Genomic DNA, 115,343 nt, shown 5'->3' on the forward strand with positions numbered 1-115,343 from the left:
GAAGGTCTCTTTTTGAAGAACGTTTCCAAAATCGTGCCGGGCTGGTTGAAAGCGAACCAGGCTTTACTGGCATTAGAATACTACGACCTCTTCACCAAGATCCTTATATCGTAATGACACTTTGGGATTCACATACTGACTTTACGAATTGGCAACAATCCAAAGCTTATGAGGAAGCTCATAAGAATAGAGGCACATCAAAAGCACTTCCAGAAACACTTTTTACTGGAAAATCATTTGTAAAAGAATACATGGTTGCAAAATGACTAGAAATCCATCAACAATAAAAAGTGCATCTGTCATATTAAATCCTTCTGCCGGCCAAGGCAGATTACTGAATCAGTGGGATGCCGTGCTAGAGCAGCTAAAAGTTGGCTTTGAAGACGTTCAAGTGTATAAGACGACCGCTCCTGGGGAAGGAGCTTCCTTTGTTAAAGAGCTGGAAGGTAAGACCGATTTGATTATTGCCGCTGGCGGTGATGGTACGGTACATGAAATTGCAGAAGCGGTATTGTCGATTGAAGAAAATCAACCAGCTTTCGGAATCTTACCAGGTGGAACGTGCAATGACTTTTCAAGAGCGTTAGGCATGAATCAAAATCCAATCAAAGCCGCATTACAACTCAGTGAAAAGAATTTTAGCCATATTGACGTTGGAGAGTTTAACGGACATTTCTTTACAAACTTCTGGGGTGTTGGATTGATCACACATGTTTCAGAGTCAATTGACCCCGATACGAAAGAGAAGTTTGGTCGCCTTTCCTATTACTTATCAGCGGCAAAATCCTTTCAAACTTGGGAGCCATTTGAGATATCTATTTCATCCGAAGAGTTTCAATTTGATGGACAGGCTGCCATGTTTCTTGCTGTAAACGGTCCTTTTACCGGCGGGATACGGCCATTTTTTCCTGATACAGATATACAAGACGGAAAGCTCGATTGCTTGCTGATCGAAGAACCTTCCACATCGTTTATATGGGACGTTCTTCTGAATCGATTATCCGATACTTCAAAAGAAGGACAAGGGTACCATTATTTTCAAAGTTCAGAGATCAGCATAAAAACAGCTCCCCAACAGCTTATTGACTGTGATGGAGAGCGTCAGCATCGTACACCTGCCGTTATTAAATGTTTGCAAAATCAACTACTCACACTTACTGGGGATGCTTCCTTCTAAAAAAAGGAAGCTTCCTTTTTTGATAAGCTCTGATCGATTCACGTCCAGCTATACAAAGCAGTAGCCAAACCGTTCCAGCACTAAATCCAGCTGCTATGTCAGATGGATAATGAACGCCTAAATAAACACGGCTAAAACCAATAAGAAGAATTGTAGATATAAATGCAATCGTGAGAATGATCTTAAGCGGTTTTCCTCTTCTGCTTCTGACGACCAAGTAACCAAGAAAACCATAATAGATAAGACTGCCCATGGCATGTCCACTTGGATAACTGAAACCTTGTTCTACGATTAAACTATCTTCAGGTCGTATTCTTCCAAACCAATGTTTCAACCCAAGGTTTAAAAGACCTCCGCCTGCAACTGCAATCAAATAGAAAATAGCACCCCAATAGTTCTTGCGTTTTGCGATCAGCCAGATCAGACTTCCTACTAACAACAGTGTTAGAATATCTTTTGACCCAAAAAAGGTTATCACTTTCATTACTTCCGTTAGCGTGTCACTTCTGATATCCGTTACATATTGAATGATCACTTGATCGAACTCAAATACCTCATTCTCCATCAAATCTTCTGAGAGCTCAAAAAAGATATTTAACGATAAGAACGAGAGACCTAATCCACTTATCACATAAATAAGTGGGAGGATTGGAAAAGGTAGTTTATTGGCTAGTTCTCGTAACATAAAATTCTCCTCAACATCATTTCTTTTTCATTTTATTTTCGAGCTTACTTGTTGATAAAAAGTTTCTAAATCACTTCTCTATAAATTAGTTCACACAGATGAGCTCTTATTAAATCTAAGTTTTCACTCTTTTTTCTTTGTATAAACCACTTTAAAACATTGTCGTTTTTTTGTAGTCGTTTGTAAACGGTCATTGAGGTGTATTTATTGACGTTTTAGCAAACTTTATTGTTTTCCAAGATTTTTGAACGGACACTGCTTTAGTTTGGATAGCAGTACTCCATGCGACACGGCAAATAACGGTATGTGTAATAAAAAAGCCGCTCAAAGATGAGCAGCTTTAGAACGTTTTCTATTTAACAAGCTTAACTAACATGTGAGCAAGCTTATGACGCTCTTCTTGCTCTCCAACTTTCCATAGTTCTTTTAAGAGATTCTCTTCTGAGTTACGAGGCTCCTCATGGTTAGCTAAGTAATCTGCTACTTTCTCTGCAGTTTTTGCAAGTGTTTCTTCGCTCATGCCCAATTTTTCACCGATTTGCACTTTCCCATGCAAGTAGCTCTTAAACTCTTCAAAGTTTGATAAGATCTCGTCTTTTTTGCTCTCGCTCATACGGCTTGCTGTTTCTTCTACCTTACTTGTGTCAACGTTACGCTCTTCATCAACCATGTGTCTGCTATCCATTTTTGTTACCTCCTTAGATTTTGTATCACTTTTGTTCAACATTTGTTTCACGTATAGTAGTCTTTTACCGATTTTCCCAATCCTTAAACCTCATTCTGCAGTTCCTGTTTTTTTTAGTACGTCTTTCCTATAAATTTGTTTATGGTAAAGGGAAAAGGGGAAGGATATCTCTGTAGAACAAGATTCAGGAGGTTATACAAATGGAAAAAGACTTACAAGCACTAATCGATGGACTAAATGAGGATCTTGCAAACGAGTACTCAGCAATCATTATGTACAACCATAATGCAGCTACGGTTTCTGGTTTGTACCGTCAGATTCTAAAACCTTTCTTCCAAAGTGAAATTGCTGATGAGCAAGGTCATGCTCTTTATTTAGCAGAAAAGATTAAAACACTTGGTGGTACACCGACTACTCAACCAAAACCAGTTAAACAAGTAGAGAGTGTTCGTGAAATGTTGGAAGAAGCTCGAAACGCTGAGGAAGATACGATCAGACGTTATGAAGAACGTAAAGAGCAAGCATCTAACTTAAAATTGACTGAGCTTGTCGTTCAGTTAGAAGATATGATTGCTGATGAGACGAAGCACAAAGAGGAAATGGACCGTTTATTAAGCGACAGTCGATTCTAAATCACACATATTACAAGCACCCGTAAATTACTGCGGGTGCTTGTTTTGTATAATCCGCTTCTTTTTTTCATCTGTTAACAAACGCCATCGGAAACAATTCTTTGCCACATGACCTAAATCATCAAGAAAATGATAATTGGCATAAGCCCCAACAATTGCTCCCAATCCTGGGATCATCTGAAGCATCTTTATGAGATCGATATGATCCCGATAATCCTGCTGCAGTTCTTGCCAATTCATTTGGTTGATCGATTCAGGAGACTCCGGAAATTCTTGAATGGTCTCTTTCCATGAGATTACCCTTTGATATGCCTCTTCTCGCTTGTGCGGATCAGAAAAAGCTAGACGAAATACATGCAGAATAAAGATTCTCTCTTTGTAGTCTTTAACATCCAACCCATAAATACTAGCTGCTTCGAACAAAAATTTCATTTTTATTCCTAACAATAATGGAAGATCTGCAATACCTAGCAAAATGCCTCCAGCACCTGTTCCTGCTCCCTCAATTGCTGCTGTTTTTTTATAGAAGGATAGCCGATCTTCAAATTTAAAATCCCGCTCTCGTAGATCTGCAGTAAACTTAATCGTTTTTTTAGTCGTATATTCAGAACCGATCAGAGTCGCTTTAATCATATGTTTCATACTTGATGTCATAACATCATGCACTTTTTGCGGAATTTTTTCATTGATTTTTATTTGAAGAGATTTTGTTGTCTTATTCCATAGTGAGGGCCTTTTACACATTTCCGTTTCCCATTTTTTAAGCTCTTCTACTACTTGTTCTTCATAAGTGTTCATCATCTACCTCCCTTCTTCTATACGATTTTTGTTAGTCTTTCGTTTCAATATTTTCGCCCTCACGTTATGAGATCTACACAATCATATTTGCAGTCGGAATTCCTAGTGGGAACGTAAACACATTTTTTGGATCGTATTTTGTTTTCACTTCAATTAAGCGAGGAAGGTTCACGAAGTAACATTGTTCTAACCAGTCCTTAATACAATTATCATGAAAATTCACATAAGCTCCATCCGCATAAGGAAGTAGAGAATTTCTTAGACTTTCTACCCAGCGTGTATTTATGTTTGCCTCACTCTCATTCTGCCATTTCGTAATGTATAACAAACTGAACAATGCTTCTCTATGAACATAAGCAGTTTCAGTTGGACTTATACAAGAAGCATTTCCAGCTAGAGCTTGCAGCTGCACTTTGTTCTCAATACTAGGTGAGTTTGATAGGAATTCTTTGAGTTTTTTTATCGCACTAATCGGTAGCTGCCTTTTCGCAAACGCACCTGTATTCTTAAATGGATGCGCATCAGGATCACCATGGTTAACAGCATACTCCATCATCCCTGGCATCATTCCTCCAAATATCTTAACCGCTTCAATATAAGGTACTTTCTTAACTTCAACTACTTTTGGTGGAAAGGCGATCAAAAGAGGCTCCAGCAACTTTTCCAGCTCATCCGTACTGCCAAGAAATTCTCCTAATGCACGTAACTCACCAATGTCTTTCGTTAAGAGATCAATAATGGCTGTCAATCTTACGTCTGTATAAGGAGCCCATTTTTGCCACGCATCCACCACTTTTTCAAACCCTTTAAAGTCCCATGTAATTTTAAAGATGGCAACATCATCTACGGGAACAATTTGAAAACGAAATGATGTGACTACACCAAAGTTCCCTCCACCACCGCCTCTTGATGCCCAGAATAAGTCCGCGTTCTCATGCTTATTTGCTATGATGATATTTCCATTTGCATCAACCATCTCCAGCTCCAGAAGCTGGTCGATCAGCATTCCATAAGGCCGGGTTAACATCCCCCATCCACCACCAAGTGTCAGACCAGAAAGTCCTACTGATGGACATGTACCTCCTGGAATCGTGAAACCTTCTTTATACAATTTTTCATATAATGGAAAAAGCAATGCCCCAGCACCAAGTATGGCCGTTTTTGATTTCCGGTCCACTCTTACTTCATTCAACTCGCTTATGTCTATCACTAAACCTCCATCTAATGATGAATAAGCTTCATAACTATGCCTTCCTGTTCGAATCCGAAACTTAACCTTCTTCTTTCTTGCCCAACGTATTGCGTTTGAAACGTCTTTAGCAGTTTCACAAAAATTGATAATCAAAGGAAATAAGTTAAAACGAGTATTGAACTCTTCTCTTGCTAGATCATAATCAGGACTTCCTGGTGTTACAATCCTCCCTGTTAGTCCATAAGTATTCATGAGGCCCAGCTCCCTTCCATAAAAACTTATAGGCATTAGCTATGAAAGATGCCGAAAATCTGTATATAAAAAACTTCCCAGCTAAGAAAGAGCTAGGAAGTCAACGTAATGTGTTTTTTTGTCATACTAGGCAGTCGTAATATACTGTATAGAATTGCTCCCACAGGCATTAGGATCGCGATCATCCAGTCTCCTGAGAGTAATCCATAAAAGAGGCCATAAAATCCCCCTTGTATGATCAGCAAGTATCTCAGCCAATTTTGAAAGGCTTTTACTCTTGTATCTTGTTTGATCGGATAGATCATGAATACAACATTCCATCTATACTGGGTGTAAAGTGTAAATAATTGTAGCGCAAACATTTGAAAGAACAAGAACACGACAATCAACTGCCACCACCCTGCAGGAATTAAATAAATAAACAGAAAGCCGATTAAGATCAGTCTTACATATAAGCCTAGGTAATCGCCTGAACGGACAAATGTCTTCATGTATAGAGCAGAAAGTGCATTCTTCTTTTTAAAAGAAAAACTGGCTAAGCTGTTTAACCATGGTCGCTTATGAACGGTCTGCTTTAAAGCCGGGACATCTGTAAAGTAATTGACGAATCGGTAACCTTTCATCTTTAAAGACTGTTCTTCGGCTAATAACATTTCCCACTGATAGCCATGCTGTTTCTTAAAGACCCCGAAAACAAAATTCTTTAAGACATACATAATCGCAAAAATAGCGATTAAGAATATGTACGCTTCATTAAAGAGCAAATAGGCATATACAAAGTTTACAATGAACCTCATGATCTTATAGTTCGTTTGATGACTCTTATAGGGTAATCGTCTTTCTTCCCATGATACATAAATATTAAATACTTTGGCTGCGATCAGAAAGAATCCAAACGTGACATACATCTTCCATCCATCATGGATAAAGAATTGAACAATCGGCCATAACAGCGTAAAGATAAATAAAGTTAAAAAAGCTCCAGTAGCTGTTGCAGAGGAGATTGCTTTTGAGAAATATTGTTTCATTCCTGATTCTACAGGAAGTAAAAATACGAGATCTCCTTCTTTTAACAATGTACGGATTGGACTTTTAGTCAACCAGAATGAAAAAACGATCGTTAAAATAAAAACGGCCGGAAAATTTTCAGGAAGTGCTTGCAGAAGCTTAGCATAATATACACTTCCGATCACGATGAGCAAAATTAAGGAAACAATAAGTCCGCTGTTTGCCATTAAACTAAAATATTTAAGCGTTTGGGTAACGTGTGCATTGCGTCGTTTTGTCCATAATTTTTTTACATCGATCATGTGACTTTACCTCTTGCTACATAGAGATAGATCTCATCTAACGTCGCATTCTCCAGCCCGCTTCTTACGCGTAGTTCCTCTAAAGTTCCGCTTAGGACCAGCCTTCCTTCATGCATGATCAAAAAGCGATCGCAATATCTTTCTGCCGTAGACAAAATGTGAGTAGACATCAGTACGCCAGCGCCGTTGTTTCTAAATTTAACCATATATTCTAGAAATGATTGAATACCTAATGGATCAAGACCCACGAACGGTTCATCCACGATATATAGCTTAGGTTCGACCAATAGTGCACAAAGGATCATTACTTTTTGCTTCATCCCTTTTGAGAACTGACTTGGAAACCACTTGATCTTATTATCCATTCGAAACTCTTCTAGTAATGGGCGTACACGAGTTAAAAAGGTTTGTTCTTCTAGTCCATATGCCATTGCTGTTAGCTCTAGATGTTCCCATAACGTTAATTCTTCATAGAGAATCGGCATCTCAGGTATGTAAGTAAATTGACTTCGATAATTTTCTGGTTCTTCCCTGAACGTCTGTCCATCGATTTTAGAAGTGCCTGACATGGGTTCCATGAGACCTAACACATGCTTGATGGTTGTACTTTTACCGGCTCCATTCAATCCGATCAAGCCTACTATCTCATTTTCTTTCACCGTGAAATCTAAGTGATGAATAACAGGCTGATTGGGAAGATACCCTCCTGTTAGATCTGTAACTTCAAGGATTAGTTTCATATAGTACCTCCTTCTGCAATCCAGCATTTTCATTATTGTTTGCCATTTTTCTCGTTTTACACCTTATGAGGCAGGCATCGGTGTCGGAGTTGGCTCTGCATATCCTTCTTTGTATTTCTCATCGATCATGTTTCTAATTTCCACCGGTGTTTTTCCATCAGCAGAAGCACTCATGCTGATCGCTGCGATCTCTAAACATGTACCGCACTTTGTACCATGATCATCCCATACGATTTTTCCATCTTCTTTGTTTTCTGAAACAAAGCAATCATAATTGTCTTTATGACCTGCCGATTCACCACAGCCACAAAAACAAGGCATTGATTCTAGCAGTTCTTTATATTTCGGAACTTCCGCATAAATGGCAGCGATCTCATCAGGTTGCTTTTCTAGAAATCCTGGCAATACATCCATTGAAGCAGTAAGTTCTTGAATATCACCGTTCGGCAGATGATTCTCATGTCCTTCATGAGAAGCTTCCTGTTTAGCGCTTGACTGCTCTTGGTGATTTTTATGCTCATCTTCTGATTTATTCCCGCACCCTGAGATGAGGAAACTAACACCGAGTGTCATTGTAAAAATAAGTTGTCTTTTTTTCACGGAGAGTCCTCCTTTTTGTCATTCTTTCCTTATAATAGCTCAATTCACGTTTCCTTTACCAATTTTATATGTATAACTTATAAGACTTCCTGGACAAGATATAAGAGAAGAAGGTATCCCCCCTTCTTCAAGGAGAAAGATGCAAGGTATTAGATTTTTTCAGATATGCTTTTCTTTAAGGAGATGGTTCTCTTGGACTATTTAGTGCTTGAGCAATTACAAATTCTTAACATTGAGGTGCATGGCTAAAAAATCGTATTGTTTTGTTTTCGTGTTCTCCTTTCTTCTCTAACCTCTATAAGAAGAAGGGTTCTATTTTTGAATAGGACCCTTCTTTTTTTTTTACCTGCTTTTGGAAGTGTTGATTTCCGTTACAGGCTGCTCGCTTTCCATGGGCAGACGCTGAGCCACATTCGTACGTTTCACTCTTAAGTGTCTCAGCTGCCTAGTTGCAGTGGCTAGCCCCTCAAGGTCAAAAGTTGAACGGTCTGTGATGAGCAAAGTGCGCCTTCGTAGCCCATTCACCTTTTGCATGTCGGGGCTGAACGAGCCCACTTCCACTTTTTGAAATGCCCGCCTTCTTGCTCCTTACTCCTGCGTCTACAAGTTAATGCTAGCGGAGTAAGCTTCCTCGTCGCATGCCTTGCGAGATGCATTTCAGGTGGTAGGCACGCACCTTCCACTCCAATCAACCTGTCTATGAAGAAAATAAAAAACATTCACAAGCAACTATCGTATAGAAAAGAACCTTTTAATAAGATAAAAAGAATACCTTATTTTTTAGGTTGATCTTGTGTGATATGATAAGTAAAAAAAATGAGGTGAGCCACTTGTCCCACGATTCAAACTGCATTTTTTGTAAAATTGTTGCGGGAGAAATTCCATCCTACAAAGTGTACGAAGATGAAAACGTCCTAGCCTTCTTAGACATCAGTCAGGTAACAAAAGGACATACGCTGATCATTCCTAAAGAGCACTCCACAGATATTTTTGAACTGCCTGCAGAAACAGCAGCGAAGCTTTATTCTGTCGTGCCTAAAATTGCCTCTGGAATTAAACAAACGTTTAACCCGATCGGTCTGAACATCTTAAACAACAACGGTGAAGCAGCTGGACAATCTGTTTTTCATTACCATATGCACTTCATTCCACGCTACGGACAAGGTGACGGATTTGGAGCAGTCTGGAAAACACAGGATACCCCTGCAGACGAAATGACTGAAATCGCTCAAAATATTAAAGAAAACGTTAAAAACTAACGTTACATATTAAAACTGCCTTTTTTAAACTGGGGCAGTTTTTTCATATTCTTTTTTGCACAATCTTTGTTGCTCTTGAAAGTAGTTGATCTCCGTTACAGGATGCTCGCTTTCCGGGGGGCGTGCGGTGAGCCACCTTGTCGCATCGCTCTTAGGTGTCTCACCTGTCCCGCTCATCCCCCAAGAGTCTCGCACCTTGCACTCCAATCAACTTTTTCCAAGAAGTAGTTCTAAAAATTTTTGAATGCAATCATTTTTTAAACATAGCAGTTTTACATTTTTGATGAGGAGGAGAACGATGACACGCATCTATTTTCAAGCCGGACCCACAACATTGCCAAAAGAGGTTATGCAGCAAGCAAAGGAAGAGTGGGATGACTTCTTAGGTACTGGATTAAATATTATGGAGCATAGCCACAGGGGTTCAGAATATGAAGGCATCCATAATCAAGCGAAAACACGCATGAAACGTTTGCTCAATATACCAGATACACATGAAGTATTGTTCTTACAAGGCGGAGCAAGTCTACAGTTTGCCATGATTCCAATGAATTTTATTCAAGGTGGTAAGACTGCAAAATACGTACTCACTGGGGCATGGTCTGAAAAAGCTTATAAAGAAGCTCAGAAAATCGGAACGTGTGAGGCAGTCATTACAGGTAAGGACTCGGACTATCGCACCCTTCCAGAGATGAACTATGTTTCTAGCGAAAATGACGCCTATCTTCATATTACTTCCAATAACACGATCTATGGCACACAATGGTCAGACCTACATGCCTTCACTCATCCAAATCTTATAGCGGATATGTCGAGCGATATTATGAGCAGACCCCTATCTGTTGGAGATTATGGATTAATCTATGCCGGTGCTCAAAAAAACCTTGGACCTTCGGGTGTAACCGCCGTTATCGTACGTAAAGATCTGCTACAGGAAAATAAATCTGTTCCATCCATCTTGTCGTATTCGGTTCATGCAAAAAATAATTCTCTTTACAACACGCCTCCTGTTTACTCCATCTACTTGCTAAACCTTGTACTAGGGTGGGTAGAAAAGTGTGGTGGTGTCATTGAAATGGAAAAGAGAAATCATAATAAAGCTGGAGTCATCTACGATACGATTGATAGAAGCAATGGGTTCTACAACGGGTATGCTACAACTGAATCACGTTCGAACATGAATGTTACTTTCACTCTTTTAAATGACGAACTGGAAAAGCTGTTTATTAAAGAGAGTGAAGAAAACGGAATATATGGGCTAAAAGGACACCGGTCGGTCGGGGGTTTCAGAGCTTCTATCTATAATGCTGTACCTCAAGAATCGTGTGATAGCCTAGCACAGTTCATGAGACATTTTCAGGAAAAATACGGAAAGTAGTTCACAAACCTTTTCAGTTGTACGTGCATCTGTTAACATAAAGGTACTTTCGCATTAGGCCAAGAGGGCACTATTGGAAAGAAATTAGGCTAAGAGTAGCTGAGGAGAGATGAGAAAATGAATACGAATACTAAATCATTAGCTTTAACATCTGTACTTATTGCATTAGGGTATGTGTTTCACACTGTTGTACCCCCATTATTTTTTGGAATGAAACCAGACTTATTACTCGTGATGATGTTTTTAGCCATAATGCTATCACCTACTAAACAAAACGTGATCATTGCAAGTATGGCAGCTGGAGTCATTTCAGCACTAACAACTGGTATGGCCGGCGGACAGATCGCCAATATCGTTGAAAAACCTATAACTGCTTTTATCTTTTTGGCGTTGTTCTTACTTGCTAAAAAAGTAAAAGTAAATGCGATAAGCGCTGTTCTTTTAACAGTAGTCGGAACGATTATCAGCGGTACATTATTCCTCATGGTCGCCATGCTCGTAGCGGGATTACCTGGTACATTACTTAGCTTCATTGGAATGATCGTTGTTCCAACAAGCGTCGTTAGCGGCTTGATCATGTTCTTTATCTACCCGATCGCAGATCGACTATCTAAACGTTCAAACATAACTGCTAATTAAATAATGATAATTTCCAAATAAAAAGCCAGCTCCTATGGAGTTGGCTTTATGTATTTATCCTCTTCTTCTTTTTCTTCTTCCCACGTCTGAAAAGCTGCTATCTCAGTTGATAACGTTGAAAAAATAAAAGCTAGGACAGTTGCATCATCCAATAGTCCTGCTCCGATTAAAAAATCAGGCACTGCATCAATTGGACTAACAAAATACAGAAGTCCTGCGACCACTAATAGTAAAGATTTTTTCGAGACATCACGATAGTCGCCTCTTTTATATGACTTTACCATTCGAACTAACGCTTTTACTTGAGAGCCTAGGTTACTTAAACCTTGTTTATCTGGTTGTGAACTTTTTTTCTCAGCTTCTGTAACGAGCTCACCCGTTTGAGTAGAACTTTCGAGCACAGCATTCGCTTTTTCCTTCATTTTATTAAAGTAGTTGCCGATTGTGTTTTGTTTCAACCCATATCCCTCCATTCTTTTTATTATGTATACCCTCTTTTAAACATCTTCGTCAATTGTGAAACTTTTTTTCCTTTTCATTTATTTTATATTATCATTCTCCAAAGTCAGTCAAATATCTTCTGTTTTAGACAAGTATGACATTTTTTGAAACAACGTACTTCGTCACTATTTCCTTCTAACATTCCTATTGTATCAACGGTTTCAAATTTCGACCGTTCTATAATAGCTTAATCTTGCATGTCCAAACATGACGAAATCTATCGGGAAATATTTTTATATTCGTCATTATTTTTCATAGGAATATAAGAGAAATTCACGAATTCATTAGATAATAAAAGAATGAGGAGGAATTATAAGATGTCTAAACAAAAATCCATGGTAGTAGGTTTCGCATTAGGAACGGTGGTTACTGCAGCAGCTACTCTGCTTTCTACACCAAAAGCAGGTAAAGAAGTAAGACAAGATCTTAAAGTGAATATGGATAAAATGAAATCGACGTTCTCCAGCATCAAACGTGATGGCATTCAGCTTAGAGCAAAGATCAGATTTGCTAACAAAGAAAAAGAAGAGGCTCTACAAGAAACAGCTGCCTCTACAATTGAAGAAGCTCCTGAAGAAATGGAGCAAGAAATTAAATAATCCCAAAAAAATTCTCCCTTTTTGGAGAATTTTTTTTATCTATACTCCAAACGAGTAAGAACACTTACATCAACACCATATCAGCTAAAAGTTATATAACTATTTTACTAAAAAATAAGGAAAAATTGAAAAATTTTACTTTCTTATTATAGGAAATACTGGCATAATGAGGAATAGGATGTGTTTTATAAGATGGAGGGGCATTTTAAAAATGAACAAAGATCAATTATATAGTTTTCAAGAAGCCATGATCTATAGTCACAAACTTTCACAGATTAGTAAAGCATTATGGAAAAGTGTAGAAAAAGACTGGCAAAATTGGATTAAGGATTATGGTTTAAACATTAATGAACACCATATTCTATGGATTGCTCATCATCTTGAGGGTGCATCAATCTCTGATATTGCAAAGTTTGGCGTTATGCACGTATCCACTGCTTTTAACTTTTCAAAAAAGCTTGAAGAACAAGGCTATCTAACATTTTCTAAAAAAGAAGATGATAAGCGAAATACATATATTTGTCTAACACCTAAAGGTGAAGAGCTTTTACTTCAAACATTGAACACGTACGATCCTTCAAAGTTTGGTGTTTTCAGTGCTTCTATGCCGATTAAAGAGTTATTTGGAAGGTTCCCAGAGTTTCCTGAATTGATGTCGATCATCCGCAATCTATATGGCGATGACTTTATGTCGATTTTCAACAAACTCGAAGAAAAGATCGAAGCATCATTAGATGATCAGCCTGCATCACCTGTGATAGCAGCTGAAGAAATTGCCTCTTCTCATTCGTAACGTACAGATAACTCATAAAGCTTCTCCATCAAAGAAATATACTTTTCTTGTTGAAGCAAAGCAGTAATCGTTTCTCTTGGGGAAAGCTTTGGCGTTAACATGCCTGCAAAATGCAACAATAGCGGTGTGTAATGTACAAAGCCTTCTTCACTCTGCATTTCATATTTTCGTTGAAGCTCATCGCAAAGAAGGAAGACCTTATTCACTTCCTGCTCGGTGAGCTTCTTTTCCATGACCAGTCTAAAAAATGGATACGCTGTAAGATCGACACTCTCAATCGTTAGCTGATTATAAAATTCTAGTCGTTCAAGTCGTTCTTCCACCGTCTCCATACAAAACCCTGCTTTCTAGTCATTGTCTGTCTATAATAATTATAATCCAACTTTCTCCATTTGGGTATGAATAATTGAGGAAGAATAAATAAAGCGCTCCTTCCCTAACGTGCTCGGGTAGAAGCGCTTTTTTCTAGTTATTCGTATAGACTCCGAATTTAATAGAGTTCTTCTTTAGATCGAATTCTTCCGCTTTCACCGCATAGCCCTTCTTTGTTGGCATTTCGGTCACTCTCATCAAAATGCTCTCATCTTTCGGATAGACATCTACCCATTCAGGAAACTGGACGGTCTTTTTAATCAATGTAAACACCTCGTCACCGGGTAGTGGGAAACGTCCTACTTGCATATCCTTTTCCTTCAATAACAGATCACCGTTTTCAAGAACCTCAGGCTCAAAGGTAACCTGATAAGGAAGCTCTTGATCAAACGCGATAAATGATCCGTTAAGCACGGCTTCATCATTGCGCAAATTAACGTATACGTTCACATCTGGCGCTTTTTTGCGGAGCTCTTTATTTAACAGATCTTCCACCTGTTCCTTTTCTGTATGTATGCTTAAGAGCTTTTGATTGTCTCGAATATCTGTATCTAGTGAACTACGATCTAAACGGCCACCAACAGGGTCACTAAAAAGCATAACGGCTATGGCGATCGGTACAATTAAAAATAGAAGCAATAGTGTAAAAAATGCCGTTTTCCATTTATTCATAAATTTCTCTCCCTCTCTCATCTCTTAGAAGTTATTTTCCTATTCATATTCCACATATTTTGGTAAAGTTAAACAAGTAGTTCATGTTGGAGGTTTTCATATGGCAGGCTATATCTTCGTTTTTTTGGCACCAATCTTTTTATTCGTTTTTAACTCACTCACTCACAAGTTATGTGACAAAAAGAACTTGTCCTCAAAACAGCAAGACTCGGTTTATCGTACGATCAACGTTTCTATTACCATTCTGCTCATTTCATCCTATGTTTCAAACGTTCTATAGAAAATATAAAAAGGGGGAACCTAGATTGCATTCCCCCTTGAGTAACCGTACCATACACATGCTGCACCTTTTGATCAAGAGTAGTAAAACACACATTAACGAAACTGCTTATAAACGTCAAGCCTGATCAGTCCCCCTTCGTAAGAAAAGGTCCTGCTTAGCCGTCATTTATTTTAGCAGAAACATGCAGCACCTACGATAATCAAAAGAATAAACAACACAACAATCAATGCGAAGCCTTTTCCATGCCCGTATCCACCGTAACCCATGAAAGCCACCTCCTTTGATATTCTGTACACTATCCTATGCATGACCCGTAATTCACGCATAGGCATTCGCCCTTTAAATTAATTTAAATTTCTATTCACCATCAATAGCAGTAACAAGCTCCAATAATGATGAGAAGGATAAAAAGAACTAAGATTAGTGCTAATCCTCCCCCATGACCGTAACCATAACCCATCATCATACCTCCCTTTTCTTTCTCCATATCATATAGTGATACGCCCTATTGTGATTAGACGAATGACCCGGTTTTTTAAATTTTTTTATTAAAATCGTGTAGAATACCCGAAAATACTGGATTTATAATGTGTAAATTTTCTCATATTTCATTTATTGAATAGGAATACCCATAACGTTTATGCTATAGTAAGAGTTGTTAAATTATTACTTCACAGTAGGAGTGTTTGAAAATGAAAAAATGGATGTTATCAATTGGACTCACAGCGGGACTAATTTCATTATCCGCTTGTAATAATGCTGGTGGTGCTGATTCAGAAGCCATCGTAGAATCTAAAGCAGGAGATATCACGAAAGAGCAATTCTACAATAAGATGAAGGAACAGTACGGGGATCAAGTTCTTAATCAAATGATCGACGAAATGGTGCTTGAAGATAAATATAAAGTAACAGACAAAGAGATTGAAAAAGAAACAGATAAGATCAAAGAAGAGCTTGGTGGCGAGGATGCTTTCAAACAAGCACTTGAACAAAACGGCTTATCTGACGAAAAACAGCTAAAAGAACGCATCAAGTCTATGCTTTTAAATGAAAAAGCAGCAACAGAAGGTGTTAAAGTTTCTGAGGATGAAATGAAAAAAACATTCGAAGAAAAATACAAAACAGAAGTTAAAGCGAGCCACATTCTTGTAGAAGATGAGAAGACGGCTAAAGAAGTTCAAAAGAAATTGAACGAAGGCGGAGACTTTGCTAAATTAGCAGAAGAATACTCTAAAGACCCTGGTTCAAAATCAAAAGGTGGAGACCTTGGCTTCTTCGGTAAAGGCGCAATGGTTCCTGAATTCGATAAAGTTGCTTTTACCCTTGAAAAAGGAAAAACAAGTGAACTGGTTAAATCTGATTATGGTTACCACATCATTAAAGTAACGGACAAGCGTGAAAACAAGTTCGAAGACAAGAAAGAACAGATCGAACAAGAGCTTAAGCAACAAAAAGCGAAGCCTATCACTGAGATCTTAGAAAGCCTGAAGAAAAAAGCGGATGTTAAAGTAAAAGATAAAGAATTAAAAGAAAAGATGGAAAAGAAAGCTGAACAACCTCAAATGCCACAAATGCCTCAACAATAATGGTATGATATATGAAAACCAGACCTTTGATGGGGTCTGGTTTTTGTTTTGTACTTATATAGAAAGGCTATGGGACATCAAAATTGGATGCAATAGCCACAGAGAAGTTACAGATCACATAAAAATTGTGGTGAATCACATAAAAATCATGGTGAATCACATAAAAAAAACACGTCATCACATAAAAATGGCGTATCATCATATAAAATGATAATATCACTCGAACATACCTACCCTAGAAAGACAGAACAATCAAAAGACCTGCTCTTAGCAGGTCTTATCCTTAATTCTACAGACGATTTGAGTCATCATGATAATGATCTTCATCCCCTGCTGCTGCGACTAAATCCTCTGCATCATCATCTTCAGCGGAAGGCTGAGCCTTTGCTCTCTCAATACGCTCCATGTATACTCTGCCTTCTTCTTCAATTACTCTTTGCTCGATTTCACGATCTTCTTGGAACAATGTAACGATCCGATAACCACTATAGATAATGCCGCAAAGCACAAAATACATCCACCATGGAGTCATAGTAAAGAAGTTGCCCACTCCAGCTGAATATTCTTTTAACACAAAGGCAGCTATGAGTATGGCACCGAAAAATAAAGCAGCGTATCCTTTCATCATTTAACTCCCCCTTATTAGACAAGCTTTTAATCCAGTCTATGAGGGAAAATTAAAAGTTATGTCATGAAAGTACAGGTTCAGCTTTAGATTCTTTTTCCTTTTTGTTGGACTCCATTTTTTTATCAAACGCACGGAACATCAAGTAATAGAGTCCTGCACTCATTACTGCTAATACAAACAGAAGGTAGAACGTATTTTCAAAACCAATCCACATCGTTAATGGAATAGAGATCGGTGCGATCGTACGTCCGATTGTAAAGCGCAGACCCGCTGCAGCAAAGTACTGCCCTCTCATGTTTTCGGGCGCTAGCTTAGAAATAAAGCTTTCTTGGATCCCAACTACCATCAGTTCAGCCGTTGTAAAGATGACCATCGCACCAAAAAGGATCCACATCATCGTCGTACTTCCAAACACTAGCATCGACACACCATATAGAAGTGCAGAAAGAATAAATACCCTGCCTTCTTTGAATCGATTCATCCATTTAGCCATCCAAACTGTACATAACGCTACCATCAATCCGTTAAGCGAGATCAGATAACCAAAAACCTTTTCACCCGTTAACGAAATATCCCAATTGCCAATTGCAAAAAGCGATTGTTCTGGTACTTTTTCCGTTGTATAAACAGCTAGGAGTAGATCCATTTGCATGAAGGTCTGAGCTACAAGAATACCTGCTAAGATAAATAACAAGAATAATTTATCACTCGCGATCACTCGATAGTCTTTCAACTGTTCGCCGATCGCCTGGAACCAATTCTTATCAGTCCCTACTTGTTCTAATACTTCTTTCTTTACCGGAACCGTTTCACGAATGTATTTTGCTAACACGACGGCTAACACAACGCTTACGAGCAAACATGCTAGCAATAATTCAAAACGGTAAGAGAAAAAGAAGATACTCCCTAAGACAGGGCCAAAGACCACCGATATATTGATCGATGTGTAAAACACTGCAAACACTTCACTTCTATGCTTTTCTTCTACAACGTCTGCGATCATCGCATGACTAGCTGGCCAATATAGTGAACCAAACAATCCTAACGCTGAAAACGCAATAAACGTTAAGATCGGTGAATCCATCCACGGTGAGTTAGCAAGACAGAAAAATATAAACGTTGCTGCCTGGCCCCAAGCCGAGATTACCATCATCTTCTTTCGTCCATATTTATCCGCACAATAGCCACCTACAAGGTTTGTGATGACGCCGACAACTTGTGACAGGACTAATAAAATACCAGCTGTTGTTTTTCCCATTTCATCTGAAAAGTAAATCGCCATAAACGGGAAGAACATCCAAAACAATAGATTTACAAAAAACTCTCCAATTAAACGAACCTTTAAATTAGCATCCCAATCTTTCCATCTCATGCTGTCCACTTCTTCCTTTTTGTTATTTCCGACACTGTTGATTTATCTGATCCAACTTTTGAGCAGTCACCTTCATAAGCAAGCCGTGAATACAGCAATTTTTCCAATGAGAGCATAGAAAAAAGCCTATGAGTATACACAGTCACATGTGCATACCATAAGCTTTTCGTTAAAAAGGCTCGGGATGACACATGGAGAGATTGCTCAAAAGCAGGTAGAATCGCATAGCAAAATAAGCCTTCCCAAATGGGACTAGACGTTATTTAGCTTGCTTTCTTACCTTACCTTGAACAATGCTAACCATGAGTCATTGCCTCCTAAAATTTCGTTTCTTAACTTCCAATTCCAAATTTACCATAACTCCCATTTTTACACAATGGGTTAATTTTATTAATATTGGTGCTTCGTTGTCCTTGTCAGTTGTTGATTTCCGTTTCAGGTTGTTCGCTTTCCGCGGGGCAGGCGGTGAGCCACATTCGTACGTTTCACTTTTAAGTGTCTCACCTGCCCGCCTGTCCCGCAGGAGTCTCACACCTTCCACTACAATCAACTTATCAAAGAAGACAATAAAAACGATTAATAGCAAAAAACACTACAACACTGCCTTTATAATAGGGCCTTAATTTTTCGCAAATTCCCCTTGGAACAACGGTTTGTATAACGATCGATTTTCTAGAGCGAACTGCTTATCTGTAAATTCTCCAGGCTGTACCTTTTCGAGTGCGCGGTCCATCATATTCATTCTAGCATCAAAATTATCGATCATATGAAGGATCTCTGCTTCACGAATCAACGGCGCTTTAGGGCTTCCCCACTCAGGTTTACTGTGGTGACTTAAAACTAGATGCTGAAGGACGGTTACTTCTTCTCCTTCGATCTCTAACTCATCTGCCGCCTTTCCGATCTCGTTCACCATGATTGTAATGTGACCGAGCAGCTTTCCTTCGAGTGTGTAAGACGCAGCAACTGGTCCTGACAACTCGATGACTTTTCCAAGGTCATGCAGGATGATTCCAGAATAAAGAAGATCCGTATCTAGAGACGGATAGAGTTTGCTGAATGCTTTTGCCATATCCAACATGGATACAACATGAAAAGCAAGACCTGATACAAACTCATGGTGGTTCTTAACCGCAGCAGGGTATTCTAGAAATTCAGCTTGATGTTTCTTTAATAAGTGTCTTGTGATTCGTTGGATATTTGGATTCTTCATCTCAAATATGTATTTGGTGATCGTCTCTACCATCGCGTCTTGAGATAATGGAGCTGTTTCAAGAAAATCACTAACCTTAACACCATCTAGTTCCGTTGCAGGGCGAATGGCTTTAAGCTTTAACTGCATTTTTCCTCTGTAGTTCCCCATCTCACCAGCTAGTTTTACGATAGCTTGAGCTGCGTAGAGCTCTTCATCTTCTGGTGAACTATCCCATAGTTTTGCCTCCACATCACCTGTTTGATCTTGAAGGATCAGCGTCAAGAATGGTTTACCATTACTTGCCGTCCCTTTTACAGATGATTTGATAAGAAAGAAACCATCTACGACCTCTCCTACCTTATAAAACGCAAGTCCTTTTTTCATCTTTCACCCCGCCTTTCTTTGCTTTAGTATAGCATATCCGTCTATTTAACTACTTGTCGTAACACTCTAGCTGTAAAAATTACAACTAGTGAATGATTCTCTTCTACCTTTTTCTTTTAAGGTTAGTAATCGGAATTTTAATCTGAAAAGCTACACCTTCTGCTCTATTTTCCGCGACAACTCTTCCTCCATGCAATTCCGCAATTCGTTTTACGATAGCAAGGCCCAGCCCAAACTGACCTTTATTTCCTTTACGGAACGGCTGGAAAATCTCTTCTCCAGTCACACCAGTAAGACGTTCTCCATCATTAAACACTTCAATAACAAATTCAGATCCGTTATTAAAAGCAGAGAGTCGAATCGTCTTATGTGCATAACGCAATGCGTTTTGAACTAAATTATCAAGGAGGATACCCCATTGTTCTTTATCGCCGTTCAGATTGTAATGATTACCTGTAATCTCAAAATCTATATCTTCACGCTGATATCTGAAGCGTTCAACAATATCTTCTGCTATGTCACCAAAGTTAAAGTTCTCTTTTGTTAGTACATCAAGTTTCAAAGCATCAAGCTTTGTATAGTACAGCATGTTTTGAACACGCTTTTCCATTCTTTCCGTTTCTTTTAAGATCACGTCCATCATATCTTCCGTTGTATCTTTCGGCATGATGCCATCTTTTACAGATTGAGCGTAGCTCTTAATCGTCATAATAGGTGTCTTTAATTCGTGAGAAGCGTGCTGAATAAACGTTTTTTGTGCATGGTCATGTCTTAACAAGTTTTGACGCATCTCTTCAAACTGCTTGGAAAGAATATAGAATTCATCATCACCCTTCCAATGAAACGGCTCTTGCCAGTTGCGTTTAGCGATCTGTTCGAACCGCTTTCCTAAGATGGTGAGTGGCGATCGTAAATACCGCGCTAACCAAATCGCAGGAATGATTGAGAATATGCCTGTGAACAATAAGATCAGTACGAGTCTTAGCCATAATCTGTTGACCATTTGATCGCGATACGTATCCCACATATAAGAGATTAAGTATACCTTTTCGCCTTTTACGTTCGTCTTTGTTGTGATTGCATAGAACAAGGTCGCATCTTCGTACGTTAACTCGTAACGACCTTTATTCTTCTTTTGGTTGTATGCTTTTTCAGCCATCTCATAAAGAACTTCTTCAGGTACAGGGTCACCTTGTGAGTTGGCATACTTGTCAACAATCACAACATGTCCAACATCACGAGCTGCATTCCTTCTCTCAATAAAATCAGTTGGAGACTCCCCTTCTCTAGGAAGCTGATTATTGGGATCCCAGACATTCTGCTGTTCGTTCTCAATGATTCGATACGTTTCTTCAGTCAGCGTGTCTTTAATGGAAAGCGGATAGATGATCGCGGTTAAGAGACCAATCGTAAATATCAGCAGACCGAATGAAAGCCATATCCGCTGAGTTAGATTTAAGCGTATCATGACGGTATGATCCTATAACCAGCTCCGTAAACGGTCTCTAAGTTCAATCGAGGCATCTTCTTACGAACGCGTCTGATGACATCATCCACAGCACGTTCAGATCCGAAATAATCGTCTCCCCACACATATTCTAGAATCTCTTCTCGCTTACGAGACTTCCCTTTATTCTCAATCAAATAAAGAAGAACATCGATCTCTTTTCCTGTAAGATTGATCATCTCACCATCACGTGTGATCTTTCTTGAGATTGGATCGATCATATATCCTGTAATTTCAATCGTTTGTGGCAAGCGGTTACCGGTTTCATAGATTCTTGTTAACAGTTTTCTTACGCGAATAACGAGCTCTCTTGGCATGAAAGGCTTTGCTAAATAATCATCACTGCCCAGCTCAAGTCCAACGATTCGATCCAAGTCTTGGTCTCTCGCAGAAACAAAAATAACAGGGATGTCTGAAGCTTTCTTGATCTCTTTAATAATTTCATAGCCATCCATACCTGGCAGCATAATATCTAATATCCAAAGGTGCGGTTTGTTTTCTTCCGCACTTTTCAAAGCATCTTCTCCATTGTGAAAAACCGAAACGCTCCAGCCTTCTTTTTCCATATAGGCTTTCAGCACTTGAGCAAGATCTTGTTCATCCTCTACTAAGTAAATGGAATACTCATTTGACATGAGCCATTCCCCTCCTTTGGTTACATTTCAGCGATAACAGATTGATGTGGCCAATGTATGACAGGGACTGCCGAAACCGTAGATGCAATATGTTTATGACAGGTAAAGAATAACACCTGCCGATCAAACGCCGTTTCTTGTATCAGTTGTAATGTTCGCTTTGTCCTTAACCCATCAAAGTTAACCGCAATATCATCCATTAAAATCGGGAAGTCTCTTGGTCCGGCATGATAAGCTACTGCTAATCGGATAGCCAAATACACCTGTTCAGCAGTACCTCGACTTAACTCATGCGGATAAAAACCTAAGCCATCCCCATTTAAAACCATCAATTCATTATTATCTGTGAATGTGATAGATTGATATTCACTTTCTGTTATTTTACTAAAATAAACACTCGAAGTCTCTAAAACCGCTGGCAGCTTTGTTTTTTGATAATCTTCCTTCACTTTTGAAAGTGCATGCTGTGCCAGACGTAAGCTTGCCCACTTCTTCACTAGCGTGTTCCATTCTTCTTTAAGTATCTCATATCGATGCAGGTTCTCTGAGTAACTGCCATCTTCAAGCAGTTTCGTTAATTCCCAATCCAATTTCCCTTTAGCTTCTACCTTCTCGTCGTACCGTTTTTGCTTTTCTTGCACCTGTTCTTCCAAGATTGAAAGTTGATGAAGGGTTGTTTCATAATTCACCGTTACTTTTTCTGCCATCATTACGATTTCATCATTTGAAAATCCTAACGATATAAATTGATTATAAAGCGTTTCACGTTCTTCTTTTAGCTTGCCGAACCGTTCCTTGTTCTTACCTTTTACATAAAAGTCCGCTTCGTTGCTAACTTTAGCTGCATCCCATAGACTGCGGATTTGAATATCTATAAATGAAATCTTTTTCTGAAGCTCATTCTTCCGCTCGCTGAGTTCTTTTTTGTTTTGCTGTATGTGATCTGCTCTCGACTGATTTTTAAGTTGCTTCTCTAATTCTGCATAACAAGAGTTGATCCAGCTTTTCGTATCTTCCTGGAGTTCTTCACCTAATGCAAGCGATAGTGAGGAAGCCTTCTTCTCATAACTGCTTTGCTTAAATTCTATATCCTGCACTTTATTCTCTGCATCATTTCGCTGTCTTAATAACTCTTTAAGCTGAAGCACTCGTTTCATATAACCTGAAACAAAAAGACGATCCAACTTCCCTCTGTATCCTTGATCAGACGCCCATCGTTTCGCATGGTCCCAGACAGATGCTTCTTCCACCTCTAAATAATCCAGACGTTTAGCAAGCTGTACATAAATGTTGTTTTCATTAGAAAGTTGTAATGAGAGATCAAGCCATTGTTTCCTATGAACCTCATCTACTAACAATCGCTGATGTACGTGTTTTGGCATCTCGTCACCAGACTGATTCCTCTTTAAATACAGAAAACTTAGTACTAGAGCTGTAATCAGTAGCAGCACTCCTCCAAGCACGACAGGAGGATGGTTTGAAACCCAGCCCGACCATACGAGTAAGAGGGAAGAAAGAATGGGTAATAGTGTTGCGTAAACAGGAATCTTTCGAGTTTCTTTATGATTGGAATGCTGATACTTTGCATATTCTTCTTCAGAAAGAAGGTTCTTCTTTTGTTTTGCTTCTTCCGTTTCTAATCGCTCCAACTTCACTCTAGATTCCTCGAGCTCGTCTTCTAACCTACTTTTTTTATCTTGAATCTGCTCATTCTGCCTGATTAAATCTTCAAGAAAATGAAGCGATGATAAAGACAGTGAAAGTTCCTTGAGTTCTTTTCCAGACCAAGCTTCACCGATTTCATCATAAAGCTCTCTTTCTTCTTTTCTTAACGACTGAATGTGGCGTTGTAGCTCTTGAAGCTGGTTGAAAAGATGTTCATATTCAGGAAGTAAGTTAAACAAACGTTTAATCTCTGTTTCATACTGTATGATATTTTCATTACTTATGATGGATCCGAGCTCACCTTCAGCATCTTGAATACGGCTATCAACGTAAGTAAAGTCATTTTTCAAGCGTGACAATTCTTTTCGTAACTCCTCATATTGTTGAAGACCGTTCTCTGGAAAAGAATATGATTCAGAATCAAAAGAGCGAATCTCGACATCAAGCTGCTTGTACCTTTGTAATACGGGCTTTAATTCGAGCAGCCTCTTGTTTGAGAGAAGTTCGGTTTGAAGCTCTGTAAGTATTTGTTTAATTACTTCTAGATCCTTTTCATGGCCATCTTTCTCGTTCGTTAACGCTTGATAACTCTCATTTTTTTCTTTTAAGAGTTGCAGGGATTTTGCTGCAGATGATAGCTGTTCTAATCTTTCATTAATGATTGGTTTTTTACCTGCCTTTTTAAATAAGAGGGCTTGTTTCTTTTCAAAGGTTTGTTCGATGTCTAATAGATCACGGTCACCTGAGATCGCGGTGCTTAATAAAAAGTTGCCAAGTTCTTCCGATGATAACTTGTCTAATTTTTGTAATCCATCTAGTCCAAAGCAAAAAGCACCCGTATACAAAGATTGTTCCATTCCGTCCAACAATTGTAGCAAAAATGTCTCTTCTTTCTGTTGACCGCTGTCATCATAAAGCCTTAGATCACCGGTTACAGTTGAACGTGCAACTCTTTCAATCGTCCATGTTCCGTGTACCTGATGATGAATGGTAATCTTACCACCCATTCTGTTTCCGTCTTTCGGTTCATAGCGGCGTTGATTTTGACTTTTTGTAGGAAAACCGTAGAACATACATTTAATAAAGTCCATCAAAGTAGTTTTTCCGGCTTCGTTTTCTCCGTAAAGAATCTGCAGCCCTTTATTTTCGAAGGAAATTTTACAATCCTTTAATCCACCGAAATGATAGATATGTAGGGTAACGAGTTTCATCTTTTCACCTACCTGTTTTTATGAAGTTCAGATAATAACAATTGTTCTGCTTGTTGTTTAATATCTTCCCAATCTTGTTCGTTCAACTCTATGTATTTTCTAGCTGTTCTGTGTGTAGATAACTCTGAGATCGCTATTTGCAATTCTGTGTCATCCTCTAAAATACTCTGTAGATCTTGAAAAAAGGCTGACTGTTTCATGGACTGTTCCTCTTGAAGAGATGGACTTGTTACATTCTTGATCGCAACAACATGTACAAAAGAAGAGTCATAATCTTCTTCACGCAAGATTTCTTCTAGATCTTCTATGAATGTTCCATCCAAAAGCTCATGATAAAGCTGTGTTTGACCCGTCAACTTTAAGACGAGGAGTACACCTTTATTTTGTTGCAGATAAGTGCTGATCTTTTTTTCGCACAAAAAGATCACTTCTTGCAGACTATCAACCTCTGTTAAATCAACTCGGCATTCCTGCCAATCGATTTCAGACGTGGAGTAAAACTGACTTTTTACTTCATTATGGTTTAATGTAACGATGTAACCACCTTTTTCACCTAGTTCTCCACTATGTCTGCCTTGTATATTCCCTGAATAACGAACGGGTGGTTCGAGATTTAGATCGATTCGTTTATGAATGTGGCCGAGTGCCCAATAATCGTAGCCTTTTTTTAGAAGCTCTGTTAGTAAAAATGGTGCATATCTGCTGTGTCCGCTATAACCATCAGCCTGTCCATGCAAAATACCGATATGATAAAGATCATCTCTTTTTTCTGGATAGTGTAATGTTCGATCATCTGTGACCGCTGCGGTCTCATAACTAAATCCGTGCAGAGCTGCTACTACTCTTCCCTGTTTTTCAAAATGAAGAGTCTGAATGTGGCTGCCATAAAAAAAGTGCACATTGCTTGGCCATTCAAGATCTACCCATTGTCCATCTAACGGATCATGATTGCCATGAACAACATATACATTTATGTTGTGACTGTTCAATTTCATGAAACAATTTTTCAAAAACGACTGAGCTTTTAAACTTCGGTTCCCACTGTCATAAAGGTCACCTGCAATTACTACAAAATCTACTTCTTCTGAGATTGCCAGATCGATAAGCCGTTTAAAGGATACGAACGTGCTATCAAAAAGTCGCTGAAAAAGCCTCTCAGGCAACGAGGAAAGTCCTTTGAACGGACTATCTAGATGAAGATCTGCACAATGTAAAAACTTTATCATTTCACTCATCCTCTTTTTCTACCATTCTTCCCTTCATTTTAACATATATACGAAAGCACGTTCGCTTGTGAACGCGTAAAAAAGAGAGCACGAGGCTCTCTTTTTTAGATTAGATGTCGGTTGTGTTTTTCTTCTCTTGCTTCGATAAAAGAAGAGCTTGCTTGAACAACTTCAGGGACGGTGCGTTTCCGTACATTAATACACCACCGCGATACACACGAGCACCAATTATAGCAAACAAGAAGATAGCTCCGACTAGGACGCTGATTCCTAGTGCTACTTCCCAAACTGGTAATGAAAGCATCCCTACACGAAGCAGCATGAGCATCGGTGTGAACAGCGGGAAGTAGGATGCAGCAGCAACGAAACCAGACTCTGGGTTTTCTCTGCCGAACATAGCGATCATGAATGCCGCTACGATGACAATCACTACAGGTGTCATTAAATTATTAACTTCTTCAACTCTGCTGATCAATGAACCCAGCATCGCAAATAGAGTTGAGTAGAGGAAGAATCCTAAAATGAAAAACACAAGAGCATAGATGATTAATGAGGTTGGAATCTCATTCAACTTTAATTCATTTATGATACTCTCACTTCCGCTAAGCTGTCCGTTCAATTTAACAGCAAGAAATCCTCCCGCAACAAACAAAGCAAGCTGAGTTAATGCGACGAGTACGATACCAAAGATCTTCCCAAACATTTGTGTCACAGGCGATACAGAAGAAATCAGGATTTCCATAACACGTGAAGATTTTTCTGTTGCTACCTCTACGGCGATCATACTTCCATACATCATGACGGCCATGTACATGAAAAATAGGACCACGTACACTAAGATATATACTTGTGCTGCTTCTTCCTCACTTTTCGCTGAATCTGACAATGACTCCTTTGCAAAAGTAACCGGAGAATAAATAGCAGCGAGCTGTTCTTGGTTCAATCCAATGGACTCGGCAGCTGATTTGTTCTTAATCTGTTGCAGGGCCAACTCTACATCCGCAATCAGGCTCTGCTGTGTTACATCTTCTGCTTTATAAGTTCCTGTAATGATGCCTGAAGCATCTTTATCCAGAATTAAAAGTCCTTCAATTTTACCATCAAGTACTGCTTTTTCTGCTTCACTTTCCGATTTCGTAAACGCTTCTGCTTTCAAATCATCATTTGTTTGCTTAAGTTGTGTTTGAAGAGCTGGAAGTGTCTCTCCTGTTCGGTCAATAACCCCAATTTTAGAAGCCTCATCTTCACCGAACATTTTTGTGATCTCGTTCATATTCGTTATGACAAATAACAAACCGATTGTAATCAATGTAGTGATCAGGAATGGTTTCGATTTAATTTTAGATCGGTATGTATGCATCATTACCGTCATAAATTTACTCATGAACTACACCTACTTTCTCGATGAAGATATCATTTAAGGAAGGTTCCTCAAGTTCAAACTTTCTTACAAATCCTTTTGATTGAATAGCTTGGAATAAATCCTTTGCTACTTCTTCTCGTTCAATTTGAAGAATGATTCCGTCTCCTGTTGTACGATGCTTAATAACTCCAGCCGTATCTTTCAGATAAATTAGATCAAAGTCTGCTTTAACAGATACGTTCTTTTTCCCAAAAGATCGTTTGATTTCTTTTAGATTTCCTTGAACAACTGACTTTCCTCTATGCATGATACAAAGATGCTGACATAGTTCTTCTACATGCTCCATTCGGTGAGAGGAGAAAACAATCGTCGTTCCTTCTTTTTTAAGCTCATTAACAGCACTCTTTAGAAGCTCAACGTTCACAGGGTCTAGTCCGCTAAACGGTTCATCTAAGATCAAAAGTTCCGGACGATGAAGAACAGCCGCGATGAACTGAATTTTTTGCTGATTTCCTTTAGACAACGCTTCTACCTTCTTATTCAAATACTCTTCTGCTCCGAAGCGCTTCAACCACTTATCCGTCTGTTCTTGAATTTGTGATCGCGTCATACCACGCAACTGCCCGAGATAGATCAACTGCTCTCTAACTGTCAGCTTTGGATACAATCCTCTTTCTTCGGGTAGATACCCTATAAGATCGCTCGTCTCATACGAGATTTCTTTATCGTTCCATGTAATTCTTCCTTGTGATGGTGTTAATAATCCTAAGATCATTCGAAATGTCGTTGTTTTTCCCGCACCATTCGCACCTAACAAACCAAAGATCTCACCTCTAGGAATCTGTAAGTTAATTCCGTCAACGGCTGTAAAACTACCAAACTGTTTCCTTACTTCGTTAATGGTCAACATGACTATATCCCTCCCGCTGTAAAATATACCATATATTCCTAGTACGCGGGGTAATAGCTTAAGTTTCATATAAATTCTTAAGTTTAAGGCAGGAAAAATTCGTCGAATGTTGAAATCCAATTTAGATACGAAAGGAGTTCGATCATCATGAATACATACGCACTAACTGCATACGAAAGTAATGGTGAAAAAATATTGGATGAAACAATTTCTGCACAGAGCGACTCTGAAGCAAAAGAGCAAGGAGAAGCCCGTTTGGCTGAACTGAACATGCAAGAAAAAACGCATCGTCTGACTTCACCAAAGGGACAGTTGCTTCTTTTCCATCGCTAATGAAACTCATGGAAACGAGGGAGAAAACAGTGAGTGAAGTGATTCTACGAGAAGCTCGATACGATGACAGTTATGAACTTTCTTATTTAATGGGAGAGCTCGGTTATCCAACCAAGCCAGAAGAGATGACAGAGCGATTAGAAACGCTGCTTCCTAATCCGGCTTATGCTTGTTTTGTGGCTTGTGTAAACGACCAAGTGATTGGGATGATCGGCCTTGCAAAAGGTATATATTTTGAAAAAAACGGCTGCTATGCACGTATTACTGCTCTAGTGGTAAGTGAAGAATTCAGAGGAAACGGTATAGGCAAGGAACTTGTTCGTTATGGGGAAGAATGGGCAAAAGAACAAGGTTGTACGGCGATCCTGCTTAATAGTGGAAAACAAAGAACGGATACGCATGAGTTCTATCGTAGTCTAGATTATGATGATACAGGGTTGCGGTTCATTAAAGTGATGCTTTAATTATCAGCCGCTTAAAATTTTTCATTTAGAAGCAAGAAGATCGAGGAAGTGATGTTTTTGAGGAGCGGAGTGTAGTCCTCCTACATGAGCACCGAGAAAACAAAATCGACGAAGAGATTCGCCGCTTATCAATGAATAAAGATAAAACCGGATGCTGGATCTAGCACCCGGTTTTTCCTATTTATCCGTTCAATTCTTTGACCCCGTTATATCTTGTTGTCTATTTTAAGTTAACCCACACACTCTTAACTTCTGTGTAGTTGTTTAATGCATAAGATCCCATTTCACGTCCGATACCTGATTGCTTGTATCCGCCGAATGGTGAAGCAGCATCAAACGCATTATAGCAGTTCACCCATACCGTACCAGCACGAAGCTTGTTCGATACATAATGAGCTGTTTTTAAATTCTCTGTCCATAGTCCTGCAGCAAGACCATACTCAGAGTCGTTTGCACGTGAAATCACATCATCCAAGTCTTCAAACGGCATTGCAGCCACAACTGGTCCGAAGATCTCTTCTTTTGCGATCGTCATCTTATCATCTACATCAGCGAAGATTGTCGGCTCAACAAAGTATCCTTTGTCAAATGGAGTTGTTCCTCCTGTTAACAATTCTGCACCCTCATCTTGTCCTTTTTGAATATATCCAAGAACGCGGTTATGCTGTTCTTTAGATACGAGCGGCCCCATCGTTGTATCTGGATCTAATCCAGGACCTTGCTTAATTTTCTTCGCATGAGACACAAGGTCTGCCACTACATTATCAAATGATTTCTTTTGAATATATAAACGTGATCCCGCACAGCAAACTTGTCCTTGGTTGAACATGATTCCGCTTAAGGCACCAGGAACTGCACGGCTCATGTCAGCATCAGGCAAGATAATATTTGGTGATTTACCACCAAGCTCAAGCGTTACACGCTTCAAAGAGTTAGACGCATTACGCATGATCAACTTTCCAACTTCAGTAGAACCTGTAAATGCGATCTTGTCCACGTTTGGATGATCAACTAGCGCTGCACCTGTTTCACCAGCACCCGTTACAACGTTTAACACACCTTCTGGGAACCCAGCTTCATGTGCTAATTTTGCCAAGTAGAGTGCTGAAAGAGGTGTTTGCTCAGCCGGCTTCAGTACGACCGTACATCCCGTCGCAAGTGCTGCACCAAGCTTCCAAGCAGCCATCAATAATGGGAAGTTCCAAGGAATGATCTGTCCAACTACACCAAGCGCTTCATGACGCGTATAGTTAAAGAAGCTTCCTGCTACAGGAATCGTCTGCCCTACGATTTTCGTTGACCAACCAGCATAATAGCGGAAATGTTCGATCGCGAGCGGAACATCCGCATTCATCGTTTCACGGATCGGCTTCCCGTTATCCAATGTATCAAGCTGTGCTAATTCTTCTTTATTCTCTTCCATTAATTCTGCTAATTTGTAGATCAAGTAGCTTCGCTTTGAAGCAGGCATCTTTGACCAGTAACCTGTTTCAAAAGCTGCTCTTGCTGCTTTTACGGCTTTATCGATATCTTCAGTTCCACCTTCAGATACAACTGCTAAAACTTCTCCAGTTGAAGGGTTTAACGTTTCAAATGTTTTTCCGCTAGCTGAGCTGACCCATTCCCCATTAATAAAATGCTTTTTCGTTCCGTTAAGAAACTCGGCCACCTTTGGTCTTAATTGAAGGTCTAAAGTTTTTTCCATTTGAATCCTCCCTTTACATTGTGGTTCTTACATAAATATTATTCGTCACGATTCATGTAAACCCTTTCATTTTCTACATTTGTAATAAAACTGAAACGTTTTTTACGAAATTCGACGGGAGGTGTCGAAAGTACTCTATTTGTATGTAATCAATGGACAGACCATCAGGGTTTAGGAATCGCTCATAAATCCCTAGAATCGCTCACAAATCTCTAGAATCGCTCACAAATTTCAAGAACTGCTCACAAATCTCAAGAATCGCTCACAAATGCCCACATATGCCCTTCTCCACTTTTACCTACAAAAAAAGACTCCTCTCAGACAAAATGTCTAAAAAGAGCCCTCTTTTACTAATAGACTATCTTTTCATCGTCTGGAAGCGCATCTGCTTGCGGAACACTTCTTTTATCATGTACGGAACGCCTAGCTGGTCGTTTGTACGCGTGATCCACTTTGCTTTTCTCTTCACTTCATCAGGTGCGTTTGCCATCGCTACCCCTAGACCTGCAAATTCAATCATATCTAGATCGTTATACGAATCCCCGATCGCTACCATCTCATTTGGAGCGATCTCTAGTTTCTCACCAAGGTACCTTAAGGCATTTCCTTTTGTTACTTTTTTTGCTGTGATCTCCAACTGACATTTTGCCGATGAAGAATACTCAAAGTCTGGCATATGTTCTTTTAAATACTTCATTGCAGAATCGCATTCTTTCTCATCAAAGAACTGTACATCCATCTTTGGCGGTGCCACTTCTTGTGAGAGAACATAGTCTCCCAGATTCTCTGTAAAAGATACTGGGTAGAACAGCGGATCACCCGTGCTTAATGTTAATTTCGCAACGAGCTGACTTTTTTGCTTGAGTTGATTTCCTACGGAGAAGCGCTCATGGACTACGCGCATGTGGCATTCGTAATTTCCAAGAACTTCTACTAATCTATAAGTATCCTCGACCGATAACCTTTTCTCTTGAAGAGGTTCATCAAGAGATGAAGCAATGAATCCACCATTATGACTGATCAAATAACTGTCGATCTTTAACGCTTTTGCTATCTTTTGTGTAGATGGAAAACTCCTGCCCGAAGCGAGTGTGACATAGACCCCTTTTTGCTGCACATAATCAATGGCTTCTTTCGTTTCTTTATCGATACGGAAATTGCTTCGCAGTAGGGTTCCGTCGATGTCAATCGCTAGTAAACGGTATACCATGATGCGCTCCCCCCATTTCGCGAAAATATAGTATAAGAACTCGTGTTAAGTTTATGACCTTGAAACATGCTTTAGAACGCGGACAAACCTAAGAAATATTAGGCAAAAGAAAAAACCCCTGCTACAAAAGTAACAGGGGGTTAGATCAGCATATTATTATTGCTGTTGTCCTTCTTCTTCAACCATTGGTCCGTAAAGCTCTTCCAGTGGCTTTGTGATCACTTTATTTAGATCATTGATGATCATGCTCATACGTTGCTCTGCTGCCATAAGCTTTGAGATCGTTTCGTTCTGCTGTACATCAGCAAAAAGCTTTTGAGCTTCTTCAATCTCTTCAGGAGTCACTTCTTGGCCGTTCATTTGTTTTTGTTGAAGATTTACTTGAATATCACGGAATTTACCGAAAAGTTCTTTCGTTTCCGGATTGTTATTTACTTCATCATAGCTTTGTTTTAAAGCTGTAAAGTCCTCACTATTGCGCAATGCTTTTTCTAAGTCGTAAGCAACATCGTATACGTTTGACATTGGTAAAATACCTCCTATTGATTAACTACGGTACCCACTATAACAGACTCTACAAAAATAGTACAAGGATACCTTGAAATACACCGATAATTCCGCCTAACAATGCTCCTAGCCATGTTATCATCTTAAGTTCACTTTTTGCGATTGATATGATGATTTCCTCTAGACGCTCTAGAGAAAAGGCCTCAACCTGTTCTTCCACGATTTTAGCAAGATGCATCTTTTCAAGCAGCATTTCTAATCGATCGACAAATAGATCTAGACCTGCAGATACTGCTTTTGGTGTTAGGTCATCAATAATCCAGCTCTCAACCGAACTCGCTAATGAAGATACAGGTGTGTTTAAATACTCTTCGATAGGAAGTCTAGCTGTAATTTCTTTTGCTAAACCTGTAGTAATCTCAGGCAGTTTCAGCAGCCCTAGTGCCTCTTCTGTTCTTTTTTCCATAAAGTTTCGGTATTCTTGCTGAAGAAGACTCAGCATGGTATCACGTGTATTTTCATGTTTCATGAACTTGATCAGTTCCGGTTGTACTTTGTCTGCAAGACTAACATTACCAAAAAACATAGATACCATATTAACGAGCATCCCTTTATCCATTAGGAAAGCATCAATGCCACTCGCAAGTGATTTCCGGCCTTCTTCACTTTCTAAATAAGTAACCCCTTTGTTCAAGAGCCAATCTACGACTTCTGGTAATTTTTCTTCCCCTCTGGCAACAAATTTTTCTGGCAGAACATCTTTCATTTCCTTACCATTTGATTCTTGAAGCATTCTATTCATTCGAGAACTCAGCCATGCCTCGGTTGTTGCTTGGATTCTGTTCTGAACATCATCCACACCAAAATCTTGTTTAAGCAGATCACTGATCGTCATATCACTCTTTAAGAAGCGTTTCAGTTCTACTTGAACAAGTTCAGTCATCTCTTTGCGAAATACGTTGTCGTTAATTTTCGCTTGTACACCTTCTGCGGTTAATAGATGCTTGGTTACGGTCTCACCCAGCTGCACGGCGAGTTGTTTTCTACGCTTCGGTATGAGTCCAGGTGTAAATGGAACTCGATATTTACCAATGTATAATGTAGTAAACGGTCTAAATAACATTCGGATTGCAATGGAGTTTGTTAGACCACCAATAAACGCACCGACGATCGCCATAATAGAAATTGAAATCCATATATCCATATTTTTGTCTCCATTACTCTAGATTCTATTTTCCTAGTAAATGTGAATTATGATTGCGCTAGCTATTTTAGCTCCCCTTTTGGAAGGATATCCACATAATAAAAACGATCTTCATTACTGAACATATCTTTTACCATTCTCGTCTCACCTAACGTATACGTAACAGGAAAGGCAAAGTTCGGTCCATCAAAAACAAACGTGTGAAATTCTCCGTTCTCACCACATATATCATGTTTCTTCGGATAGTCTTCTATAAACTGCTCGTCTATGACACGGCCAGTAAAAGAGGCATCTATTTTTAATGTATCTGAGCAGCACACAACAGTCTTAAATCCTTCACTCAAAAACTCCTCAATAATTTGCTCAGAACTCTCACCCCATATTGGAAAAAATGGTGTGATTCCTGTACCTTCTAACATGTTTTCGCGATATTTTTTTACATCTTCTAAAAAAATATCCCCAAACATGATGTGCTGTATACCATCAGCCTTAATGTTGTCAACAGCTTGTTCTATTCTTTGTTGGTACATATCATTCGAACAATCTTTAGGGATCCAAACTGCTCGGAGAGGTAAACCAAGTGATTTAGCCTGCATTTCTAAAAGTTCATTTCGAACGCCATGCATGGTTGTCCGATCGTAGTCTTCTGTTAATGTTGTTAGTAAGGAATCGATCTCCCAATCTGCCGACTTCTGCAGTCGATACAGAGCTAATATAGAATCTTTTCCACCACTGAATGAAACGACAATTTTTTTCTTCATCTAGAACCCTCCCTATATAACGATTTAGGAGGCAATACGAACTCATAGCCTTCTAGTTTTAATTCAGAAATCAATTCATCTAAAATTTCTACGGTTTGCTTTAATTCATGAAGAAGAATAACAGAGCCATCCTCAGCATGATTCAAGATGTTATGAACAATGTGTAAGGGATCTTTTTTGTGTTCCTAATCCAGACCCGCCACTTCCCATAAAAAAGGCATCACATTGAGCTTCTTTAGAACATCCAAAGTATCTTCATTAAATTGTCCAAAAGGCGGACGAAAATATATCATTTCTTGGCCTGTGAGAGATTCCAGCTGTTTCAAATTCGTAGAAATATCATGAAGCTGGTCACGATAAGAAAGTCTCGTTAAAACGCGATGACGCAATGAATGCCCACCAATCATATGCCTTTCTTCAATCACCCGTTTCCAAGGTCGTTTTACATGCAACAACTTTGATTGCCAAAAGAACAATGCTCTTACTTGATGTTTCTTTAGGATATCTAACAGTTCAACCAAAACAGAGGATGGTCCATCATCAAATGTAAGAATCAATGATTTTGTTCCTTTAGGTGAATCCTGCTTGTCCCAATTTTTTTTATTCGTCCAAATCTCTTTATTTTCCCAGTCGTACACGACCGTTGCAGAAGTTACTCAAGGACACGTTTTCATAGTGTCTCCTCCTTCTTGGGAATCTGTTAGTTTAGTTAACCACTTAACATTGCTATAATAATAGCAAGCTTTTTCTTGAAAGGATATGAAAAAGGATGCTCGATAAGCTAAAGAAGCACTATAAGAATTCTATGACAACAGACCTCTCCCAGCAGTCTGGCTATTACTGGTTCCTTTCAGAGGACAGCGAACCGTTCGGTATCTCAAAACCTGCTGTTTCAGAGTCAGAACTAACATTACTTCGCTCCATGTTTAACACATATGAAAACGATATTTCTTCAAATATTTTTTCAGCACAGCAGTTAAAATGGAGAGCACTTCTTTTTGACGAGAAAGCTACAACAGAAGAAGGCTTCTATCGATTTGTACACTTTTTTAGCAAGCAGCCGATCACGGATCATGCATCATTTTCAGAAGCAGTAAATGGCCTTTTTCCTGAGGATGCAGTTCTCCTTCTTAACAAAGATCTTAAGAGTGGCGTTATTATTGAAACATCCAAACAGGAGTTTAGTGAGACACCTTATGAAGCGTTAAAAGACATGCTCTCTACAGACTTTTATTTAGATATTTCAATTTATATAGGCTGCTATAACAATCAACTTCATCGCGCAAAAGAAACGTATACAAGAGAACAGCAACAATTTTTAGACGTGCGGAATCGTTTGATGCCGAAATCCATATATACAGTAGCTGATATCGTTCCGTATATCCTTCTTCAGTCCGCCAGTCCGATGGCCGATCAAACATTAACATCACTAGTAGAAGAATGGCGAGAAGAAGACGAGGAAACGCTAAAAAGCATCAAAGTATTTGTTGAATGCAACCTTAACGTTTCGTTAGCAGCGAAACAATTATATATTCACCGAAACAGCCTTCAATATCGTGTGGAAAAGTTTTATGACAAAACAGGCATTGATGTTAAGCAATTGAAGAATGCACTAACCGTTTACTTGGCCATTCTTCTTATCGAACAAAAAGATCTTCGCTAGCTTCAAAAATCCTCTTTGTGCACATTGCATAAAGAGGATTTTTTATTTTAGGCATGTCGTCCATTTACGATTACCGATATGAAAGCGTAAACTTAAAACATTAAGAAAACGTTTACATCGGAAGGGGAATTATAAAAATGGCAGGTATTAAGTTAAATAACATCGTAAAAAGATATGATAATAAAGTAACAGCTGTACATGATTTCAACCTTGATATTTCGGATAAAGAATTCATCGTATTCGTAGGACCATCTGGTTGCGGTAAATCAACAACGCTTCGTATGATCGCTGGTCTAGAAGAAATTTCTGAAGGTGATCTTATCATCGATGAGCGCGTTGTAAACGATGTAGCTCCAAAAGATCGTGACATCGCGATGGTTTTCCAAAACTATGCCCTATATCCTCACATGAACGTTTATGACAACATGGCATTCGGTCTTAAACTAAGAAAGTTCAGCAAAGAAGAAATTGAAAAGCGTGTTAAAGAAGCAGCACGTATTCTTGGTCTTGAGCAATACTTAGATCGTAAACCAAAAGCACTTTCAGGTGGTCAGCGTCAGCGTGTTGCACTAGGACGTGCCATCGTTCGTGATGCAAAAGTATTCTTGATGGATGAGCCGTTATCCAACCTTGATGCAAAACTTCGTGTTCAGATGCGTGCTGAGATCACAAAACTTCACCAACGTCTGCAAACGACTACAATCTACGTAACGCATGACCAAACAGAAGCGATGACGATGGCAACACGTATCGTTGTTATGAAAGACGGACGCATCCAGCAAGTTGGATCTCCGAAAGAAGTATACGATACACCTGAGAACATCTTCGTTGGTGGATTTATCGGAAGTCCTGCAATGAACTTCTTGAATGGTACGCTTGAAGACGGATTCTTCAAAGTCGGTGACACGAAGATTGCAGTTCCTGGCGGAAAGATGAAGATTCTACAAGAAAAAGGCTACAACAACAAAGATGTTGTCCTAGGTATCCGTCCAGAAGATATTCATGATGAGCCTGTATTCTTAGAGTCATCTTCAAACACGAAGATTGAAGCGAAAATCGACGTTGCTGAACTGATGGGTGCTGAAACGTTCTTGTACTCTACAGTTAGCGGACAAGATTTTATCGCACGCGTAGATTCTCGTACAGACATTCGCAACGGTCAGGACATTTCCTTAGCGTTTGACATGAACAAAGCACATTTCTTTGATAAAGAAACAGAACTTCGTATTCGTTAATTCATATGTAATAAAAGCTCTGCTTAATCAAGCAGAGCTTTTTCTTGTCGACTATACGACCATTCATTACCGAAATTTGTATTTTATGTGATACATTCATATTTTTATATGATAACTCTTAATTTTTATATGATAGGACTTTAAAATTATGTGTTTATCCCTCCTTTTTATGTGATAATGTGTCCCCTCAAAAAAAATCCCCTGTTATTTTTTTTTTTATCGGGGAAAATGTTTAATGATTGACGAATTCGCCATTCGTTTATACAATAAATTCTATAAAATTTGTCGGGATTATCCTGACGAGGAGGACTTCATTTGAAAAACACATTTAAATTCCTGTCAGCTCTCGCTCTTTCTGTCATTCTGTTGTCAGCATGCGGAAATTCTGACGAGTCAAAATCAGGTTCAGGTTCAGATAAAAAAGTACTTACAATAGGTACAGAAGCTACATATCCACCATTTTCATACCGTGATAAAAAGACAAACGAAATCACAGGCTATGATGTAGAAGTAGCTAAAGAAGTTGCTAAGCGTCTTGATATGGAGCCGAAGTTCGTGGCAACTGAATGGAAGAACATGTTTACGTCTCTAGACTCTAAACGATTTGATCTAGTTGCGAATCAAGTAACTGTAACAGACGAAAGAAAAGCTAAATATGACTTCTCTACTCCTTATACCGTTTCTGGTGGACAAGTCATCGTGAACAAAGACAACAAAGATATCAAAGGAATTAAAGATTTAAAAGGCAAAGTAGTCGGAACAACACAAGGAAGTAACTACGCTGCTGAAGCTGAAAAAGCTGGAGCAAAAACAAAGTTCTATAAAGGTGCTGCACAAGTATTAACAGATTTAGATGTTAACCGTGTAGATGCTGCAATGAACGATCAGCTTTTCATCCTGACAGAATTAAAGAAAACAGATTATAACGTTAAAGCGGTTGGCGAACCTTTTAACGAAAACGAAATGGCATTTGCATTCCGAAAAGATGACAAAGATTTAATTAAAGATGTAAACAAAGCACTTGAAGAAATGAAGAGTGACGGTACACTGAAAAAGCTCTCCGAAAAATATTTTGGAGAAAATGTAAGTGAGTAATTTATCAGAAATTCTGATCAACTCCCTCCCCTATTTATTGGAGGGAGCTGTTTTTACTATCGTCATAAGCCTTGTATCGATTTTCGGAGCGCTTATTTTCGGGTTGGTTGTTGCTTTATGCAGGATGTCATCGAATAAATTCTTGTCAGGGATTGCCAAGGGGTATATTTCTTTCTTTAGAGGAACGCCATTATTAATTCAATTATTGATTCTCTATAACGGTTTCACGTTTATTTATGTACCAGAAGGATGGCAGGCTGCGCTTGCTGGACTCATACTTCATTTTAGTGCCTATATAGCCGAATCCTATCGGGGTGCTATTCAGTCGATTGAAAAAGGTCAATGGGAAGCTGCTTTTTCACTTGGGATGAACAGATATCTTACGTATAAAGAAGTAATTCTCCCACAAGCATGGAGAATTTCAATTCCATCCGTTTGGAATTCATTGATCGATATCGTTAAAGCTTCTTCGTTAGCTTCAGTAATTACAGTACCAGAGCTTACTTTGATGGCAGATCAGATCAGCGCATCACAACTGATCGTATTACCTGTTCTATTAGAAGCTGCAGTCCTTTATTGGATTTTAACTTCTCTATTGGACGGTCTTCGAGTACTGCTTGAAAGAAGAATTAGAATCAGCCAATAATCCCTTCATGTCTCTTTTAGATATGAAGGTTTTTTCTACTCCCACTCACCTATAAAAAAAAGCACTTCTTGATGACAAGCATCACAATAAAACACATGTGGGCATTGGCTTTCTGCAAAATTACTCGGATAGCCATCCTCTAGCTTCAGTTCATCCACTTCCATGTAGGGACTGTAATCATCGAAAAAATCACTTACTCTTCCTTGATCTTGAACCGCTCTTCCGCATTCTGGACAGCGAACGTTTATCGTTTGAAAGTTATTACAGATCGGACACATCGCCATCATTATCAACTCCTATGATTTAAAAAGGGAGTGGATTCCTCCACCCCCGTTTTGTATCAGTTACGAGCTAAGTTAGCGATTACCGCCACTTAACTGTTGCTGACCCATTGCGACTAAACGTTTTGTCATTTCCCCACCAACCGAGCCATTCGCACGAGCAGTTGTATCTGGGCCAAGTGTAACACCGAACTCAGATGCGATCTCATATTTCATTTGATCAATTGCTTGCTGTGCTCCTGGGACAACCAATTTGTTTCTTCTTGCCATGTGTTTCACCCCCTTGCACTTATTGTGTATCTCACCAGTTTCTCTATTCGTTCCTAACACTGGCAATATATAGCGTTCTTCCCACTACAAATCGGGTGATGTATTCAAAAAGGTTGTCTAGTTGGTTTATACTGAATTATAGTAAGAAAAAAATCATGTGATGATTATGAAAAAGTTGGTGAAAGAAAATGTCAAATGAATATGCAGTAGAGATGTTCAGAAAAACCATACCTCTGTTTCAAGCATTAGGTGATCCAGTCAGACAAGACCTCGTTCTGCTTTTAGCGGAGACAGATAAAATGAATGTTACGGATATTGCCAGTCAATCTCCAATGTCACGACCAACAGTCTCCCATCACTTAAAAATTTTACGAGAAGCTGGAATTGTTGGAACGGAGAAAAAAGGGAAAGAGATTTTTTATTTCTTAACCCTTGATCAAACCGTTGTTCAGCTCAAACAGCTCATTCACATTATTGAAGAGGAATGTATTTTGTAAGCTCTTTGTTGTATTCGCTGTTGTTTATGAAGGTAGTTGATTTCCGCTTCAGGTTGCTCGCTTTCCGGGTGGTGTGCGGTGAGCCACCTTGCCGCATTGCGCCATAAGGTGTCTCACCTGTCACACTGATCCCCCAGGAGTCTTCCACCTTACACTACAATCAACCTTTCAAAGATGCCTTTTTGAAAACTAATAGCAACAACTTTTTAAAGAACTGTCAATTTCTATTGAAAAAAGACTTCTAAAAAACGATTCAGCATGGTTGGCTGAATCGCTTTTATTTTTGCTAACTTTTCTTTTTGTTATTACTTCATTGACAAGTTGATTGAAGTGGAAGTGCGAGACTCCTACGGGACGAGCGGTCAGCCTGAAAAGTGGAAGTGGCTCGTTCAGCCCCGACCAGCAAAAGATGAATGGGCTATGAAGGCGCACTTTGCCTTATTGACCGTTCATCTTTTGACCTCGAGGGGCTAGCCACTGCAACTAGACTGGTGGAGACTCCTAAGGGCGCAAAGCGGCAGGAGGCTCACCGTTCGCCCCGTGGAAAGCGAGCAACTGTAACGTAAATCAACTACTTCAAAAACAACTCTGCAAAACGAAAACAGCTCTATTTTTTCCTAAGTTGTTTAATACCTGAACGAATTAATGCCGCTCTTTGTTTGCTGTTTGAGAAATAAGCTCTGATCAATGTTCTTATTTTTGAGTACTTATTTTCGTACGGGTACCAATTTATTTCTCGTTGTTTGATTCCCGCATCCTTCATTACCGACATCTGACGGGTAAAGGTGAACAAGCCTTCGTCTCCGTGATACCTGCCTACGCCGCTGCTTTTCACACCACCAAATGGAAGATGAGGATTTGCTACTGAAACAAGTACATCATTAATTACCGCACTGCCTGTTACAAGCTTTGATGAAACACGATTCGCTTTTTTAGCGTCCTTTGTCCATACACTTGCGTTCAATCCAAACTCAGTGCTGTTCGCTTTTTCGATCGCTTCTTCCTCTGTTGAGAAGGATATCACAGGCAGTACGGGTCCAAACGTTTCTTCTTTAACGATGTTCATATCTTCAGTAACATTCGTTAAGATCATTGGTTCCAAATACATGCTGTCTCCCCACTGATCTGGCTCTTTGCCAGTAAGCAGAAGAGCACCTTTCTCTAATGCATCCTTCACATGATTTCTGATAATCTCTTTTTGGTGAGGAAAAGTTAATGAACCTATATCTACTCCAAGTTTCAGTTTCTTCGTTTCTTCTACAAGCCTGTCGATAAATTCTCCATGAATCGCATGCTGCACATAAACTCTTTCAATCGACATGCAAACTTGTCCTGCATTCGTAAATGCCCCCCAAACTGCACCATTCACTGCTCTTATCATGTGAGCATCTTCAAATACAATCATTGGATCCTTTCCACCAAGCTCCAGGGTATAAGGAATAAACCTCTTACTTGCTTCAACGCCTATCTTACGTCCTGTCTCAACAGATCCTGTGAAGAAAATGCCATCTGGCGTTCCAGAAACCAAAGCTTGTCCCAGCTCTTTTCCCCCATGCGCAACTTGAAGAACATTTTTCGGCAAATTCACTTCTCTCGCAATTTTTTCAATCAACAGTCCGATCGTAGGTGTTACCTCAGATGGTTTTACAATAACAGAATTCCCTGCGATCAGTGCAGAGATTACAGGTGTCATCGATAGTTGAAAAGGATAGTTCCATGGTGAGATGACTAATACTGTTCCTAGAGGAAAATAATCTACATATGAAGATTTACCTAAAAAAAGAATCGGTGTGGAAACTTTTTTCCTCTTTAAAATTTTTGGTGCGCGCTTTTCATAATGCGCAATGATATCAATTACAGGCATAAGATCTGCTGTTAGAGCTTCTGTTTTCACTTTTCCAGTCGCAGCACAAATTTCATCTACGATCTCATCCATGTTATCTAATAGATGCTGCTTTATCTTTTTTATAAACGTTAATCGAGTTTCTAATGTACGTGTGGACCAATATTGAAAAGCAGCAGAAGCTTTTTCATACATTTCAGGAACGTAATTTTCTCCCGTTTCTAGCCACTGGTCGATGGTTTCACCTGTTGCAGGATGTTTTGCAATCATTACGTTTTTCATTCAAGCGCACCTCCTTTGTAAAAATTTTCATATTTCTTCCATCATACCTTTTTTGATGAGTTATTGTTTATTTATTTCTATGGATATGGTATCATGTTGATATTCTTAAACATATAAACATAATGATAGAAAGGATGTTTCTTTTGATAAATAATAAAATTGCACTCATTACAGGAGCCTCAAGCGGAATTGGCCTTGAATTTGCCGATCTCTTTGCGAAAGACGGCTATCATTTAGTCCTTACAGCTAGAAATGAGTCGAAGCTTAATGAGATTGCCGAACAGATGTCTAAAAAATACAATATTCCAGTTACGGTAATTGCAAAAGACTTAAGTCGGACCGACGCTGCAGAAGAACTGACAGCAGAGATTATTGCAAAAGGTATTGAGATTGACGTTCTGATCAACAATGCAGGATTTGCTGCTTACGGACCTTTTAACGAGACATCATGGAAAGATGAAAAAGATATGATACAAGTAAACATAACGGCTCTTACAACACTTACAAAACAGCTTCTTCCCGGAATGATTAAGCGTAATAGAGGGAAAATCTTAAACGTGGCCTCTACTGCAGCTTTCCAACCTGGACCATTAATGGCTGTCTATTACGCAACAAAAGCTTATGTACTTTCCTTCTCAGAAGCCATCAACTATGAATTACGCCATACCGATGTAAGTGTTACCGCTCTTTGTCCTGGTGCTACAGCTACAAACTTCGAAAAACGGGCAAGCCTTGAATCATCTCGCTTGTTTCAATCTGGTGCAATGAATGCGAGCGACGTTGCGCGGTCAGGCTACAACGCCTTGATGTCTAAAGAATCATTGTCGATTCCAGGATTTAAAAACAAGGCATTAGCTAACATCGTACGATTCTTACCTCGCAAAACGATTTTAAAAATCGTGCATTATGTACAAGACAAAAAATAAATGTCATAATTTTGAGAACAGCTTTAAATCGCTGTTCTTTTTTTAATGAACCTTATTTAACATAAGACTTCGAATGCTCTTTTCAATTTATTGCTTGATAACAAAAATTCTATTGTGTAATATTACACTAAAAGAGAATATTTATGTTTCGTCCTGTTTTGTTTGAAATATACATATACATGAATTGAGGTGGTAAAACATGAACAAAAAATGGATGAGAAAAGAAGGTCAAAAGTGGATCGCTGACAACATCATTTCCGAAGATCAGTTAGATTTAATTCTTGCAAGATACCCTGATTCTGAAGACAATGGCAAAGTTACTGGGGTATTACCCATTCTAGCTAGTCTTTTAATCGGCATCGGAATTCTATCTTTCATCGCATCAAATTGGGGAGAAATCTCACCAATCGCCAGACTTTCCTTACTTATCGTGTTTATGCTCGGTTTTTACTATTCTGGTGAACGGTATTTAAAAGCCGGCCAGCGTTCATTAGGTACTTCTCTTAATCTCCTTGGAATCATTACATTTGGAGCAAGTATCATTCTTTTAGGTCAAACTTTTAACCTTAATGCCGTCGATGCACGTTTATTCGTTTTCTGGAGTCTTCCTGCCATCTTTTATTTATTCAGAGATCGTCACAAGTTATATTTTTTCCTTATTGGGCTTTTAACAGTTGGAGGGCAACTTTACAGCATAAGTGAATTTCAAAGCTTTAGTTACCTTTTATGTATCGTTTTTATCATAGCTGTCGGAGGCTTTGTTTTCTTGTACCCATCCACTCTAAAATCTTGGATTTTTACGATTGGACTCAGTACACAAGTTCTCATGTTTATTACGGTTAAAGATATAAATTTACTTTGGTTCTTCTTATTTGGATTCGCTTTATTTACAAGCAGTTTATGGGTTGAAAAGAGAGTATTTAAACAACCGTTTAATCGCCTAGGAACACTCATTGGATTTGGTTTTGCTTACGGATTATATTTCTTACTTACAAATGAATTTTCTTCTGATTTTGAGCTGCCGAACCCTTATCTGTTCATCCCCGTACTGGTCGTTCTATTCGCTCTATCAGTCGTCGGAAAGCGTCAGGAGAATTTATACATGCATGCATGGGAACTCTTGATTTTCATGCCGTTCTTTTACCTTGTCAAAGTGACTGAGCCGTTAATAGTAGGCATTGTTTATTTAATCATCATGTTTGTTTATTCTGGCTTCAAACTTGCGGAGGGCTATCGTAACGAAAGTCGGTCGCAGATCAATTTTGGAATTGTACTCTTTCTGCTCGTTTGCTTAATGGGTTACTTTAATCTGGCATGGTCCTTTATGCCAAAGTCCATTTTCTTCTTATTAGGTGGAATTCTTTTATTTATACTAAATGCGTTTCTCCAACGTAAGAAAAAGCAGATCTTAAAGAACGGAGGTCCGCATCATGATTAAAAAAAGAGGTTGGATGATCGCTGCCCTTCTTCAAGTATTATTTCTGATCTTAATCGCAGGAAGTTATTACACCATCGATTATTTCGGAAAAGAGATCAAGATTAAGACCGTTCCCGTCGATCCAAGAGATCTTTTGTATGGCGATTATGTAACACTTCGTTATGATATCAGTACAGCTCCTCTCAAAAGCTACAAGGGCGATGCCGCTGAACTAGATCGCGGCAATCATAAGACCTATGTTGTTCTGCAGCCTAACAAAGAAGGTTATTATGTGGTTAAGAATGTTTATTCTGAAAAACCAGATATAGCAAAGAACCAGGTTGTGTTAACTGCTAAAGCTGAAAAAGTCTGGGGTCAAAACTCGTTCGACCAAATTCAGCTTACGTATGGGTTTGAGAGGTATTATATTCAAGAGAACACGGGAAAAGAACTTGAACAGCAAGCCAAAGACATGGATGTGATCATAAGTGTTGCACCTTGGGGAGCTCATAAGATCGTAGAGCTGAACCCTTAGATGCTGAACGACTCATAAAGAGCTGAAAATGCCCTTTATGAGTTTTTTTGTTTATTGCTGGGAAGTGTTTGTCGAAAATCGGATAAATAATTTTATCTACGGAATTACCGAGGATTACCTCGTATAAAAATCGGTTTACCTCGTAATAAAAAGAGATTACCTCGTAATGTGTGCCTCAGTTCTCCTCTTATTTCGATAATGTCCTGCAGTCACGCACTACAGCATTCCTACTAAAGCGTTCGTCAGCTAGAAAAACTCTTGCATACATTTTTTATATCTAATTACTCATTATTCTCCGGTTTAAGTTTAAGGATTACGGGAAAATTGATAATGAGGTGAAAACAATGTCAGATACTAAAATTATCGAACTAAAAGATGTACTAAATGGGTGGGCTGGTAACCAGATTTCTATTCGTAAAGAAGAAGCAGGAGATCTAGATCAAATCAGAATCTCATTGGATAAGGCAACCTTTGAACAAAGAGACGCACATGATGACTATTTAGGTGATCACATATTGTTTTTACACGGTACAGCTTATGCAGCAGAAGAAGGTTCACAAGTAGAGCTACCAACAATTACGTACGAGATACCAATCGATGGAATCAATGATATACGAACAGACGATAACATCGTTTCATTCGAAACCAATAGAGCACAATATGTAATCAATAAATAAAGAAGAGATCCCGCGGGATCTCTTCTTTATTCTTGTTGCATGCTTTTCGTAACATCTGTTAACGAATCTGCTGATACAGCGATCTGCCCTACAGCATGACTCAGTTCTTCTATCACTTCAGCCATCACTTCTACTTCTTTTTCTAACTTTCCGCTTCGATTCGTACTCTCATCCATCTTAGAAAGAATAGCTACAAAGAAATCAGATATTTCCGTAGCTTCACTGACACTGTCATTTATATAATGATGAATGCTTTCAACAGATTGAGTGACAGCTTCTATTCGTTTGTGTGTGTTTTTCACAAGTTCAGAAACACCTGAAACAGACGTCTTTGTTTGATCAGCTAATTTTCGAACTTCATGAGCTACAACAGAAAATCCTTTTCCAGCCTCACCAGCTCGAGCGGCTTCTATCGCTGCGTTAAGGGATAGAAGGTTCGTTTGTTCTGCGATCGCTGTAACGATATCCACAACATCGTTAATCTTAACAGTTGCTTGTTCCAAGCTGATTAGTTCTGTTGTAATCTGTTCTGATTGATCTTTTACTTTTAGGATCATTTGCTGATGATCATCTAGTTTGTTCTTACCTGCTAACGAATTATTAGAAACCTGTATAGCAGATTCTGCTGTGCTCTTTGCAAAAACAACCACTTCATCAGCCTTTGAAGTTAATTCTTCTAGTGCTGCACTCGTCTCTTCTGAGATACTCGCTAGTTCTTCCACAGAATCCCCGACCGATAATGCGATCTGTCTTTTTTGCTCTTCATGTTGCTCTCTTTGTTTGATTTGCTCTAACTCAAAAGCTTCTAAAACAATCTGCTGTTCAAAATTTAGAATCTTCGTCACTGCTTTAACAGCAAGCAGATACTCATTTTTATTCTCAATATGCTTGTCCAAAATAGATAAAAAAGACAGCAACATATCCTGAAAAGAACAGATATACCATTTCGGCTGCAGTCCGATCTTAAAGTGGATGCGGGCGATCACTTTTCTTTGTTCGATATACGCTGTGTCGATAACGCCGTCAAACATTTCTTGTATGTGCTGAATCAGCGTTACTTGAAGTTTATTAATAGAGCTGTGTTTTTGAATAATTTCCATCAAACCAGGCACATGTTCAATATTTTTATAAAATTGGTTCACGATTTCTTCTATATTCTCAGAGATCAACGGTTTGATCGAGCGAATAATCGCTAAGTCATCCACTGTTAATGAAATCATGTTCAATTGCTTCTGCCATTCACTGTTTGGAGATACTAAGATCTTCACATCTTCTTTTACGTTTTCAGTAGGATCAAATAATAATGTCGTACTCTTCTTTTTTGTTAGTATGCTTAAAATAGATGCCAATTTGCTTTCCTCTTCCTTTATAATCACTCACATTTCATCCAATATGATGCAATTACATGCGACTATACGCTCATTTTATAGATTCATATGTTTTATCGACTTCTTTAAGGGAATCTTTTACTAAACAAAAATATTTTTAAAAAAATAATTAGAGGAGTGATTCACATGTGGAAAAAGAGATGGGCCGCTGGAACCTTGGCAGCAATGTTAACGTTAGGTGGATTAACTGCTTGCGGTGATGGTGTAGACCAAGACAACGGTGTAGACGATGGCGAACAAAATGATGAGATGGATGAAAAGAATAAAGAAGAAGGTTAATAATGAACCCTCTAAAAATAACGAAAAAAAGGACCCCTTAGTGAGGCCCTTTTTTTCGTTTAACTTACGGCACGTGTTTCCGTTTTTCCTTGTTGTAGCTGGTACATCTGGAAGTAACGTCCCTTTTCTTTCATCAATTCATCGTGACTGCCGCGTTCTACGATCACACCACGATCGAGAACTAGGATCTGATCGGCACTCTTAATCGTAGAGAGTCTGTGAGCAATAATGAAAGTCGTTCTTCCTCTTTTTAACACATCTAACGCCTCTTGAATCACAGCTTCTGTTTCAGTATCGATGCTTGCCGTTGCTTCATCAAGAATTAAGATAGCTGGATTGTACGCTAACGCTCTTGCAAATGAGATTAATTGTCTCTGACCTGATGAAAGGGTACTCCCTTTTTCAATAACCGGTTCATCCAATCCTTTTGGTAAGTTGTTGATAAACGGCATTGCCCCTACATCCGTCAGCGCTTTTTCAACTTGTTCACGTGTGATCACTGGATTATCTAAGCTCACGTTGGATGCGATCGTTCCTGTAAACAAGAATGGATCTTGTAAAACGATTCCCATATGCTGTCGGAGCTCTTGTTTAGAAAGCTTCATGATGTCTTGGCCATCGATCATGATTTTTCCTTGTTTAATGTCATAGAAACGGAACAGCAAATTCATGATTGAACTTTTCCCAGAACCCGTATGACCGACAAGCGCCACTGTCTCACCTTGATTTGCTTCGAAAGCGATATTTTTTAGGACAGGTTCACCTTCTACGTAACTGAACGTTACATCTTGGAACGCTACATTCCCTTTGTATCGCTCAATCTCTGTTTCTGTTACTTTCTGCCCTGGCTCATCCATCAGCACAAATACTCGCTCTGCAGATACAAGTGCCTGCTCAAGCTGTGCAAGCTGGTTAACCATACCTGTAACAGGGTGGAACATTCGGTTTAAATAATCTACAAACGCATACAGAACACCTATTGAAATGACAGAACCTACGCCAAGCGCCTGCCCTCCAAAGTGCCAGATGAACGCCATAAATGCAAGGTTCTTTAATAACAATACAAGGTTATGTCCCGTCATCGCGTTAAGACTTAAGAGCTTATTTTGAAAGGTGAAGTATTCTTTATTCATCGTTTCAAATTCTTCAGAAGTCTTATTTTGCCGCTTAAATGCTTGAATGATTGTCATACCGTTGATTGATTCATTTATCATTCCGTTAATGTCACTAAGCGTAGAACGAATCTTATGATTGTATTTAGACGCAAACTTTCGATAAACAATGATCCAAACCACAAGGATCGGTACCAGGATCAAACAGATCGTTGCAAGCTTAGGATCAAGCAAGAACAACGCGATGAATATCCCTGTCAGATAGATGATTCCTGTAAAGAAGTTTGCTAGAACGTTAATAAATAATTCTTTAATTGCTTCTGTATCATTCGTAATTCGGGAAACGATTTTTCCAGCAGGTTGATTATCAAAATACGTAATCGCTACACGCTGAACGTGGGCGAACACATCTTGACGAATCTTCTTGATAACCAGATTTGACGAGCGCTGCAGCATATAACGCTGACCATACTGAAAGAATGCTGCAAAAACGAGAAGACTTAAGTAGATCATGGTCAGTTTCATGATTCCCGCTATCTCCGGCTTATAAAAAGCAAATGTTTCACTCGTACTTAGTTTATCTGCCGAATAAGTTTCTGATTTTCCTTTAAAAGAAATCGTCACCTCTCCGTTACTCGCTTTTCGTTCCCCATCAAAAGCTATTTTGTTTGGTACAACGAAATAGTCTCGTTTCACTTGGATAACTCGTATCTCTTTTCCTTTATCTTCTCCTTGATCAAAATGATCGCTTCGCTTATACCAGTTTCCATCGTATTTCACTGCTTCTTTTTCTTTATTATCCACTTGATGCCATGGCCGCTCGATACCAAGAATATGGTCATCGATCATTGTCTTTGCGATGAACGGTCCAGTTAGCTCCGCTCCAATGGCAACAGTAAGCATCAGAAGCCCGAGAATAAAATTCTTTTTATAGTGAAGTGCGTATTGAAACAGGCGTTTTCCAACGTTCATGGCTACACCGCCTTATTATCGTTTAAGTTTTGTTCGATTTGTTGACGTTCGTGCTGTTCTTTATACCAGCCGTCTCTTGCTATTAAATCCTCATGTCTGCCTTGATCCACAATGGCCCCATCATCAATTACGATGATCCAATCTGCATGTTCAACTGCCGACAATCTGTGAGTTGTAATAAAAGTGGTTTTCCCAGCGCGTTCTTTTCGGATATTACCGATGATCGCTGTCTCCGTCTTCGCATCAACAGCTGATAAGGCATCGTCTAGAATCAAGATCTCAGGATCTACACACAGTGCTCGTGCAATAGACACACGCTGCTTCTGCCCTCCTGATAACGCGACACCTTTTTCACCAACAAGTGTGTTCAATCCTTCTGGAAGGAACTGAACATCTTTTCTGAATGATGCCATCTCCATAACATGATTCAACTTATCTACACCCGCTGTGCTATTTCCGAACAGGATATTTTCCTCTACTGTTTTGGAGAAAAGAATAGCATCCTGAGGTACGTATCCGATCCATCCTTGCAGATCTTCTAATGCGATATCCTCAATGCTCACACCAGAGAATGTGATGTTCCCTTTTCCAGACGGATATTCTCTTAAAAGCTGTTTAAGAAGTGTTGTTTTTCCGCTGCCTGTTCGGCCAACAATTCCAAGAGTCGCACCTTTTTCCACCTTAACATTGATGTTCTTTAAGTTATCTGTCTCAGAAGAAGGATAACGGAATGTCACATCTTCAAATGCAATCGTCCCCGGATCTTCTAATGAAATGAGGTCTTCTCTATCCTTAACATCCGGCTCGTAGCTAAGCGTCTCATTCACACGATCAAGTGACGCACTTCCACGTTCCATGACGTTAATAAGCTCACCGATCGCGATCATCGGCCAGATCAACATACCTAAGTAAACGTTGAACGTAACTAGCTCTCCAAGTGTAATCGTCTTATGAAAGACCATGTATGCTCCGTAACCTAAACCGATCAAATAACTGATCCCTACTAAAACCTTGATCGTCGGTTCGAATAAGGCATCGATTCTTGATACAGCCAAGTTCTTTTCAAATACATCTTCTGTAACTTTATTGAAGCGCTCTACATCCTCTTCTTCTTGAACATAAGCACGAATAACACGTACTCCTTGTATGCTTTCCAGAACAGAATCGTTCATTTCTCCAAAGGCGTCTTGTGCAACGGTAAAACGCTGATGTACTTTCTTTCCGTATTTTTTAATAATAAAAGCGATAATCGGCAGTGGAATGAGCGCTGCAAACGTTAATTTCCAACTGATCATGAATCCCATCACGAACAGGATTGTCAGCATGAACAAACTAGAATCAACAAGAGTTAAGATTCCAAATCCTGCAGTCATCGAGATGGCTTTTAAGTCATTTGTGGCACGTGCCATCAGGTCTCCTGTTCTATTTTTCTCAAAAAACGTAGGAGTCATCTTTAATAAGTGCCGCATAAAACTAGAACGCATCGAGCGCTCGATGATAAAGGCGCCTCCAAAAAGCTGATACATCCAGATATACATCGTAATGTACATCGAAACGAGAACAGCTACAAAGATTCCAAGAGTCTTCATCATGTCTTCTTTTGTGATCGTGCCCATATGAATGGAGTCAATGATGTTACCGATGAGTTTCGGTGGGATGATCTCGATGATCCCAACGCCAGTCAGCAACACTACCGCAATTGTGTATCGTATCCAATGTTTCTTAAAGAACCAAGCTAATTTACCTAAAACTGAAAACATAATGTCTCTCCTCTCGATCTACCATTCTTTTAAACAGTTGTTTAACGAAGCTACCCAAAAAGTGTATGATCCTTGCGTTCTAGCCACACATTCAACGATTTTCTTTTCATTTGTTCTCCTCCTCATAATTAGTGGATCTATTGCAACAAGAAGAGTGATTTCTTCTATGCAAACAAAAATAAAAAAGCATACCATTCGAACTCGGTATGCTTTGAAATCATAAAAAAACACACGTCACGACTGGGGTGACCTGCGTACAAACTTGTATATAGAAAAGGCAGATATGTAGAATAATAATTCTAATACATCTCTTCCGGCAGGCCATGGTATGAAATTGTAGAGTCAACATGCATTACTACAGTGACCGCAATTTGAGTAACAATCATTTCTTTCACCATGACACAACCATCCTTTCCATAATTTTGTAGTTTGTAACTTTGGTAATCTTAACACTATTCTAATAACTATGTCAATTGCTTTTAGATATGCTTAAAATTATTTAAATTGCTGTTAATTTGTGCTTTAGAAGGGTGTCAGGCTTGATGTTTTAGCCCCCATTCCAAAAGTTGTAGTATTCAATCCAGAAGTTGTAGCATTTAATCCACGAGTTTTCACCTTCAATCCACAAATTTACGCACTCCATCCACGAGTTATTACTCTCAATCCAAAAGTTACCCTCGAATCGACACCCTTCGACAAATCCAAAAAACCCGCCACTACAAAAGTGACGGGCTATCACACACATGCTATTTATCCTAACTGACGCGTTAAGTTTGCCATTTCAATAGCAGACACAGCTGCTTCCCAACCTTTGTTTCCTGCTTTCGTTCCAGCGCGTTCAATCGCTTGTTCGATTGAATCAACGGTTAACACACCAAAGATTACTGGAACACCGCTCGTCATAGATGCTTGAGCGACTCCTTTTGCTGCTTCGTTACATACGTAATCAAAGTGAGGCGTTGATCCGCGAATGACAGCTCCTAGCGTTATAACTGCATCATAATTACCGCTATCCGCCATCTTTTTAGCGATCAGCGGAATCTCAAACGCTCCAGGAACCCAAGCGATGTCTACATCGTCTTCAGAAATACCGTGTCTCTTAAAAGCGTCCTGTGCACCTGAAACTAATTTATCTGAAATAAAATCATTAAAACGTCCTGCTACGATACCTACTTTTAATCCTGTACCAACTAGATGTCCTTCAAAAAATTTTGCCATGACTATTCCTCCTGATTTAGAAATGAAGCATATGCCCCAATTTGCTCTTCTTTGTTTTTAGGTAATCTTCGTTGTTCTTGTTATGAGGCATCTGAAGCGCCACACGATCGGTCACTTCTAAGTCATAACCTTTTAATCCAGCAATCTTTCTTGGATTGTTCGTTAGTAGCTTCATCTTACTGATGCCAAGGTCCTTTAAAATCTGAGCACCTATGCCATAGTCACGCAGATCTGGTGCGAACCCAAGCTGTTCGTTGGCCTCAACCGTATCTAAACCTTCTTCTTGAAGTTTGTAAGCTTTCATCTTATTGATGAGTCCGATGCCGCGGCCTTCTTGTCTCATGTACAGCAGAACGCCACGACCTTCTTTTTCAATCTGAGAAAGTGCAGCGTGAAGCTGTAACCCACAATCGCACCGAGCAGAGCCGAACACATCACCTGTTAAACACTCAGAATGAACACGAACTAATACAGGTTCTCCGTTTTCTACGTCACCTTTTACAAGTGCCACGTGTTCTTTCTCATCCAATACATTCGAAAAACCGATCGCTTTAAAATCTCCAAATTCGGTAGGCAGATTAATCTCTACTTCACGCTTAACCATCTGCTCTGTTTTGTTTCGGTACGTAATAAGATCTTTAATCGTAATCAGCTTCATATTGTGCTGTTTCGCAAGCTCAACAAGTTCAGGAACACGAGCCATCGTTCCATCTTCTTTCATGATTTCACAAATAACACCTGCAGATTTACTTCCTGCCATTTGGGCAAGATCGATGGCAGCTTCTGTATGTCCTGCTCTTCGCAACACACCTCCATTTTTTCCGATCAACGGAAAAATATGACCAGGGCGCTTAAAATCTGTAGGCAAGGATTCTGTATTTACTAACTCACGTACTGTTGCCGCTCTTTCTTGAGCCGAAATCCCTGTTGTTGTGGAAATATGATCAACACTAATCGTAAAAGCTGTCCCATGTGAATCCGTGTTGGTAGTTACCATTGGTGAAAGGTCAAGCTTTCTTGCAATTTCTTCAGAGATCGGTGTACAGACTAATCCTCTGCCATGCGTCACCATAAAATTGATGGTTTCAGGAGTGATCCCTTCAGCGAGTGCTACAAAATCACCCTCGTTTTCACGATCTTCATCATCGACTACGATCACAATCTTTCCTTCTTTCAGATCTGCAACTGCTTCTTCTATGGAGTGAAACATGAACTCTCCTCCTAAAATCCGTGCTCTTGTAAGAAATCAAGAGACAACTTCGACTTTTGTGTAGTTTCTTCTTTCGGCGACAACATATTGTGTACATATTTGGCAAGCATGTCGCATTCGATGTTCACGATGTCACCCGTTCCTTTCGATCCTAAAATCGTATGTTCTGCTGTATGAGGAATTAAAGAAACGGTAATCGTACTTTTGGTTACCTCAAATATTGTAAGACTTGTTCCATCTACACACACAGAACCTTTCAACATAAAATAGCGCATGAGATGGTCGGGCAACGCAATCGTATAATAGATGGCATTTCTTTCTGGACGCTTTTCAATGATTGTTCCTGTCCCATCCACATGCCCGGAAACAAAATGTCCACCGAACCGGCCACCGGCAGCCATCGCTCGTTCAAGATTGACGAAATCACGGTTGTTTAACAGTCTCAATGTGGAAGAACGGAACGTTTCAGGCATAACATCTACGGAGAACTCCCTTTTACTAAAAGAAGTTACCGTTAAACAAACACCGTTTACCGCTATACTATCTCCAAGGTTTACATCTTTTAATACTTCTTCAGCTGTTACGGTTAGTACGATTGTTTCGTTGCCTTTGGAAATGGATTTTATCGTACCCTTTTCTTCGATAATGCCTGTAAACAAAAAGCTTTCCCTCCCCTCGTATGACGTTCGTATCATCGTAAATATGCATAAGCAGGAGTCCTTTTTTCTTAATACAAATAACCCCGGAAACAAAGCTTCCGGGGTTTTAAATGTTAAGAATATAACGAAATAAACCTTTAGTTATACCTATTTTAAACACAGGTATTCTAAAAGTGTTCACGTTCCTTCTCCCATCCAGACTATACTGTCGGCTTCGGAATTGCACCGAATCCACCGTTTCTGCTACAAGCAAAACCGGGTCACGGACTAAGAGGCTCTGGCCTCATCACCGCCGGTTGGGAATTTCACCCGACCCCGAAGGACTTATTTACTTATGTTCATTATAAGTAAACATCGAAGTGAATTCAAACGTGATCACTTTTATTGACCAATTATTAATTTTTCTTTCGGATAATGAATGTGCTCTGTAACCACTTTTCCTCGAATAATGAACAAGAATGACAATACGCCAATTCTTCCGATAAACATCAGAAGCATTAAGATCACTTTACCGGTTGAGCTTAACTGACCTGTAATTCCAGTGGAAAGCCCTGTCGTTCCGAAAGCTGAACATACCTCGAAGAATAAGTACTCGATCGGCATAGGGTCAGTAATCGCTAAGATGATTGTGGATGTCGTACAGAGCACCATTGCTACAATAATAACGATAAATGATTTTTGAATGTCTTCTGGATAGATCTCTCTCTTGAAGATCTTAATCGTGTTTCTCCCTTTTGCATAAAAGAGTATTGCTAAAAGAGCTACCGCAAACGTAGTCGTTCTTATCCCTCCACCAACAGAGCTAGGTGAAGCGCCAATAAACATCATGATCGATAAGAAAAGCATGGTTGGAACTGTTAGTTGCGAGATATCCATCGTAGATAAACCGCCACTTCGAGTCGTTACAGATTGAAACATCGAATAAAAGAAAGACTCATGCCAAGACTTCCCTTCAAAAAAAGCGTTCATCTCTAGTACATAAAAACCAATAGCACCTGTTACAACCAGAATAGCAAATGTAGTTGTTGTAACCTTTGTAAAAAGAGTGAACGTATAACGTTCTAGGTACTTGCGCTCTTTAATGAAGTTATTGATCTCAACTAGAACAGGAAAACCGATCGCTCCTGATGTGATCAATAACATCGTCACGATCTGAACGAGATAATCATGACGGAAAGGAATTAACGAACTTCCGGTGATATCAAATCCAGCGTTGGTTGTGGCTGTAACTGCCGCGAAAAAGGCGTGATATAATACTTCTATCTCTGTATCATAATATGGCTGAAACAAAATGAAGAACAACACAGTTCCTACAATTTCAATTCCAATAATTAAAGTCAAGATCTGCTTCATCAGTTGGACAAGTCCAGCAAGAGTTGATTGGTTTTGATCCGTCATAATCAATTGACGTTCTCTCATCCCAATCCTCTTTCCTATTAATAACCAGACTGCTGTACCGAGCGTCATAACACCGATACCACCAATTTGGCAGATTAATGCTAATAGGATGACTCCAACGTGATTGAACGTTTCTGAGATACTGACAGAAGTTAGCCCTGTTACACTAACTGCACTCACCGCTGTAAATAGAGCATCAATAAACTTCAGCTCTACTCCTTCGTTATGCCCGACTGGTAAGCTTAATAGTAAAGTGGCTACTAAAACAGACAATAAATAAAAGATTACAATAAGCTGAACGGAAGTTAGAAATGATTTTTTTTGTTGTGTAGTTGCTGTATTTTTAAACATATATTTTCACCTGTCGAGAGGATTTTTCTGTAACCTTCTGAAATCTTAACAATAGCATTTCCATTTAACAAGGTGAAATTGAACATTTGCTAAAAAAAGACTGTTAATCTTCTAAAATACATTCTTCATCAGCCATTCTCTTTTCAATAAGCCTCATTAATTCAGCCGGATGATCTACTTTAATAACTACCCTTGTTACGTTCTTCTTAAATCCATATATGATATCTGACCTTACAGTTTTTTTCAACAGCAACTCAATATTCGGTTTTTCCGGAATAAAATCACTTACTCGCGCTTCAAACGTATACTTGAGTTCAGCTGCACTCAACTCATCAGGTCCTTCATACGTTTTCCATTCTTGGATGTCTTTAAACGGAAGTTCAAGGCTCTTGATAAAACCTACATTCAGAATCAACGAATCCTCTGTGACAATCACAGGTACTTTTTTTACGGCTTGCATCTGACCGATGAGAAACAGAATAGAATAGATGTTGATAAATAGTAAAATCAGAGAGACGGTATGATTCCACTGGCTGAAGAAATAATGAAGGCCGACCGATTCTATGATCAGCGCGTGAATCAGCATGAGCTGGAGAGCTACATAACTCGTATTCTTATGATAAGTAAATGTTTGTTCATTCATTAAGGGTCCTTTACGCCAGGAAAAGAGTGCATAATAGAACATCGTAACTTCACTAACGAGAGTATCCATCAAACGACTTCGTGTGAAATGGACGTTAACAGCTTGTTTGATTTTTAATAAAAACGGTAGTTCTCTATTTAACTCACGATACGTCTTCTTTACTTTAGGAAATTTTCTGCACACGATAAACAATAAATAAAGCTCAATGGAGATAAAACCCGCTTCTAAAAGAAGAAGAGCTTTCGGGATAAATGATACAGATTTCAGCAGATCATCTGGAATGATAAATGAAGCGACAGCATAACTCACTAATGCGACAAGCAGTGTCAGCTTCCATGAGTATCTTTTGCGAATAATAAAGTAATAGGTAAGTAGAGGAATAACAAGAAGAAAATCAAACATGGAGCCAATGAGCACAGAAGTAGGTACTGGTTGGAAATAAGTTGTCTGATAAAGAATTACATTGCTGCCAAAGACCAATAAGCTAAGAAATAGATAAGGTATCCACCTGATCGGCCTGTTCATGGTTTCAATCATAAAATCCCTCCTCATTTCCATTATACAATAAATTCCATTATGTTCTTCTTTTGCACGGCTTTGTCACAAAAGGTACAAAAAAAGGACCTATGCTTTTAACGGCGGATGGCCCTTTTTGGAGTGGATTCGTTTTTCTTTGACCGGTATAAAAACAAGCAGACATAAACAGAAAGCGACTAGTTCTAATGATAGGATATACCACGGATAAGGTCCTAAGAAATCCATAAGAGAAGCACTCGATGGTTTCTCTAGCAAAAACATATAATTCGCATCAATCGCTACATCTACAACGTATACAAGTACCGCGTAAACGTTCAGCCATAAAAAGGATTGAAAAAGAAGATGCCAGCTAATGGTATAAGACTTTATAATCGCGTAGTAAAGAGCAGTCCAAACAATAAATGCATGCGCCAGAAAGTATTGAATGAAACGAAAATGCCAAGGTTCCTGAAACAGCTCTGGTGTCAATAATCCTTGTACAGCACCTGTTAGTCCAAAAAGATAAACAAAAGCAAAAAGTCTCCGATTATCCGTTAAGAGCAACAAAACGCATAGCAGAATATTGAAACTGCATAACTGCAAAGGAAGGAAAATATGAAGGTCCCATAAATCATTATGAATGGCCCATATGTGATATGTGCTTTCAGAGACGATAAGTCCTGTGATCAAGATCTTCTTCCATACGTGCATCTTCCTAATCCGAATACGGTAACCATACATGCTTATACTCACAAAGAAAATAAAAACTAATAATGAAACATGCTCCCACTGAAACATCCTAAAACCAGAAGTCCCTGCACTAAACCAATTCTCCATTAACCCCTCCACCTTCTACCTATTATTATTCAAAAGTCTTTCTGCACTTTCCTTTATATCATTTTAAAAATCGTTGCATAACGTAACAGTGTTATGTTACATTGAAAACAAGGAGGTTAATCATGGAAAATCTAATCTCAAAAAAAGATCTATTAGAAGAAGCGAATATCTCATACGGCCAACTATACAGATGGAAAAGAAAGAACTTGATTCCAGAAAACTGGTTCATTCGAAAATCTACCTTTACAGGGCAAGAAACATTCTTTCCTAAAGATGATATTTTGCTACGCATCGAAAAGATAAAAACCTTAAAAGATGATTTATCACTCGATGAACTAGCTGATATGTTCTCCCCTTCTCCAACACTTACATCATTATCAACAGAAGAACTTACTAAACGTAACATTGTTTCACAAACAGCTTTAGACATGTTCAACAATTTTCATGGGCCTAATCTATCTTTCTCTTTTGATCAGTTATTAACGCTATATGTATTGAATTCCTTGTTGCAAACAGGCGATGTAAACCGATCAGAAGGCCTAGACTTGTTGAAGCTCTTTCACGAACAGGCACAGACCCTTAAGAGCAATGAAAGTGAATTGATCTTTATCAGAAAGATGGGGGTCTCCATCTTTATTCTTACACCTGAACCAGCCAATCTTTTATTAGAGTCTCAAGCCAAAAAAATCGCTCACTACAAATTAAGTCAGTGCATGGAAGAACTAAAATTAAAGCTTTCTTAATATTTGAAGGAGGAATAGAAATGGAACAAACTCAGTTAAAAAACATTAGCATTTCTGGATCAGGGACTTCATCTGGTGGCGAGTATGATCAAGTAAAGGTTAACGGATCTGCACATATACACGGTGATCTTATTTGTGAACAGTTCAAATGCAACGGAAGCGCTCATCTCGAAGGAAACATAACAACAAATACCGCTAAGATCAATGGATCCACACATTTTGAAGGCGATGTAGAAGTGAAGGAAATGACGATTAACGGCAGTACCGATATCGACGGGAATCTTTTATGTGATGAATTAAAGGTTCAAGGCTCTTCTACGATTAAAGGAAATGTTAAAGGTAAAGAGATTATCGTTCGTGGTTCTGCCTCTATAGATGGAAATGTTTCGAGTGATGAAATAGATGTAAAAGGGCAAGTGAAAATAAAAGGAGATTGTGAAACTGAATCTTTTGAAGCTCGCGGCAATTTTAAAATTGATGGCCTCTTAAATGCAGGCACGATCGATGTGGAACTTCTTCGTCATTGTGAAGCAAAAGAAATAGGTGGCGAGAACATCACGGTTAAAAAGACTCGCGATGCATCTGGTTTTAAAAAACTAATTAAGTTTTTTATGAGCAACCACAATGACCAACTAACCGCAGAGGTGATCGAAGGCGACAACTTATACCTTGAACATACACATGCAGAAGTAGTTCGAGGAAACACAATAGAAATCGGACCCGGCTGTGATATAAAAAGGATTGAATACAAAACAAGTCTAGAGATTGATCCCGATGCTAAAGTGGGAACACAGGAAAAAATTTAATCATAAGGATTCGAACTTTAAAAAAGCTACCCGATCTTGCGGTAGCTTTTTTGTTTTGGTTGTTACAATACTCTATTTGCGAGCCCCCTTATGCGATAGAGCGAAAGTGCGGAAAGCGAAGCACATGAAACGGAAATCTACAGCTTTCATCCACCCTTCATGACTTTCATGGTAAATAATGTATAGTTTTCTTCCTTCATCAAACATTATAGGATGAGGCAGGTGTTAACAATCATGGATACAACAAAAGTAGAAGTTCCTATAAACAAAGATCTACGAGCAAATGATGAATATATGCGTAACCTCTATAAAAACTGTGATGATATTAAGATCAGACACTTTCAATTTGGTTCAGATTATAAACAAGAAGCTCTTGTTGTACATTGTGATTCTCTCGTTCAAGAAGAAAAATCTAACCTGCTTCACCAGGTACTAAAGGATATGCCTGATTTTGAGGCAGCCCTTTCACTTGCTGTTTCTGTTCAACAGATAAAAGTGTTTTTTGAGAATAAAGGCGTCTCATCAAGGCCCGTCATGCTACTAAAAAACTACAATGAATTAAATGCCAACATCGTAAATGGTCATATTGTTTTGCTTTTTGACAAATGGGATTTAGCTCTGAGCTTTGATGCTTCTTCTGTAGAGAAGAGAAGTGTTGCAGAACCACAGAACGAGGTAGTCGTTGTAGGACCTCGAGAAGGAACGATAGAAAACCTGCAAAAGAACCTTGGCTTGATTCGTTCAAGGTTAAAGACACCCGATCTTAAGTTTATTTTCAAACAGACAGATAGCAAGTCCAACACAAAATTTGTTTACGGCTATTTAGATGGAACCGTAAAAAAAGAGATGCTTGAAGAGTTTGAATCGAGAATCAACAAGATTAAAAACGAAGAAATTCTAGAAACTTCTTATATTGCTGAATTGATTGAAGAGTCGTCCGTTACTCCGTTCCCTCAATATCGATTTACCGAAAGACCTGATGTTGCTTCAGCCTCGTTGTTAGAAGGTAAGATCATTATCTTAATGGAAGGAACAGGCACGATCGTTATCTGTCCCGGATTGTTTAATGAATTTTTCCAATCCGCTTCGGATTATTATCAACGATCTGTATTTTCATCAATCATCAGGTTGGTACGATTTGTGGGGTTTATTTTGAGCCTGGCTTTACCTAGCATTTATATCGCTTTGACTACTTTTCATTCTGAATTAATACCGACCGTACTACTGATCGCTCTTTTGGATACACGGGAAGGGATACCCTTTCCTGCAATCATAGAAGCTTTGATCATGCTATTTTTTTTCGAACTCTTACAAGAAGCAGGTGTCCGGCTGCCCAAACCCATTGGGTCTACCGTAAGTATCGTTGGAGCATTGATAATCGGAGAAGCGTCTATTAACGCTGGTCTCGCATCACCGATCATGATCGTTGTTATTGGATTAACGGGAATCGCTTCCTTTTCTATCCCGTATTATGATTTTGGATTCGCTGCACGTTTATTGCGAATACCCTTAATGTTTCTTGCAGCCATTATGGGAGGCTTCGGTTTATTTTTAGGATTTATTCTTATCTTCCTCCATCTTTCCAAGTTGCATGTTATGAAAGAACCTTATCTTGGTACGTTTACTCTTAACAGCACCTCGTTGCTTAAAGACGGATTCTTCCGTTTGTCCCTAAAAAAGTTATTAAAACATCGAAGTACAGGAAAAAACGTTTAAGGCGATTACATATTAAAAGGTGGGGTTTACTTTGCAGAAGCTAATCAAATACATCGTTGCCTCCTCCCTCCTTTTTTTATCAGGCTGCTGGGATCATGCAGAACTCACTGAATATGTTTTTGTTCAATCTCTTGCGATCGATCAAAAAAAAGATGGAAGAATTAAACTTACCACTCAATTCTATAAGCCTGCTCCAAAGATTGCGTCAGCAGGCGGTGGTGGTGAATCTTATTTCGAGCTTGAAACGGAAGCAAAATCCGTTTTTGATGCTATAAGAGATGTGACCATCCATTTAGGTAGAAAAGCTAACTGGGGACATGTCCGATTTATTGTGATTAGTGAAAAAGTCGCTAGAAAACAAAATCTCGGATCCGTTCTTGACTTCTTTTACCGAGATCATGAACCAAGACTTTTAACTGGAGTTGCGGTTACAGAGGGGACCGCCTCTGACTACATCAAAATAAAGCCACATGTCGAAAACACAGTAAGTGAACAGTTAAATGAGGTAACGAAAACCGGAAGTAAATTCAGTGCCAAAACCTACCCCGCTAATTTATTTTCGATTGGAAAGCAGCTTCATAGCGAGGTAGATACGGTATATGCTCCTTTTCTAAGAAAGGAAAAAGAAAGAGAAAAAAGCATCTTTGTCGATGGTTTATCTATCTTTAAAGGCGGAAAACTGAAGACGATTATTTCAAACAAAGAAACGAAGTCACTTATGATGGCTCTTAATGATTTTCAGTATGGAATTATCGGTATCACTTGTAAGGGAAGTAAACTGCAAGAATCATTTGAGATCACAGAATCTCACACAAATTCATCTCTTGAGATAAAAGAAGGTGTTGTTCATTACTCCCTTCAACCAAAGCTTCAAGCTAGCATAGGAGAATTGGAATGTTCGACTATTGAAACGAAACAACAATTAGAAGTTCTTCATAAAAAATTAGAAAAACAAGTGAATAGTAACATGATGGTTTTATTAAAACAATCACAAAAAAAGAATATCGACATTATCGGATTGGGAAATCATATCTATCGCTCGAACTCGAAAGAATGGCAGCGCATAAAAAAAGAAAAGATTCCTTACTTACAAGACGCTGTTTTCCATGTTGAATCAGAAGTTAACATCTTGAACACTGGTACAGACATAAGCAAACCTTTTCACAAAAAATATTAGAACAATGAGGAATCACTATGATTGAAAAACTCATTATAGGATGCTTGATCGTACTCTTATACTTCGACTATCAATCGATCAAGCAAGATAATAAGTCCAAAAAAATTTATCTCATGCTGTCCATTCCTGCAGGATATATGCTTTATTCTTATCTAACAGGCCGTAACCTACCTAATTTAGATGATGGATTCCAGGTAATCGTTGGTCCTATGGCTGAAGCGATCACCTCATGGCTGCAAGTAAAATAATAAGGAGTACCTTTATGCACACAGGAAAAATTAGTTATTGGCAGATGGCAGTCTTATTTCAAGTGTATATGACAGGTTCAGCTCTTATTAATATCCAAGGGCCAATGTTGGCTGCTGCTCATAACAGTGCCTGGTTCGCCATGCTTCTCGCTAACTTAGTTGGTTTTGTCATCTTATCTCTCGTATTAACGCTTCACAACGAATATCCTGATCAATGTTATGTGAACCAAGTTCGTCTAACAGTCGGAAATGTGATGGCATACATAATCATCATTCCGTTGTTCGTAGTCATGTTGTACATCACAGCAAACATTGTATATGGAATGGGGCAATATTTTACGACATCGATGATGAGAGAAACGCCGCTCTTTATCTTTCATCTACTCATCTTAATCACTTCGAGCTTAACCGCAAAAGCTGGAATCGAAGTGATGGGTCGCATGTTTCATCTATTAATGTACATTTTGTTATTCATATTCATCATCATGTTAATTCTGCCTTACAACACGTATGAGATCACCAATCTGCTTCCTTTAGCACCTTTAGGGTTTAAGCCGATTCTACACGGCGTATATGTGGGTTTTGGATTTCCTTACATGGATGTTCTTTTCTTTGCCATGATCATCTATCTCGTAAAGCAAAAACCTGGCCAGTCTATCAATAAATGGCTCTATTTAGGATTATTCATCAATGGAATCGTACTCACACTTACAATTCTCTGTTCGTTGTTAGGCCTTGGCCCTTTAGTGTTTCTCAAAAAATTCCCTCTACATGTTCTTGCTCAGCTGATCAGTATCGGCGAGATCGTTGAACGTGTAGAAGCGATCTTTGGCATCGCATTAATTCTAGGAACGTACATGAAGATTTCTTTATTGCTTTTTATACTTGATCAAGCTCTTTCTACTCTATTTAAAGTAAAAGCTGCACACTTTATTAACATCATCACAGTCGTCGTGTTCTTACTTTCTCTTACGATGTACAAAAATGAAATTGAATTAGGTGAATCTGGTTCCTTCTTGCAGACACCTGTAACATTTATCTTTGGATTCTTGCCCCTTTTACTTGTCGTGATTGTGGCTAAAGTGAAGAGAAAGAAAAAAACAGCTTAAAAAGAAGGCAACCAGAGTGGCTGCCTTCTTTTTTACCTTTAAATTGTTCTTTTTTCAAGTGCTGCGCTCCATGCGGTTAAGAGAACCGCACCAAATACCATAACTCCACCAATCCAAGGTGTATGGATGATACCGATCGAGTCAACGATCAGTCCTCCAACAGATGCTCCAATCGCGATACCTAGATTAAATGCGGCGATATTAATGGCTGACGCAACATTTACCGCAGATGGTACATATCTTTCAGCCAGTTTCACAACATAAACTTGTAGACCCGGAACATTCATGAAAGCTAAAAGTCCTAATAAGAAGATAGTAACCGTCCCAGCAATTTTAAAAGGTGCTGTAAATGTCAAAATCACTAATATTACGGCTTGAACAACGAACATCCAAAACAAAGCTTTGGTCGGATTTTTATCTGCTGCTTTACCACCTATAGTATTTCCGATCGCAACAGCAATCCCGTAGCCTAGCAATATCCAGCTAACAGATTTTGGAGCATACCCTGTTACATCTTCTAAGATCGGTGCTAAATACGTAAATGCTACAAACGTTCCTCCGTAACCTAGAGCAGTAATCGCAAAAGCTAATAGCAAACGACCATTTTTAATAATTTTAAACTGATCTTTTAAACTTGATGGTGGTGCTTCTTTTAAATTCTTTGGAACTAAGATCGCACTAGCGATTATGGCAACAACACCTAGTAGGGCCACTGCCCAAAACGTAGCTCTCCATCCAAAGGTTTGTCCGATAAATGTTCCAAGAGGAACCCCAGTTACCGTTGCAACAGTAAGCCCTGTAAACATAAAGGCGATCGCACTTGCACGTTTGTGTTCAGGTACGAGATCCGCAGCGATTGTAGCGCCTATTGAAAAGAACACACCATGAGAAAATGCTGTAATGAACCGCGCGATTAATAGCAGCGTAAAACTTGTTGATATTGCTGCAACCATGTTACCTGCGATAAAAACGACCATTAACAGAAGTAACAGTGTCTTTCTGTTCATTTTATTCGTTAACGCTGTAAGAACCGGTGCGCCGAATGCGACACCCATCGCATATCCAGATATGAGTAATCCTGCGAGGGTGATTGAAATGTTAAGATCTGATGCTAATGAAGATAAAAGTCCTACAGGTACAAACTCAGTTGTACCAATACCAAATGCCGAAATGGCTAATGCTAATAATGCTGGAAAACCACCTTTTGACTTCGATGTGGTTTCCGTTTGAACGGCTGTTGAATTCATCTATTAATCCCTCCATTAATTTTTTTAGTTGGTGAATGAACTAGTCATTCGGATGACTTAATGCTATTATGAAATATACGCAAACTAAAAGTAAGTACGCACTTTTAAGTAATGTAGGCACTTTTAAGTAACAATTAAGCGATAGAGGTGATTATGGATGAAAAAATACAATATACCTGTTGAAGCTGCACTTGAAGTGATCGGCGGAAAGTGGAAAGTCGTCATACTCTGCCATCTTATAAAAGATAAACGAAGAACCGGTGAGTTGAAGCGATTAATGCCAGGAATCACACAAAAGATGCTTACACAACAACTTCGAGAACTAGAAGATGATGGGGTTATCCTTCGCGAAGTATACAATCAGGTTCCACCACGTGTTGAATATTCTCTAACCGATTACGGTTGGTCGTTAAAAGGGATTTTAGATTCACTCTGCGCTTGGGGTGAGCAACATATCGAGAAGACTTATCCGAATAAAGATGATGTTTTAGTTCAAACAGAGGAACTAGTATAAATTTAGAGAAATGGCAGCCATCATTGGCTGTCATTTTTAGTTTTAATTACAAAATAATATTCTTTAATAATTTTTAATACATTGTTAAAAGGAATGAACGTTCATTTAGGGGGACTTGTGATGAATTCAAACCGTTTAACAGTTGAGAGAATGCTGGATATTATACAGAACGGTTTACCCATGACAAGCTCTCCAAAAAGGATGATTGTCGTTGGTGCAGGAATGGCCGGGCTTGTTGCAGCCACACTTTTAAAGAACGCTGGACACGAGGTCATACTTCTAGAGTCTACTCACAGAGTTGGCGGACGTATTTACACAGTCAGATCACCTTTTACCCACGGTAACTATTACGAAGCAGGTGCGATGCGAATTCCTGAGATGCATAAACTTGTTTTAGCATATATCGAGAAGTACAACCTAGAGATTAATGAATTCGTAAACAGCAATCCTCATGACCTTCTTTTAGTCAATGGCATTCGGACCACCTATAATGCTTATGAGAAAAATCCTGATATCTTAGGATTTCCAGTCTTAGAAAATGAAAAAGGAAAAACGGCTGAAGAGCTGATTGCTTATGCTCTTCAGCCGATTGCAGATTTCATAGATCGTGATCCTGATAATAACTGGCCGATCATCATTCAGAACTTTCAACAGTACTCCCTTGATAACTATCTACGTAACAACCCTTACGGAAGATCTTTATCAGCTGGAGCTATAGATATGATTAAAGTACTCCTGTCACTAGAGGGGCTTCCGGAGCTCTCTCTTTTAGAGATGCTTCGAGATATTTTAATCATCTTTAAAAAACCTCCACTCAAATATTTTGAAGTAACAGGCGGCTACGATCAGCTGCCTCGTGCTTTTCTTCAAGAACTACGGCATCATATCTATTTTGGGCAGAAGCTAACTCGCCTTGTGCAGACAGAGTCTACCGTTAAACTATATACAGAAAGTCCTCAAACACTACATCGTTTTTCATTTGAAGCAGACAAAGTTTTAATTACCTTGCCTTATTCCGTTCTTAATTTTGTGGATTTTGAACCATACGATTCGCTCTCCTATTTAAAAAGAAAAGCGATTCGGGAACTTCATTATGTACCCTCGATCAAGATTGGACTTGAATTTAAACATCGTTTTTGGGAAAAAAATGGCCTTTCTGGTGGAAAAACTGTCACTGATCAAGCAACACGTTTCACTCATTATCCGAGTCGTATCCGTCAAGACATCCCATCAGGTGTCGTGATTGGAAGTTATACGTGGGAAGATGATACGTTTCCTTGGAGAAGTTCGTCAAATGAGATGAAAATTAAAGAAACATTAAAATATCTCGCACAGTTTCACGGCGATCACATCTATCAACATTTTGTTACAGGGTTTAGCCATGATTGGTCAACGGATCCGAATGCAGGTGGATGCTTTACGATGTTTAAGCCCTACCAAGAATTAGAGTTATTTGAAGCGATTAAAGCTCCGGAGGGAAGACTGCATTTTGCAGGGGAACATACAACACTCAAGCATGGATGGGTGGAAGGAGCCGTGGAGTCAGGAGTCAGAGCTGCGATCGAGATGAACACCATTTAGCCGATCAATATGTACACAAAAACGAGCTGATTTCATGTGAAATCGGCTCGTTTTTTAAACAAATGTTTAATTTTTTGATAAGTATCTCTCTACGATGATGTTACGATGGTGCATTTCGTGACCAGCTATAATCATCATTAGGGCACGAGTGCTAACCGGATGACCATTTGCTGTTCCTTTCCTTTCTAAAGCCATTTTGCTCAAACTCTTAATAAGCTGGATTGTCGCCAAGCGTACTGATACATAATGTTCTATTAAATCTCTTACCGGAATATCATCAAAGCCAGCTTCCTCTACATAAGCATTTTCATCATATCCAGGAAGTGAGCTTGTTTCCCCTCGTGCGATCGATAATAAACGATAGCTCATGATTCTCTCCGTATCGGTTATATGACCAACCACTTCTTTTACGCTCCACTTCCCTGTTGCATATCGGTAGGAAAGCTGCTCATCATCTAACTTGCTAACGATTCCCACTGTTTCTTTCATTTGATCTGTTAATACTTGAATGATATCCCCTTCAGGTACTAAGCTTACATAAGTTTGATAATACTGTGCGTACTCTTCCCCTGATATCTTCTCCATATAAATTCATTCCTCTCTTATGTATAAGGTATAATGATATTCTTCTACTAATGCTACTTTAAAACAAGGTTTTAATCTCTTTTATGAAGGAAGACCTATTCCTTTAAAAACTTTATGGTCACTCTTAACCACTATTGAAATTATAGAGAAATAGTCTAACATACACGCTTTTTTATACTTTTTTCATACCATATAAAAAGTTTATACAATCGATGTATTATAGATAAAACCGAAATTCTCTCTTTCATAAAATTTATGATGAACACACAAGGATTGAACCTTTATTTGATGGTGTCGATGCTTTTTTTTTCCATTGAGAGCAAAACACTACTTTCAATCGAATTATCTGGTATAAAATAAACATATTCACCGAAGTAACCGACAAAATACGTATGAACTATAAAAAGGGGTATAAGTATGTTACAAAGTAAAAACTTAAAACAAAAAGTTCTTTCCATACTTGAAGATAAAATACAACTTATAAAAAAAGACGAAGGTGCGATTTATTTAGTTGGTCCCATTCGTCTGCCTGTTAATCTTTATGGAGATACCGTTGTTTTCAACTGGTACTGTTGGCTTGAAGGCTGTGAACAGACCGAAAACTTTGAAGAAGTAATCGACAAGCTATCCTCTGCAAACCTGGCTGAATATCAACAGTCCAGTGTTTTAGTTTATGGTGACTTTGCTTACAATGATGAGGCACTAATTCGTATGCACTCCATCTGTCACACAGGCGATATTTTTGGCAGCAAACGATGTGACTGCGGATACCAGTTAAAGCAGTCGATGAAAATGATTGTAGAACATGGGACAGGTGCACTCTTTTATTTAGCAAACCATGAGGGCCGTGGTATTGGTCTATTTAGTAAGGCGATGGCTTACCTTCTTCAGGAAAGTGGACAAGATACCGTAGAGGCGAACGAGAGTCTTGGATTTGTAGATGATTCTAGAAATTACGAAGACGCTATTGAAGTATTAAAAGCATTACGTTCAAAGCCAGTTACACTCATTACTAACAACCCGAAAAAATTAGAAGCACTTCATCAAGCTGGTCTTTCTGTTACAGCACGTGCTCCGATCTGGGGAGACGTTTCTGAATACAACGAGAAGTATCTTCAAACCAAGATTAAGCGATCTGGTCATCTAGATGAAGGAGTATTCACGAATGAGTAGTCACGAATTCTACATGCAGCTCGCCCTAAATAATGCACAAGCCATGAAAGGTCAAACAGACCCCAACCCTTTGGTGGGGTCTGTAATCGTAAATCACAACGAAATCGTTGGGGTTGGTACACACCTTAAAGCTGGTGAACCTCATGCAGAAATCCATGCCATTCGTATGGCTGGAGATAAGGCGAAAGGTGGTACGATCTATGTTACACTAGAACCCTGCTCTCACCATGGGAGAACGGGACCCTGTGCTATAGCGATTGTAGAAGCAGGCATTAAAAAAGTGGTCATTGCTGCATTAGATCCTAACCCACTCGTATCTGGGAAAGGTGTACAAATACTAAAAGATGCAGGGATTGAAGTTGAGACAGGAATTCTTCAAGAGGAATCAAAACGAATGAATGAAGTGTTCTACAAATTTATCGTCCAGAAGATCCCTTTCGTAACTTTGAAATCAGGAATCACACTTGATGGGAAAATTGCAAGTCATACGAACAATAGCAAATGGATCACATCACCAGAAGCTCGTGAAGATGTGCATAAAATGCGAAATGAAAATCGAGCTATACTCGTTGGCGTTAATACGGTCATTCATGATGACCCTGAACTAACGACCAGAATTCTGAATGGTCGAAATCCGCTTCGAGTGATTATGGACTCGACACTTAAGATCCCTTTAGAATCTAAAGTTGTAAGAGACAATCAAGCTGAAACCTGGGTATTTACTACCGAAAATTATGACAAGCAAAAAAAGCTTCAACTTGAAGCTCACGGATTAAAAGTGTTTATTGCTGGTAAATCACAAGTTGACCCGCTTGAGGTCTTAAGAACGCTAGGAAGTAATCAGATTTCTTCCCTTTTGATCGAAGGTGGAGGTACGATTAACGCGGCTTTTCTAGAAAACAAACTAGTTGATAAAGCGGTTTTCTACATCGCACCTAAACTGATCGGTGGCCAGCATTCACCTTCCTTTTTTGGTGGGACTGGTATTGAAAAGATGTCTGATGCCATCCAGCTGCAAAATCTTACGGTTACTCAAATCGGACCTGATTATAAGTTCACAAGTTATCCAAAATACGAATAAGAGGTATATTTAAATGAGATTTGGTTTTGACATTGATGATACACTGATTAATCTTCGCCAACATGCCTTTCATATCTATAACAAAAAATTAAAACAAAATGTTCCAATCGATGTTTTTGACACGATTGAAACTCTGGAGATTCATGAACCGTTCGGTCTCTCAAAACAGGAAGGCAATCAGATGTGGATCGATTCTATGGAAGAGATTTATTTTACAGATTGTCCTGCTTACCCTGATGCCATTGAAGTCTTGCAAGAACTTCATAAGGAGGGGCATGAAATTTTCTACATCACAGCGAGACCAGCTGAACATTGTGAAGAAACAAAGAAATGGGTCGAGAATGCTGGATTCCCGGTTCAAGAAGGTCGTTTCTTCTGTGGAATGAAAGATGAGGAGAAAATCCATACGATTAAAGATTTGAAGCTGGACTTTTACTTTGATGATAAGCCTAATGTCTTAAATACGCTAACGGAAGAACCTGTTCAGCTTTATGTTAGACATCAGAATTACAACAAAGATTTAGACATGCCTCGTTTGACGAATTGGTCTGAATTAAAAGAGATCATTAAAAAACATAGCAGCAAAAAATAGGACGCAGTCTTTTGTTTGATGCTTCTTAAGGCAGCACGTTAAAAAACGTGCTGTTTTTTTAAACGCTCGTTTTGGTGTATGGTAATAAGACTGGAGGTTAAAATGATATGCTGCTATTCTTATTGCTTTGTTTACTTACTGCAGGTTTTTTTTTAGAGCTCTTTCAAAAGCATATTTTAAGGGTGAAAGACCCTGATATTCATGAATTATGGGCAGAATTAGAAAGCGAAGAATGGTTCCAAGAATTAAACGATCTCCCTGAAATCAAGAATTGGATTGAACTAGATAAACAGAACGGCTTATTAAAAGATCCCTATTATGTACGAAAAATAATTGATCAAGTCGGACATCGTGAAGGTTACATACGCTACATAATCAATAAAACGAAGTAATGGCTCAAACAAAAAGTTGATCTTTTGTTTGAGCCTTTTCTTTTGCCAAAAGCAGCTGTGTTTAATGGATTGAGGTATTCAACAGGGCTTACTGCCCCATTAGCAATTCGGAGGATTATGTTGAAAATTTGCGAGTGTTCCATCCAAAACTCACTGGTAAAACTCTAAACTCCAAGGATTCAAAATGAGATTGCCTTTAAGAATTATATTTACCTATAGAATAATGCCTTCAAATTAAAACAATACTAAACCATATTCAATAAACCGGAGGAACGTATGAGAATTCAACCTGGTGTAGCTCCACTTCATATTTATGTTCTTTTAATTCTTTCATCCGGCCTCGTAAATCATGTTCTGATTATACCCGTCATCTTATCAGCTTCAGGAAGAGATGCTTGGGTAAGTATTCTTCTTTCAATAATTCCATACATCCTATTTATTTTACTAATTGGTTCGGTTTTAAAAAAATTAGGAAATCAAAATATTATAGATTTTATAAAAAAACGACTCGGTCCTGTCCCTGTCTATGTGCTCAGCGGTGTATTTATCCTTTACTTTTTCTTAAATGCTACGATTACTTTTCGAGATACCATTACATGGACAAAAACAAATTATTTAATGGATACTCCTGCTCTTGTCCTATGTATCTTATTAGGTGTGCTCTGTTTTTTAGGGACTTATAAAGGACTTCAGGAGTTAAGCATGGTAGCTTTGATAGCCTTACCTTTAGTTGTAACATTCGGTTTTTTTATTGCGATTGGAAACATTCAACATAAAGACTATTCCATGTTATTGCCGATTGCAGAAAATGGCTGGTCTCCTGTGTTAAAAGGCGGAGTTTATGTTTTATCAGGATTGACAGAGTTAAGTACGCTTTTATTTCTTGTACATCACACTCGTAAAACGCTTAAGTGGAAACACATCATTTTTGTAAGTTTTGTTTTAGTGGGGCTTATGTTAGGACCGACAATGGCAGCCATTGCAGAGTTTGGCCCTTACGAAGCCAATAAATTGAGATACCCTGCTTTTGAGCAATGGAAACTTCTAACGATTAGCAAAGAGATTACCAGGATGGACTTCCTTTCCATCTTCCAATGGATTTCTGGCGCTTTTATTAGAGTAAGTCTATTGATGTACTTAGTTACAAAATTGATTGATGTAAAAAAACACAGGATATGGCTAGTTGCTTCCCTATATATACTTGCAATTGCTTATGCCCTTGCTCCTGTATCAAACATTTCTGTTTTTAACTTTTTGTATCATTACTTCTTTCCGATACAGATGTATGTGATGATGCCAATTATAACGATTTTCTGTCTTTATGTTCTAGTTAAGAAATGAGGAACCTATGATGAAGTTTATCCACCGTAAAGAAAATACTAAAATTCATGAACTTCTTAGCTGGTTCGCTCATTCCACAGACGTAGTGGTAAAAAAAGATTTATTTGCAGAAAAAACAAAAAATGCATATACCTTGATGTTCTGTAAAGGGCTAGTTGATACCCCATTACTAGAAGAAAGCTTGCTTCCCTTCTTAAATGACATCGCTCAGCAGGATGATGTTGATATGTTTAACTCTTTAAAAAGTCGTTTTGTGGTTCATGAAATCCTTATTGATTCAGAAAACAAAAGAAAGATAGAGCATAGCTTGTTTTCAGGTCAAGTACTGTTAACCGGTTCAAACGACAATTCTCTATGTGCCATCAATCTTGCAAATATGCCAAAGCGTACACCAGAAGAATCGAATACAGAGATCTCAATCCGTGGCGCACGAGACGGTTTTATTGAAGATTTGGAAATCAATTTCGCGTTAATCCGAAAACGTCTAAAAACATCTTCACTCAACAGCAAGTCTTTTACGATTGGCAGAAGGAGCCAAACGGCTATTTCCTTACTATTTATTGAAGATATAATCGATCCTGATCTCGTCGTAAGGGTCGAACAGCGTCTTTCTAAAATTGATATCGATGCTCTTGTATCAAGCAGTGAACTAGAAGAAGAATTATCCGATTCCGTTTTTTCCATTTTCCCCCTGCTTGATAATACAGGTCGTCCTGATTTTGCGGTTCAATCATTAATTCAAGGAAGATTTGTTATTATTGTAGACGGTTCACCTACAGTGCTTATCGGACCATCTTCTCTTGCGATCACGTTGAAGTCTCCTGAAGACGCTCATGCCAGTTTTTACATGGTATCGTTTGAACGTGTTCTTCGATTCACAGGACTTTTCACAACCGTTTCATTACCCGGACTCTGGATTGCACTGACAACCTTTCACCCAGATCAGCTTCCTTATCCCCTTCTTGCAACGTTAACACTCTCAAGAACAGGATTACCGTTATCGTTGCCACTTGAAATGATGATCATGGTCGTTTTGTTTGAATTGTTTAAAGAAGCAGGAGCTAGACTTCCTAGAGCTGTTGGTCAGACCGTAGCGGTATTAGGCGGATTAATAGTTGGGGATGCGGCAATCCGGGCAGGGTTAACCTCTCCTACAACACTTGTTGTTGTAGCTATAACGATGATTGCAAGCTATACGTTCGTCAACCAATCATTGAGTGGGAATCTGCTTTTTTTACGGATATATACCCTTCTCATGTGTGCAACATTTGGACTGTTTGGATTTTTCATATCTATGCTTAGTATATTCTTGCTAGTCAGTTCCCTTCGTTCCTTTGACTATCCATATATAGAATCTTTAGCTGCACCAAATGTGGCTGATACGTTTAAAACATTTTTTAAAGCTCCTTTTACTCTTATCAAGAAAAGATCTTCGTACCTGTATCCAAAAGACGCTACTCGCCAAGGTGATCGCAATGAGAAATAAGACAAAGCTCATGTTCACGTTGTTAATCTTGCTTCTTATGCTAACAGGTTGCTGGGGCTCTAGGGGCATTAATGAACAACTCTATATTGAAGCTTTAGGTGTGGATTATAAAGATGGTAAGTATATCGTTTATACCGAATCCGCTGTCTTCTCATCAATCGCTAAACAAGAAGGCGGAGGCGCCCAGGCAGGTGACTCTCCTGTTTTAGTCGGAAGAGAAGAAGGAGATACCCTAACAATGGCTTTCAGGAAGTTAGAGAAATCTTCCCAGTTCCCTCTATATTACGGACACGTGCAAGTAATACTGTTTAGCGAGAGGGTGATTAAAGAAAAGCTGAGTGAAGTAATTTCTCATATCGGTCACGATCCTCTAATTCGATTTACAGCATGGATTTTTGGTACGTCAGAAGAAATAAGCGAAGTATTAATGGCAAAATCTCTTTTTAAGCAAGCACCAACATACAAAGTTTTGTTTCATCCAGATAGTATGTTGCAAAGAAACCACTCTGTTAACCCATTATCTATGCAGATGCTATTAAGAGATGGCAGCGAACCATTCGGATCAGCCATAATTCCTAATATAAAATTAGTAAAAGGAAAGTGGCACGAAGATAATGATAAACCAATGTTACCCACCATTAATGGAGGTTATGTACTTAATAGTATGAACTTTAAAGGAAAGCTGAATGATGCAGAACTTCATGGATTGGAATGGTTAACGAAAGAAAAAAAAGAGAACAAGCTGGAGATTTCTTTAGGAGACACTGTTGTTGAACTTGACGTAAAAGGATATAAAATAAAGCTGAATAAGCCAGTTCAAAATGAACTTAAGTATACAATCGAAGTCAAAGCAAAAGCAACAATCGATGAAAATTTAGATATTGTTCCTCGTAAAGAACTTGAAAAGAAAATCGTCCATAAAATGAAGAAGGATATTGAGCAGACTTATTTAAATGGAATTTCCATAGACAGTGATATTTATAATTTAACACGTTCTACTTATCGAAAGTCACCGTCTATAGTTAAAAGGTATGCTTTGCAGAAAGACTCATTGGCTTCAGTCAAAGTAAAAGTTCAAATCGTTCATGCAGGAAGTCAGAAGTATAAAGACTAACAAAAAAACTAGCACGCATGCTAGTTTTTTTGTTTGTTACTTTCTATCGCTTGTTTTACATTCGCAAATGTTTTTATTGATGAAAAATCGATACCTTCAGAAACCGCACTGATCGCTAGCTCAGGACGCAAACCAGTCACCATTACGTTAATACCAAGTAATGCTAGAACACGGTATACATTAAAAATATGAGACGCCACTTCAGTATCAATGTCGACGATTCCTGAAAAATCCATAATTAGCCGTTCAACTTGAAGCTCAGGGATTTTAGGCAGCACATGATTCATAAGGTGCTCTGTTCGATCAGCGTCGATGGTTCCAATCAATGGCAAAACAGCCAGTCCATTCTCGATAGGAACGACCGGTGTTGAAAGCTCACGAAGCTCTTTCTTTGTTTTCTCTAAAATTTCCTCTGACTTTCGTTCAAAGGCAAGAACCGTTTCATTAAGGCTTACGTCCAGCATATGATGAACACGCTTAATAATTAATACCACATCTTCCGTAGAAAGTCCGAAATCAATGCTTATATTTAAAATGAAATCCGCAAACACCATTCGAGTGTCAGGATAACGGATTAAAATATCAGAGATTCGATGATGCTTTGCTGCTGTTTTCTCTCCGTTTTCTCGACTCCACTCCAATAGTTCTTCTGGTACAGATCCTTCTTCACAATCAATAGATTCACTTAAAAAGGATAGGAATTCTGCATACACTTTTCTGGCCTGACTAATATCGGTCTCGCTTACTTGGAAACCAAACTGCCCGATAATATCATCAACGATTCTATTAGCTAGAAGCTCTGCATTTTCTTTTAGATAATGGGCAACCGTTAATGTCGACTTCATCTTCTTCACCTCAAGAAAAATAGTTTTATTATCATACCTTTAATGATTTTATCACTAAAGAACCAGTAAATGGCTAAACTGTGAAAATAATAATAGAGACAAGTGTTAAAAGATTTTGAAGAATTTTTTCGCATTGGTGGTTGTTCTTAGGTGTAGTTGTTTTCTGTTTCAGGATGTTCGCTTTTCGCGTTGCGTGCGGTGTGCACCATGAATGATAGACATTCAAGAGATTTTACTTACTCCTAAATAGACAAGGCAATACTACATATGTGAGCTTTCTCATTGATCATTGGCGAGATACTTATCAGTTGGTATCCATGACTTCCTCTCCAATCGGTTTGTTATTAAGAGAAACAATCAAATTAAATCTTCTTCTACAGTAGAAATATAAAGAGTATGTAAACCTTATAGTGATTAGGTTGAAAAGAAAAGGAACTCATGTTATTTTTATTTCGAAAACCGATATAGGTAATCAATATTGAGATGCGAATATAGGCGGTGATTATATGGAAGAGAAAACTTTAAGAAAACTTTTTCTTGGTTTCATACAAATACACATTCTGCATCATGCGCTTGAACACCCGATTTATGGCGTATGGATGCTAGAAGAACTCAGAGAACACGGCTATAAAATTAGCACAGGTACACTATATCCGATTCTTCACTCCATGGAATCAGACGGACTTTTGACAAAGGAAAACAAGAACGTTGAAGGAAAAATTAGAAAGTACTACACCGCAACTGAAAAAGGCAAAGTCGTCTTATCTGAAGCAAGAGCAAAAGCTTATGAACTGTTTAAAGAAATCAAAGAGTAAGAGGTGATCATACATGACAGAAAACAAAAGTTTACTTAAAACACTATTAGAAATTCTTATCGTTTCAACAAGACTTGGTCTCACTTCTTTTGGTGGACCCATCGCGCACCTAGGTTATTTTCATGAAGAATACGTTAGAAAACGCAAATGGATGGATGAAAAAAGCTACGCAGACCTTGTAGCTCTCTGTCAGTTTCTCCCTGGGCCTGCTAGTAGCCAAGTGGGAATAGGCATCGGTGTTATGCGAGGAGGTGTGTTAGGAGGAATTGTATCCTTTATCGGTTTTACCTTCCCTTCCGTTATCGCGCTCATCGTTTTCGCACTTATCCTGCAAGGATTAAATGTTTCAGATCTCAGCTGGATTCATGGATTAAAGCTCGTAGCCGTTGCTGTTGTGGCACATGCCATTTTAGGAATGGCCGAAAAGTTAACACCAGATTTAAAAAGAAAAACCATCGCATTGTTAGCACTAATTGGAACACTATTGTGGCAGACTGCGTTCTCTCAGGTGGGTGTCATCCTATTAGCAGGCTTATTAGGATTTTTATTATACAGGGACCAAACAGATAACGATGAAACAAAATATGAATTTCCTATCTCAAAAAAGTTTGCTGTAATCTGTTTGAGTTTATTCTTTGCGTTACTTCTTCTGTTGCCGATCTTAAGAGATGTGACTTCAAACAGTTGGATCGCGATCTTTGACAGCTTCTATCGTTCTGGATCACTTGTATTCGGAGGCGGACATGTAGTTCTTCCGTTACTTGAGCGAGAATTCGTACCATCCGGCTGGATCAGTGAAGAAGCATTTTTGGCCGGTTATGGAGCAGCCCAAGCCGTACCTGGTCCTCTGTTCACGTTTGCAGCCTACATTGGGGCAGTGATGAACGGATGGCAAGGCGGATTACTTGCTACAGTCGCAATCTTTTTACCTGCTTTTCTATTAATCTTAGGCGCTCTTCCCTTTTGGAACATGCTTAGACAGAATGCTAAGATCAAAGGAGCTTTAATGGGTGTTAATGCTGCAGTTGTTGGAATTCTAATATCCGCCTTCTATCAGCCTATTTGGACAACAACGATCCTTAAACCGATAGACTTTGCATTTGCAGCAGTACTGTTCAGCATGTTGGTATATTGGAAACTGCCTCCATGGGTAATCGTTATTACTGGTGCAATTGGTGGTTTATTGATGTCATTCTTATAAAATGAATTAAACGTTTGTTTAAATTTCTAAAAAGAAACTGCTTGAGTTCTTATTGAACGAAGCAGTTTCTTTTCTATTTTAATAATCATTCTCTTCACAACTTCTACATAAGTGTCCTTTATGCTAGTCATATGTTCATAAAGTTCTCATGAAGAAGAATACTAACACTAGCCCATAAAGGAGGTTTTATTAATGGTTAAAAATAAACTATTTATCACGATGTTGCTCTCATTCTCACTCGTTCTTTCAGCATGTGGAAAAGATGAGGAAACAAAAAAGAATGAAAATAGTCAAGATCATGCAGATCATGGAGAGATGAACCATTCAAGTTCTGGAGAAGTGCCTGAAGGACTTAAGGAGGAAGCAAATCCAACATATGAAGTTGGAAGTAAAGCGGTTATTCATGCAGATCATATGAAAGGTATGAACGATGCAGAAGCTACAATCGTTGGTGCATATGATACAACCGTATATACCGTAAGTTACACACCTACAACAGGTGGAAAAAAAGTAAAGGATCACAAGTGGGTCATACACGAAGAGATCAAAGATGCAGGTGATAAACCTCTAACTTCAGGAACAGAAGTTATCCTTGAAGCAGATCATATGAAAGGTATGAAAGGCGCAAAAGCTACAATTGATTCTGCTGAACAAACTACCGTCTATATGGTCGACTATACGCCTACAACAGGTGGAGAACGTATCAAGAACCACAAATGGGTGACAGAAAGCGAGCTATCTAAGGGCAAATAATTTTTATAGGCCCGAAATATGGATTTATGGGCCTTAAAAATATTTTATAGACCCTTAGTCTGCAGTTATAGGCTCGAAATCTCCATTTATAGTCCTTCAAAAAGTTTATAGGCTTTTCGACAAAGCACACATGAATATCGAAAAAAGCCGGCGTCCCTAATCACGCCGGCTTCCTTATCTGAAAAATTTCATTTTCACATCAGTTCCTCGCTTATACTCCTCATTTATCCAAATCTGTCCATCGTGAGCTTCAACGATTCTTTTTACAATCGTCAAACCGATCCCGCTGCCTCCATGTTCTCTGTTCCTTGATTTTTCTCCTCGATAGAAGCGTTCAAACACGTGTTTACTCTCTTCTTCTGGAATGCCGATTCCTGTATCTCGTATGGATATCAATACTGATTCGGTATAAACATGAGTCACAACCGTAACTTCTCCCCCTCTAGGTGTATACCTTAACGCATTACTGAACAGGTTCATAAACACTTGAGACATTCGTTTGCCATCCATATTTAATTCAATATCACTATCCAATTCACTTCGAAGTAATATTCCCTTTTGTATAAATGCTCCTGATACGGCATCCACACTTTTTATGAGGATATGGTTTAGTTGTTGTGGTTTCTTATTTAGTGAGAACTCAGGTGCCTCCATGGCTGTTAAATATTCAAGATCCTGCACGATTGTAATCAGTCGATCGATTTCACCTGTTAATGACTGTATACGGGCTGTAGTTGGCTCGAAAACCCCATCTTCAAAAGCCTCTAAATGACTTTTAATCGTCGCTAATGGGGTTCTGAGCTCATGAGCAATATCTGAAGTCATATTTTTACGGTAAGTTTCCTGTAATTGTAGTTTAGCGGCAAGCTGATTTAGAGAGTTACCCAGGTCATTGAGCTCATCATCTCCAAGTGTCTTCACTCTGACGTGAAGCTCTCCCTTAGCCATCTTTTCTGCCACTTTTCTCATCTCTACCATAGGTTTTGATAAGTTCTTAGCCACAAAATAACTAATGATACAGACTAAAAGTATTGCACCGATCGACGTCCAAAGAACTGAACTTAACAGCGCCTTTTCAAAGTGATGCGTTAAAGGCTCTATACTATTAAATTCCGGCACATCTTTTTGAAACATCGTAAAATGGAAGTGGACTTCGTACATGATGATAAGACCGGCAATAATGAGAATGGATGACGCAGCCAAAATAAAAATGAGTGTCAGTCTTGCATGCAGACCTTTAAACATGGCTGCCTCCAGTAAACTTATATCCTACCCCGAACACTGTAACGATATAACGCGGGTTCTTAGGATCAGTCTCAAGTTTAGACCTTAAATTTTTGACGTGTTGATCGATGGTTCTAGTGTCACCTTCATAATCGAACCCTAAAATCTTCTCCACTAATTCCTCTCTCGAAAAAACACGATTTGGATGTCTGCCAAATGTCAGCAATAGTTTATATTCATTCGGTGTAAGGTTGACAAGATCTCCATGTACGTAAACTTCTTGTTTACGAGCATCGACTTTAAGTTCTCCTTTGTTATAAGTAATCTGCTCAGCCAATAACCCCTCATCTCCTGTTCGGCGCAATATCGTTTTAACCCGTAAAACAAGTTCGCGCGGGCTAAAAGGTTTCACCATATAATCGTCAGCACCGAGAGATAATCCATTGATGCGATCTTCTTCACTCACCTTTGCAGTCAACATTAAAATCGGTAATGTGTGGGTCTGTCTAATTCTCTGACAGAGTGCTTCTCCACTCATATCTGGCAACATAAGGTCGAGTATTACGAAATCTACAGAGTTATTTTTTATAAAATAAATAGCATCGTTAGCAGTAAGAGCTTCTAAAGTGTTAAACCCTTCCTTTTTTAAGTATGAAGAGACAACTTCCAACAGCTTTGGTTCATCCTCCACGATCAAAATGGTTTTCACGATCATTACTCCTCCAAAAGTTAGATTACTTGTATTATAACGAAGAATTCACGGCTTAAATAAAAAATGAACTGCTCTAGAACGCTAGCAGTTCACTTTATTTTTTTAGTTAGCCTCGCTTTTCGGCTTACTCTGCAAACCAGCCTCATCAATCCTCTATGTGCTACAGGAAATAGCGTAAAAAAAACGTCCATCGTTCTTCGCATCGGCATAGGGCATATGATAGGCTTATTTTTATGTATGCCATCGATTGTTAGTTTTGCTAGTTTTTCTGGAGACATCATCTTTTGTTTTTGAAATTGCTTCATAATCACATCTTTATCTATTTGAATAGCTTTTGCTTTCTCGAAGATTGGTGTGTCCACGAACGTAGGACAAAGTGTACTCACTTTAATGCCGAATTCTTCTGCCTCATAATGAAGAGAAGTTGTTAATCCAACTACTGCGTGTTTCGTGGTTCCATAGGCTGCAGAAACGGGAGATGGACCTAGTCCCGCAGCAGAAGCTGTGTTTACGATATGGCCAAACCCTTGTTGTTTCATTATTCGATATCCTGCGTGAGTTCCGTGTATAACTCCCCAAAGATTAACATTCATAATTGAATGCCAGTCGTCTAGAGCCGTATCATACAATTCACCATACATCGCTATGCCAGCATTATTAAACAAATAATCTAGCCTTCCAAACTCCGTATATATATCTTTTATAGCTTTCTCTACACTTTTAGCATCCGTTACGTCTAAAAATTGAAATCTTGCATTTTTGGCTCCACTGTTTAATTTCTCTTCAACCTGTATACCTAATTCTTGATTGATATCCGTGATGATGACAAACACGTTTTGTGAGACGAGCTCCTCACAAAGTGCGTAACCGATCCCCGAAGCTCCGCCTGTTACAATCGCAACTCTTCGCTCATCCATCGAACCAACCACCTTTGTTACTTATTTTTAACTATGATTACTTCAATGCATCCTTTTCAATAAATTGATGTTGATCAATTATTGCTGCATATTCATCTGCAACAATTTGAGCGCCTTTACTGTTCAAATGAATGCCATCAAGTGTCAGATGCAACCCACGTTTCTTTGACAACTGATCGATTCTTGATGTTTTTTTATAAAAAAGAACATCTTTCATAACTGTTAATACTTTTGTACTGATATAGTCGGAACTCTTTATTGAAGAGAGGTGGTTTTCAAAAACAGTGTGTAGATTAAGTATGGAAACATTTGTATGTTTGTGAGCGATGGATGTAATGAGGGTATTTAATTGTTTAATCTCTTGATTTGAGACATTATTCAGATCCTCACCAACTATTGCTGGAGTAACCGTAATTACAACTTTTGAGGAAGATATTACACACTCTAAAATTTTTTGATAATACGCTTTAAACTCTTCATGATCTTCTGCAACAGGTTGTGCTTGAACACTTAGTAATTTTGAATAGACATCATTAACACCAATCCAAAGGAAAGCAAGATCAAAGGTTTCTAACTTCTTTTTTGTTAGGCGGCTATGCAAGCTTTTAACAGACTCCCCCGGTTTGCCTAGATTTACAAACGTCATGTGGGGATATTGTTTCTGTAAGAGTTTAAAAAAAGAAACACCAGGTCTTCCTTCTGTCAGACTGTCACCGATTAATCCGATTCTCATACCGTTTCCTCCTTATTTGTGGATGGATCCTAAAAAAATACTTACAGCATTCTTAAAGAGCGGTTCTAAGGTGTGAAGTTCCTGAGTATTCGTAAGCTGACAAAGGCCACCAAGCCATGTGCCGATCAACACCGTCCATTCATCAATATTGCCTTTCTTAAATTCGCCTTCTTCTATCCCTTGAACGAGAATTGCACGATAAGCACCCATTGGAATGACCGCTAATTCGTATAGCTGCTTAATGGATTCTGGACTAGATTCAGGATTGGAAGCAAGCTCTTGTCCTCCTTTTAAAAGAGGAGTTTGGTAATTATAAAGAACATGCAAAGCCATTCCATAAAGCTTATCGGATGCACAAGTAAATTCAGGTTCTTTATTCATCCACTTCAAATACCATTCCTTCATTGTTCGTTGAGCTAATAATACAAACAACTTTTCTTTATTCTCAAAATGATAATAAATGTGTCCTTTGCTATATCCAGAAGCTTTTGAGATATCAGAAACCGAAGTTTGTGTGTAACCTTTTTGCGAAAAGAGTAAAAAGGCTTTCTCCATGATTTCGAGTTTTGCTGTTTCACTGTTGTATCTTCTTTTACTCACTGCTTTAATTCCTTTCATAATTTGAACGACCGTTCTAATTTTATTATACATTTTTTAACAGTTGTTGAAAATGCATTTTCTAATACATTCACAAAATTGTAAATATTATCAAAAAAAACACCCGAATGAGGGTGTTTGGCAAATATGTACTATTCAATTCACCATCTGTAACCTTCTTTTCCATTTTACATATTACATGTATAAGGGGGAGATCACTTTGCTTGCAAACAATCGATATCGTACGGTCTATCATGGTACTACATTATTTGCTGCTAAGCTTATCCAACAAAACGGTATCTGGTTAGAAGCACAAAGATTGAGAACTGATTTTGGTCAAGGCTTTTACGTAACTTTTAGTAGAGAACAAGCTAAATCTTGGTCTTACTTTAGAGCAAAGAACAAGCAACTTTCACCCCATATACTAGATTTATTAAACTTTACTGAATCAGATTATCTAAACCACCCTGACACAAAGATCCCAGCTTATTTAGCATTCTCAGTGGATTTATATGCTCTAGGAAGATTACAGGGCAGAGTCTTCCCTTTACCACACGATGAGAAATGGAAATTGAATAAGGATGATTGGAAAGACTTTGTAAAAACGTCTCGTAAAGGAATGAAGCATGGTTACGACTTTGTATATGGTCCTGTTTGGAGTGGACATTTTAACAGTACAGGTGAAATAAAAGCATCTCCATTTAAAGAACAACTTTCGTTTCATAACAATAGAGCTCTACGTTGTTTATCAAGTCCGATGATTATCAAACTTCCACCAAAAAAGTGGATGAACAGTTCAGAATTCAAAAATCATTATCAAGAAGCGTTTATATCAGAAATCGGTAAAAACCTTATGATAATAAGTACAATGAAAGAGAAACAAGCCTATCCCTTCATAAAAAAGTACTTAATGACTCATTCATTCTCAGATCTTCATTCCCATGAAACTGCACTTTACTGGGCATTCTCTATCTTCTATCAATCCAAAAGGATATGGATGACGAATTCGAACGCTGTCTCGATTCCATCATTCAACTCTAATAATACTCTTTCTCAAAAATTCTTTATACCTATTTTCATCTATGAAATGGTTAGAGATAAAGAGCTTTAATCCATTTTGATTGTCATACCCCTCAAAAAAAGACACTTCCTCCTTAATAGCTAAAAAAGTTTTTGGAATACGCCGATGTGTATGTTCAATAACATGCCGAGGTATAGATCGCCCCGTTTTTTTAGCTCTGATTGCTTCTCTATCGATTGCAACATCAACAGGAACATCTACAATATATACGATTACTTCATATCTTCTTTTTTGTAAGCTGTTCACTAGAGATACATACTTACCTGTTTTCGCCATTGTTCCTTCTAGCAGGAACGACCTTTTTGTTTCTAACATGTGATGGACTAACTTTTCGGAGATATCCACCGATTCTTTATGAACAAGGGCAGCGGCTGAACTAGGAAATTTTTTTTGATACGATTGATACTCAGGAATCATTTTTTTTATTTCGTCCGGATTAATTGAGATCAAATGTCTTTTCTTCTTTTTTATGTTTTGTTTCACGATACTTTCACACAAAGATGTTTTACCAGAAGCACTCCCTCCTCCAACTAACACAGCAATCGGAGGTTGAAGGTTATCCATTTTTGATCGTTTAATGAGTGTAGCTAAAATTTTTTGATGCAGAGCTTCTCGTTCTTTTATATACATATTGTTTTTGTCTGTAAAGACCACTTTGGTTTCTTTGAACGGGAGACCTCTAACCCTCGAAGTGTATAGGATCTTTGAAACCATCCAACTCCACATCCCTAGTTCACCTCCAAAAAAAAGAATCCCCTATCACTAGGAGATTCTTCAAAACGGACATTTATGTTTAATTAAGACTAAAGTTAGCTATTTTGTCTGCGTTTTCGTATATAAAGAATGACAACAGAAACAAAGAGTAACGCCAAAACAGCATAGATGATTTTGGAGTAAACGTCCATATACCCTACAATGACTTCCCATGAAGCTCCAAAATACGCACCCAGATTAACGAGAGCGATATTCCAAATCAGCGTTCCGAATGTTGTAAGAACAAGGAATAAACCAAAATTCATATTGGACATGCCCGCCGGAATAGAGATTAAGCTTCGAATCAACGGAATGAAACGACAAAAGAATACCGTCCATGGACCATATTTATCAAACCATGCATCTGCTTTGTGAATATCCTTCTTCGTTAATCGAAGGATATGTCCCCATCTGTCAACGATCTTCTCCATACGTTCCACATCAAGCTGCAGTCCTACACCATATAGAATCACCGCTCCCAAAACAGAACCGACTGTCGCGGCTAAAATTACACCTACTATATTTAAATCTGAAGAGTGCGTCATGAACCCTCCAAAAGTTAAAATGATCTCAGATGGAATCGGAGGAAATACGTTTTCTAATGCGATTAACAGTAGAATTCCCCAATATCCAAATTCGTTCATAATATTGATTAACCAATTCTCCATAACTAACTCCTTTGTTTCTATAACTAAATTGCTAAGAACAACTACTGCTTTTTTATAAAAAAGACGTGCAGAGCTTGCACGTCTTCTTTGATTAGTTTATAGATTCTTCGTTCTTCACATTTAATACTTCAAGTGACTTAACATGATACCCATCAATTTCTAAAATCTTGAAACGATAGTTTTCCACTGAAACCTCATCACCCATTTTGATCTCCATCTTTTCAGAAAGAATCCATCCACCGATCGTATCAACATCTTCATCGTTAATGTTTAGACCAAAAAGATCGTTCACTTCTGAAATCAATACTTTACCATCAAGAATTGTTCTGTTTTCATCGACCTTTTTGATATCAGGCACTTCATCCTCATCAAATTCATCTCGAATTTCGCCTACGATTTCTTCAAGAATATCTTCAACCGTAACAAGTCCTGAAGTACCACCATATTCATCGATCAAAATCGCCATATGAACACGTTCTTTCTGCATTTTTAACAATAGATCATGTATAGGCATCGTTTCAAAAACCTGAATAACTGGTCTTACATATTCTTCGAGTGAAGCATCTGGATTCTTGCCGTTAACGAAGTCTGTTAATACTTGCTTCATGTTTACCATACCGATAACACTGTCTTTATCTCCATCTATGATCGGATATCGAGTATAGTTCTCTTCTGTTACAACAGCAATGCTTTCTTTAACTGTTTCTGATTTATCTAGTGTTACCATATCAACGCGAGGTACCATGATTTCTTTGGCGGTACGGTCGTCGAATTGGAAGATATTATTTACATATTTAAACTCTGACTGGTTGATCTCACCGCTTTTATAGCTCTCAGAAAGAATGAGTCTCAACTCTTCCTCCGAGTGAGCTAGTTCATGTTCAGATGCAGGCTTCAAACCAAACCATCCTGTAAAAATACGCGCAGATCCGTTCAATGTTTTAATAAACGGATACATGATCTTATAGAAAAACATGATTGGTTTTGCAATTCTTAACGTAACGGCTTCCGCCTTTTGAATAGCGAGTGTTTTTGGTGCCAGCTCTCCAATAACTACGTGTAAGAATGTAATTAAAGCAAAGGCGATAATAAACGATAAGATACTAGAAACAGACTCAGACAGATCAAACTCTACAAAAAGCGGATGCAACAAGTGCTCTACCGTCGGCTCTCCTAACCACCCTAATCCTAATGCTGTAATGGTTATACCAAGCTGACAGGCTGACAGGTACTCGTCGAGGTTTCCGACAACCTTTCTAGCAGCTACCGCTTTCGTATTTCCTTCTGCAACGAGTTGATCCAGTCTTGTTGTACGAATCTTTACAATCGCGAATTCGGTAGCTACAAAAAAAGCAGTCAACGCGATTAAAATAGCTACCATAATTAAGTTAATAATATCCAAATGTTCTCCTCATGGTTACATGAACCACAAGGAATACACCTCCCAGGTTGTATAAATAGTTTAGATCGTTTAACACGAAGAATATCTCTCAACTATTATTTACCCGAAAAGTAAAAGTAATGAATGCGCTAAAGTCATGCCTTGAGGAGAGACTTTATTTAAGAGCAGTTCTCTTTGCTTATCGTTTAAGCTCTCCATGATCGGTTTGATCTCTTTGATCTCTGCCTCTAGGTGTTTCATGAGCTCTGCGATCTGGTCCACGTACTTCTCGACCTGTTCATTTTCAGTACTTTTCAATTTGACTAGTTCAATCACAGACTTGATTTCATGCAAGGGCATGTTCAGCTTCTTATAATGCTCGATCAACCCTAATACATGAATCGTCTCTTCGTCATATAATCGATAATTCGAATCCGTTCGAAGAGGCTGGAGTAAACCAATCTGGGAATAATAGTCGATGGTTCTTTTAGATACATTTGTTACCTCTGCTAGTTCACCAATACGATACGCCTTCCCAATATCCTCACCTCTTCCTCTTGATAATTACATACAATGTACAACAGCCAAAACCATACAGTCAACTGGACAGTTCTACCTGTCACGAAACGTTCAAAAACAAATGGATGTTACGTAGACTTTGTTGTTTGTGAAAGACGTTGATGTCCGATTCAGATACTCGCTTTCCGCGGGGCAAGCGGTGAGCTCATTTGTTCGTTTCACTCCTCAGGAACTCATCTGTCTAAATTCAATGGCGGGGTCAGTATTCAAATGGTTTAGAATGGAGATTGCTTGTTGGGCCTGAACGAGCTACTTCAACTTGTATGTTCTTATTCATAAAAAAAACATCCCTAAAATAGGAATGTTTTTTAGCAGAATATGTGGATTGATTTTTGTTAATTTATACGCAACATTTGTTTTGATCCTTACTATTCTCTGTTTCACAACATATTGCTTCTTCTCTATCACTTACTTCAACAATTTGAACGCTGCAGCAATTAGCTTCTTTTTCATTTTTGTTTCCGAAGAAAATTTTTATGAAACTCATTAATTTCACCTCCTTTCAAGCTTTGTGAAAGATCTTAAACAAGATAGAAAATAAAACCAGAGATTGTTGACATGGTAATCACAGATAGGACAAACATAATGACGAGTTCTTTCTTGAAAATGGACTTTAAGAGAACAACCTCTGGAAGGCTAGCACCAGCTGATGAGATCATGAGTGCCATCACAGGGCCAAGCGCCATACCTTTTGCGATCAGAACTTGAGAGATCGGAATCATGCTCGATAGCCTGATGTATAAAGGAATCCCTACAACCGCCGCTATCGGAACGATCCACCAGTTATCGCTGCCAAACGTATTTGCAATCCAATTTGTTGGTACCAATCCATGAATAACAGCTCCAATAGCTGCTCCGAGTAAAAGATAAGGATAAACACTCCTCATCAAATTCATTGTTTCTAAAAGAGCAACTTTCACATCAAACTTTTTCGTTTCTTCTTGATACCCTGACATCACGACGTTCTTTACTGATTTCTCAAATCCTAATGCTTCAAGTGCAAAACCGATGATCACAGAAAATACCGCTGTGATGATGGTGTAGAGGATCGTTACTTTCCACCCTAATAACACTCCCATAATAGTGATGATCGTGGGATCAAGTACGGGTGAGGAAAAAAGAAATACCATCACTATGGAAAAAGGCATTTTCTTTTTTAACATGTTCACAACAACTGGTATGGTAGAGCAAGAACAAAAAGGTGTTACAAAAGCAAAGAGTAATGCGAATAATGCTCCTATTCCTTTGTTCTTTCCTCCCAAATATTTCTCAACTTTTTCATAAGGGATATAAGCTTGAAGTAAATTGATAACAAACGAGATCACTACGAACAGAATAGTCAGTTCTAGGGCTATACTTAAAAAACTTTGAAAGGTATCCATCCACATAATATTTCTTCTCCCTTTTTATCAAGCGCAGCATACTTGATTTGATTGTGTTGTTTCCCTCTTTATAAAGGGTGATCTACTAAAAGTGTTTGATTTTATTTGTTTTGGTCTGCCATTTTCTTTCGCAAAATTTTCCACTTCTCTTTTCTTCATTTCAATCATCTTTTCAAGAAAATAAATATTCATAAAAATCGTCCTCGGTTATATCAAAAATAATTGATTTATACATCAAAAAAATTTGATGTTATATGTAAAAATGAAGTACTACAGCGTAGTACGTCATTTAACAAGATGATGGTAAAAACACACAGCATAATTGATCTGATAAAATTCCTTTTAGTTCACTTACATTCAAAGAATAATAGTTCCAGGTACCTTGTTTTTCCTTTTTTATCAAGTCTGCTTCTAACAGAATTTTTAGATGATACGATAGCTTAGATTGCGGCATGTCAATAATCGGCGTGAGATCACAAACACATACACTTTCTTTAACAGCCAGGATATTGATAATTTGCAGTCGCTGCTGATCAGCGAGCGCTTTAAACTTTTGTTCATATTTCTCTAAATCTTGGTTTGATGCTGTAGTTATTGTATTTAATAAAGGAATTTCTTTTTTCATTTGTATCACTCCTAACATCAAAATTATTTGATGTAACTTCATTATATCCTTTATTTACTAATTTGCAACTAATAAATCAAAAAAAATTGATTTTTTATACTCCAACTTTTTTACTTCTTCGTTCCAGCAAGATGACGTCACGCCACACTCCGTTCATCTCACCAATTTTTTCTCTTGTACCCACTTCTTTAAATCCCCATTTTTTATGTAGAGCTATACTCGACTGGTTTTCAGGAAAAATCCCTGCTTGTAATGTCCAAATGCCATTTTTCTCACTATCTTCAATGAGGATTTTCATAAGAGAGCTTCCAATCCCCTTTCCTTGGTAATCAGAATCTACATAAACGCTTACTTCAGCAACTCCAGCATATACACACCTGCTCGACACAGCACTTAATGCAGCCCACCCTGATACTCGATCGCTAGAACGAACAACGAAACGACAACATGATAAATGACTGTTATCCCATTCATTCCATGAAGGAGCTTCCTGCTGAAAGGTAGCATTACCTGTAGCGATGCCTTTTAAATAGATGTTTCTTACATGTGTCCAATCATTGGTATGCATATTATCTATAAAGTAAGAACTGCACATACTATTTCAACTTCCTTTCAAACTATTTGTATTAAAAATAGCAAAAAACAAACTTGTTTGCTGAGTTTATATTTTCTTGTACAGAAAAAAAGCACACTTTTTTAAGCGTGCTTTCCTCGTTAACATTAAACACTTGTTTAATTTATAGATACTTCCGATGCACCGTCTTCCCATCATACGTAAACAAAACAGGCTTCTGTTCAATTCTCGTCTCCATATGAACAGGACGTCCCCATAGGTGATGAAGATGTGGAAGCACTTTTTCTAGATATTTCACATCCAGCTCCATATCTTCAAAGCTATGATTGAGGTAGAGCTCTCCGTTTTTCATATAATCGGCGTCGTTGACCGTGATATATGGAAATCCTCCGTTTACCCTCATCCCTACAAGCTGATCACGTACTTCTTCCCACTGCTTATCAACCACCTTGTATTCCTTACCTTGTTTTTGAAACAGATACATGTCTTCCCGCTGAGCGAGATCTTTCGTTAAATAGTTTCGGATGAAAGACATATCGGATTCTAGTTCACGCACTTCGAACATTTTCTCACGTCCTGAACCAGGTTTTACTCCTTGTCTGATTAACTCTGCATCAGGGTTGTTGTAGCGATCTTCAATGTCTTTAAAAATCTGTAAGCCTAAGTAATACGGGTTGATCGATGTCTTCGACGGCTGAACAACTCCAGCGTTCAGTTTCGCGAATTCAATGGTCTCGTGTGAAGTCAAATCCATCTCTTGCAGGATCTTTGCGTGCCAATAGCTAGCCCAGCCTTCGTTCATGATTTTCGTTTCAAGCTGTGGCCAGAAATAGAGCATCTCTTCTCTCATCATGGAAAGGATATCACGCTGCCATTCTTCAAGCTCGCGGCTATATTGCTCGATAAATAACAAAATATCCTTTTCAGGTTGTGGTGGAAATGATTTTTTCTTTTTCAATGCTGGTTTGGGACCTTTCTTGTCATCGAGTTTCCATAGATCATCGTAAGGGGTTTCTTTCTTAGGCGTAAGATCTTCCTCATCTTCAAATACATAATTTAACTTGTTTCGCACAAGTGATGGATCGATATGTTCTTGTATGGCGAGTACAGCGTCTAAGAACTGTTCGACCTCTTTCTTGCCGTATAGATGTTCATATTGAGCGACTCGTTCAGCTGTTGCTGTCATGCATTCAACCATGTCTCTTCTTGTATTGGAAAAGCGAACGTTGTTTTTGAAGAAATCACAGTGTGCAAGTACATGGGCAATGATTAATTTATTCTGGATAAGCGAATTCGTATCAAGTAAGAATGCATAACAAGGATCTGAGTTAATAACAAGCTCATAAATTTTACTCAGTCCTAAGTCATATTGAAGCTTCATTTTATGAAACTGTTTGCCGAAGCTCCAATGAGAGAAACGGGTTGGCATTCCGTACGCACCAAATGTATAAATAATATCGGCAGGACATATCTCATACCGCATCGGGTAAAAATCAAGGCCAAAGTGGTCAGCAATCTCGGTAATTTCAGCTATTGCTTTTTCTAGCTCCTTATTTTGCAAGTCCCAGTTCATATTTTCCCCCTCCTGCTATTTCCTTACTTTTAACTGTATGAAACAAAACAGGCATTCATGAGAAAACAAGTGAAATATTGGACGGGTTTCATAAACTTCTTTTATTCAAAGTAAAAAGGGGAATCCATTTTCACGGATCCACCTTGTTTTTACCTTGCTTCATATATATCTAACATGCACGACCATCCAGAACAATTTTGTGGAGTTCGTAGATTATTAATCCATAAGGTTTCAGGTGCATCTAAACCTTCTTTTACCATTACTTTTGCACTCTGGGTATTTGTACGAATCCATGTCAGTTGTTCACCTGGTAATGTTTTTGGATAAACATCTGCTTCCCCCCGTCCTGGATTCGTTAATCTCTTTCCACTTCCGTCATCTATTTTTACACTGACTAAGAATGGCTTTGCCCTTTTTTCCTGGGGTACCCCATAACCCCATTCAATCTGACGGCTTACTATGATGTTCCTATCATTCAACCAAGTAAAATCGCCGTCCGCATAACCGGTATAACTTAGATTTATCTCTTTACCGCTCTTAGGATTCCATACCGTCAATCGTTTATTTTCAGATGTCAGCCTTCCGATCCCTTTTATGTAGCCGAGCTGTTTTGTATTCGGCGACCAGTTGAACCAGTTCGGCTGATCCAACATGTTTCCAATCATACGAGTTTTAGAGCCGTCTAAAGAAACAACCATTAACGTGTTGCTGTCTGCCGACATGGATGCTGTTGGACATGCGATGAACGCAAACCACTGATCATCCATCCCCCACTTGAATTCTGTAGTACCTATAGCAAAGAACGTATCACTCATCTTAGGCAGTGTAGTAATGTTCTGTACTTTTTTTAAATCTCCGTTTGCATTTAAAGGAACATAAAAAAGTCGAACTGGACTCCAGCCATCAGGCTCTAAATTTGCAGAAGATGAGACAACAAACCCTCTCCCGTCAGGTGTCCAACTGTAGTTTCCTGTGCCTAGGATGACATTTTGAAAGGATGAAGCAGGTCTTGTTAGGTCGATCACATTGAGCACACCACCACTTTTCCACGCAAGCTTGGATTCTGTCGGAGACCATCTCGTCAAACTCACATCGCCATCGAATACTTTTCTTTTTAAACGCGTTACACAGTTATAGACCCATAGCTCTTTTCCTCTATGCGCTATGTAACTGATGTATGTTCCGTTGCTTGAGAACGTTGGATGAGTAAGCCCTGAACTTTCAACAAGCTTTCTTTCTAATTCACCTTCTTTAAGCCAAAGTCCATCACTTCTTATAAATGCGGCTCTTCTATCAGAAGCTTCCGCAAAGTTTGTATGGCTAATGAATATACATATAAATATCAATCCGCAAATAAATAGACGTTTCACATGATCACCTCATTAGTAACATGAGCGAAATGAAGAAAATCATACTAAAAAAGCTCAGGAACTATGAAGTTCCTGAGCTTTGTATAACTTTATTCTCCTGTTTCAGCAAAGCGTTTGATACGTGCAGCGATTTCGTCACGAACGCGTTGGAATTCACTCCACTCTTTTCCTGCTGGATCATCGAATCCCCAATGTTCACGTGTTTTGTGAGGTGGTGTTGCTGGACATACATCGTTTGCATGACCACATAGCGTTACGACTAAGTCTGCTTTTTCTAGAATGTCTTTGTCGATCACATCTGATGTCTGGTTCGTGATGTCAATATCCACTTCTTTCATCGCTTTAATCGCGTTTGGATTCACACCATGTGCTTCGATGCCAGCTGAGTATACGTCATATTTATCACCAAGGTAGTGGTGTCCAAATCCTTCTGCCATTTGAGAACGACAAGAATTACCTGTGCAAAGGAAATAGATGATTGGTTTAGCCATTTTGTAAAACCTCCTAAAGAACTTCTTTCGAGACCATCATAATATAAGTATATCCTTATATCAATATTTATTTATATATTCTTTGACATTTTATATAAACATATGGTTATATACTAATGAGGTGAAGTCAATTATGGAACTTGATCAGTTAACGGAATGTTATAAAGCAATGGCAGATAAAACACGATTGAATATATTAGCATTACTCCGCCACGAAGAGTTATGTGTATGTGAGTTAGTTGATATCTTAAAGATGACACAGCCTAGTATTTCACAACACTTAAGAAAATTGAAGCAAGCTAAACTCGTTAAAGAACGACGTAACAGCCAATGGATCTTCTACTCCATTGATGGAGAAATCTATCCATTCATTAAAGCAAATTTAGAAGCACTACCTGATATGTCAGCTAAGATTGAAGAGTTAAAAGCTTCAGGTGGAAAAGTTTGTTGCTAACTTAGAATTACATAAATAGGGGGGATTCTTATGAACAGCATGGCGTTAATGGCCTTCGCTGTATTTTTAGTTACGATTATTTTTGTTATCTGGCAGCCACGCGGTCTTTCCATCGGTTGGTCTGCGACCGTTGGAGCTATCATCGCACTTCTTCTTGGCGTGGTTTCACTCGCTGATGTGTGGACAGTTACCGGGATTGTGTGGAATGCTACATTAGCGTTTGTTGCGATCATACTCATATCAATTATTTTAGATGAGATCGGTTTCTTCGAATGGTCAGCCTTACATATGGCGCGACTTGCAGGTGGAAACGGTAAGAAAATGTTTGCCTATGTGATTCTGCTCGGAGCTGCAGTTTCAGCCTTTTTTGCAAATGATGGCGCAGCATTAATTCTGACTCCTATCGTACTTGCTCAAGTTCGGGCATTGAAATTAAAAGAAGCTATGATATTACCGTTTATTATGGCAAGTGGGTTTATTGCAGATACCACATCATTACCGCTTGTCGTCTCAAACTTAGTAAATATCGTGTCTGCAGATTTCTTTAACATCGGATTCGTTGAATACGCAAGCCGCATGATCGTGCCGAACTTCTTTTCACTGTTCGCTAGTATGCTCGTTTTGTTCCTCTTTTTCAGAAAAGATATACCGAAGAACTATGATCTCTCTCAGCTCAAACAACCAAAAGAAGCCATTCGAGATGAGAAGATGTTCAAGCTATCATGGATTATACTAGCAGTTCTATTAATCGGGTATTTAACGAGTGAATTTATTGGTGTTCCTGTCTCATTCATTGCAGGTGCTGCAGCTCTTTTCTTTATCATCGTTGCTCGTAAAAGTCCTGCAATTCACACAAAAAAAGTAATTAAAGATGCACCGTGGACTGTTGTTGTCTTTTCAATAGGAATGTATGTAGTCGTTTATGGTCTTCGTAATGCAGGACTTACAGATATGCTAGGCAACTGGATTCAAGTTATCGCTGATCAAGGATTGTTCTCTGCTACAATTGGAATGGGTTTCTTGGCGGCTATATTATCATCTGTTATGAACAACATGCCAACGGTTATGATCGATGCACTAGCTATACAGGGAACGGATACATCAGGAGTTATTCGTGAAGCATTGATCTATGCAAATGTAATTGGTTCTGATTTAGGACCTAAGATCACACCGATCGGTTCACTTGCCACTCTATTATGGCTGCATGTCTTATCGAAAAAAGGTGTAAAGATCACATGGGGCTATTATTTCAAAGTCGGAATCATTTTGACTGTCCCAACACTTTTCATAACGCTTACCGGCCTTTACTTATGGTTATTGCTACTATCTTAAAAAGAAGGAGAGATTATGATGATTCAACGCATGCATGTTGCAGTCAATTGTTCAGACTTAGAAAAATCTTTAGAGTTCTATAAAAGCTTTTTCGGTACGGACCCGACAAAAGTAAAAGAGAACTACGCGAAATTTGAGCTTGATCAACCCGCTCTTCACTTTTCATTGAATGCACGTCCCTTTTCAAAAGACGGAGTCCTAAATCATCTCGGTTTCCAGGTTAACAACACGGAAGATGTTCTGGCTATGGGAGAAAGACTTAGAAAATCAGGATTGCTCTTAATCGATGAGATGGATACAACCTGCTGTTACGCCGTTCAAGATAAAGTGTGGGTATATGATCCTGACGGCAACGCTTGGGAGATTTTCTATACGAAGGAAGACTCTGAATTTGAATCCGCTGGTGATGCACGAGATTTATCTTTATGCTGTGCACCCCCTCAGCAACCTCAACCGATCACGCTAGGTTTCACAAAAAAATAAACAAAAAATCCCTCTGCACTTTTTAAGATGCGAGGGATTTTTTTTATGATCAAATGGTAGATATCGCAACGATCTCTTCAATACGAATAATGATCTGATCCCAATAGTTATGGCTATCGCTCATCACACATAGCGTAATATAATCTCTTTCAACTGCTCTAAGTCTTCCTTCGTAAGAATGATTTGTTGTATCCACCACTACCTGCCTCTCCAAAAGACACTTCGCTTCTCTTCTGAAGTTCTTCAACACCAATCACCTTCCCTATTTTGCACTGCAAGCAAGGGGCTTTCTATACTATTACATGCACAAAAAAGAAAAGAGACACGGACAAACACCCTGTGCAGATGACTATTCTTGTACAACCAAGCATATTATGTAGAAATAATCTTAGACAGGGTGAATGCCATGTTTGAACGGACGATAGCGATTTTCTTAGGAAGCGTATTACTTGGCATAGGCATTAATGGTTTCATTGTTCCCTTTCACCTTCTCGACGGAGGAATGATCGGCATTAGTCTTCTCGTAAAATATGTGTGGGGTTATAAAGTCGGGCTTACAATCATTATTCTAAGCATTCCAATCTATTTAATAGCTTGGAAACTAGAGCGTCGATATTTCATAAACAGCATTCATGGCTTACTCGTATCGTCATTGATCATTGATTTGTTATCTCCTCTAAGAGGAGTGTTTTCAGTCTCTGTAATGGAAGGGTCTGTGATCGGAGGATTGTTCATCGGAACGGGCATCGGGTGGATGCTGCGTCATGAAACAAGTACAGGTGGGACGGATCTAATCGCTCTTTTCCTTTCCAGATGGTTTTCCATTAATGTTGGGATGGTTATCTTCTTGATTGATGCAGCAGTCATAATCGCTGGCCTTTATGTGATGGGAGAAGGCATTCTCTTCTACTCTCTCGTAACGATTCTTTCCGTCGGTTTCGCAACCATGACGATGACGTTGATCCGGTCGATCAATTTCTATAGAAGCATCTAGGGGGACTGACCCCTTACAATTTATTTCCCGCTTCAATTTAATCTTCAGCACCAATGCATTTTCTCAATATCATATAGTCGTTGCTATTGCTTTCATTTTGAAAGGAATTCAATGACACTATTCCCTATAGCTTTAATGAAAAAAAGGACCCGAAGTATCAATAAAGTACTTCGGGTCCTTGTTTCTTCTCGCCTAAATTTATTTTAACTTCAACTAAGAATATCTAGCCAGATCTTGACTGAAGTAGCGATTATCAGTGCTGCTAAGATAAATTGAAGAATTTTTGTATTTATCTTTTTACCAAACTGCGCCCCAAGTGGAGAAGCGATTAAACTAGCTACTACCATAATCACCGCCGGCCATAGTAAAACTTGACCTGTCGTAATCTTGCCAACCGTAGCGCCGATTGACGAAATAAACGTAATGGCAAGTGATGTAGCAATCGTCATTCGCGTTGGTATCTTTAGGACGACTAACATGATCGGTACAAGGATAAATGCACCTGCAGCCCCTACGATACCCGCTGCTACACCAACGACAAATGCTAGAACTGCAGCAAGCCATTTATTAAACTTAACTTGATCTAATGGAATGTCATCGATCCCTTTTTTAGGAATCAACATCATGATAGCAGCCAATGTAGCTAATACAGCATAAACAATATTGATTTGCCATTCTGACATCGCTTCTGAACCAAATCCACCAATGAAACTTCCTACTAGGATGGCGCTACCCATATAGATGATCAATGTCTTGTTCAGATAACCGCCTTTACGATACGCCCAAACGCCACCTATCGTTGCAAAGAATACTTGAACCGCACTGATCCCTGATACTTCATGAGCAGAATATGCTGTGAAGCCGAGCATTGCAGGAATATAGAGAAGCATTGGGTACTTGATGATGGATCCGCCGATACCTACCATTCCGGATATAAAAGAACCTATAAAGCCTATTAGAAAGATTGTGATTATGAACCCCAATTCCATGACTTCACCTCCCCTAAAGCTGATATTGTTTAAATAAACAAGTTGATCTTAGACTCATCTGCATCAGCTAGGTATGAAGCAACTCCTGCATAATCTAAACCATCAATAAGTTCCTCTTTCGTAATACCCATGACATCCATTGACATCGTACAAGCAACCATCTTAACATCTAAGTCTTGCGCCATTTCAATTAATTCTTTTAGTGTTACGATGTTTTTCTTCTTCATCGTATACTTCATCATCTTCGCGCCTAAACCACCATAGTTCATTTTTGAGATACCTAACTTTTCAGGTCCTTGCGGCATCATTTTTGCAAACATTTTATCCATGAATGTTTTCTTTACGTTCACGTATTCTTCTTTTCTTAAGATGTTTAGTCCCCAGAATGTGAAGAACATTGTTACTTGTTTCCCCATCGCTGCAGCACCTGTTGCGATAATAAAACTTGCCATCGCTTTATCAAGATCACCACTAAATACAACCATTGTTGATTTATCTTGTGTTTGTTCCATTATTGAACGCTCCTTTTGAACCAGATACCCATACCTCTATAGGTATCTGGTTGCACAAATTTTTTTATTAACCTTTTTGAATATAAAACTTAAATACGCCGTCTTCTTCTGTATGCTCTAATAATTCATGACCTGAAGATTTAGACCAAGCAGAAAGGTCATTAACTGCTCCTTTATCTGTTGCTAACACTTCTAAGATGTCTCCACTTGAAAGTGTATCCATCGCTTTCTTTGTTTTGACGATCGGCATCGGACAAGATAATCCTTTTGTGTCTAAAGTTTGAGTTATGTTCATTTGTAAAACCTCCATATAGTTTTTTTGTTTAGTTACTCAGTGATCGCACAGCGGTTTGGACCAATTTCCATCTCGCGCTGCTCATCGTTTGTAGGGTCGATTTTCCCCATGTTTGTTTGACGAATTTCTTGATATGCATTTGGCTGTGGCGGTAAGTTTTCCGTTACAGCTCTTCGAAACTCATCTTCATTCTTAATGTTTAATCCATCGTTCTTTTCAAAGAGTTCTCCAAGTGGTGCTGAAACCGCACCTCTTTCATCTAGTTCGCTGATCTTTCCAAAGTGGGCAGGTAACACGACAAGATCTTTAGAAAGGTTGTTGTATTTGTTATATAGTGAATCACGTAAATCACTAACCCAATCTTCTGCTTTACCAGCAAGATCTGGTCGTCCGATCGAATCAACGAACAGAATATCTCCAGAAAGCAAGAATTGTCCGTCAACGATCATAGAAGTACTTCCAATCGTATGACCAGGTGTATATAAAGGTTGAATCTCAATCTTCGTGTTGCCGATCGTAATATCTTTTCCTTCTTCCAATTTAGCGAAAGAGAATGTTACTTCTTTAGCATCTTTTGGTGGTAACCAATAAGTTGCACCTGTCTTTTCTGCCAGTTTACGTCCGCCTGAAATATGATCAGCATGAAGGTGGGTATCAATCATGTGCTTAATTTCAAGATTATTTTCTTTTGCAAAGTCTTCATACGCTTCAATCGTACGAGCAGAATCAATAATTGCCGCTTCACCGTTTGATTCTACAAGGTATGAAAGACATCCCTTACCAATACGATTAAATTGATAGATCGAACCTCCATCTTTCAAATCCCCAAGCTTCACCGGCATCAAATACTCACTCCAAGACTTCATACCACCTTCTAGATAATAGACGTCTTTAACGCCTGCTTCATCAAGCATCTCTGCTACCATGATAGAAGATCCTTCTTTTGCACAGACAACAAGAACTTCTTCTTTCGGAAGATCTTCTAATACTTCTTCAACCCCATCGATCAAATCAAAATAAGGACGGTTAATCGATTTAATTCCTTTTCCTTCAATTCTCCAATCTTTATAGTCACCTTCATTACGAACATCCAGGATAAACATGTTTCCGTCAACAACTCGATTTGCCACTTCTTTAGCTGATAATGCTTTTATCATTTTGAAAATACCTCCCTAGGTATATTTAAAGTTAAAATTTTTTATGCAGTCGGTCCATTCCATTCAACCATACCAGGTAATACATTTTTAACACGTTGGAATCCATTTTCAGCCAGCATTTGTGCAGCCATATCACTTCTTGATCCAGTACGGCAAATAACATGGATTTCTTTATTTTTTTCAAGTGTGTCTAATTTGCTTTCAAGTTCTCCTAATGGAATCGATACTGCCCCAGGTATACGTTTGAACTCATACTCTGCCGGCTCTCTTACATCTAGAAGAAGCATATCATCTTTATTTTCAGCCAAGACTTTTTCTAATTCATCGTTCTGAATTGTATGCTCGAACTTCACAGCTTCTTTAACCTCACCAGGATTTGATTTTCTTAAATAGTGCTTAAGAACTTCTCCTTCTTCTTTTGTGCCCAAATATTGATTCCCCGTGTTTCTTGCCCAGCCTTGAATATCAGCCAATGAGCCTTTATCTGTTGCCTGAACTTCAATAACTTGACCTGCTTCGAGCTGATCCATCGCTTTCTTCGTACGAACGATAGGTAATGGACATGATAATCCTTTGCAATCTAATACTTGATCAACTTTAATACTCATTTTGTAACCTCCACTTATTTGATAATTGTTTTACCTTTCCAAGAAAGCATTCCGCCTAACATGTTAATCACTTTAATATTGTGTGAAGCTAAAATCGTACATGCTTTTTCACTTCTTTTTCCAGACCGGCAAACCATGACATACTCTTTGTTTGAATCCAACTCATGAATTCGGTTAAGGATCTCTCCAAGCGGAATATGTGTTGCGGTCGGAATCATTCCTTGAGAAACTTCATCATTTTCACGAACATCAATGATATTGATTGGATTACCGCTTACTAATAATCGTTCTACTTCTTTTGCTTCAATCGTCTTAATAGACATAATCAACATCTCCCTTTCATAACAAGTACCAATACCCGTATAGGTATATAAAATGACAAAAAATATATGACAAACTTCTGATTTTATTCTTAATTATTATGAAGATTGCACCTCAAAATACCCATAGGGGTATATTAATTGATAAAAGGAAATCTGTCAACAGTCTTAACTACTGACAGATATTAACGACTTTTTACGAGAAGTTGCACAGCCTCTTTTACAATGTCAGAATTCATTTCTTCTCCGTTTGCCATTTGTTCACGTAAACACTGTTCAAGGTTGGTGCCTACGATTAATCCAATTGAACGGTCAATCGCTGTACGTGATGCGGACAATTGAGTGATAACAGATTTACAATCTTGTTCTTCCTCTAGCATACGCAATACCCCACGTATTTGCCCCTCAATTCTTTTTAAACGATTCTTCATTTCTTGTGTGTATTCCATTTCAGCACCTCTTCTTAATATACCTATAGGGGTATATTACATCTGTTTGTTGTTTATGTCAAATCTTTAGAAAAATGGGCTGCAAGGTAAGATCCTCACAGCCTCATATTATTTATTGTGCCACTTTTTGCATTCTTTCATGAACCATATCCATTACAGATTTTTTGAGGTTCACTAATGCTTCATCAGCATTCTTGTGTGAATCTGCTGAAACACCAAAATAAAACTTCACTTTCGGTTCTGTTCCTGACGGTCTTACACAGAACCATGAACCATCCTCTAATTGATATTTGAGTACATTTGATTTTGGAAGATGGATGTCACTCTTTTCATCTTTCACTACATTGTATTGAACGCTCGCCTTGTAGTCTTCAGAAACCACTAATTTTTGACCATTCACTTCAAGCGGCATATCCGCTCTAAAACCAGCTAATAGATTTTCGATCTGTTCTGCTCCAGACTTACCTTTTAATGTTAGGGACTCAAGACCTTCCTTATAAAACCCATGTTTCTTGTAAACATCATCTAAAGCATCAAAAAGTGTTTTTCCTTGTTTTTTGTAATAAGCAGCCATTTCAGCTCCCATCAAACAAGCTTGAACAGCATCCTTATCACGAACAAAATCTCCGATTAAGGAACCGTAGCTTTCTTCATAACCGAAAATGAATGTATGTTTTCCGCTTTTTTCGTATTCTTTGATCTTTTCACCGATAAACTTAAAGCCTGTAAGGGTATCTTCACACGTTAAACCGTATGATTCTGCGATAACTCGACCAAGTTCTGAAGTTACGATCGTTTTAAAGATGATTCCTTTTGAGCATAAGCTGCCCTTCTCTTCACGTTGAGAAAGTATATATTCGATCATGAGTGCACCAGTCTGGTTACCTGTAAGGATTTCATATTCACCTTTACTGTTCTTAGCCGCGATTCCTACTCGGTCTGCGTCAGGGTCAGTTGCCATTAGAATATCAGCATCGGTTTCTTGTCCGTACTTAATTGCCAATTCGAACGCAGCATGCTCTTCTGGATTAGGTGATTTTACTGTTGAAAAATTAGGATCAGGCTGTTCTTGTTCTTTAACGACGGTAACATTCGTAAATCCTAACTGTTGAAGTCCTTCTCTAACCGGAATATTTGCAGTTCCGTGAAGTGGCGTGAAAACGATGCTTAAGTCATGCATCTCATTGATCACTTCGCGGTTCAAACTAATTTTTAAAAGTTGCTCCATGTAAGCTTTGTCGATTTCCTCACCAACAATTTGAATCAACCCTTCATTTTTGAGTTCCTCTTCAGATCTCACTTCAATAGAAAGTTCATCTTCAACGGCATTTACTTTTTCGATCACTTCATCAGCTTCTTTAGGTGGAAGCTGACCACCATCTGGACCATAAACTTTGTATCCGTTGTATTCTGGTGGATTATGGCTTGCTGTAACAACGATACCACTATAAGCTTTCAAGTATCTAACCGCAAAAGATAACTCAGGTGTAGGTCTTAAGCTTTCGAATACATAAGCTTGAATACCCTGAGAAGCTAATGTTTTCGCTGCTTCCATCGCGAATTCTGGTGATTGATGACGAGAATCGTATGCAATTGCAACACCGCGTTTTTTAGCTTTCTCACCTTGCTGCTCAATAAAATGAGCCAATCCTAAAGAAGCTTTCCGAACCGTGTACGTGTTCATACGATTTGTACCAGGTCCGATTTCTCCTCGCATACCACCTGTTCCAAATTCTAAATTTTTATAAAAGCAGTCTTCAAGCGCTGTCCTGTTTTCCTTAATTTCCTCTAATGCAGTCTTTAATGGTTGTTCGAGCTCTTCTTTCCCTATCCATTTCTCATATGTTGTCTCCCAGGACATAGTACTGCCTCCTTATGTTATATAAAATGAATGCTAATTGTTTTTTTGTTAGTTTCGATATGAATCGAGTTATTCCTGCCATATCTATTAAATACGGCCTTTATTATACCGCTTTCAGCACAAAAAATAAAATCCCGCAATAAACCAGTCTTACACATTGACAGGGTTCGTGATATTTCCCGAGAAATAGAAAAAAAGCGGCAAGCTATCTATCGCTTACCGCCCTTCTCATCGTTATTTACTTTTATCTTTTTGAACAACACTATATAGATCTAGCCTTCTATCTCTAAGAAGAGTTACACTTCCTGTTTTACGTTGTCTTCTTAAAATCTCTAAATCCACATCACCTACAACAACTGTTTCGATATTTGGGTGACATTCCCCAACGATTCCGTCTCTTGGAAACGAAAAATCAGATGGTGTAAAGATACCGGACTGAGCATATTGAATATCCATGTTCTCTACTTGCGATAAGTTTCCAACCGTTCCTGCGATTGCTGTATAGATCTCATTTTCAATCGCACGTGCTTGCGAACAGTATCGAACGCGTAGATATCCTTGACGATCTTCTGTACAGAATGGGGTGAAAATGATCTTTGCACCTTGATCGGTTACAATACGTGAAAGTTCAGGGAATTCGATATCATAGCAGATTAATATCGCAACTTTTCCGCAATCTGTATCAAATACTTGTACTTTATCACCAGCTGTAATTCCCCACCATTTCCGTTCGTTCGGTGTGATATGAATTTTATATTGCTTATCAATCGTTCCATCTCTTCGGAATAAATAAGCCACGTTATAGATATCTCCGTCTTCTTCAACAAAGTGGGAGCCACCGATAATGTTTACGTTATAACGTACAGCAAGATTCGTAAAGAGTTCGATGTATTGCTCTGTAAACTCGGTTAGCTTACGAATGGCTAAGCTGGGACTCTTTTCTTCACAGAACGATAACAACTGAGTAGTAAGAAGCTCTGGAAACACAGCGAAATCTGAACCTTGATCTGATGCAACATCTGTATAATATTCAACTTGTGTCGCAAAATCTTCAAAAGAATCAATCGTCTTCATCATATATTGAATCGTAGTAATTCGAACAGGCTCACTCGTTTTAAAATACTTTTTCGTTTTATTCGGAATGTAGTCAACATTGTTCCATTCCATTAGTGTCGCATAGGCATTTGATTGTTTATCATCAGGCAGATAGCTCTTATTTAAACGCATTACTGTAAAACCGTTCATTAATTGAAAGGTTAACACTGGATCATAGATGTTGTGCTGAATGACTTCTCTTACATATTCGCGAGGCGTCATTTCTTTTGAATGTTTATGGTAGTTTGGAATTCTACCGCCTAGAATAATACTTTTTAAGTTCTTTTGCTCTGCTAGTTCTTTACGCGCTTCGTAAAGACGTGCACCTATCTTCATTCGGCGATATTCAGGGTGCACCATAACTTCAATACCATATAAGTTAAAACCTTCAGGATCATGGTTCGTGATATAGCCTTTATCTGTAATCTCATCCCACGTATGCTTATCATCATACTCGTCAAAATTAACCATTAAGCTTGAGCAGCTTCCAACAATCTTTCCTTCATACGTTACACAAAATTGTCCTTCTGGAAAGATACGTAGATGACTCTCTAGCTGCTCACGTTCCCAAGGCTCCATGTTTCCTGGAAAACAGATCTGCTGAAGTTCTAAGATTTCATCAATATCTTCAAACTCAATGTTGCGAAGTTCTATTTTTTTCTCGAATTTTGATACGTCGATCTCACTCATGTTATCCACTCCTCTAACTAACTTCCATAACTTACTTCCAATTCTTCATCCGCTCTTCGAGACTGCCAGTGAAGAATTCTATCTCATTTCCATCCGGATCGTTAAAACTGACTGTGTTTCCCCCACCTCTTTGTATCGGTCCTCTCGTGATTTCAACATTTTGTTCACGCAGCAACTGGACCGCTTTAGGAAAATGTTCTTCAGAAACTGTAAATGCAAAGTGATCAACACCTACTTGATTTTTATCCATAGGTTTTGCATCTTTTATTTCTATCAAACACAGCCACACTCCCCCGACGTCTAAGTATATATCTGTATTCCCTTTATGAACGATTTTAGCACCTAGTACGTTCATATAAAATATTTTGGAACTTTCTATGTTTGAAACTCTAATCGTAATATGATTGATGCCTTGTATTCTAACCATATTGGTTTCTTTACCCTTTTTTCTCTGCCTGCTTAATAAGTGATACGAGATTCAACTCTGCTAGGGTTTCCATCTGGTGATCAACATCGCCAAATGTCATATGTTTTGTAACGGGATTAGGAATAACCACACAATAAAGTCCTGCTTTTTTAGCCGCCACTGATCCGTTTACAGAGTCTTCAAATGCGATCGCTTCATGAGGTCTTACATTTAAGGCTTGTACCGCTTCAAGATATAGTGTGGGATCTGGTTTTACTTTTTCAACATCATCTGCTGTTTTAATAACTTCAAAATGGTGCTTCAAACCTATTCTATCTAAATGCTCTTCTACCCATTTTCGCGAAGAACTTGATGCAAGACCAACCTTTAATCCGAGTTCTTTTGCAGCTTCAAGGTAATCAAGAATTCCAGGAAGTTCCCGTTGTTCCGATATTAGAGCAAGTGCACGCTCTGTCTTTTTTGCTCGCAGCACTTCATGATTAAGCTTTTGATCAATCTGTCTCTCTAAATATTCGTAAGGATTAAAATCAGAATGGGTACCGATACATTCTCCCCAAACTTCGAGCGGCAGATCGCTTCCATGTTCCTGATACAATTCTTGAAAAGCGTTGTAATGCTGCGTTTCTGTATCCAAAATTGTTCCATCAAAATCAAACACCAATGCCTTGATCACGGTTAACCAGCCCCATCTTAAGCGTTTTATACTATTTTCTTGTATTTTTCTAAAAGACGCAAGAAAACCGATTATTAATGAAGGACATTCGTTCTAAACATGATTTTCTTTCCATTACTTGTGGCTATAATGGCTCCGAGCTGATCGGTCCGATAGACGGTCATCTTACGGTTATCTAAACGATACATCACTTCTTTCGATGGGAACTGATAAGGATTATTCCTACCGACCGAAATCACAGCCGTTTTCGCTTTAACTTTTTTTAAGAATTCCATCGTCGTCCCCGTATTGGCTCCATGGTGACCCAATTTAATAACATCGGCCTTCACCCCACCACGCTTCAAGATCTCCTTTTCTTCTTCAGCACCTGCATCTGCCATAAGAAGAAAATTCTTTTTGCCATGCTTGATTTTAATCACTGCCGAGTAATCATTGATGTGTTTATAATACGAACCCTTAGGGGCCAGCATTTCAACCTTTACAGAAAAGCCCATCTTAAAATTCACACCTGCTTTTGCGCGATCTACCGGAATTTGCTTTTCGTTGATCACACGAAAAAGGTCATGATAATATTTGGTGTCGTATGGCAGGTTCGGCATGTACAGTACACTGACGGGAAACGCTCGTATCACATCATCTAACGAACCGATATGGTCGTGATGGGGATGAGTGGCTACAACGATATCAAGATGCGTAACGCCTTCTTTTTCAAGATAAGAGATAATTTTATCTCCGTCATGTTCATCTCCACCATCGATTAGCATCGTTTGTCCATTTGGTGCTTTTATAAGAATACAGTCGGCCTGACCAACGTCTAAAAAGTGTATAGTCAACGGATCAAACCAGTCCGCTCGAGCTTTATGAGGAACAATAGTTAACATGAGCATTAAGCTCAAACAGAAAACGGCAACCTTGTTAATGATTTTCAAATTTCACACCCCTTTACATCCATTTTTTCGTCCATAATGCGTAACTTTAGTTATATGTAATTATGTTGAATTCAACAACAAAACCCGCCATCCAATACATGGATGCGGGCGATTTGGTTTTTTATGAATAGGCGTTCTCTAAATGCTTATATCTTAAAGAATCTTAATAGAACTTTATCTATATGCTCTCATCTAATGGTTATTGCTAATGAGTCAGTTTTTTCATTTTTTCACCCTAGACAGTTGACCGGAGTGCAAGGTGCGAGACTCCTGTGGGACAAGCGGTCAGGTGAGACCCTTAAAGGCACAAAGTGGCAAGGGGCTCACCGCCTGCCCCGTGGAAAGCGAGCATCTGAAACGGAGGTCAACCACTTCCAAAGACATCAATGATCATAACTGGCTTAAATATTCACTTCATTCTTCTTAAAAAAGCTCTTCATAGCATGATACACATCTGCTTTTTCTTTCAAGATATAATGACTAAACTTCGGATTATCCATATTCTTATACACACTCATCAAAGTAGAATGCCGATTATAGGCGTTCACTTCACCATAACCAAACATATTAGAGTGCTCCATAATTTGTTGAACGAGTTTAACACATCTTGCATTATCACTCGTAAGATTATCTCCATCAGAGAAATGGAACGGATAAATGTTATAACGGCTCGATGAATATTTCGTCTCGATCAATTCAAGCGCTTTGCGATAAGCAGATGAACAGATCGTTCCACCACTTTCACCTTTGTTAAAGAAGTCTTCCTCCGAAACAACTTTTGCCTCCGTGTGATGTGCGATAAATTCAATCTCTACTTTTTCATACTTCGACCGCAAAAAGCGTGTCATCCAGAAAAAGAAACTTCTCGCCATATACTTTTCCCAGATTCCCATCGAACCTGAAGTATCCATCATAGCGAGGACCACGGCTTTGGATTCCGGTTTGACGACTTCGTTCCATGTTTTAAAGCGAAGGTCATCATTATGGATAGGAGCAACACTTGGTTTTCCGATCAAAGCATTACGTTTGAAGGCTGTTAGAATTGTTCTTTTTTTATCCACGTTCCCCATGAGCCCTTTTTTACGAACATCATTAAATTCGATCTTTTCCATTATGATCTGGTCTTGTTCTTTTTGTTTGAGGTTAGGCAGTTCTAGTTCTTTAAACAGCATCTCTTCTAGTTCAATGATTGAAACTTCAGCTTCTGCATAATCGACACCTGGTTTGTCGCCTGCAGGTCCTTTTCCTTTTCCAGCCCCACTCTGTCCGGCACGTCCATCTCTGGCTACTACATCCCCCACCTGACTATCTCCATCACCTTGGCCTACGTGCTTGTTCTTGTCGTAGTTGTATCGGATTTTGTATTCATCCATAGAACGGATTGGAATCTTGATCACATCACGCCCGTTGGATAAAATGATATTCTCTTCACTTATCAAATCCGGCAAGTTGTTTTTAATGGCTTCCTGCACTTTTTCCATATGCCTTTGATGATCTTGATATCCTTTTCGGTGGAGGGACCAGTTTTCCTGAGACACAACAAAATTGTTCTTTTCCGGCTCGCTCATCGTTTTCCCCCTCCAGAGCAGCAAGAGTCAATGCTGCTTGTTCTTGATCAACCCGGGGCATAACTTGCTTGTAACAATCCGCTATTATCAGAAAAAAAGGGTTGGTTACACTATCATATGCACGTACTTCTTAGAATTGCTAAACTTTCATGATAAAAAAGCCTTCTTTTCTAAAAAAGAAAAGAAGGCTTTGTTTTGTATTTATTTATCATATTCTTCTTTGTCATGCTGCTGCGGATCTGGCGTTTTCCCACTTTTACGAACTTCTTCGTTAGTGGAGACGTGTTCCATCACTTTTCCGTGTTCTTTCATTTCTTCAAAGTTAGACACCATAGAGCTGTTTTTTCGTTTAGGTTCATTATCTTGTTTTGTCATAGGGATTCACCTCTTACAGAATTTTTCCCCATTTATTCCTTTTTAAAACCATTAAAAACTTTCATTTCATCCATCGGCCAATAACGGATGTTTGCCTCGCCCACGATATCAGTCATCTCTACAAAACCGATATGGCGGCTATCGATGCTGTGAAGTCTGTTGTCACCAAGTACGAAGATCTTGCCTTTTGGTACTGTATCATGCCCTGTTATCTCTTCTAACGTAAAGTTGCCAGTTAGTGTCCGATTACCAGCAAAGCGTTTAAATTCCTTTAAATAAGGTTCTTCCACTGGTTTGTTATTGATATATAACTTGTCATCTCGGTATGCAATATGATCACCCGGTAGACCAATCACCCGCTTGATATAATCTTCTTTCGGATTTGCCTTAAAAACAATCAGATCAAATCGCTCCGGCTGACTGATCTCATACCCAATCTTATTCACGATCAGTCGATTTCCATTTTGGATGGTCGGCATCATAGACTCACCATAAACCACGTATTGCTCAATCAAAAACTTTTTTATAATAATAGCTAGAATAAGTGCAACACCAATTGCTTTTATCCAATCCGTTAATCCGTTTCTTTCTTTTTTAGTCGAGCTCATCGGGCTCACTTCCTTTAGTTAGCTTATTAGTATCAATTTACCATTTTTAAGTAAGTAAATACAAGTTCAATTATTTTTAACATAAATATGAATGTAAATTCTATCTGCAATTTGTTTAGTTTTCCCTAAATTTCTGTAAAAAAACACACCCTGACAGACTTAACTCGTGTACAGGGTGTGTTGCCATATTTATCGGTTCAATAAACTGCCAACATATCTTAGTAGTTCGTTGGCACTAGTCGTATTATAGCCGTGTTCATCCACTAGACGGGCGATAACCTCATTAATCTTCTTCAGTTGTGACTCATCAGGGGTTTTGGATGATGTTGTGATCTTTACAACATCTTTAAGATCCGCGAATAATTTCTTTTGAATCGCTTCTCTTAACCGCTCATGAGAATTATAGTCAAATTTCTTTCCTTTTCTCGCATAAGCAGAGATTCTAATTAGAATTTCTTCACGGAACGCTTTTTTCGCATTCTCAGAGATTCCGATCTGTTCTTCGATCGATCTCATCAACTTCTCATCTGGACTCATCTCTTCACCAGTAAGCGGATCACGTAGTTTATTCTTATTACAATACGCCTCAACATTATCGAGATAATTGTCCATGAGCGTTTTTGCAGACTCTTCGTACGAGTAAACGAACGCTTTCTGAACTTCTTTCTTCGCAATATCATCGTACTCTTTACGAGCCGCCGAGATAAAGTTAATAAACCTCTCTTTATCTTCCTTCGATATGGATGCATGATGATCAAGCCCGTCTTTTAATGAACGCAGAACATCGAGTGCGTTAATTGAAGGTGTTTCTTTGCGGATGATCGCTGACGATATTCGGTTGATAACATAACGCGGATCAATACCAGACATCCCTTCATCAGCAAACTCTTTCTTCAGTTCCTCAAGGTCAACATGGTTGAAACCTTCTACGATCTCTCCATCATACAACCGCATCTTCTTCAACAGATCCATTCCTTGTTTCTTTGAATCTTTTAATCGTGTTAGTACCGAGAATGTTGCTGCCACTCTTAAAGCGTGCGGCGCAATATGAACATGAGACATATCACTCTCTGAGATCATCTTCGCATAAATTTTTTCTTCCTCAGAAACTTTTAAATTATACGGAACGCCCATCACGATAATCCTTGAATGCAGGGCTTCGTTTTTCTTATTCGCAATAAAAGACCGGTACTCCGATTCGTTCGTATGCGCGACAATTAATTCATCTGCTGAGATAAGTGCAAATCTTCCCGCTTTAAAGTTTCCTTCTTGCGTAAGAGAAAGGAGATGCCATAAGAATTTCTCATCACACTTTAACATTTCCTGAAACTCCATCATTCCTCGGTTCGCCTTATTCAGCTCTCCATCAAAGCGATAAGCACGCGGATCTGATTCTGATCCGTACTCAGCTATCGTGGAGAAGTCGATACTTCCCGTTAAGTCTGCGATATCTTGTGACTTAGGGTCAGATGGACTGAACGTACCAATCCCTGTTCGCTTATCTTCTGAGAAGAAGACACGCTCTACCATAACATCTTCAATACGACTGTCATATTCGTGTTCAAGCCTCATCGTATTAAGTGGAGATAAACTTCCCTCCACTCGAATGCCATAATCATTGAAGAACTCTTTTCTTAAGTGCTGTGGAATAAGATGTAACGGATCTTCATGCATCGGACAGCCTTTAATCGCATAGACCGCTCCCGCAGGTGTTTTTGTGTATTGCTCTAATCCTCTTTTGAGCATTGTAACTAAAGTGGATTTACCACCGGATACTGGTCCCATCAACAATAAGATACGTTTACGAACATCAAGGCGCTTAGCGGCAGGATGAAAATACTCTTCAACAAGTCGTTCGATTGATTCTTCTAATCCAAAAATCTGATCGCTGAAAAAATGATACACCTTTTGACCATTTTTTTCTGAAATGCCAGCATCTTTGATCATGTTGTATACTCTTGAATGCGCAGACTGGGCAACAAATGGCCGATCTCGTAAAATATCAAGGTATTCAGCGAAGGTACCTTCCCAGGCTAAACGCTGTTCTTCTTCACGATGCAGTTGGATTCTCGATAAAATATCCATGAGTACCTCCTTGATTGTATTGGCTCCATCAAGTGTTAATCTACTCTATGCGGGGATGTCCGTAATCATTCTGTTTGAATAGCGATTTTTATTTAAAAAAGTTGGAATTCCCATTCGCACAATCATGGTAAAATATGTTTATCCTTATGTTTTGAAACGGAGAAAGCGTTATGAATCAAAAGCTTGGCCTTATATCAGTACTCTTAATGCTCTGCATCGTGTTCTTTTCATTTATGGGCTTAAGAACAGAACATGAAAACTATATTCCTTTTCAAAAAGCGATTTCTTCGCTTGCTCAAGTGGAGAATTTGAGATTAGATGAAAACAGTCGCCTTCTTGATCAAAACGGTAATCTTCTTTATGAGTTCAAAAATAATGAGAGCCGTGTTTACCTAGACTACAACAAAATACCTGAACCTGTGCGTCAAGCTTTTATCGCTACAGAGGACCAAGGATTCATACAGCATCATGGAATCGATGGAAAAGCGATCGCCTGGGCTTTTATTACAAATTCATCAGCAGGGTCTGTTCAACAAGGTGGCAGTACAATCACACAGCAGTTGTCACGCAATCTATTTCTTACACATGAACGTACATATGACCGAAAACTAAAAGAGTTACTAATCTCATATCGAATCGAGCAACAGTTATCAAAAGAAAGAATCTTAGAGCTATACATCAACTCGATCTATTTTCAAAATGGTGTGTATGGAATTGAACAAGCTAGCCGTTATTACTTCAGCAAGCCCGTCGGTGAGCTTTCGTTAGCTGAAACAGCACTTCTGGCGGCTATACCAAACAATCCAAAGCTGTACGATCCTCTAACTAACTTTGAGAACACGAAGAAACGGCAAAAGTGGATTTTATTGAAGATGAAAGAGCAAGGATACATCAACGAAGCCACTTATGAAGCATCACTTAGTCAACACATTCATTTAAAGGTTTCACAGCCTGTCGTTCCCTATCCTGAAATTGTGAGTTATGTAAAAGAAGAACTTTTGAGTTTACTAGCGTTCGCTCCTGCTAATAAAGGGCTGACAACAAAACAGCTTTTGGTAAAGCGAGATCAGCTATTAAAGAGCGGTGTAGTCGTTGAAACTTCATTAGATCCTCGGTTGCAAAAAGAAGCAGTGCGTGCTGTGAATCACCGGTTGCCCTATAACGGCATAGAAGGATCTGTCGTTGTTGTTGATCATGTTTCAAAACAAATCGTTTCTATAGTTGGCGGAAAGAATGTTGGTTTAGAAGAATTTAACCGTGCTTATCAAGCGAGAAGACAGCCGGGTTCTACAATAAAACCACTTCTCGTCTATGCTCCTTATGTTGATGTGTACGGTGCAAAATCACAATCGCTCATTTCTGCAGCACGTATGTGTGAAGGTAACTATTGCCCTAACAATTATGGAGGAGCTTCTTACGGTACAGTCTCCTTAAAAAAAGCGATGGCGAGTTCCATTAACACCGCGGCTGTTAGAGTACTAAGTAAAACAGGCGTGAATAAGGCGTTTTCTTATTTACAGCCCTTCGGATTTTCTTCTGTAACGCGAGAAGATCTTCAGCTGGCAAGTGCGCTCGGCGGATTCTCAAAAGGCTTTTCGCCTCTTGAACTGACCAGTGCGTATACTGCATTTAGTTCTAGTGGAACATTTGTAAAACCTAGGTTGATAACTTCTGTAAAAGATAAAAACGGTAAGCTGTTATATGCTTGGAAAGAGAAGCCCGTTTCAGTATGGAGTGAGAAAACAAATAGCGTGATGCGCGAGATGCTTGCGGCAGTAACGATTTCAGGAACGGCAAGGGATGCTCGGTTCGCGGGATCAACTTATATTGGTGGAAAGACTGGAACGACAAACGATGCCCGCGATCTTTGGTTTATCGGACTGACTGATCGTTATACTGCAGGTGTTTGGGTCGGACATGATACACCGAGCAGTCTACGTTCTATTGAAAGCGCGTCTCCGGAAGTTATGATCTGGCGTGATATTATGAAAAAAGCTTATCAAAAATGAGAAAAAACCCTGTCACGTCAAGAGTGACAGGGGTTTTGGCTGGTACTTGTATACGAATATTTAGGATAATTTCGCGAGATTTCATATTAATCCCGCGAGATTTTGAGATAATTCTGTAAATGATTGAAATATTTCTGCGAGTTTTTATGATATTCCCGCGAGTCTATAGACAAATCTCTAAGTAATAGCTGCCACAAACGCGTTATACAAACGCATCACCGTATAGACCACAAGCAGGCCGAAACCTGTCCAAAAGAATAAGTGCAGAAATACCATTCCCATGATACCTATGGTTGATAAACTGTAGCTTATACGCAATAAGAATTGAAAAAAGTATAAAAGAGATGCAACAATAAACACAATACCTATCAGCAGCACGGAATGGTTCAGCGAGATTGCAAGCATGCCACCAACAAAAAAGTACCAGCTCCCGCCTTTTCCTTGCTGAAGCAGATTTCCCTCTGTATCTTTTGAGAAAAAGAACAGACTAAGGTGCGTTAACGTGTCAGACAGCAGCTTAAGAGCTGCAAACATCATAAAAAACAGCAGAAACAAACAAAAACCGATTGATAAATGAATCACATGATCGTCAAATAATTCTTGCATCCCCTGATATACACCAAAGTATGTAAGTTTATCAATTAAGAGTCTTTCAAAGTAAATGGCAAACCCCGAACTGAACAGAATGATAGAAAACAAGGGAAGATACCCTGTCATATATACGTTTTTCTTCATTTATGCTTGCACGAATCCCCTCGAATTGTTAAATTTCAGCAGAAATACATTCCCATGAAAACCGTTTTCATTTATAATGAGGAAAGATACTGGAAAGAATAATACTACTTTCAAAGGAGGAGTTCAAATGGATTTTATCCTCATCCTACTCGTGATGCTCGCCTTCCTGACTGCCATCTTTACAGCAGGCTATAACGATCGTCCTGGAAAAAACTAATCCATATACATATGGAAGTAAAAACGTCCTTTTTCAATAAGGACGTTTTTTTATGCTCTCAAAGATATTGTATTTGTTCATCATTGACAAGTTGATTGGAGTGTAAGGTGGGAGACTCCTGTGGGACAGTCGGGCAGGTGAGACACTTATAAGTGAAACTTGCGAATGTGGCTCGCCGCCTACCCCGCGGAAAGCGAGCACCTGTAACGGAAATCAACCACTTACAGTACGAAAACAGCTTATTTCAACTCTCCAAAACTCTGTTGACGCAATGCTTCATAGATTAAGATCGCAGCCGTATTCGATAGGTTCAATGAACGTATGTGTTCATTCATCGGTATGCGCAGACATCTCTCCATGTTCGCATCAATCACTTCACGCGGAAGTCCCTTCGTTTCTTTTCCAAAAACAAAGAAAACATCTTTCTCCGAATCAGAGTAATCAAAATTGGAGTACGTCTGTTCACCGAATTTGGTGATATAGTAAAACTCCCCGTCTGGGTATTCATTATAAAAAGCATCCAAGGAATCATGATGTGACAATTTTACATGCTCCCAATAATCAAGGCCAGCACGCTTTAAGTATTTGTCTTCTAAAGAAAATCCAAGTGGATGAATGAGATGCAGATGTGCACCTGTTCCTGCACAGGTTCGTGCGATGTTTCCTGTGTTCGCAGGTATTAACGGTTCGAATAAAACAACATGTATAGCCAAAAAGCTCACCTCAAAAACAATATTCCAACAAGTACTTATTATAGCACTTTTTTTGGAATATCACTCTCTGAAGGCAAGCTTATTCTTAAAGAATATGAAAAAATTTATATTGAATGCGCTTCGTGTACGCCGTTGAATCTTCATAGCCCCAATATCTCATTCTACTGTTTGTTGTATGAGCATTTACGAGTGGTTCTCCCGAAGGATCCTTTGCGACCACAATCGTTGTATGCTGATAATGGCCATCTCCATCAAAGTCATAACAGATCACGTCTCCCGGCAAAAGAAGATGCGCCGCTGATTTCTCTTGTGCTTGAAGCGTCGATTTAGAACCGGATAAATACCATCTCATCGCATTGGCTACTGACCAACTATAGCTCCAAGAATTATTTCGCATCCACCACCCCTTCGACTTAATCGATTGAGAAGTCATCGGAATGCCA

The 115,343-nt window shown here is 38.8% G+C and carries 125 protein-coding genes and 1 riboswitch (2 of these 126 running past the window's edge); of the genes, 46 read left to right on the top strand and 79 right to left on the bottom strand.

Features of this window, described 5'->3' with window-relative positions; translation table 11 throughout:
- Positions 1-266: the 3' portion of an antibiotic biosynthesis monooxygenase family protein gene (locus FS458_RS16880; RefSeq protein ID WP_144702851.1), read on the top strand. Its footprint begins 226 nt before the window's first position; only the last 266 of its 492 coding nucleotides appear in the window; the start codon falls outside the window, past its left edge; it ends in the stop codon at positions 264-266.
- Positions 263-1,177 carry a diacylglycerol/lipid kinase family protein gene (locus FS458_RS16885; protein ID WP_144702852.1) on the top strand — a complete coding sequence of 305 codons (915 nt, stop codon included), beginning with the start codon at positions 263-265 and terminating at the stop codon, positions 1,175-1,177. The genes FS458_RS16880 and FS458_RS16885 overlap by 4 nt, the downstream gene beginning before the upstream one ends.
- Here FS458_RS16885 and FS458_RS16890 read toward each other — a convergent pair.
- Both FS458_RS16890 and FS458_RS16895 read right to left on the bottom strand, forming a co-directional pair.
- Positions 1,155-1,862, bottom strand: coding sequence for a phosphatase PAP2 family protein (locus FS458_RS16890; protein WP_144702853.1), 708 nt, complete (start codon positions 1,860-1,862; stop codon positions 1,155-1,157). The two genes, FS458_RS16885 and FS458_RS16890, sit on opposite strands and share 23 nt — an antisense overlap.
- 352 nt (positions 1,863-2,214) lie before the next feature.
- Positions 2,215-2,532 carry a DUF3243 domain-containing protein gene (locus tag FS458_RS16895; protein ID WP_144703767.1) on the bottom strand — a complete coding sequence of 106 codons (318 nt, stop codon included), beginning with the start codon at positions 2,530-2,532 and terminating at the stop codon, positions 2,215-2,217.
- 215 nt (positions 2,533-2,747) lie between these two features.
- Between FS458_RS16895 and FS458_RS16900 the strand changes: the two genes are divergently transcribed.
- Positions 2,748-3,179, top strand: a complete 432-nt coding sequence (locus tag FS458_RS16900; RefSeq protein WP_066391396.1) for a ferritin-like domain-containing protein — start codon at positions 2,748-2,750, stop codon at positions 3,177-3,179.
- A gap of 27 nt (positions 3,180-3,206) precedes the next feature.
- Here FS458_RS16900 and FS458_RS16905 read toward each other — a convergent pair whose 3' ends face one another.
- From FS458_RS16905 to FS458_RS16925, 5 genes are all read right to left on the bottom strand, one after another.
- The gene (locus FS458_RS16905) at positions 3,207-3,980 is read right to left on the bottom strand and encodes an EcsC family protein (protein WP_313957531.1); all 774 of its coding nucleotides are present in this window, start codon (positions 3,978-3,980) and stop codon (positions 3,207-3,209) included.
- A gap of 70 nt (positions 3,981-4,050) precedes the next feature.
- Positions 4,051-5,421: an FAD-binding oxidoreductase gene (locus FS458_RS16910; RefSeq protein ID WP_144702854.1), complete on the bottom strand. Its 1,371-nt coding sequence runs from the start codon at positions 5,419-5,421 to the stop codon at positions 4,051-4,053.
- Between the two features lie 92 nt (positions 5,422-5,513).
- Positions 5,514-6,731: an ABC transporter permease gene (locus FS458_RS16915; protein WP_144702856.1), complete on the bottom strand. Its 1,218-nt coding sequence runs from the start codon at positions 6,729-6,731 to the stop codon at positions 5,514-5,516.
- Positions 6,728-7,471 carry an ABC transporter ATP-binding protein gene (locus tag FS458_RS16920; RefSeq protein ID WP_144702860.1) on the bottom strand — a complete coding sequence of 248 codons (744 nt, stop codon included), beginning with the start codon at positions 7,469-7,471 and terminating at the stop codon, positions 6,728-6,730. The genes FS458_RS16915 and FS458_RS16920 overlap by 4 nt, the downstream gene beginning before the upstream one ends.
- A 63-nt stretch (positions 7,472-7,534) precedes the next feature.
- On the bottom strand, positions 7,535-8,071 hold the full coding sequence (locus tag FS458_RS16925; RefSeq protein ID WP_260858725.1) for a PCYCGC domain-containing protein: 537 nt from the start codon (positions 8,069-8,071) through the stop codon (positions 7,535-7,537).
- Positions 8,072-8,901: 830 nt separating this feature from the next.
- Between FS458_RS16925 and FS458_RS16930 the strand changes: the two genes are divergently transcribed.
- Entirely contained in the window at positions 8,902-9,330 is a 429-nt protein-coding gene (locus tag FS458_RS16930; protein WP_313957532.1) for an HIT family protein, read from the top strand.
- A 24-nt stretch (positions 9,331-9,354) separates the two neighbouring features.
- Here the strand turns inward: FS458_RS16930 and FS458_RS16935 are convergent, their stop codons facing one another.
- Positions 9,355-9,525, bottom strand: a complete 171-nt coding sequence (locus FS458_RS16935) for a hypothetical protein (protein ID WP_260858727.1) — start codon at positions 9,523-9,525, stop codon at positions 9,355-9,357.
- 103 nt (positions 9,526-9,628) lie between these two features.
- Here FS458_RS16935 and serC point away from each other — a divergent pair, with 103 nt between their 5' ends.
- Together serC and FS458_RS16945 are read left to right on the top strand one after the other, a co-directional pair.
- Entirely contained in the window at positions 9,629-10,708 is a 1,080-nt protein-coding gene (gene serC / locus FS458_RS16940) for a 3-phosphoserine/phosphohydroxythreonine transaminase (protein ID WP_144702866.1), read from the top strand.
- 117 nt (positions 10,709-10,825) lie between these two features.
- Positions 10,826-11,347: a tryptophan transporter gene (locus tag FS458_RS16945; RefSeq protein ID WP_144702869.1), complete on the top strand. Its 522-nt coding sequence runs from the start codon at positions 10,826-10,828 to the stop codon at positions 11,345-11,347.
- A gap of 32 nt (positions 11,348-11,379) precedes the next feature.
- Here FS458_RS16945 and FS458_RS16950 read toward each other — a convergent pair whose 3' ends face one another.
- Positions 11,380-11,805: a YkvA family protein gene (locus tag FS458_RS16950; RefSeq protein ID WP_186320596.1), complete on the bottom strand. Its 426-nt coding sequence runs from the start codon at positions 11,803-11,805 to the stop codon at positions 11,380-11,382.
- A gap of 360 nt (positions 11,806-12,165) precedes the next feature.
- On the opposite strand from FS458_RS16950, the gene FS458_RS16955 reads away from it, so the two are divergent.
- Together FS458_RS16955 and FS458_RS16960 are read left to right on the top strand one after the other, a co-directional pair.
- On the top strand, positions 12,166-12,447 hold the full coding sequence (locus FS458_RS16955) for a YtxH domain-containing protein (protein WP_186320597.1): 282 nt from the start codon (positions 12,166-12,168) through the stop codon (positions 12,445-12,447).
- Positions 12,448-12,658: 211 nt separating this feature from the next.
- Positions 12,659-13,240, top strand: coding sequence for an HTH-type transcriptional regulator Hpr (locus tag FS458_RS16960; protein WP_066391382.1), 582 nt, complete (start codon positions 12,659-12,661; stop codon positions 13,238-13,240).
- On the opposite strand, the gene FS458_RS16965 is transcribed toward FS458_RS16960, so the two are convergent.
- The gene (locus tag FS458_RS16965; RefSeq protein WP_137790539.1) at positions 13,231-13,572 is read right to left on the bottom strand and encodes a DUF1878 family protein; all 342 of its coding nucleotides are present in this window, start codon (positions 13,570-13,572) and stop codon (positions 13,231-13,233) included. The two genes, FS458_RS16960 and FS458_RS16965, sit on opposite strands and share 10 nt — an antisense overlap.
- 133 nt (positions 13,573-13,705) lie before the next feature.
- Positions 13,706-14,284 carry a YpmS family protein gene (locus FS458_RS16970; RefSeq protein WP_186320598.1) on the bottom strand — a complete coding sequence of 193 codons (579 nt, stop codon included), beginning with the start codon at positions 14,282-14,284 and terminating at the stop codon, positions 13,706-13,708.
- A 100-nt stretch (positions 14,285-14,384) separates the two neighbouring features.
- On the opposite strand from FS458_RS16970, the gene FS458_RS16975 reads away from it, so the two are divergent.
- Positions 14,385-14,564, top strand: a complete 180-nt coding sequence (locus FS458_RS16975) for a hypothetical protein (protein ID WP_066391378.1) — start codon at positions 14,385-14,387, stop codon at positions 14,562-14,564.
- 173 nt (positions 14,565-14,737) lie between these two features.
- Here the strand turns inward: FS458_RS16975 and FS458_RS16980 are convergent, their stop codons facing one another.
- Positions 14,738-14,833: a YjcZ family sporulation protein gene (locus FS458_RS16980; protein ID WP_082861266.1), complete on the bottom strand. Its 96-nt coding sequence runs from the start codon at positions 14,831-14,833 to the stop codon at positions 14,738-14,740.
- 101 nt (positions 14,834-14,934) lie between these two features.
- The gene (locus tag FS458_RS16985; protein ID WP_082861265.1) at positions 14,935-15,054 is read right to left on the bottom strand and encodes a YjcZ family sporulation protein; all 120 of its coding nucleotides are present in this window, start codon (positions 15,052-15,054) and stop codon (positions 14,935-14,937) included.
- 205 nt (positions 15,055-15,259) lie between these two features.
- Here FS458_RS16985 and FS458_RS16990 point away from each other — a divergent pair, with 205 nt between their 5' ends.
- Positions 15,260-16,153, top strand: coding sequence for a peptidylprolyl isomerase (locus FS458_RS16990; RefSeq protein ID WP_144702881.1), 894 nt, complete (start codon positions 15,260-15,262; stop codon positions 16,151-16,153).
- Between the two features lie 289 nt (positions 16,154-16,442).
- Here FS458_RS16990 and FS458_RS16995 read toward each other — a convergent pair whose 3' ends face one another.
- The 9 genes from FS458_RS16995 to FS458_RS17035 all read right to left on the bottom strand — a co-directional run bounded on the left by FS458_RS16995 (position 16,443) and on the right by FS458_RS17035 (position 28,249).
- Positions 16,443-16,781: a sporulation YhaL family protein gene (locus tag FS458_RS16995; protein ID WP_144702884.1), complete on the bottom strand. Its 339-nt coding sequence runs from the start codon at positions 16,779-16,781 to the stop codon at positions 16,443-16,445.
- Between the two features lie 61 nt (positions 16,782-16,842).
- A complete protein-coding gene (locus FS458_RS17000; RefSeq protein WP_144702887.1) occupies positions 16,843-18,153 on the bottom strand; it encodes an MDR family MFS transporter in 1,311 nt (436 codons plus the stop codon).
- A 619-nt stretch (positions 18,154-18,772) separates the two neighbouring features.
- Complete coding sequence (yhaM, locus tag FS458_RS17005; protein WP_137790544.1) at positions 18,773-19,732, bottom strand: 3'-5' exoribonuclease YhaM; 960 nt, start codon at positions 19,730-19,732, stop codon at positions 18,773-18,775.
- A 103-nt stretch (positions 19,733-19,835) separates the two neighbouring features.
- On the bottom strand, positions 19,836-21,200 hold the full coding sequence (locus tag FS458_RS17010) for a HAMP domain-containing sensor histidine kinase (RefSeq protein WP_144702890.1): 1,365 nt from the start codon (positions 21,198-21,200) through the stop codon (positions 19,836-19,838).
- Positions 21,197-21,874, bottom strand: a complete 678-nt coding sequence (locus FS458_RS17015) for a response regulator transcription factor (RefSeq protein ID WP_144702893.1) — start codon at positions 21,872-21,874, stop codon at positions 21,197-21,199. The genes FS458_RS17010 and FS458_RS17015 overlap by 4 nt, the downstream gene beginning before the upstream one ends.
- Positions 21,875-21,894: 20 nt before the next feature.
- Complete coding sequence (locus FS458_RS17020; protein ID WP_144702896.1) at positions 21,895-24,750, bottom strand: ATP-binding protein; 2,856 nt, start codon at positions 24,748-24,750, stop codon at positions 21,895-21,897.
- 8 nt (positions 24,751-24,758) lie between these two features.
- A complete protein-coding gene (locus tag FS458_RS17025) occupies positions 24,759-25,976 on the bottom strand; it encodes a metallophosphoesterase family protein (RefSeq protein WP_186320599.1) in 1,218 nt (405 codons plus the stop codon).
- A gap of 109 nt (positions 25,977-26,085) precedes the next feature.
- Complete coding sequence (locus FS458_RS17030) at positions 26,086-27,360, bottom strand: ABC transporter permease (protein WP_144702902.1); 1,275 nt, start codon at positions 27,358-27,360, stop codon at positions 26,086-26,088.
- Positions 27,353-28,249, bottom strand: coding sequence for an ABC transporter ATP-binding protein (locus FS458_RS17035; RefSeq protein ID WP_144702905.1), 897 nt, complete (start codon positions 28,247-28,249; stop codon positions 27,353-27,355). The genes FS458_RS17030 and FS458_RS17035 overlap by 8 nt, the downstream gene beginning before the upstream one ends.
- A 147-nt stretch (positions 28,250-28,396) precedes the next feature.
- Here FS458_RS17035 and FS458_RS17040 point away from each other — a divergent pair, with 147 nt between their 5' ends.
- Both FS458_RS17040 and FS458_RS17045 read left to right on the top strand, forming a co-directional pair.
- Positions 28,397-28,582 (top strand): YhzD family protein, encoded by a 186-nt coding sequence (locus FS458_RS17040; RefSeq protein ID WP_137790551.1) that lies wholly within the window; start codon positions 28,397-28,399, stop codon positions 28,580-28,582.
- 29 nt (positions 28,583-28,611) lie between these two features.
- Positions 28,612-29,046, top strand: coding sequence for a GNAT family N-acetyltransferase (locus FS458_RS17045; RefSeq protein WP_260858730.1), 435 nt, complete (start codon positions 28,612-28,614; stop codon positions 29,044-29,046).
- 220 nt (positions 29,047-29,266) lie between these two features.
- Here FS458_RS17045 and FS458_RS17050 read toward each other — a convergent pair whose 3' ends face one another.
- The 6 genes from FS458_RS17050 to FS458_RS17075 form a co-directional block, all read right to left on the bottom strand.
- Positions 29,267-30,751 carry an aldehyde dehydrogenase family protein gene (locus tag FS458_RS17050; RefSeq protein ID WP_144702908.1) on the bottom strand — a complete coding sequence of 495 codons (1,485 nt, stop codon included), beginning with the start codon at positions 30,749-30,751 and terminating at the stop codon, positions 29,267-29,269.
- A gap of 358 nt (positions 30,752-31,109) precedes the next feature.
- Positions 31,110-31,961 carry a Cof-type HAD-IIB family hydrolase gene (locus FS458_RS17055; protein ID WP_144702911.1) on the bottom strand — a complete coding sequence of 284 codons (852 nt, stop codon included), beginning with the start codon at positions 31,959-31,961 and terminating at the stop codon, positions 31,110-31,112.
- 156 nt (positions 31,962-32,117) lie between these two features.
- Positions 32,118-32,486: a YlbF family regulator gene (locus tag FS458_RS17060; RefSeq protein WP_144702914.1), complete on the bottom strand. Its 369-nt coding sequence runs from the start codon at positions 32,484-32,486 to the stop codon at positions 32,118-32,120.
- A 49-nt stretch (positions 32,487-32,535) separates the two neighbouring features.
- Positions 32,536-33,672, bottom strand: a complete 1,137-nt coding sequence (locus FS458_RS17065) for a DUF445 domain-containing protein (protein ID WP_144702916.1) — start codon at positions 33,670-33,672, stop codon at positions 32,536-32,538.
- A gap of 62 nt (positions 33,673-33,734) precedes the next feature.
- Positions 33,735-34,433: a diphthine--ammonia ligase gene (locus tag FS458_RS17070; RefSeq protein ID WP_144702919.1), complete on the bottom strand. Its 699-nt coding sequence runs from the start codon at positions 34,431-34,433 to the stop codon at positions 33,735-33,737.
- 185 nt (positions 34,434-34,618) lie between these two features.
- The gene (locus FS458_RS17075) at positions 34,619-34,990 is read right to left on the bottom strand and encodes a polysaccharide deacetylase family protein (RefSeq protein WP_391503400.1); all 372 of its coding nucleotides are present in this window, start codon (positions 34,988-34,990) and stop codon (positions 34,619-34,621) included.
- 212 nt (positions 34,991-35,202) lie between these two features.
- On the opposite strand from FS458_RS17075, the gene FS458_RS17080 reads away from it, so the two are divergent.
- From FS458_RS17080 to FS458_RS17095, 4 genes are all read left to right on the top strand, one after another.
- Positions 35,203-36,096: a PucR family transcriptional regulator gene (locus FS458_RS17080; protein ID WP_144702922.1), complete on the top strand. Its 894-nt coding sequence runs from the start codon at positions 35,203-35,205 to the stop codon at positions 36,094-36,096.
- Positions 36,097-36,233: 137 nt separating this feature from the next.
- Positions 36,234-37,331, top strand: a complete 1,098-nt coding sequence (locus FS458_RS17085) for an ABC transporter ATP-binding protein (protein ID WP_137790557.1) — start codon at positions 36,234-36,236, stop codon at positions 37,329-37,331.
- Positions 37,332-37,646: 315 nt separating this feature from the next.
- Positions 37,647-38,426: a transporter substrate-binding domain-containing protein gene (locus tag FS458_RS17090; RefSeq protein ID WP_144702925.1), complete on the top strand. Its 780-nt coding sequence runs from the start codon at positions 37,647-37,649 to the stop codon at positions 38,424-38,426.
- Positions 38,419-39,072 (top strand): amino acid ABC transporter permease, encoded by a 654-nt coding sequence (locus tag FS458_RS17095; protein WP_144702928.1) that lies wholly within the window; start codon positions 38,419-38,421, stop codon positions 39,070-39,072. The genes FS458_RS17090 and FS458_RS17095 overlap by 8 nt, the downstream gene beginning before the upstream one ends.
- Before the next feature lie 35 nt (positions 39,073-39,107).
- Here FS458_RS17095 and FS458_RS17100 read toward each other — a convergent pair whose 3' ends face one another.
- Together FS458_RS17100 and FS458_RS17105 are read right to left on the bottom strand one after the other, a co-directional pair.
- Complete coding sequence (locus FS458_RS17100; protein WP_225218929.1) at positions 39,108-39,359, bottom strand: hypothetical protein; 252 nt, start codon at positions 39,357-39,359, stop codon at positions 39,108-39,110.
- A 69-nt stretch (positions 39,360-39,428) separates the two neighbouring features.
- Positions 39,429-39,623, bottom strand: coding sequence for an alpha/beta-type small acid-soluble spore protein (locus FS458_RS17105; RefSeq protein WP_066239924.1), 195 nt, complete (start codon positions 39,621-39,623; stop codon positions 39,429-39,431).
- Positions 39,624-39,811: 188 nt separating this feature from the next.
- On the opposite strand from FS458_RS17105, the gene FS458_RS17110 reads away from it, so the two are divergent.
- Complete coding sequence (locus tag FS458_RS17110; protein ID WP_066391336.1) at positions 39,812-40,120, top strand: ArsR/SmtB family transcription factor; 309 nt, start codon at positions 39,812-39,814, stop codon at positions 40,118-40,120.
- Positions 40,121-40,727: 607 nt separating this feature from the next.
- Here FS458_RS17110 and FS458_RS17115 read toward each other — a convergent pair.
- On the bottom strand, positions 40,728-42,245 hold the full coding sequence (locus tag FS458_RS17115) for an aldehyde dehydrogenase family protein (RefSeq protein ID WP_144702931.1): 1,518 nt from the start codon (positions 42,243-42,245) through the stop codon (positions 40,728-40,730).
- Between the two features lie 134 nt (positions 42,246-42,379).
- On the opposite strand from FS458_RS17115, the gene FS458_RS17120 reads away from it, so the two are divergent.
- The 4 genes from FS458_RS17120 to FS458_RS17135 all read left to right on the top strand — a co-directional run bounded on the left by FS458_RS17120 (position 42,380) and on the right by FS458_RS17135 (position 45,800).
- Positions 42,380-43,171: an SDR family NAD(P)-dependent oxidoreductase gene (locus FS458_RS17120; RefSeq protein WP_144702934.1), complete on the top strand. Its 792-nt coding sequence runs from the start codon at positions 42,380-42,382 to the stop codon at positions 43,169-43,171.
- 199 nt (positions 43,172-43,370) lie between these two features.
- Positions 43,371-44,609 carry a DUF2157 domain-containing protein gene (locus tag FS458_RS17125; protein WP_144702937.1) on the top strand — a complete coding sequence of 413 codons (1,239 nt, stop codon included), beginning with the start codon at positions 43,371-43,373 and terminating at the stop codon, positions 44,607-44,609.
- Positions 44,602-45,123: a GDYXXLXY domain-containing protein gene (locus FS458_RS17130; protein WP_144702940.1), complete on the top strand. Its 522-nt coding sequence runs from the start codon at positions 44,602-44,604 to the stop codon at positions 45,121-45,123. The genes FS458_RS17125 and FS458_RS17130 overlap by 8 nt, the downstream gene beginning before the upstream one ends.
- Positions 45,124-45,467: 344 nt before the next feature.
- Positions 45,468-45,800, top strand: a complete 333-nt coding sequence (locus FS458_RS17135; protein ID WP_137790566.1) for a hypothetical protein — start codon at positions 45,468-45,470, stop codon at positions 45,798-45,800.
- A 26-nt stretch (positions 45,801-45,826) separates the two neighbouring features.
- Here the strand turns inward: FS458_RS17135 and FS458_RS17140 are convergent, their stop codons facing one another.
- Complete coding sequence (locus tag FS458_RS17140; protein ID WP_144702943.1) at positions 45,827-47,149, bottom strand: globin-coupled sensor protein; 1,323 nt, start codon at positions 47,147-47,149, stop codon at positions 45,827-45,829.
- Positions 47,150-47,314: 165 nt separating this feature from the next.
- Between FS458_RS17140 and FS458_RS20825 the strand changes: the two genes are divergently transcribed.
- A complete protein-coding gene (locus FS458_RS20825) occupies positions 47,315-47,467 on the top strand; it encodes a hypothetical protein (protein WP_165389501.1) in 153 nt (50 codons plus the stop codon).
- Positions 47,468-47,526: 59 nt separating this feature from the next.
- Here FS458_RS20825 and FS458_RS17145 read toward each other — a convergent pair whose 3' ends face one another.
- The 8 genes from FS458_RS17145 to FS458_RS17180 all read right to left on the bottom strand — a co-directional run bounded on the left by FS458_RS17145 (position 47,527) and on the right by FS458_RS17180 (position 58,143).
- Positions 47,527-49,551 carry an ABC transporter ATP-binding protein gene (locus FS458_RS17145; RefSeq protein WP_144702946.1) on the bottom strand — a complete coding sequence of 675 codons (2,025 nt, stop codon included), beginning with the start codon at positions 49,549-49,551 and terminating at the stop codon, positions 47,527-47,529.
- Between the two features lie 2 nt (positions 49,552-49,553).
- Positions 49,554-51,311, bottom strand: coding sequence for an ABC transporter ATP-binding protein (locus FS458_RS17150; RefSeq protein ID WP_144702949.1), 1,758 nt, complete (start codon positions 51,309-51,311; stop codon positions 49,554-49,556).
- A 750-nt stretch (positions 51,312-52,061) separates the two neighbouring features.
- Positions 52,062-52,529, bottom strand: a complete 468-nt coding sequence (gene ribH, locus FS458_RS17155) for a 6,7-dimethyl-8-ribityllumazine synthase (protein ID WP_144702952.1) — start codon at positions 52,527-52,529, stop codon at positions 52,062-52,064.
- A gap of 16 nt (positions 52,530-52,545) precedes the next feature.
- Positions 52,546-53,739, bottom strand: coding sequence for a bifunctional 3,4-dihydroxy-2-butanone-4-phosphate synthase/GTP cyclohydrolase II (locus tag FS458_RS17160; protein ID WP_144702955.1), 1,194 nt, complete (start codon positions 53,737-53,739; stop codon positions 52,546-52,548).
- 11 nt (positions 53,740-53,750) lie between these two features.
- Positions 53,751-54,398, bottom strand: a complete 648-nt coding sequence (ribE, locus tag FS458_RS17165; RefSeq protein ID WP_144702958.1) for a riboflavin synthase — start codon at positions 54,396-54,398, stop codon at positions 53,751-53,753.
- 179 nt (positions 54,399-54,577) lie between these two features.
- Positions 54,578-54,725, bottom strand: a riboswitch (FMN riboswitch).
- A gap of 54 nt (positions 54,726-54,779) precedes the next feature.
- Entirely contained in the window at positions 54,780-56,147 is a 1,368-nt protein-coding gene (locus tag FS458_RS17170) for a TrkH family potassium uptake protein (RefSeq protein ID WP_144702961.1), read from the bottom strand.
- Between the two features lie 103 nt (positions 56,148-56,250).
- Positions 56,251-57,327 carry a hypothetical protein gene (locus FS458_RS17175; RefSeq protein ID WP_144702964.1) on the bottom strand — a complete coding sequence of 359 codons (1,077 nt, stop codon included), beginning with the start codon at positions 57,325-57,327 and terminating at the stop codon, positions 56,251-56,253.
- An 87-nt stretch (positions 57,328-57,414) separates the two neighbouring features.
- Positions 57,415-58,143 (bottom strand): TIGR02206 family membrane protein, encoded by a 729-nt coding sequence (locus tag FS458_RS17180; protein WP_144702967.1) that lies wholly within the window; start codon positions 58,141-58,143, stop codon positions 57,415-57,417.
- A 122-nt stretch (positions 58,144-58,265) separates the two neighbouring features.
- Here FS458_RS17180 and FS458_RS17185 point away from each other — a divergent pair, with 122 nt between their 5' ends.
- The 6 genes from FS458_RS17185 (at position 58,266) to FS458_RS17210 (ending at position 63,942) form a co-directional block, all read left to right on the top strand.
- The gene (locus FS458_RS17185) at positions 58,266-58,886 is read left to right on the top strand and encodes a YhbD family protein (RefSeq protein WP_231607576.1); all 621 of its coding nucleotides are present in this window, start codon (positions 58,266-58,268) and stop codon (positions 58,884-58,886) included.
- Positions 58,853-59,692 (top strand): polymer-forming cytoskeletal protein, encoded by an 840-nt coding sequence (locus FS458_RS17190; protein WP_370630151.1) that lies wholly within the window; start codon positions 58,853-58,855, stop codon positions 59,690-59,692. Before FS458_RS17185 ends, FS458_RS17190 begins: the two co-directional genes overlap by 34 nt.
- Before the next feature lie 234 nt (positions 59,693-59,926).
- Positions 59,927-61,408 (top strand): spore germination protein, encoded by a 1,482-nt coding sequence (locus FS458_RS17195; protein ID WP_186320600.1) that lies wholly within the window; start codon positions 59,927-59,929, stop codon positions 61,406-61,408.
- Between the two features lie 31 nt (positions 61,409-61,439).
- Complete coding sequence (locus FS458_RS17200) at positions 61,440-62,585, top strand: Ger(x)C family spore germination protein (RefSeq protein WP_186320601.1); 1,146 nt, start codon at positions 61,440-61,442, stop codon at positions 62,583-62,585.
- A 17-nt stretch (positions 62,586-62,602) separates the two neighbouring features.
- Complete coding sequence (locus tag FS458_RS17205; RefSeq protein WP_144702979.1) at positions 62,603-62,833, top strand: hypothetical protein; 231 nt, start codon at positions 62,603-62,605, stop codon at positions 62,831-62,833.
- A gap of 14 nt (positions 62,834-62,847) precedes the next feature.
- The gene (locus tag FS458_RS17210; protein ID WP_186320602.1) at positions 62,848-63,942 is read left to right on the top strand and encodes a GerAB/ArcD/ProY family transporter; all 1,095 of its coding nucleotides are present in this window, start codon (positions 62,848-62,850) and stop codon (positions 63,940-63,942) included.
- A 38-nt stretch (positions 63,943-63,980) separates the two neighbouring features.
- On the opposite strand, the gene FS458_RS17215 is transcribed toward FS458_RS17210, so the two are convergent.
- On the bottom strand, positions 63,981-65,189 hold the full coding sequence (locus tag FS458_RS17215; RefSeq protein ID WP_144702985.1) for an MFS transporter: 1,209 nt from the start codon (positions 65,187-65,189) through the stop codon (positions 63,981-63,983).
- Positions 65,190-65,346: 157 nt separating this feature from the next.
- Here FS458_RS17215 and FS458_RS17220 point away from each other — a divergent pair, with 157 nt between their 5' ends.
- Together FS458_RS17220 and FS458_RS17225 are read left to right on the top strand one after the other, a co-directional pair.
- On the top strand, positions 65,347-65,703 hold the full coding sequence (locus tag FS458_RS17220; protein WP_066391295.1) for a winged helix-turn-helix transcriptional regulator: 357 nt from the start codon (positions 65,347-65,349) through the stop codon (positions 65,701-65,703).
- 120 nt (positions 65,704-65,823) lie between these two features.
- A complete protein-coding gene (locus FS458_RS17225) occupies positions 65,824-67,284 on the top strand; it encodes a flavin monoamine oxidase family protein (RefSeq protein WP_144702988.1) in 1,461 nt (486 codons plus the stop codon).
- A gap of 66 nt (positions 67,285-67,350) precedes the next feature.
- Here the strand turns inward: FS458_RS17225 and FS458_RS17230 are convergent, their stop codons facing one another.
- Positions 67,351-67,869 carry a DinB family protein gene (locus tag FS458_RS17230; protein WP_144702991.1) on the bottom strand — a complete coding sequence of 173 codons (519 nt, stop codon included), beginning with the start codon at positions 67,867-67,869 and terminating at the stop codon, positions 67,351-67,353.
- A gap of 417 nt (positions 67,870-68,286) precedes the next feature.
- Between FS458_RS17230 and FS458_RS17235 the strand changes: the two genes are divergently transcribed.
- The 7 genes from FS458_RS17235 (at position 68,287) to FS458_RS17265 (ending at position 75,048) form a co-directional block, all read left to right on the top strand.
- Complete coding sequence (locus FS458_RS17235; RefSeq protein ID WP_066391291.1) at positions 68,287-69,042, top strand: GTP cyclohydrolase II; 756 nt, start codon at positions 68,287-68,289, stop codon at positions 69,040-69,042.
- Positions 69,035-70,123 (top strand): bifunctional diaminohydroxyphosphoribosylaminopyrimidine deaminase/5-amino-6-(5-phosphoribosylamino)uracil reductase RibD, encoded by a 1,089-nt coding sequence (gene ribD, locus FS458_RS17240; protein ID WP_144702994.1) that lies wholly within the window; start codon positions 69,035-69,037, stop codon positions 70,121-70,123. The genes FS458_RS17235 and ribD overlap by 8 nt, the downstream gene beginning before the upstream one ends.
- Before the next feature lie 13 nt (positions 70,124-70,136).
- On the top strand, positions 70,137-70,715 hold the full coding sequence (locus FS458_RS17245; protein ID WP_144702997.1) for a 5' nucleotidase, NT5C type: 579 nt from the start codon (positions 70,137-70,139) through the stop codon (positions 70,713-70,715).
- A 107-nt stretch (positions 70,716-70,822) separates the two neighbouring features.
- Positions 70,823-71,107, top strand: a complete 285-nt coding sequence (locus FS458_RS17250) for a hypothetical protein (RefSeq protein ID WP_144703000.1) — start codon at positions 70,823-70,825, stop codon at positions 71,105-71,107.
- Between the two features lie 276 nt (positions 71,108-71,383).
- Positions 71,384-72,448 carry a GerAB/ArcD/ProY family transporter gene (locus FS458_RS17255; RefSeq protein ID WP_144703003.1) on the top strand — a complete coding sequence of 355 codons (1,065 nt, stop codon included), beginning with the start codon at positions 71,384-71,386 and terminating at the stop codon, positions 72,446-72,448.
- Positions 72,449-72,455: 7 nt separating this feature from the next.
- On the top strand, positions 72,456-73,934 hold the full coding sequence (locus tag FS458_RS17260) for a spore germination protein (RefSeq protein WP_144703006.1): 1,479 nt from the start codon (positions 72,456-72,458) through the stop codon (positions 73,932-73,934).
- Positions 73,924-75,048, top strand: a complete 1,125-nt coding sequence (locus tag FS458_RS17265; RefSeq protein WP_186320603.1) for a Ger(x)C family spore germination protein — start codon at positions 73,924-73,926, stop codon at positions 75,046-75,048. Before FS458_RS17260 ends, FS458_RS17265 begins: the two co-directional genes overlap by 11 nt.
- 20 nt (positions 75,049-75,068) lie before the next feature.
- Here FS458_RS17265 and FS458_RS17270 read toward each other — a convergent pair whose 3' ends face one another.
- Positions 75,069-75,893, bottom strand: coding sequence for an STAS domain-containing protein (locus tag FS458_RS17270; RefSeq protein WP_144703012.1), 825 nt, complete (start codon positions 75,891-75,893; stop codon positions 75,069-75,071).
- 506 nt (positions 75,894-76,399) lie between these two features.
- Here FS458_RS17270 and FS458_RS17275 point away from each other — a divergent pair.
- From FS458_RS17275 to FS458_RS17285, 3 genes are all read left to right on the top strand, one after another.
- Entirely contained in the window at positions 76,400-76,708 is a 309-nt protein-coding gene (locus tag FS458_RS17275; RefSeq protein WP_144703015.1) for a PadR family transcriptional regulator, read from the top strand.
- 13 nt (positions 76,709-76,721) lie between these two features.
- Entirely contained in the window at positions 76,722-77,909 is a 1,188-nt protein-coding gene (locus tag FS458_RS17280; protein WP_144703017.1) for a chromate transporter, read from the top strand.
- A 192-nt stretch (positions 77,910-78,101) separates the two neighbouring features.
- The gene (locus tag FS458_RS17285) at positions 78,102-78,662 is read left to right on the top strand and encodes a YdhK family protein (protein WP_144703020.1); all 561 of its coding nucleotides are present in this window, start codon (positions 78,102-78,104) and stop codon (positions 78,660-78,662) included.
- A gap of 174 nt (positions 78,663-78,836) precedes the next feature.
- Here FS458_RS17285 and FS458_RS17290 read toward each other — a convergent pair whose 3' ends face one another.
- The 5 genes from FS458_RS17290 to FS458_RS17310 all read right to left on the bottom strand — a co-directional run bounded on the left by FS458_RS17290 (position 78,837) and on the right by FS458_RS17310 (position 82,848).
- Positions 78,837-79,907 carry a HAMP domain-containing sensor histidine kinase gene (locus FS458_RS17290; RefSeq protein WP_144703023.1) on the bottom strand — a complete coding sequence of 357 codons (1,071 nt, stop codon included), beginning with the start codon at positions 79,905-79,907 and terminating at the stop codon, positions 78,837-78,839.
- Positions 79,900-80,595, bottom strand: coding sequence for a response regulator transcription factor (locus tag FS458_RS17295; RefSeq protein WP_144703026.1), 696 nt, complete (start codon positions 80,593-80,595; stop codon positions 79,900-79,902). The genes FS458_RS17290 and FS458_RS17295 overlap by 8 nt, the downstream gene beginning before the upstream one ends.
- A 92-nt stretch (positions 80,596-80,687) precedes the next feature.
- Positions 80,688-81,515 carry an SDR family NAD(P)-dependent oxidoreductase gene (locus tag FS458_RS17300; protein ID WP_144703029.1) on the bottom strand — a complete coding sequence of 276 codons (828 nt, stop codon included), beginning with the start codon at positions 81,513-81,515 and terminating at the stop codon, positions 80,688-80,690.
- Positions 81,516-81,552: 37 nt separating this feature from the next.
- Complete coding sequence (locus tag FS458_RS17305; protein ID WP_144703032.1) at positions 81,553-82,248, bottom strand: SGNH/GDSL hydrolase family protein; 696 nt, start codon at positions 82,246-82,248, stop codon at positions 81,553-81,555.
- A gap of 12 nt (positions 82,249-82,260) precedes the next feature.
- Positions 82,261-82,848: a TetR/AcrR family transcriptional regulator gene (locus tag FS458_RS17310; protein ID WP_144703035.1), complete on the bottom strand. Its 588-nt coding sequence runs from the start codon at positions 82,846-82,848 to the stop codon at positions 82,261-82,263.
- 217 nt (positions 82,849-83,065) lie between these two features.
- On the opposite strand from FS458_RS17310, the gene FS458_RS17315 reads away from it, so the two are divergent.
- The gene (locus FS458_RS17315; protein WP_186320604.1) at positions 83,066-83,956 is read left to right on the top strand and encodes a DUF3990 domain-containing protein; all 891 of its coding nucleotides are present in this window, start codon (positions 83,066-83,068) and stop codon (positions 83,954-83,956) included.
- Here FS458_RS17315 and FS458_RS17320 read toward each other — a convergent pair.
- The 11 genes from FS458_RS17320 to arsC form a co-directional block, all read right to left on the bottom strand.
- Entirely contained in the window at positions 83,873-84,652 is a 780-nt protein-coding gene (locus tag FS458_RS17320) for a zeta toxin family protein (RefSeq protein ID WP_144703041.1), read from the bottom strand. The two genes, FS458_RS17315 and FS458_RS17320, sit on opposite strands and share 84 nt — an antisense overlap.
- Positions 84,653-84,735: 83 nt before the next feature.
- Positions 84,736-85,347 carry a DedA family protein gene (locus FS458_RS17325; RefSeq protein WP_144703044.1) on the bottom strand — a complete coding sequence of 204 codons (612 nt, stop codon included), beginning with the start codon at positions 85,345-85,347 and terminating at the stop codon, positions 84,736-84,738.
- A gap of 91 nt (positions 85,348-85,438) precedes the next feature.
- Positions 85,439-86,749 (bottom strand): hemolysin family protein, encoded by a 1,311-nt coding sequence (locus tag FS458_RS17330; protein ID WP_144703047.1) that lies wholly within the window; start codon positions 86,747-86,749, stop codon positions 85,439-85,441.
- A gap of 99 nt (positions 86,750-86,848) precedes the next feature.
- The gene (locus FS458_RS17335) at positions 86,849-87,268 is read right to left on the bottom strand and encodes a MerR family transcriptional regulator (RefSeq protein WP_144703050.1); all 420 of its coding nucleotides are present in this window, start codon (positions 87,266-87,268) and stop codon (positions 86,849-86,851) included.
- A gap of 379 nt (positions 87,269-87,647) precedes the next feature.
- Positions 87,648-87,794 (bottom strand): hypothetical protein, encoded by a 147-nt coding sequence (locus tag FS458_RS20830; protein ID WP_186320605.1) that lies wholly within the window; start codon positions 87,792-87,794, stop codon positions 87,648-87,650.
- A gap of 34 nt (positions 87,795-87,828) precedes the next feature.
- On the bottom strand, positions 87,829-88,695 hold the full coding sequence (locus FS458_RS17340) for a permease (RefSeq protein ID WP_144703053.1): 867 nt from the start codon (positions 88,693-88,695) through the stop codon (positions 87,829-87,831).
- 283 nt (positions 88,696-88,978) lie between these two features.
- On the bottom strand, positions 88,979-89,314 hold the full coding sequence (locus FS458_RS17345; protein WP_144703056.1) for an ArsR/SmtB family transcription factor: 336 nt from the start codon (positions 89,312-89,314) through the stop codon (positions 88,979-88,981).
- Between the two features lie 94 nt (positions 89,315-89,408).
- The gene (locus tag FS458_RS17350; RefSeq protein ID WP_144703059.1) at positions 89,409-89,909 is read right to left on the bottom strand and encodes a GNAT family N-acetyltransferase; all 501 of its coding nucleotides are present in this window, start codon (positions 89,907-89,909) and stop codon (positions 89,409-89,411) included.
- Positions 89,910-90,051: 142 nt separating this feature from the next.
- The gene (locus FS458_RS17355; RefSeq protein ID WP_144703061.1) at positions 90,052-91,461 is read right to left on the bottom strand and encodes a SpoVR family protein; all 1,410 of its coding nucleotides are present in this window, start codon (positions 91,459-91,461) and stop codon (positions 90,052-90,054) included.
- Between the two features lie 149 nt (positions 91,462-91,610).
- Positions 91,611-92,831, bottom strand: a complete 1,221-nt coding sequence (locus tag FS458_RS17360) for a hypothetical protein (RefSeq protein WP_144703064.1) — start codon at positions 92,829-92,831, stop codon at positions 91,611-91,613.
- An 89-nt stretch (positions 92,832-92,920) separates the two neighbouring features.
- Positions 92,921-93,322: an arsenate reductase (thioredoxin) gene (gene arsC / locus FS458_RS17365; protein WP_144703067.1), complete on the bottom strand. Its 402-nt coding sequence runs from the start codon at positions 93,320-93,322 to the stop codon at positions 92,921-92,923.
- 133 nt (positions 93,323-93,455) lie between these two features.
- On the opposite strand from arsC, the gene FS458_RS17370 reads away from it, so the two are divergent.
- From FS458_RS17370 to FS458_RS17380, 3 genes are read left to right on the top strand one after another with little or no spacing between them, the layout of a single operon-like run.
- Positions 93,456-93,776 (top strand): ArsR/SmtB family transcription factor, encoded by a 321-nt coding sequence (locus tag FS458_RS17370; protein ID WP_066391258.1) that lies wholly within the window; start codon positions 93,456-93,458, stop codon positions 93,774-93,776.
- Positions 93,777-93,815: 39 nt separating this feature from the next.
- Positions 93,816-95,108 carry an arsenic transporter gene (locus FS458_RS17375; protein ID WP_370630152.1) on the top strand — a complete coding sequence of 431 codons (1,293 nt, stop codon included), beginning with the start codon at positions 93,816-93,818 and terminating at the stop codon, positions 95,106-95,108.
- Between the two features lie 21 nt (positions 95,109-95,129).
- Positions 95,130-95,591 (top strand): ArsI/CadI family heavy metal resistance metalloenzyme, encoded by a 462-nt coding sequence (locus tag FS458_RS17380; RefSeq protein ID WP_370630153.1) that lies wholly within the window; start codon positions 95,130-95,132, stop codon positions 95,589-95,591.
- A 49-nt stretch (positions 95,592-95,640) separates the two neighbouring features.
- Here FS458_RS17380 and FS458_RS17385 read toward each other — a convergent pair whose 3' ends face one another.
- Positions 95,641-95,838 (bottom strand): DUF2642 domain-containing protein, encoded by a 198-nt coding sequence (locus FS458_RS17385; protein ID WP_186320606.1) that lies wholly within the window; start codon positions 95,836-95,838, stop codon positions 95,641-95,643.
- Between the two features lie 159 nt (positions 95,839-95,997).
- Here FS458_RS17385 and FS458_RS17390 point away from each other — a divergent pair, with 159 nt between their 5' ends.
- Positions 95,998-96,585 (top strand): YitT family protein, encoded by a 588-nt coding sequence (locus FS458_RS17390; RefSeq protein ID WP_066391252.1) that lies wholly within the window; start codon positions 95,998-96,000, stop codon positions 96,583-96,585.
- A 209-nt stretch (positions 96,586-96,794) separates the two neighbouring features.
- Here the strand turns inward: FS458_RS17390 and FS458_RS17395 are convergent, their stop codons facing one another.
- The 16 genes from FS458_RS17395 to FS458_RS17465 all read right to left on the bottom strand — a co-directional run bounded on the left by FS458_RS17395 (position 96,795) and on the right by FS458_RS17465 (position 111,226).
- Complete coding sequence (locus tag FS458_RS17395; RefSeq protein WP_144703076.1) at positions 96,795-97,574, bottom strand: sulfite exporter TauE/SafE family protein; 780 nt, start codon at positions 97,572-97,574, stop codon at positions 96,795-96,797.
- A 29-nt stretch (positions 97,575-97,603) separates the two neighbouring features.
- Entirely contained in the window at positions 97,604-98,086 is a 483-nt protein-coding gene (locus FS458_RS17400; protein WP_137790616.1) for a DsrE/DsrF/DrsH-like family protein, read from the bottom strand.
- A gap of 67 nt (positions 98,087-98,153) precedes the next feature.
- Positions 98,154-98,381: a sulfurtransferase TusA family protein gene (locus FS458_RS17405; protein ID WP_144703079.1), complete on the bottom strand. Its 228-nt coding sequence runs from the start codon at positions 98,379-98,381 to the stop codon at positions 98,154-98,156.
- Between the two features lie 32 nt (positions 98,382-98,413).
- On the bottom strand, positions 98,414-99,538 hold the full coding sequence (locus tag FS458_RS17410; RefSeq protein ID WP_144703082.1) for an MBL fold metallo-hydrolase: 1,125 nt from the start codon (positions 99,536-99,538) through the stop codon (positions 98,414-98,416).
- Positions 99,539-99,579: 41 nt separating this feature from the next.
- On the bottom strand, positions 99,580-100,146 hold the full coding sequence (locus FS458_RS17415; RefSeq protein WP_144703085.1) for a sulfurtransferase TusA family protein: 567 nt from the start codon (positions 100,144-100,146) through the stop codon (positions 99,580-99,582).
- A gap of 14 nt (positions 100,147-100,160) precedes the next feature.
- Positions 100,161-100,463 (bottom strand): rhodanese-like domain-containing protein, encoded by a 303-nt coding sequence (locus FS458_RS17420; protein ID WP_144703789.1) that lies wholly within the window; start codon positions 100,461-100,463, stop codon positions 100,161-100,163.
- 188 nt (positions 100,464-100,651) lie between these two features.
- Positions 100,652-100,915, bottom strand: a complete 264-nt coding sequence (locus FS458_RS17425) for a metal-sensitive transcriptional regulator (protein ID WP_144703088.1) — start codon at positions 100,913-100,915, stop codon at positions 100,652-100,654.
- Positions 100,916-101,027: 112 nt separating this feature from the next.
- Positions 101,028-102,776, bottom strand: a complete 1,749-nt coding sequence (locus FS458_RS17430; RefSeq protein ID WP_144703090.1) for a phospho-sugar mutase — start codon at positions 102,774-102,776, stop codon at positions 101,028-101,030.
- A 234-nt stretch (positions 102,777-103,010) separates the two neighbouring features.
- Positions 103,011-104,561: a bifunctional GNAT family N-acetyltransferase/carbon-nitrogen hydrolase family protein gene (locus tag FS458_RS17435; RefSeq protein WP_144703093.1), complete on the bottom strand. Its 1,551-nt coding sequence runs from the start codon at positions 104,559-104,561 to the stop codon at positions 103,011-103,013.
- A gap of 31 nt (positions 104,562-104,592) precedes the next feature.
- Positions 104,593-104,988 (bottom strand): VOC family protein, encoded by a 396-nt coding sequence (locus FS458_RS17440; protein WP_144703096.1) that lies wholly within the window; start codon positions 104,986-104,988, stop codon positions 104,593-104,595.
- A 10-nt stretch (positions 104,989-104,998) separates the two neighbouring features.
- Complete coding sequence (locus FS458_RS17445) at positions 104,999-105,661, bottom strand: HAD family hydrolase (RefSeq protein WP_144703099.1); 663 nt, start codon at positions 105,659-105,661, stop codon at positions 104,999-105,001.
- A 74-nt stretch (positions 105,662-105,735) separates the two neighbouring features.
- On the bottom strand, positions 105,736-106,590 hold the full coding sequence (locus FS458_RS17450; RefSeq protein WP_144703102.1) for a ComEC/Rec2 family competence protein: 855 nt from the start codon (positions 106,588-106,590) through the stop codon (positions 105,736-105,738).
- 401 nt (positions 106,591-106,991) lie between these two features.
- Positions 106,992-108,158: a sporulation protein YhbH gene (yhbH, locus tag FS458_RS17455; protein ID WP_144703105.1), complete on the bottom strand. Its 1,167-nt coding sequence runs from the start codon at positions 108,156-108,158 to the stop codon at positions 106,992-106,994.
- Positions 108,159-108,359: 201 nt separating this feature from the next.
- Complete coding sequence (locus FS458_RS20835) at positions 108,360-108,533, bottom strand: hypothetical protein (RefSeq protein WP_186320607.1); 174 nt, start codon at positions 108,531-108,533, stop codon at positions 108,360-108,362.
- Between the two features lie 32 nt (positions 108,534-108,565).
- A complete protein-coding gene (gene lepB, locus FS458_RS17460) occupies positions 108,566-109,141 on the bottom strand; it encodes a signal peptidase I (RefSeq protein WP_144703107.1) in 576 nt (191 codons plus the stop codon).
- A 189-nt stretch (positions 109,142-109,330) separates the two neighbouring features.
- Positions 109,331-111,226 (bottom strand): PrkA family serine protein kinase, encoded by a 1,896-nt coding sequence (locus FS458_RS17465; RefSeq protein WP_144703110.1) that lies wholly within the window; start codon positions 111,224-111,226, stop codon positions 109,331-109,333.
- A 170-nt stretch (positions 111,227-111,396) separates the two neighbouring features.
- Here FS458_RS17465 and FS458_RS17470 point away from each other — a divergent pair, with 170 nt between their 5' ends.
- Positions 111,397-113,235: a transglycosylase domain-containing protein gene (locus FS458_RS17470; RefSeq protein ID WP_144703113.1), complete on the top strand. Its 1,839-nt coding sequence runs from the start codon at positions 111,397-111,399 to the stop codon at positions 113,233-113,235.
- A gap of 177 nt (positions 113,236-113,412) precedes the next feature.
- Here the strand turns inward: FS458_RS17470 and FS458_RS17475 are convergent, their stop codons facing one another.
- From FS458_RS17475 to FS458_RS17485, 3 genes are all read right to left on the bottom strand, one after another.
- Entirely contained in the window at positions 113,413-113,970 is a 558-nt protein-coding gene (locus FS458_RS17475; protein ID WP_144703116.1) for a DUF5366 family protein, read from the bottom strand.
- Positions 113,971-114,426: 456 nt separating this feature from the next.
- A complete protein-coding gene (gene trmL, locus FS458_RS17480; RefSeq protein ID WP_066391226.1) occupies positions 114,427-114,900 on the bottom strand; it encodes a tRNA (uridine(34)/cytosine(34)/5-carboxymethylaminomethyluridine(34)-2'-O)-methyltransferase TrmL in 474 nt (157 codons plus the stop codon).
- Positions 114,901-114,985: 85 nt separating this feature from the next.
- On the bottom strand, positions 114,986-115,343 hold the 3' portion of the coding sequence (locus FS458_RS17485) for an amidase domain-containing protein (RefSeq protein ID WP_144703119.1). 524 nt of this gene lie beyond the right edge of the window; only the last 358 of its 882 coding nucleotides appear in the window; the start codon falls outside the window, past its right edge; it ends in the stop codon at positions 114,986-114,988.

Origin of the sequence: Fictibacillus phosphorivorans, assembly GCF_007673525.1 — a bacterium.
Taxonomy (GTDB): domain Bacteria; phylum Bacillota; class Bacilli; order Bacillales; family Fictibacillaceae; genus Fictibacillus; species Fictibacillus phosphorivorans_C.

Bases quoted from the DNA above. Each gene is read 5' to 3' on its own strand.
- FS458_RS20825 (WP_165389501.1), top strand. From the start codon at position 47,315: ATGTGGAAAAAGAGATGGGCCGCTGGAACCTTGGCAGCAATGTTAACG.
- FS458_RS17025 (WP_186320599.1), bottom strand. From the start codon at position 25,976: ATGATAAAGTTTTTACATTGTGCAGATCTTCATCTAGATAGTCCGTTC.
- FS458_RS17270 (WP_144703012.1), bottom strand. From the start codon at position 75,893: ATGAAGTCGACATTAACGGTTGCCCATTATCTAAAAGAAAATGCAGAG.
- FS458_RS17465 (WP_144703110.1), bottom strand. From the start codon at position 111,226: ATGGATATTTTATCGAGAATCCAACTGCATCGTGAAGAAGAACAGCGT.
- yhbH (WP_144703105.1), bottom strand. From the start codon at position 108,158: ATGAGCGAGCCGGAAAAGAACAATTTTGTTGTGTCTCAGGAAAACTGG.
- FS458_RS17145 (WP_144702946.1), bottom strand. From the start codon at position 49,551: ATGAACGTTGGAAAACGCCTGTTTCAATACGCACTTCACTATAAAAAG.
- FS458_RS17340 (WP_144703053.1), bottom strand. From the start codon at position 88,695: ATGTGGATGGATACCTTTCAAAGTTTTTTAAGTATAGCCCTAGAACTG.
- FS458_RS17345 (WP_144703056.1), bottom strand. From the start codon at position 89,314: ATGAAAAAAGAAATTCCTTTATTAAATACAATAACTACAGCATCAAAC.
- FS458_RS17160 (WP_144702955.1), bottom strand. From the start codon at position 53,739: ATGTTTCACTCCATAGAAGAAGCAGTTGCAGATCTGAAAGAAGGAAAG.
- FS458_RS17195 (WP_186320600.1), top strand. From the start codon at position 59,927: ATGGATACAACAAAAGTAGAAGTTCCTATAAACAAAGATCTACGAGCA.
- FS458_RS17470 (WP_144703113.1), top strand. From the start codon at position 111,397: ATGAATCAAAAGCTTGGCCTTATATCAGTACTCTTAATGCTCTGCATC.
- FS458_RS16965 (WP_137790539.1), bottom strand. From the start codon at position 13,572: ATGGAGACGGTGGAAGAACGACTTGAACGACTAGAATTTTATAATCAG.
- FS458_RS16895 (WP_144703767.1), bottom strand. From the start codon at position 2,532: ATGGTTGATGAAGAGCGTAACGTTGACACAAGTAAGGTAGAAGAAACA.
- FS458_RS17250 (WP_144703000.1), top strand. From the start codon at position 70,823: ATGCTGCTATTCTTATTGCTTTGTTTACTTACTGCAGGTTTTTTTTTA.
- FS458_RS17210 (WP_186320602.1), top strand. From the start codon at position 62,848: ATGCACACAGGAAAAATTAGTTATTGGCAGATGGCAGTCTTATTTCAA.
- FS458_RS17100 (WP_225218929.1), bottom strand. From the start codon at position 39,359: ATGATGGCGATGTGTCCGATCTGTAATAACTTTCAAACGATAAACGTT.
- FS458_RS17125 (WP_144702937.1), top strand. From the start codon at position 43,371: ATGAACAAAAAATGGATGAGAAAAGAAGGTCAAAAGTGGATCGCTGAC.
- FS458_RS17440 (WP_144703096.1), bottom strand. From the start codon at position 104,988: ATGGTTAGAATACAAGGCATCAATCATATTACGATTAGAGTTTCAAAC.
- FS458_RS17175 (WP_144702964.1), bottom strand. From the start codon at position 57,327: ATGATTGAAACCATGAACAGGCCGATCAGGTGGATACCTTATCTATTT.
- FS458_RS17055 (WP_144702911.1), bottom strand. From the start codon at position 31,961: ATGGTATACCGTTTACTAGCGATTGACATCGACGGAACCCTACTGCGA.
- FS458_RS17065 (WP_144702916.1), bottom strand. From the start codon at position 33,672: ATGGATATATGGATTTCAATTTCTATTATGGCGATCGTCGGTGCGTTT.
- FS458_RS17275 (WP_144703015.1), top strand. From the start codon at position 76,400: ATGGAAGAGAAAACTTTAAGAAAACTTTTTCTTGGTTTCATACAAATA.
- FS458_RS17255 (WP_144703003.1), top strand. From the start codon at position 71,384: ATGAGAATTCAACCTGGTGTAGCTCCACTTCATATTTATGTTCTTTTA.
- FS458_RS17285 (WP_144703020.1), top strand. From the start codon at position 78,102: ATGGTTAAAAATAAACTATTTATCACGATGTTGCTCTCATTCTCACTC.
- FS458_RS16955 (WP_186320597.1), top strand. From the start codon at position 12,166: ATGTCTAAACAAAAATCCATGGTAGTAGGTTTCGCATTAGGAACGGTG.
- FS458_RS16900 (WP_066391396.1), top strand. From the start codon at position 2,748: ATGGAAAAAGACTTACAAGCACTAATCGATGGACTAAATGAGGATCTT.
- FS458_RS17150 (WP_144702949.1), bottom strand. From the start codon at position 51,311: ATGTTTTCAGTTTTAGGTAAATTAGCTTGGTTCTTTAAGAAACATTGG.
- FS458_RS17425 (WP_144703088.1), bottom strand. From the start codon at position 100,915: ATGGAATACACACAAGAAATGAAGAATCGTTTAAAAAGAATTGAGGGG.
- FS458_RS17120 (WP_144702934.1), top strand. From the start codon at position 42,380: ATGTTTCTTTTGATAAATAATAAAATTGCACTCATTACAGGAGCCTCA.
- FS458_RS17180 (WP_144702967.1), bottom strand. From the start codon at position 58,143: ATGGAGAATTGGTTTAGTGCAGGGACTTCTGGTTTTAGGATGTTTCAG.
- FS458_RS17375 (WP_370630152.1), top strand. From the start codon at position 93,816: ATGGCGTTAATGGCCTTCGCTGTATTTTTAGTTACGATTATTTTTGTT.
- FS458_RS17265 (WP_186320603.1), top strand. From the start codon at position 73,924: ATGAGAAATAAGACAAAGCTCATGTTCACGTTGTTAATCTTGCTTCTT.
- ribD (WP_144702994.1), top strand. From the start codon at position 69,035: ATGAGTAGTCACGAATTCTACATGCAGCTCGCCCTAAATAATGCACAA.
- FS458_RS17350 (WP_144703059.1), bottom strand. From the start codon at position 89,909: ATGTGCAGTTCTTACTTTATAGATAATATGCATACCAATGATTGGACA.
- FS458_RS17035 (WP_144702905.1), bottom strand. From the start codon at position 28,249: ATGTTGACCATTAACGAAGTAAGGAAACAGTTTGGTAGTTTTACAGCC.
- FS458_RS17220 (WP_066391295.1), top strand. From the start codon at position 65,347: ATGAAAAAATACAATATACCTGTTGAAGCTGCACTTGAAGTGATCGGC.
- FS458_RS17245 (WP_144702997.1), top strand. From the start codon at position 70,137: ATGAGATTTGGTTTTGACATTGATGATACACTGATTAATCTTCGCCAA.
- FS458_RS17305 (WP_144703032.1), bottom strand. From the start codon at position 82,248: ATGAGAATCGGATTAATCGGTGACAGTCTGACAGAAGGAAGACCTGGT.
- FS458_RS17355 (WP_144703061.1), bottom strand. From the start codon at position 91,461: ATGAACTGGGACTTGCAAAATAAGGAGCTAGAAAAAGCAATAGCTGAA.
- FS458_RS17435 (WP_144703093.1), bottom strand. From the start codon at position 104,561: ATGAGTGAGATCGACGTATCAAAATTCGAGAAAAAAATAGAACTTCGC.
- FS458_RS17400 (WP_137790616.1), bottom strand. From the start codon at position 98,086: ATGGAACAAACACAAGATAAATCAACAATGGTTGTATTTAGTGGTGAT.
- FS458_RS17070 (WP_144702919.1), bottom strand. From the start codon at position 34,433: ATGAAGAAAAAAATTGTCGTTTCATTCAGTGGTGGAAAAGATTCTATA.
- FS458_RS16915 (WP_144702856.1), bottom strand. From the start codon at position 6,731: ATGATCGATGTAAAAAAATTATGGACAAAACGACGCAATGCACACGTT.
- FS458_RS17010 (WP_144702890.1), bottom strand. From the start codon at position 21,200: ATGATACGCTTAAATCTAACTCAGCGGATATGGCTTTCATTCGGTCTG.
- FS458_RS17410 (WP_144703082.1), bottom strand. From the start codon at position 99,538: ATGATAAAAGCATTATCAGCTAAAGAAGTGGCAAATCGAGTTGTTGAC.
- FS458_RS20830 (WP_186320605.1), bottom strand. From the start codon at position 87,794: ATGAGTTTCATAAAAATTTTCTTCGGAAACAAAAATGAAAAAGAAGCT.
- FS458_RS17415 (WP_144703085.1), bottom strand. From the start codon at position 100,146: ATGAGTATTAAAGTTGATCAAGTATTAGATTGCAAAGGATTATCATGT.
- FS458_RS17235 (WP_066391291.1), top strand. From the start codon at position 68,287: ATGTTACAAAGTAAAAACTTAAAACAAAAAGTTCTTTCCATACTTGAA.
- FS458_RS16975 (WP_066391378.1), top strand. From the start codon at position 14,385: ATGGCAGGCTATATCTTCGTTTTTTTGGCACCAATCTTTTTATTCGTT.
- FS458_RS17205 (WP_144702979.1), top strand. From the start codon at position 62,603: ATGATTGAAAAACTCATTATAGGATGCTTGATCGTACTCTTATACTTC.
- FS458_RS17015 (WP_144702893.1), bottom strand. From the start codon at position 21,874: ATGTCAAATGAGTATTCCATTTACTTAGTAGAGGATGAACAAGATCTT.
- FS458_RS17040 (WP_137790551.1), top strand. From the start codon at position 28,397: ATGAATACATACGCACTAACTGCATACGAAAGTAATGGTGAAAAAATA.
- FS458_RS17325 (WP_144703044.1), bottom strand. From the start codon at position 85,347: ATGGAGAATTGGTTAATCAATATTATGAACGAATTTGGATATTGGGGA.
- FS458_RS16980 (WP_082861266.1), bottom strand. From the start codon at position 14,833: ATGGGTTACGGTGGATACGGGCATGGAAAAGGCTTCGCATTGATTGTT.
- FS458_RS17130 (WP_144702940.1), top strand. From the start codon at position 44,602: ATGATTAAAAAAAGAGGTTGGATGATCGCTGCCCTTCTTCAAGTATTA.
- lepB (WP_144703107.1), bottom strand. From the start codon at position 109,141: ATGAGCTCGACTAAAAAAGAAAGAAACGGATTAACGGATTGGATAAAA.
- FS458_RS17060 (WP_144702914.1), bottom strand. From the start codon at position 32,486: ATGTCAAACGTATACGATGTTGCTTACGACTTAGAAAAAGCATTGCGC.
- FS458_RS17370 (WP_066391258.1), top strand. From the start codon at position 93,456: ATGGAACTTGATCAGTTAACGGAATGTTATAAAGCAATGGCAGATAAA.
- FS458_RS17225 (WP_144702988.1), top strand. From the start codon at position 65,824: ATGAATTCAAACCGTTTAACAGTTGAGAGAATGCTGGATATTATACAG.
- FS458_RS16970 (WP_186320598.1), bottom strand. From the start codon at position 14,284: ATGAATAAATGGAAAACGGCATTTTTTACACTATTGCTTCTATTTTTA.
- FS458_RS17050 (WP_144702908.1), bottom strand. From the start codon at position 30,751: ATGGAAAAAACTTTAGACCTTCAATTAAGACCAAAGGTGGCCGAGTTT.
- FS458_RS20835 (WP_186320607.1), bottom strand. From the start codon at position 108,533: ATGACAAAACAAGATAATGAACCTAAACGAAAAAACAGCTCTATGGTG.
- yhaM (WP_137790544.1), bottom strand. From the start codon at position 19,732: ATGAAAAAAGGACTTGCGTTTTATAAGGTAGGAGAGGTCGTAGATGGT.
- FS458_RS17300 (WP_144703029.1), bottom strand. From the start codon at position 81,515: ATGGATGAGCGAAGAGTTGCGATTGTAACAGGCGGAGCTTCGGGGATC.
- FS458_RS16990 (WP_144702881.1), top strand. From the start codon at position 15,260: ATGAAAAAATGGATGTTATCAATTGGACTCACAGCGGGACTAATTTCA.
- FS458_RS16995 (WP_144702884.1), bottom strand. From the start codon at position 16,781: ATGATGAAAGGATACGCTGCTTTATTTTTCGGTGCCATACTCATAGCT.
- FS458_RS17290 (WP_144703023.1), bottom strand. From the start codon at position 79,907: ATGTTTAAAGGTCTGCATGCAAGACTGACACTCATTTTTATTTTGGCT.
- FS458_RS16960 (WP_066391382.1), top strand. From the start codon at position 12,659: ATGAACAAAGATCAATTATATAGTTTTCAAGAAGCCATGATCTATAGT.
- FS458_RS17135 (WP_137790566.1), top strand. From the start codon at position 45,468: ATGTCAGATACTAAAATTATCGAACTAAAAGATGTACTAAATGGGTGG.
- FS458_RS17110 (WP_066391336.1), top strand. From the start codon at position 39,812: ATGTCAAATGAATATGCAGTAGAGATGTTCAGAAAAACCATACCTCTG.
- FS458_RS17430 (WP_144703090.1), bottom strand. From the start codon at position 102,776: ATGTCCTGGGAGACAACATATGAGAAATGGATAGGGAAAGAAGAGCTC.
- FS458_RS17215 (WP_144702985.1), bottom strand. From the start codon at position 65,189: ATGAATTCAACAGCCGTTCAAACGGAAACCACATCGAAGTCAAAAGGT.
- FS458_RS16920 (WP_144702860.1), bottom strand. From the start codon at position 7,471: ATGAAACTAATCCTTGAAGTTACAGATCTAACAGGAGGGTATCTTCCC.
- FS458_RS17475 (WP_144703116.1), bottom strand. From the start codon at position 113,970: ATGAAGAAAAACGTATATATGACAGGGTATCTTCCCTTGTTTTCTATC.
- FS458_RS17085 (WP_137790557.1), top strand. From the start codon at position 36,234: ATGGCAGGTATTAAGTTAAATAACATCGTAAAAAGATATGATAATAAA.
- FS458_RS17080 (WP_144702922.1), top strand. From the start codon at position 35,203: ATGCTCGATAAGCTAAAGAAGCACTATAAGAATTCTATGACAACAGAC.
- FS458_RS17390 (WP_066391252.1), top strand. From the start codon at position 95,998: ATGTTTGAACGGACGATAGCGATTTTCTTAGGAAGCGTATTACTTGGC.
- FS458_RS17405 (WP_144703079.1), bottom strand. From the start codon at position 98,381: ATGAACATAACTCAAACTTTAGACACAAAAGGATTATCTTGTCCGATG.
- FS458_RS17105 (WP_066239924.1), bottom strand. From the start codon at position 39,623: ATGGCAAGAAGAAACAAATTGGTTGTCCCAGGAGCACAGCAAGCAATT.
- FS458_RS17260 (WP_144703006.1), top strand. From the start codon at position 72,456: ATGATGAAGTTTATCCACCGTAAAGAAAATACTAAAATTCATGAACTT.
- FS458_RS17115 (WP_144702931.1), bottom strand. From the start codon at position 42,245: ATGAAAAACGTAATGATTGCAAAACATCCTGCAACAGGTGAAACCATC.
- FS458_RS16890 (WP_144702853.1), bottom strand. From the start codon at position 1,862: ATGTTACGAGAACTAGCCAATAAACTACCTTTTCCAATCCTCCCACTT.
- FS458_RS16910 (WP_144702854.1), bottom strand. From the start codon at position 5,421: ATGAATACTTATGGACTAACAGGGAGGATTGTAACACCAGGAAGTCCT.
- FS458_RS17000 (WP_144702887.1), bottom strand. From the start codon at position 18,153: ATGAGATGGAAAGATTGGGATGCTAATTTAAAGGTTCGTTTAATTGGA.
- FS458_RS16985 (WP_082861265.1), bottom strand. From the start codon at position 15,054: ATGGAGAAAGAAAAGGGAGGTATGATGATGGGTTATGGTTACGGTCAT.
- FS458_RS17320 (WP_144703041.1), bottom strand. From the start codon at position 84,652: ATGTGGAGTTGGATGGTTTCAAAGATCCTATACACTTCGAGGGTTAGA.
- ribH (WP_144702952.1), bottom strand. From the start codon at position 52,529: ATGGCAAAATTTTTTGAAGGACATCTAGTTGGTACAGGATTAAAAGTA.
- FS458_RS17030 (WP_144702902.1), bottom strand. From the start codon at position 27,360: ATGAGTAAATTTATGACGGTAATGATGCATACATACCGATCTAAAATT.
- FS458_RS16945 (WP_144702869.1), top strand. From the start codon at position 10,826: ATGAATACGAATACTAAATCATTAGCTTTAACATCTGTACTTATTGCA.
- FS458_RS17170 (WP_144702961.1), bottom strand. From the start codon at position 56,147: ATGTTTAAAAATACAGCAACTACACAACAAAAAAAATCATTTCTAACT.
- FS458_RS16885 (WP_144702852.1), top strand. From the start codon at position 263: ATGACTAGAAATCCATCAACAATAAAAAGTGCATCTGTCATATTAAAT.
- FS458_RS17020 (WP_144702896.1), bottom strand. From the start codon at position 24,750: ATGAAACTCGTTACCCTACATATCTATCATTTCGGTGGATTAAAGGAT.
- FS458_RS16905 (WP_313957531.1), bottom strand. From the start codon at position 3,980: ATGATGAACACTTATGAAGAACAAGTAGTAGAAGAGCTTAAAAAATGG.
- FS458_RS17185 (WP_231607576.1), top strand. From the start codon at position 58,266: ATGGAAAATCTAATCTCAAAAAAAGATCTATTAGAAGAAGCGAATATC.
- FS458_RS17280 (WP_144703017.1), top strand. From the start codon at position 76,722: ATGACAGAAAACAAAAGTTTACTTAAAACACTATTAGAAATTCTTATC.
- FS458_RS17230 (WP_144702991.1), bottom strand. From the start codon at position 67,869: ATGGAGAAGATATCAGGGGAAGAGTACGCACAGTATTATCAAACTTAT.
- arsC (WP_144703067.1), bottom strand. From the start codon at position 93,322: ATGGCTAAACCAATCATCTATTTCCTTTGCACAGGTAATTCTTGTCGT.
- serC (WP_144702866.1), top strand. From the start codon at position 9,629: ATGACACGCATCTATTTTCAAGCCGGACCCACAACATTGCCAAAAGAG.
- FS458_RS17395 (WP_144703076.1), bottom strand. From the start codon at position 97,574: ATGGAATTGGGGTTCATAATCACAATCTTTCTAATAGGCTTTATAGGT.